Source organism: Salegentibacter echinorum, assembly GCF_900129445.1.
Lineage (GTDB): Bacteria > Bacteroidota > Bacteroidia > Flavobacteriales > Flavobacteriaceae > Salegentibacter > Salegentibacter echinorum.
Genome location: NZ_FQVT01000002.1, coordinates 57,672 through 173,014, shown reverse-complemented (window position 1 = coordinate 173,014; position 115,343 = coordinate 57,672). Strand labels below are relative to the sequence as shown.

General features: G+C 37.3%; 105 protein-coding genes and 1 tRNA gene (2 of these 106 cut by a window edge). 71 read left to right on the top strand and 35 right to left on the bottom strand.

What is annotated here, in order from left to right; all coding sequences use genetic code 11:
• The 5 genes from BUA71_RS04465 to BUA71_RS04445 form a co-directional block, all read left to right on the top strand.
• Positions 1 to 2,616: the 3' portion of a coiled-coil domain-containing protein gene (locus BUA71_RS04465; RefSeq protein WP_072877176.1), read on the top strand. Its footprint begins 639 nt before the window's first position; the window shows 2,616 of its 3,255 coding nt (coding positions 640-3,255); its start codon lies beyond the left edge, outside the window; its stop codon occupies positions 2,614 to 2,616.
• Positions 2,609 to 3,028 carry an rRNA maturation RNase YbeY gene (ybeY, locus tag BUA71_RS04460; protein ID WP_072877748.1) on the top strand — a complete coding sequence of 140 codons (420 nt, stop codon included), beginning with the start codon at positions 2,609 to 2,611 and terminating at the stop codon, positions 3,026 to 3,028. The genes BUA71_RS04465 and ybeY overlap by 8 nt, the downstream gene beginning before the upstream one ends.
• 18 nt (positions 3,029 to 3,046) lie before the next feature.
• Positions 3,047 to 4,918, top strand: coding sequence for a tRNA uridine-5-carboxymethylaminomethyl(34) synthesis enzyme MnmG (gene mnmG / locus BUA71_RS04455; protein ID WP_072877174.1), 1,872 nt, complete (start codon positions 3,047 to 3,049; stop codon positions 4,916 to 4,918).
• 497 nt (positions 4,919 to 5,415) lie between these two features.
• Positions 5,416 to 6,249: a class I SAM-dependent methyltransferase gene (locus BUA71_RS04450; protein ID WP_072877172.1), complete on the top strand. Its 834-nt coding sequence runs from the start codon at positions 5,416 to 5,418 to the stop codon at positions 6,247 to 6,249.
• Positions 6,250 to 6,646: 397 nt separating this feature from the next.
• Positions 6,647 to 7,159 carry an OmpH/Skp family outer membrane protein gene (locus tag BUA71_RS04445; RefSeq protein WP_072877170.1) on the top strand — a complete coding sequence of 171 codons (513 nt, stop codon included), beginning with the start codon at positions 6,647 to 6,649 and terminating at the stop codon, positions 7,157 to 7,159.
• A gap of 254 nt (positions 7,160 to 7,413) precedes the next feature.
• Here the strand turns inward: BUA71_RS04445 and BUA71_RS04440 are convergent, their stop codons facing one another.
• Positions 7,414 to 7,809: a DoxX family protein gene (locus tag BUA71_RS04440; protein WP_072877169.1), complete on the bottom strand. Its 396-nt coding sequence runs from the start codon at positions 7,807 to 7,809 to the stop codon at positions 7,414 to 7,416.
• 2 nt (positions 7,810 to 7,811) lie between these two features.
• The gene (locus BUA71_RS04435) at positions 7,812 to 8,966 is read right to left on the bottom strand and encodes a DNA polymerase III subunit (protein WP_072877167.1); all 1,155 of its coding nucleotides are present in this window, start codon (positions 8,964 to 8,966) and stop codon (positions 7,812 to 7,814) included.
• 236 nt (positions 8,967 to 9,202) lie between these two features.
• Between BUA71_RS04435 and BUA71_RS04430 the strand changes: the two genes are divergently transcribed.
• The 3 genes from BUA71_RS04430 to BUA71_RS04420 all read left to right on the top strand — a co-directional run bounded on the left by BUA71_RS04430 (position 9,203) and on the right by BUA71_RS04420 (position 13,079).
• Positions 9,203 to 10,387 (top strand): phosphoglycerate kinase, encoded by a 1,185-nt coding sequence (locus BUA71_RS04430; protein WP_072877165.1) that lies wholly within the window; start codon positions 9,203 to 9,205, stop codon positions 10,385 to 10,387.
• Between the two features lie 96 nt (positions 10,388 to 10,483).
• Complete coding sequence (locus BUA71_RS04425; protein ID WP_072877746.1) at positions 10,484 to 12,064, top strand: lytic transglycosylase domain-containing protein; 1,581 nt, start codon at positions 10,484 to 10,486, stop codon at positions 12,062 to 12,064.
• A gap of 25 nt (positions 12,065 to 12,089) precedes the next feature.
• Positions 12,090 to 13,079 carry a DUF4837 family protein gene (locus BUA71_RS04420; protein WP_072877163.1) on the top strand — a complete coding sequence of 330 codons (990 nt, stop codon included), beginning with the start codon at positions 12,090 to 12,092 and terminating at the stop codon, positions 13,077 to 13,079.
• Between the two features lie 50 nt (positions 13,080 to 13,129).
• Here BUA71_RS04420 and tatA read toward each other — a convergent pair whose 3' ends face one another.
• Positions 13,130 to 13,342 carry a twin-arginine translocase TatA/TatE family subunit gene (gene tatA, locus BUA71_RS04415; protein ID WP_072877161.1) on the bottom strand — a complete coding sequence of 71 codons (213 nt, stop codon included), beginning with the start codon at positions 13,340 to 13,342 and terminating at the stop codon, positions 13,130 to 13,132.
• 452 nt (positions 13,343 to 13,794) lie between these two features.
• Here tatA and BUA71_RS04410 point away from each other — a divergent pair, with 452 nt between their 5' ends.
• From BUA71_RS04410 to BUA71_RS04380, 7 genes are all read left to right on the top strand, one after another.
• A complete protein-coding gene (locus BUA71_RS04410) occupies positions 13,795 to 14,664 on the top strand; it encodes a M23 family metallopeptidase (RefSeq protein ID WP_072877159.1) in 870 nt (289 codons plus the stop codon).
• Positions 14,665 to 14,832: 168 nt separating this feature from the next.
• Positions 14,833 to 16,332 (top strand): GH3 auxin-responsive promoter family protein, encoded by a 1,500-nt coding sequence (locus tag BUA71_RS04405; RefSeq protein WP_072877157.1) that lies wholly within the window; start codon positions 14,833 to 14,835, stop codon positions 16,330 to 16,332.
• A gap of 7 nt (positions 16,333 to 16,339) precedes the next feature.
• Positions 16,340 to 18,022, top strand: coding sequence for a DUF6909 family protein (locus tag BUA71_RS04400; protein WP_072877155.1), 1,683 nt, complete (start codon positions 16,340 to 16,342; stop codon positions 18,020 to 18,022).
• A 3-nt stretch (positions 18,023 to 18,025) separates the two neighbouring features.
• A complete protein-coding gene (gene rfbC / locus BUA71_RS04395) occupies positions 18,026 to 18,571 on the top strand; it encodes a dTDP-4-dehydrorhamnose 3,5-epimerase (RefSeq protein ID WP_072877153.1) in 546 nt (181 codons plus the stop codon).
• Positions 18,572 to 18,620: 49 nt separating this feature from the next.
• Positions 18,621 to 19,478, top strand: coding sequence for a dTDP-4-dehydrorhamnose reductase (rfbD, locus tag BUA71_RS04390; RefSeq protein ID WP_072877151.1), 858 nt, complete (start codon positions 18,621 to 18,623; stop codon positions 19,476 to 19,478).
• 31 nt (positions 19,479 to 19,509) lie between these two features.
• The gene (locus BUA71_RS04385; protein WP_072877149.1) at positions 19,510 to 20,280 is read left to right on the top strand and encodes a glycosyltransferase family 2 protein; all 771 of its coding nucleotides are present in this window, start codon (positions 19,510 to 19,512) and stop codon (positions 20,278 to 20,280) included.
• A 390-nt stretch (positions 20,281 to 20,670) separates the two neighbouring features.
• A complete protein-coding gene (locus tag BUA71_RS04380; protein ID WP_072877146.1) occupies positions 20,671 to 20,922 on the top strand; it encodes a hypothetical protein in 252 nt (83 codons plus the stop codon).
• Between the two features lie 416 nt (positions 20,923 to 21,338).
• On the opposite strand, the gene BUA71_RS04370 is transcribed toward BUA71_RS04380, so the two are convergent.
• Positions 21,339 to 22,646 (bottom strand): phenylacetate--CoA ligase family protein, encoded by a 1,308-nt coding sequence (locus BUA71_RS04370; RefSeq protein WP_072877142.1) that lies wholly within the window; start codon positions 22,644 to 22,646, stop codon positions 21,339 to 21,341.
• 84 nt (positions 22,647 to 22,730) lie between these two features.
• Between BUA71_RS04370 and purD the strand changes: the two genes are divergently transcribed.
• Entirely contained in the window at positions 22,731 to 24,005 is a 1,275-nt protein-coding gene (gene purD / locus BUA71_RS04365) for a phosphoribosylamine--glycine ligase (RefSeq protein ID WP_072877141.1), read from the top strand.
• Here purD and BUA71_RS04360 read toward each other — a convergent pair.
• On the bottom strand, positions 24,002 to 24,235 hold the full coding sequence (locus tag BUA71_RS04360; protein WP_072877139.1) for a DUF6341 family protein: 234 nt from the start codon (positions 24,233 to 24,235) through the stop codon (positions 24,002 to 24,004). The two genes, purD and BUA71_RS04360, sit on opposite strands and share 4 nt — an antisense overlap.
• 108 nt (positions 24,236 to 24,343) lie before the next feature.
• Between BUA71_RS04360 and BUA71_RS04355 the strand changes: the two genes are divergently transcribed.
• The 5 genes from BUA71_RS04355 to BUA71_RS04335 all read left to right on the top strand — a co-directional run bounded on the left by BUA71_RS04355 (position 24,344) and on the right by BUA71_RS04335 (position 28,662).
• Entirely contained in the window at positions 24,344 to 25,267 is a 924-nt protein-coding gene (locus tag BUA71_RS04355; protein ID WP_072877136.1) for a DUF6427 family protein, read from the top strand.
• A complete protein-coding gene (locus tag BUA71_RS04350) occupies positions 25,268 to 25,903 on the top strand; it encodes a hypothetical protein (RefSeq protein WP_072877134.1) in 636 nt (211 codons plus the stop codon).
• Positions 25,900 to 26,898 (top strand): DNA adenine methylase, encoded by a 999-nt coding sequence (locus BUA71_RS04345; protein WP_072877132.1) that lies wholly within the window; start codon positions 25,900 to 25,902, stop codon positions 26,896 to 26,898. Before BUA71_RS04350 ends, BUA71_RS04345 begins: the two co-directional genes overlap by 4 nt.
• Before the next feature lie 3 nt (positions 26,899 to 26,901).
• Positions 26,902 to 27,507, top strand: coding sequence for a DUF4254 domain-containing protein (locus BUA71_RS04340; RefSeq protein WP_072877131.1), 606 nt, complete (start codon positions 26,902 to 26,904; stop codon positions 27,505 to 27,507).
• A gap of 69 nt (positions 27,508 to 27,576) precedes the next feature.
• Positions 27,577 to 28,662: a glycosyltransferase family 9 protein gene (locus BUA71_RS04335; RefSeq protein WP_072877129.1), complete on the top strand. Its 1,086-nt coding sequence runs from the start codon at positions 27,577 to 27,579 to the stop codon at positions 28,660 to 28,662.
• A 397-nt stretch (positions 28,663 to 29,059) separates the two neighbouring features.
• On the opposite strand, the gene BUA71_RS04330 is transcribed toward BUA71_RS04335, so the two are convergent.
• On the bottom strand, positions 29,060 to 30,106 hold the full coding sequence (locus BUA71_RS04330; protein WP_072877128.1) for a ferredoxin--NADP reductase: 1,047 nt from the start codon (positions 30,104 to 30,106) through the stop codon (positions 29,060 to 29,062).
• A 197-nt stretch (positions 30,107 to 30,303) separates the two neighbouring features.
• On the opposite strand from BUA71_RS04330, the gene BUA71_RS04325 reads away from it, so the two are divergent.
• The 18 genes from BUA71_RS04325 to BUA71_RS04240 all read left to right on the top strand — a co-directional run bounded on the left by BUA71_RS04325 (position 30,304) and on the right by BUA71_RS04240 (position 48,274).
• A complete protein-coding gene (locus BUA71_RS04325; protein WP_072877126.1) occupies positions 30,304 to 31,788 on the top strand; it encodes a DUF5687 family protein in 1,485 nt (494 codons plus the stop codon).
• Between the two features lie 14 nt (positions 31,789 to 31,802).
• Positions 31,803 to 32,528: an ABC transporter ATP-binding protein gene (locus BUA71_RS04320; RefSeq protein ID WP_072877124.1), complete on the top strand. Its 726-nt coding sequence runs from the start codon at positions 31,803 to 31,805 to the stop codon at positions 32,526 to 32,528.
• A 135-nt stretch (positions 32,529 to 32,663) separates the two neighbouring features.
• Positions 32,664 to 35,171 carry a type IX secretion system periplasmic lipoprotein PorW/SprE gene (porW, locus tag BUA71_RS04315; protein ID WP_072877744.1) on the top strand — a complete coding sequence of 836 codons (2,508 nt, stop codon included), beginning with the start codon at positions 32,664 to 32,666 and terminating at the stop codon, positions 35,169 to 35,171.
• Positions 35,172 to 35,200: 29 nt separating this feature from the next.
• Entirely contained in the window at positions 35,201 to 35,431 is a 231-nt protein-coding gene (locus tag BUA71_RS04310; RefSeq protein WP_072877122.1) for an AtpZ/AtpI family protein, read from the top strand.
• Positions 35,421 to 35,804: a hypothetical protein gene (locus BUA71_RS04305; RefSeq protein ID WP_072877120.1), complete on the top strand. Its 384-nt coding sequence runs from the start codon at positions 35,421 to 35,423 to the stop codon at positions 35,802 to 35,804. Before BUA71_RS04310 ends, BUA71_RS04305 begins: the two co-directional genes overlap by 11 nt.
• Before the next feature lie 134 nt (positions 35,805 to 35,938).
• On the top strand, positions 35,939 to 37,024 hold the full coding sequence (atpB, locus tag BUA71_RS04300; protein ID WP_072877742.1) for a F0F1 ATP synthase subunit A: 1,086 nt from the start codon (positions 35,939 to 35,941) through the stop codon (positions 37,022 to 37,024).
• Positions 37,025 to 37,047: 23 nt separating this feature from the next.
• Positions 37,048 to 37,272, top strand: coding sequence for an ATP synthase F0 subunit C (gene atpE, locus BUA71_RS04295; RefSeq protein ID WP_072877119.1), 225 nt, complete (start codon positions 37,048 to 37,050; stop codon positions 37,270 to 37,272).
• 86 nt (positions 37,273 to 37,358) lie between these two features.
• Positions 37,359 to 37,853 carry a F0F1 ATP synthase subunit B gene (locus BUA71_RS04290; RefSeq protein ID WP_072877117.1) on the top strand — a complete coding sequence of 165 codons (495 nt, stop codon included), beginning with the start codon at positions 37,359 to 37,361 and terminating at the stop codon, positions 37,851 to 37,853.
• Positions 37,854 to 37,858: 5 nt separating this feature from the next.
• Positions 37,859 to 38,413, top strand: coding sequence for an ATP synthase F1 subunit delta (gene atpH, locus BUA71_RS04285; RefSeq protein WP_072877115.1), 555 nt, complete (start codon positions 37,859 to 37,861; stop codon positions 38,411 to 38,413).
• Positions 38,414 to 38,564: 151 nt separating this feature from the next.
• On the top strand, positions 38,565 to 40,145 hold the full coding sequence (gene atpA, locus BUA71_RS04280; RefSeq protein WP_072877114.1) for a F0F1 ATP synthase subunit alpha: 1,581 nt from the start codon (positions 38,565 to 38,567) through the stop codon (positions 40,143 to 40,145).
• Positions 40,146 to 40,225: 80 nt separating this feature from the next.
• Complete coding sequence (gene atpG, locus BUA71_RS04275; protein WP_072877112.1) at positions 40,226 to 41,086, top strand: ATP synthase F1 subunit gamma; 861 nt, start codon at positions 40,226 to 40,228, stop codon at positions 41,084 to 41,086.
• A 153-nt stretch (positions 41,087 to 41,239) separates the two neighbouring features.
• Positions 41,240 to 41,683 carry a hypothetical protein gene (locus BUA71_RS04270; protein WP_072877110.1) on the top strand — a complete coding sequence of 148 codons (444 nt, stop codon included), beginning with the start codon at positions 41,240 to 41,242 and terminating at the stop codon, positions 41,681 to 41,683.
• A gap of 27 nt (positions 41,684 to 41,710) precedes the next feature.
• Positions 41,711 to 43,156: an oligosaccharide flippase family protein gene (locus BUA71_RS04265; protein WP_072877108.1), complete on the top strand. Its 1,446-nt coding sequence runs from the start codon at positions 41,711 to 41,713 to the stop codon at positions 43,154 to 43,156.
• A gap of 82 nt (positions 43,157 to 43,238) precedes the next feature.
• Complete coding sequence (gene dut / locus BUA71_RS04260; protein WP_072877106.1) at positions 43,239 to 43,670, top strand: dUTP diphosphatase; 432 nt, start codon at positions 43,239 to 43,241, stop codon at positions 43,668 to 43,670.
• A 94-nt stretch (positions 43,671 to 43,764) separates the two neighbouring features.
• The gene (locus tag BUA71_RS04255; RefSeq protein ID WP_072877104.1) at positions 43,765 to 44,781 is read left to right on the top strand and encodes a sugar phosphate nucleotidyltransferase; all 1,017 of its coding nucleotides are present in this window, start codon (positions 43,765 to 43,767) and stop codon (positions 44,779 to 44,781) included.
• 125 nt (positions 44,782 to 44,906) lie between these two features.
• Positions 44,907 to 46,283, top strand: a complete 1,377-nt coding sequence (locus BUA71_RS04250; protein WP_072877102.1) for a tetratricopeptide repeat protein — start codon at positions 44,907 to 44,909, stop codon at positions 46,281 to 46,283.
• The gene (locus BUA71_RS04245) at positions 46,284 to 47,057 is read left to right on the top strand and encodes a lipoprotein insertase outer membrane protein LolB1 (protein ID WP_072877100.1); all 774 of its coding nucleotides are present in this window, start codon (positions 46,284 to 46,286) and stop codon (positions 47,055 to 47,057) included. It abuts the gene before it with no gap.
• Positions 47,054 to 48,274 (top strand): murein hydrolase activator EnvC family protein, encoded by a 1,221-nt coding sequence (locus tag BUA71_RS04240; RefSeq protein WP_072877098.1) that lies wholly within the window; start codon positions 47,054 to 47,056, stop codon positions 48,272 to 48,274. Before BUA71_RS04245 ends, BUA71_RS04240 begins: the two co-directional genes overlap by 4 nt.
• A gap of 185 nt (positions 48,275 to 48,459) precedes the next feature.
• Here the strand turns inward: BUA71_RS04240 and BUA71_RS04235 are convergent, their stop codons facing one another.
• On the bottom strand, positions 48,460 to 48,969 hold the full coding sequence (locus BUA71_RS04235; RefSeq protein ID WP_072877096.1) for an acyl-CoA thioesterase: 510 nt from the start codon (positions 48,967 to 48,969) through the stop codon (positions 48,460 to 48,462).
• 319 nt (positions 48,970 to 49,288) lie between these two features.
• Entirely contained in the window at positions 49,289 to 50,218 is a 930-nt protein-coding gene (locus tag BUA71_RS04230) for an HU domain-containing protein (RefSeq protein WP_072877094.1), read from the bottom strand.
• A gap of 195 nt (positions 50,219 to 50,413) precedes the next feature.
• Here BUA71_RS04230 and dprA point away from each other — a divergent pair, with 195 nt between their 5' ends.
• Positions 50,414 to 51,514: a DNA-processing protein DprA gene (dprA, locus tag BUA71_RS04225; protein ID WP_072877092.1), complete on the top strand. Its 1,101-nt coding sequence runs from the start codon at positions 50,414 to 50,416 to the stop codon at positions 51,512 to 51,514.
• A 102-nt stretch (positions 51,515 to 51,616) separates the two neighbouring features.
• Here the strand turns inward: dprA and trpS are convergent, their stop codons facing one another.
• Entirely contained in the window at positions 51,617 to 52,585 is a 969-nt protein-coding gene (gene trpS, locus BUA71_RS04220; protein ID WP_072877089.1) for a tryptophan--tRNA ligase, read from the bottom strand.
• Between the two features lie 74 nt (positions 52,586 to 52,659).
• Between trpS and BUA71_RS04215 the strand changes: the two genes are divergently transcribed.
• From BUA71_RS04215 to pncA, 5 genes are all read left to right on the top strand, one after another.
• Entirely contained in the window at positions 52,660 to 53,421 is a 762-nt protein-coding gene (locus tag BUA71_RS04215) for a lysophospholipid acyltransferase family protein (RefSeq protein ID WP_072877087.1), read from the top strand.
• 277 nt (positions 53,422 to 53,698) lie between these two features.
• Positions 53,699 to 54,622, top strand: coding sequence for a nucleotidyltransferase family protein (locus BUA71_RS04210; protein ID WP_072877084.1), 924 nt, complete (start codon positions 53,699 to 53,701; stop codon positions 54,620 to 54,622).
• Entirely contained in the window at positions 54,622 to 55,725 is a 1,104-nt protein-coding gene (locus tag BUA71_RS04205; protein ID WP_072877082.1) for a phosphotransferase enzyme family protein, read from the top strand. The genes BUA71_RS04210 and BUA71_RS04205 overlap by 1 nt, the downstream gene beginning before the upstream one ends.
• Before the next feature lie 488 nt (positions 55,726 to 56,213).
• Positions 56,214 to 57,617, top strand: coding sequence for a nicotinate phosphoribosyltransferase (locus BUA71_RS04200; protein WP_072877080.1), 1,404 nt, complete (start codon positions 56,214 to 56,216; stop codon positions 57,615 to 57,617).
• Positions 57,618 to 57,621: 4 nt separating this feature from the next.
• Positions 57,622 to 58,233, top strand: coding sequence for a bifunctional nicotinamidase/pyrazinamidase (gene pncA / locus BUA71_RS04195; protein ID WP_072877078.1), 612 nt, complete (start codon positions 57,622 to 57,624; stop codon positions 58,231 to 58,233).
• On the opposite strand, the gene BUA71_RS04190 is transcribed toward pncA, so the two are convergent.
• Positions 58,220 to 58,993, bottom strand: coding sequence for a THC0290_0291 family protein (locus tag BUA71_RS04190; RefSeq protein WP_083572036.1), 774 nt, complete (start codon positions 58,991 to 58,993; stop codon positions 58,220 to 58,222). The genes pncA and BUA71_RS04190 overlap by 14 nt on opposite strands.
• Positions 58,994 to 59,198: 205 nt before the next feature.
• Between BUA71_RS04190 and gdhA the strand changes: the two genes are divergently transcribed.
• The 3 genes from gdhA to BUA71_RS04175 all read left to right on the top strand — a co-directional run bounded on the left by gdhA (position 59,199) and on the right by BUA71_RS04175 (position 63,811).
• Positions 59,199 to 60,542, top strand: a complete 1,344-nt coding sequence (gene gdhA / locus BUA71_RS04185; protein WP_072877073.1) for an NADP-specific glutamate dehydrogenase — start codon at positions 59,199 to 59,201, stop codon at positions 60,540 to 60,542.
• 143 nt (positions 60,543 to 60,685) lie between these two features.
• The gene (recO, locus tag BUA71_RS04180) at positions 60,686 to 61,405 is read left to right on the top strand and encodes a DNA repair protein RecO (RefSeq protein WP_072877071.1); all 720 of its coding nucleotides are present in this window, start codon (positions 60,686 to 60,688) and stop codon (positions 61,403 to 61,405) included.
• Positions 61,406 to 63,811: a TonB-dependent receptor gene (locus BUA71_RS04175; RefSeq protein ID WP_072877069.1), complete on the top strand. Its 2,406-nt coding sequence runs from the start codon at positions 61,406 to 61,408 to the stop codon at positions 63,809 to 63,811.
• Positions 63,812 to 63,941: 130 nt separating this feature from the next.
• On the opposite strand, the gene BUA71_RS04170 is transcribed toward BUA71_RS04175, so the two are convergent.
• The 6 genes from BUA71_RS04170 to BUA71_RS04145 form a co-directional block, all read right to left on the bottom strand.
• The gene (locus BUA71_RS04170) at positions 63,942 to 67,778 is read right to left on the bottom strand and encodes a phosphodiester glycosidase family protein (RefSeq protein WP_072877067.1); all 3,837 of its coding nucleotides are present in this window, start codon (positions 67,776 to 67,778) and stop codon (positions 63,942 to 63,944) included.
• Positions 67,779 to 67,817: 39 nt separating this feature from the next.
• Positions 67,818 to 69,578: an exo-beta-N-acetylmuramidase NamZ domain-containing protein gene (locus BUA71_RS04165; RefSeq protein ID WP_072877065.1), complete on the bottom strand. Its 1,761-nt coding sequence runs from the start codon at positions 69,576 to 69,578 to the stop codon at positions 67,818 to 67,820.
• Positions 69,579 to 69,744: 166 nt separating this feature from the next.
• Positions 69,745 to 71,049: an erythromycin esterase family protein gene (locus BUA71_RS04160; RefSeq protein WP_072877063.1), complete on the bottom strand. Its 1,305-nt coding sequence runs from the start codon at positions 71,047 to 71,049 to the stop codon at positions 69,745 to 69,747.
• A gap of 55 nt (positions 71,050 to 71,104) precedes the next feature.
• Positions 71,105 to 72,061: an N-acetylmuramoyl-L-alanine amidase gene (locus BUA71_RS04155; protein ID WP_072877061.1), complete on the bottom strand. Its 957-nt coding sequence runs from the start codon at positions 72,059 to 72,061 to the stop codon at positions 71,105 to 71,107.
• A 145-nt stretch (positions 72,062 to 72,206) separates the two neighbouring features.
• A complete protein-coding gene (gene nagB, locus BUA71_RS04150) occupies positions 72,207 to 74,159 on the bottom strand; it encodes a glucosamine-6-phosphate deaminase (RefSeq protein WP_262506741.1) in 1,953 nt (650 codons plus the stop codon).
• Between the two features lie 52 nt (positions 74,160 to 74,211).
• On the bottom strand, positions 74,212 to 75,498 hold the full coding sequence (locus BUA71_RS04145) for an ROK family transcriptional regulator (RefSeq protein ID WP_245812541.1): 1,287 nt from the start codon (positions 75,496 to 75,498) through the stop codon (positions 74,212 to 74,214).
• A 218-nt stretch (positions 75,499 to 75,716) separates the two neighbouring features.
• Between BUA71_RS04145 and BUA71_RS04140 the strand changes: the two genes are divergently transcribed.
• From BUA71_RS04140 to dusB, 4 genes are all read left to right on the top strand, one after another.
• A complete protein-coding gene (locus BUA71_RS04140) occupies positions 75,717 to 76,874 on the top strand; it encodes an acyltransferase family protein (protein ID WP_072877054.1) in 1,158 nt (385 codons plus the stop codon).
• 32 nt (positions 76,875 to 76,906) lie between these two features.
• The gene (locus BUA71_RS04135; protein WP_072877052.1) at positions 76,907 to 79,855 is read left to right on the top strand and encodes a serine hydrolase domain-containing protein; all 2,949 of its coding nucleotides are present in this window, start codon (positions 76,907 to 76,909) and stop codon (positions 79,853 to 79,855) included.
• 209 nt (positions 79,856 to 80,064) lie between these two features.
• A complete protein-coding gene (locus BUA71_RS04130; protein ID WP_072877050.1) occupies positions 80,065 to 82,470 on the top strand; it encodes an outer membrane beta-barrel family protein in 2,406 nt (801 codons plus the stop codon).
• A gap of 145 nt (positions 82,471 to 82,615) precedes the next feature.
• Positions 82,616 to 83,608 carry a tRNA dihydrouridine synthase DusB gene (gene dusB / locus BUA71_RS04125; protein ID WP_072877048.1) on the top strand — a complete coding sequence of 331 codons (993 nt, stop codon included), beginning with the start codon at positions 82,616 to 82,618 and terminating at the stop codon, positions 83,606 to 83,608.
• 57 nt (positions 83,609 to 83,665) lie between these two features.
• Here dusB and BUA71_RS04120 read toward each other — a convergent pair whose 3' ends face one another.
• Both BUA71_RS04120 and rbfA read right to left on the bottom strand, forming a co-directional pair.
• Entirely contained in the window at positions 83,666 to 84,871 is a 1,206-nt protein-coding gene (locus BUA71_RS04120) for an ABC transporter permease (RefSeq protein WP_072877046.1), read from the bottom strand.
• 3 nt (positions 84,872 to 84,874) lie between these two features.
• Positions 84,875 to 85,270 (bottom strand): 30S ribosome-binding factor RbfA, encoded by a 396-nt coding sequence (gene rbfA / locus BUA71_RS04115; RefSeq protein ID WP_072877044.1) that lies wholly within the window; start codon positions 85,268 to 85,270, stop codon positions 84,875 to 84,877.
• A gap of 249 nt (positions 85,271 to 85,519) precedes the next feature.
• On the opposite strand from rbfA, the gene mce reads away from it, so the two are divergent.
• From mce to BUA71_RS04090, 5 genes are all read left to right on the top strand, one after another.
• A complete protein-coding gene (gene mce / locus BUA71_RS04110; RefSeq protein ID WP_072877041.1) occupies positions 85,520 to 85,924 on the top strand; it encodes a methylmalonyl-CoA epimerase in 405 nt (134 codons plus the stop codon).
• A 130-nt stretch (positions 85,925 to 86,054) separates the two neighbouring features.
• Positions 86,055 to 86,128 (top strand) — tRNA-Ile (locus BUA71_RS04105).
• A 123-nt stretch (positions 86,129 to 86,251) separates the two neighbouring features.
• On the top strand, positions 86,252 to 86,791 hold the full coding sequence (locus BUA71_RS04100; protein ID WP_072877037.1) for a hypothetical protein: 540 nt from the start codon (positions 86,252 to 86,254) through the stop codon (positions 86,789 to 86,791).
• On the top strand, positions 86,791 to 87,102 hold the full coding sequence (locus tag BUA71_RS04095) for a hypothetical protein (protein ID WP_072877035.1): 312 nt from the start codon (positions 86,791 to 86,793) through the stop codon (positions 87,100 to 87,102). The genes BUA71_RS04100 and BUA71_RS04095 overlap by 1 nt, the downstream gene beginning before the upstream one ends.
• On the top strand, positions 87,099 to 87,911 hold the full coding sequence (locus BUA71_RS04090; RefSeq protein ID WP_072877032.1) for a hypothetical protein: 813 nt from the start codon (positions 87,099 to 87,101) through the stop codon (positions 87,909 to 87,911). The genes BUA71_RS04095 and BUA71_RS04090 overlap by 4 nt, the downstream gene beginning before the upstream one ends.
• Positions 87,912 to 88,197: 286 nt before the next feature.
• On the opposite strand, the gene BUA71_RS04085 is transcribed toward BUA71_RS04090, so the two are convergent.
• The 17 genes from BUA71_RS04085 to hemA all read right to left on the bottom strand — a co-directional run bounded on the left by BUA71_RS04085 (position 88,198) and on the right by hemA (position 104,870).
• On the bottom strand, positions 88,198 to 90,405 hold the full coding sequence (locus BUA71_RS04085) for a S41 family peptidase (RefSeq protein ID WP_083572035.1): 2,208 nt from the start codon (positions 90,403 to 90,405) through the stop codon (positions 88,198 to 88,200).
• Between the two features lie 456 nt (positions 90,406 to 90,861).
• Positions 90,862 to 91,359: a DUF4494 domain-containing protein gene (locus tag BUA71_RS04080; protein WP_072877031.1), complete on the bottom strand. Its 498-nt coding sequence runs from the start codon at positions 91,357 to 91,359 to the stop codon at positions 90,862 to 90,864.
• Positions 91,360 to 91,568: 209 nt separating this feature from the next.
• Positions 91,569 to 91,934 (bottom strand): DUF6616 family protein, encoded by a 366-nt coding sequence (locus tag BUA71_RS04075; RefSeq protein WP_072877029.1) that lies wholly within the window; start codon positions 91,932 to 91,934, stop codon positions 91,569 to 91,571.
• A 197-nt stretch (positions 91,935 to 92,131) separates the two neighbouring features.
• Positions 92,132 to 92,845 carry a 3'-5' exonuclease gene (locus BUA71_RS04070; RefSeq protein ID WP_072877028.1) on the bottom strand — a complete coding sequence of 238 codons (714 nt, stop codon included), beginning with the start codon at positions 92,843 to 92,845 and terminating at the stop codon, positions 92,132 to 92,134.
• Positions 92,835 to 93,983, bottom strand: a complete 1,149-nt coding sequence (locus tag BUA71_RS04065) for a serine hydrolase domain-containing protein (protein WP_072877026.1) — start codon at positions 93,981 to 93,983, stop codon at positions 92,835 to 92,837. The genes BUA71_RS04070 and BUA71_RS04065 overlap by 11 nt, the downstream gene beginning before the upstream one ends.
• Before the next feature lie 11 nt (positions 93,984 to 93,994).
• The gene (locus tag BUA71_RS04060) at positions 93,995 to 94,465 is read right to left on the bottom strand and encodes a methylated-DNA--[protein]-cysteine S-methyltransferase (protein WP_072877024.1); all 471 of its coding nucleotides are present in this window, start codon (positions 94,463 to 94,465) and stop codon (positions 93,995 to 93,997) included.
• Complete coding sequence (locus BUA71_RS04055; RefSeq protein WP_072877022.1) at positions 94,422 to 95,552, bottom strand: CNNM domain-containing protein; 1,131 nt, start codon at positions 95,550 to 95,552, stop codon at positions 94,422 to 94,424. Before BUA71_RS04055 ends, BUA71_RS04060 begins: the two co-directional genes overlap by 44 nt.
• A 348-nt stretch (positions 95,553 to 95,900) precedes the next feature.
• Positions 95,901 to 96,368, bottom strand: coding sequence for a hypothetical protein (locus tag BUA71_RS04050; RefSeq protein WP_072877020.1), 468 nt, complete (start codon positions 96,366 to 96,368; stop codon positions 95,901 to 95,903).
• Between the two features lie 85 nt (positions 96,369 to 96,453).
• Positions 96,454 to 96,801, bottom strand: coding sequence for a hypothetical protein (locus tag BUA71_RS04045; RefSeq protein ID WP_072877018.1), 348 nt, complete (start codon positions 96,799 to 96,801; stop codon positions 96,454 to 96,456).
• Positions 96,802 to 97,051: 250 nt separating this feature from the next.
• Positions 97,052 to 98,041 carry a porphobilinogen synthase gene (hemB, locus tag BUA71_RS04040; RefSeq protein WP_072877016.1) on the bottom strand — a complete coding sequence of 330 codons (990 nt, stop codon included), beginning with the start codon at positions 98,039 to 98,041 and terminating at the stop codon, positions 97,052 to 97,054.
• Between the two features lie 23 nt (positions 98,042 to 98,064).
• Positions 98,065 to 98,532, bottom strand: a complete 468-nt coding sequence (gene tnpA, locus BUA71_RS04035) for an IS200/IS605 family transposase (RefSeq protein WP_072877014.1) — start codon at positions 98,530 to 98,532, stop codon at positions 98,065 to 98,067.
• A 699-nt stretch (positions 98,533 to 99,231) separates the two neighbouring features.
• Positions 99,232 to 100,134, bottom strand: coding sequence for an oxygen-dependent coproporphyrinogen oxidase (hemF, locus tag BUA71_RS04030; RefSeq protein WP_083572045.1), 903 nt, complete (start codon positions 100,132 to 100,134; stop codon positions 99,232 to 99,234).
• A 63-nt stretch (positions 100,135 to 100,197) separates the two neighbouring features.
• A complete protein-coding gene (locus BUA71_RS04025; RefSeq protein ID WP_083572034.1) occupies positions 100,198 to 100,668 on the bottom strand; it encodes a DUF6973 domain-containing protein in 471 nt (156 codons plus the stop codon).
• Positions 100,669 to 100,914: 246 nt separating this feature from the next.
• Positions 100,915 to 101,940 (bottom strand): uroporphyrinogen decarboxylase, encoded by a 1,026-nt coding sequence (gene hemE / locus BUA71_RS04020; RefSeq protein WP_072877008.1) that lies wholly within the window; start codon positions 101,938 to 101,940, stop codon positions 100,915 to 100,917.
• Positions 101,941 to 102,030: 90 nt separating this feature from the next.
• Positions 102,031 to 102,684, bottom strand: coding sequence for a uroporphyrinogen-III synthase (locus BUA71_RS04015; RefSeq protein WP_072877006.1), 654 nt, complete (start codon positions 102,682 to 102,684; stop codon positions 102,031 to 102,033).
• 9 nt (positions 102,685 to 102,693) lie between these two features.
• Positions 102,694 to 103,617 carry a hydroxymethylbilane synthase gene (hemC, locus tag BUA71_RS04010; RefSeq protein ID WP_072877004.1) on the bottom strand — a complete coding sequence of 308 codons (924 nt, stop codon included), beginning with the start codon at positions 103,615 to 103,617 and terminating at the stop codon, positions 102,694 to 102,696.
• A complete protein-coding gene (hemA, locus tag BUA71_RS04005) occupies positions 103,614 to 104,870 on the bottom strand; it encodes a glutamyl-tRNA reductase (RefSeq protein ID WP_072877002.1) in 1,257 nt (418 codons plus the stop codon). Before hemA ends, hemC begins: the two co-directional genes overlap by 4 nt.
• Before the next feature lie 200 nt (positions 104,871 to 105,070).
• On the opposite strand from hemA, the gene BUA71_RS04000 reads away from it, so the two are divergent.
• The 14 genes from BUA71_RS04000 to BUA71_RS03935 form a co-directional block, all read left to right on the top strand.
• Positions 105,071 to 105,970, top strand: coding sequence for a helix-turn-helix domain-containing protein (locus BUA71_RS04000; protein ID WP_072877000.1), 900 nt, complete (start codon positions 105,071 to 105,073; stop codon positions 105,968 to 105,970).
• Positions 105,971 to 105,974: 4 nt separating this feature from the next.
• The gene (locus BUA71_RS03995; RefSeq protein WP_072876998.1) at positions 105,975 to 106,721 is read left to right on the top strand and encodes a ThuA domain-containing protein; all 747 of its coding nucleotides are present in this window, start codon (positions 105,975 to 105,977) and stop codon (positions 106,719 to 106,721) included.
• A 246-nt stretch (positions 106,722 to 106,967) separates the two neighbouring features.
• Positions 106,968 to 108,002 carry a ferrochelatase gene (gene hemH, locus BUA71_RS03990; RefSeq protein WP_072877738.1) on the top strand — a complete coding sequence of 345 codons (1,035 nt, stop codon included), beginning with the start codon at positions 106,968 to 106,970 and terminating at the stop codon, positions 108,000 to 108,002.
• Positions 108,002 to 109,354 carry an MATE family efflux transporter gene (locus BUA71_RS03985; RefSeq protein ID WP_072876996.1) on the top strand — a complete coding sequence of 451 codons (1,353 nt, stop codon included), beginning with the start codon at positions 108,002 to 108,004 and terminating at the stop codon, positions 109,352 to 109,354. The genes hemH and BUA71_RS03985 overlap by 1 nt, the downstream gene beginning before the upstream one ends.
• Before the next feature lie 102 nt (positions 109,355 to 109,456).
• Positions 109,457 to 109,729, top strand: a complete 273-nt coding sequence (locus BUA71_RS03980; protein ID WP_072876994.1) for a hypothetical protein — start codon at positions 109,457 to 109,459, stop codon at positions 109,727 to 109,729.
• Positions 109,719 to 109,985, top strand: coding sequence for a type II toxin-antitoxin system RelE/ParE family toxin (locus tag BUA71_RS03975; RefSeq protein ID WP_072876992.1), 267 nt, complete (start codon positions 109,719 to 109,721; stop codon positions 109,983 to 109,985). The genes BUA71_RS03980 and BUA71_RS03975 overlap by 11 nt, the downstream gene beginning before the upstream one ends.
• A gap of 177 nt (positions 109,986 to 110,162) precedes the next feature.
• A complete protein-coding gene (locus tag BUA71_RS03970; protein WP_072876990.1) occupies positions 110,163 to 110,438 on the top strand; it encodes an addiction module protein in 276 nt (91 codons plus the stop codon).
• Positions 110,428 to 110,712 (top strand): type II toxin-antitoxin system RelE/ParE family toxin, encoded by a 285-nt coding sequence (locus BUA71_RS03965; RefSeq protein ID WP_072876988.1) that lies wholly within the window; start codon positions 110,428 to 110,430, stop codon positions 110,710 to 110,712. Before BUA71_RS03970 ends, BUA71_RS03965 begins: the two co-directional genes overlap by 11 nt.
• 143 nt (positions 110,713 to 110,855) lie before the next feature.
• Entirely contained in the window at positions 110,856 to 111,131 is a 276-nt protein-coding gene (locus BUA71_RS03960) for a hypothetical protein (RefSeq protein WP_072876986.1), read from the top strand.
• Positions 111,121 to 111,408, top strand: a complete 288-nt coding sequence (locus tag BUA71_RS03955) for a type II toxin-antitoxin system RelE/ParE family toxin (protein WP_072876984.1) — start codon at positions 111,121 to 111,123, stop codon at positions 111,406 to 111,408. The genes BUA71_RS03960 and BUA71_RS03955 overlap by 11 nt, the downstream gene beginning before the upstream one ends.
• A gap of 6 nt (positions 111,409 to 111,414) precedes the next feature.
• Positions 111,415 to 111,963, top strand: a complete 549-nt coding sequence (locus BUA71_RS03950) for a CopD family protein (protein ID WP_072877736.1) — start codon at positions 111,415 to 111,417, stop codon at positions 111,961 to 111,963.
• Between the two features lie 36 nt (positions 111,964 to 111,999).
• Complete coding sequence (locus BUA71_RS03945) at positions 112,000 to 113,454, top strand: sensor histidine kinase (protein WP_072876982.1); 1,455 nt, start codon at positions 112,000 to 112,002, stop codon at positions 113,452 to 113,454.
• Between the two features lie 27 nt (positions 113,455 to 113,481).
• Complete coding sequence (locus tag BUA71_RS03940; RefSeq protein ID WP_072876980.1) at positions 113,482 to 114,264, top strand: enoyl-CoA hydratase/isomerase family protein; 783 nt, start codon at positions 113,482 to 113,484, stop codon at positions 114,262 to 114,264.
• Between the two features lie 61 nt (positions 114,265 to 114,325).
• Positions 114,326 to 115,343: the 5' portion of a Xaa-Pro dipeptidyl-peptidase gene (locus tag BUA71_RS03935; protein ID WP_072876978.1), read on the top strand. The gene runs 797 nt beyond the window's last position; 1,018 of the gene's 1,815 nt are visible here — the first part of the coding sequence; it begins with the start codon at positions 114,326 to 114,328; its stop codon lies off the right edge, out of view.

The following is a 115,343-nucleotide window of genomic DNA, read 5'->3' as shown; positions in this document are numbered from 1 at the left end:
ATTTTAATTGCTTCGGAAGGAACAATAACTCCAGAAAGACCCGAAATACATTATAACAATCAGCGTTATTTTTTAAAAAAAATTGCTCCCGGAAAATTTGAATATACTTTTAGCAAGCTTAAAACCGACGTGGATTTTATGCTTATCGGCAATGGTGTTTCTTCCAGGAACTATCGGTTAAATGTCATTAAGGTTCCTAAATTATTAAACTTTATGATGAAGTTTAATTATCCCAAATACCTCGGAAAAATAAATGACAGTTTATCTGGAACGGGATCTGTGAGAGTACCTGAGGGCACCAAAATTATGTGGGATTTTAATACCATAAATACCGATATCCTTAATTTTTCTACGGAAGACAGTCTGCATAAACTGAAAGTTGAAGATAAAAACCTTCAATTTTCTAAAACCGTTTATAAAAATATAGCTTACCGCTTAAGTACGACCAATAAGAATATCAAAGATTTTGAAGCTTTAGATTATAACATAAGGGTAATTAAGGACGAATTACCGGAAATGGAGGTAAAGCAAAAACTGGATAGTATAGATGAGGTTACGCAATATTTCTATGGGAAAATATCTGATGATCACGGTTTATCGCGCTTAAATTTGGTTTATTACCCTGAAAATGAAATTGATAGCGTAAAAAGTGAACGAATTAGTATTTCTAAAGGAAATTTTGAACAATTTCATTATACATTCCCGGGAAATTTAGAATTAAGGCCGGGAGTAAATTATACATTTTATTTCAAGGTATGGGATAATGACGCGGTTAATGGTGTTAAAGCTGTAGAAAGCCGAAGTTTTAACTTCCGTAGGAAAACTATTGAGGAAATCGAAGAAGAAAAATTAAACCAGCAAGGAGAATCCATAAAAGATTTGAATAAAAGTTTAGAAAACATCAAAGCTTCAGAGGAAGAATTGGATGAATTAAACAGGTTGCAGAAGGAGCAAAAGAACCTGGATTATAATCAGCGTAAAAAGTTGAATAATTTTATTCAGCGTCAACAAGAGCAATCTAAAATGATGCGCAATTATGCCGATAAATTAAAAAGAACCTTAGAAGATGAGTCAGAAAATAATACTAAGGATGCAGCACAAAAAGAAGAATTAAAAAATAGGTTGGAGCGCAATGAAGAACGCTTAAAAGAAAACGAAGCTTTACTGGAGGAATTAAAAAAAGTAGCCGATAAGATTAACCGGGAAGAGCTGGGAAATAAACTGGAAGAACTTTCCAAAAAGAATCAAAATGAAGAACGTAATTTAGAGCAGCTATTGGAGTTGACCAAAGCTTATTATGTAGAAGAAAAGCTTCAAAAATTAGCCAGGGATTTAAAAAGACTTTCAGAAAAACAAGAACAAGTTTCAGAAGAGGAGACAAGAAATTCGCTGGAAAATCAGAAGAAAATAGCCGAAGAATTTAAGGATTTTCAGGAGCAAATGGAGGAGTTGGGAGAAGATAATAAAGCTCTTAAGCAACCAAAAGAACTTGAGCGGGATAAAATTTCAGAAGAACGTATAGAAAAAGATTTGCGTGATGCCGAGAAAGATTTACAAAATAAAAAGCCGGAAGGTGCAAAGGAGAAACAACAAAACGCAGCTCAGGAAATGAAAGAAATGAGTCGTAAAATGCAACAAAAAGCTGCGCAACAAAGTACCCGGCAACTTAAAGCAAATATTGAAAGTTTACGACAAATATTGGATAATTTGGTTACGTTTAGTTTTGAGCAGGAAGATCTTCTGGAAGACTTTAATGAGATGGAAGTGAATAATGCTTTGTATGCTTCGAAATTGCGAAGACAAAATATCTTAAAAGAAAACTTTAAACACGTAGATGATAGTCTTTATTCGCTGGCCTTAAGTAATAGTATGATTAGCGAAGAGATTACCAAAAAACTTACGGATATTGAGTTTGATCTTGAAAAATCTTTAGAACGTCTTGCGCAAAATAAAGTGAGTAGAGGAACCTCGAGTCAGCAATATGTAGTGACCGGTGCAAATGATTTAGCTTATCTTTTAAGTAAAATACTCTCTTCCATGCAAAGGCAAGCTAATCCACAAATGGGAAAAGGACAGGGAGAAAATGCCGATTTTCAGTTACAGGATATTATTAAGAAACAGCAGGAATTAAATAAGGAATTCGAGAAAAATGCTAAAGACCAGCAGAACGAAAGCGGAAGAACGAAAGGAGAATCCATGACCGACGGGGAAATGGGAGAATTATTTGAGATTTATAAGCAACAACAGGAATTACGACAAAAGCTTCAGGAATTAAACAAAAATAAAAGGGATGCTAAAGGAGATCAACTTGCTGAAGAAATGAGGCGAACTGAAGAGGAGCTTTTAGATAAAGGTTTTGATCCTAAAAACCAGGAACGATTACAGAAATTAGCCCACGATCTTATGGAATATGATGAAGCACAAATTGAGCAGGGCAAAAATGAGAAACGTGAGTCCCAAACTAATAAACGGGACTTTAAGAATACTACTAAAGATCAAAGTATTAAGGCAAAAGAATATTTCAATTCGCTTGAAATTTTAAACAGACAAAGCTTACCTTTGCGCGAAATTTATAAACAAAAAGTAAAATCTTATTTTGAACGAAAGGATAATTAATTTTCACAGTGAGAATGATTTTGAGTTGGAGCATGAGGAGGCTATAAGCGCCTGGATTAAAAAGGTCATCTCATCGGAAGGAAAAAGCCTGGGTGAGATCAATTATATTTTTTGTGACGATGATTATTTATACAAGATTAATTTACGCTTTTTAAAACACGATACATATACCGATATTATTTCTTTTGATAATTCGCAGGAAGATGAATTACACGGGGATATTTTTATAAGCACAGATCGTGTGACAGAAAATGCCAGGGAATATAATGTTGATTTTTCTGAAGAACTAAAACGAGTGATTATACACGGGATTTTACATTTATGTGGTTATAAAGATAAAACTGAAAGTGAAGCCACTTTAATGCGACAAAAGGAAGACGAAAAAATTGCATTGTTCCACGTGGAACAATAAATATGAAAGAGAGAATTTATGTTCGAGAATGAATATGATGTAATTGTAGTTGGAGCGGGGCACGCAGGAAGCGAAGCTGCCGCTGCAGCCGCAAATTTGGGTTGTAAAACCTTGTTGGTTACCATGAACCTGCAAAATATTGCTCAAATGAGCTGTAATCCCGCTATGGGAGGAATTGCGAAAGGACAAATATTACGTGAAATTGATGCTTTGGGCGGCTATAGCGCAATGGTAAGTGATACCAGTGCGATACAATTTAAAATGCTTAATCAATCTAAAGGACCTGCCATGTGGAGCCCCAGGGTGCAAAGCGACCGTATGATGTTTTCTGAACATTGGCGACTTAGATTAGAGCAAACGCCAAACCTCGATTTTTATCAGGAGATGGTCGCGGGGCTTATTTTAGAAGGGGACGAACTTAAAGGAGTGAAAACTTCTTTAGGTTTGGAAATAAGAGCTAAAACCGTAGTCTTGACCAATGGTACTTTTTTAAATGGTTTGATTCATATTGGCGATAAAAACTTTGGTGGTGGTAGAGCAGGGGAAAGGGCTGCTACCGGAATTACCAAAGACCTGCAGGATGTAGGTTTTGAATCTGGTAGAATGAAAACAGGTACACCACCGCGGGTAGATGGGAGATCTTTAGATTACTCTAAAATGATTGAGCAGCCCGGGGATGAAGAACCCGCAAAATTCTCTTTTCTAGATGAAACCAAACCTTTAGAAAAACAACGCTCTTGTTATATGACCTACACCTCACCAGAGGTGCATGAGGTCTTGAAAGAAGGTTTTGAAAGATCGCCCATGTTTAATGGGAGAATTAAAAGTATTGGGCCTAGATATTGTCCCAGTATAGAAGATAAAATTAATCGGTTTGCCGATAAAGATAGGCATCAACTATTTGTTGAACCTGAAGGTTGGAATACGGTAGAAGTTTATGTGAATGGGTTTTCTACCTCACTACCCGAAGATGTTCAATTTAAAGCTTTGCGTTCTGTCGCCGGTTTTGAAAATGTGAAGTTCTTTAGACCCGGTTATGCAATTGAATACGATTATTTTCCACCAACACAATTAAAGCATACCCTGGAAACTAAATTGGTTGAAGGTCTTTATTTCGCTGGGCAAATTAATGGGACCACGGGTTATGAAGAAGCGGCTTGCCAGGGTTTAATGGCAGGTGTAAATGCGGCCTTGAAAGTACAGGAGAAGGAAGAGTTTATTATAAAACGGAATGAGGCATATATTGGTGTTTTAATTGATGATTTGATTACTAAAGGTACCGAAGAGCCTTACAGGATGTTCACTTCGCGTGCCGAGTATCGTACTTTATTGCGACAGGATAATGCCGACTTTAGGTTAACGGAACGTTCCTATAAAATTGGTTTAGCATCTGAAAAGAGAATGAAAAAGATGGAAGAAAAGAAAGAAAAGTCAGAGGCTTTTGTTGAGTTTCTTCGGAATAAAAGTGTTTCCCATAATGATGCGAACCCCATTTTAGAAGCCAATAATTCTTCTTTAATGAAACAATGCGATAAGATTTTTAAAGTATTTTCGAGACCAAATATTACGATGAAAGATATTCGGAATTTTCCTGGGGTAGAGGAGTACATAACAGAACATAATTTGAATACCGAAATGCTGGAGCAAACCGAAATTCAGGTAAAATATTCGGGTTATATTCAGAAGGAAAAGAATAATGCCGATAAATTGAATAGATTGGAAGATGTAAAAATCCCTTCAGGTTTTGATTATTCGAAGATAAAATCAATGTCTTTTGAAGCACGGGAAAAGCTGAATAAAATTCAGCCAACTTCTATTTCACAAGCCTCAAGAATTAGTGGAGTGAGCCCTAATGATATTTCGGTTTTACTGGTTTATCTGGGAAGATAAATATCTAACGTTCCACGTGGAACATCAATAAGTTTAAAGTATTATTTTTGAATATTAGTAGTAAATATTGGGTTGGATTTTAGAAATAAAATTCAGCCCATTTTAATGTTTTGAAGAAGTATTTTGCCTAATCTATGGTTTAAAAAAAGTTTGAATTAATCATTAAAATATTCTTTAAGAGAGTTAGAGTTCTTGACTTGTAGATTTTGTAAAATTCGTGAATTATGTTGCAGTGTAGATTATCACGAAACTAAAATTTCAAAGCGAATTTTAAAGAATATAGTCTGATTTTGATAAACATCAAAACTCGAAAAATGACATAACTTGTTTAGAAATAATATAGGTTTGAGGGAAAAAATTCATCCAAATATGTCTGAAAAATCATTACCTGAGAATGCTAATATTAATTCATTTACAATAACCAATATTGATAAATTAAATATTCGTTTAAAAATTTAAAGCGTCTATTAGTAAAAATCCAGATCAAAAATTCTTTTATGCCCAGTAGAGATTTTCAAATCATTTGTAAAGATTATTTAGTTTCTAAGGAAGAATTTCAGCTTCGTTTGCTTAATGATTTTGAGATTTTAGAAACGCTCCCCAAACCTGAAAATTTAGCAATTTATTACGAAAGTGAAAATTATATTTCGCATACCGATGCTAAAAAATCTCTTACCGATAAAATATACCAGGGCGTAAAAAATTATATGCTTCAACAAAAATTGAAGTGGATAAATTCAATTGCTGAAGGAAATAAAATTTTAGACATTGGTGCAGGAACCGGGGATTTTCTATTTTCAGCTAAAAAACAAAACTGGATCGTTGCAGGAGTTGAACCAAATACCCAGGCAAGAAAATTGGCACTGGAAAAAGGAATTGAATTACAAAAGGATTCCGCTAATTTTAAAGAAAATTCTTTCGATGTTATTTCTATGTGGCATGTATTAGAACACGTGCCAAATTTAGATATTCAAATAGAAGAATTAAATAGATTATTAAAACCGGGGGGAATTGCAGTAATTGCCGTACCGAATTTTAAAAGTTTTGATGCAGCCTATTACCAGGAATTTTGGGCGGCTTATGATGTGCCTAGACATTTATGGCATTTCTCACAAGCTGGCATTACCAAATTATTTGAATCTTATAATTTTAAGAAAGTAGAAACAAGGCCACTTATTTTTGATGCATTTTATGTAAGCTTGCTTTCAGAAAAAAATAGATCTGGTAAATCGAATTTTTTAAAAGCACTTAAAATAGGAGGGAAGTCAAATTTAAAAGCCCGACATACTTCAGAATACTCTTCATTGACTTATTTCTTTCAAAAAGACTAAGAAAACCCATTTTAAAGCCGTTTAAGACGTTTTCTTATACATAATAGAGGTTAGTGTTGTCTTTTGTCTTTTATGAAGTAAAAACAAAGCCATTTAAGTCATTTTTTATATTTATTAATTATCGAATGAAGTTTTCTTATAAGAAATCCTTATGGTGATCTATTTCTCAAAATAAAACGGGTTAAATTCTCAACTGAACACTTCTTTATTTTTAACTTGAGAAAAGCTCTAAATTGTTTTTGTATTTATTTAGAATATTGATTATTCAAAACTAGGTGCCCTGTGACCATGAATATCTTATTCTTCTGTGACTAAAAAAGCTTAGTATTTGATTTATTCGGGTTTGAATAATACCGCTTAACTTTCATACATTTGCCGCAAACAAATTCAAAAGACAATGAAGAAATTTTTAATGATTTTAGTGTTAGCTGTTTTTCTAACTTCCTGTAACCAGGAAAAAACGGCTTATGTTGACACTACCCAATTAATTCAGGAATACAAAGAGATGAAAGATGTAGAAGCCGAGTTCTCTACAAAATCAGATTCTGTGAGGAAGCAATTAGATGCTATGGCTAAGGAATTTCAGGAAGAAGTTCAAGCTTACCAATCTGAAATGGATAAAATGTCTCAGGCTAAGCGAAAAGAGAAGGAGCAGGAGCTAATGCAGAAACAACAAAGAATTCAGCAGCAGCAGCAAATGCAGGGAAATCAATTAAGAAAAGAAAGCGACGCTGTGATAGATTCTATTGTAGAAAAAGTTAAGGATTATGTTGGGGAGTATGGAAAGGAAAATGGATATACCTATATCTTTGGCTCTAACGAATCGGCCAATATTATGTATGCAGAAGATGGACGCGATCTTACCGATGAAATTCTTACGGAATTAAATAAAGATTATAAAAAGAATTAACCCAAAATATTCAAGAGAAGAATCTCAGAGCTATACTGCGACTAAGTTTCACCAACATTTTTGATACTCAAAAATGGGTACAACTAAGTCGGGGTTAACCCGCACCAAGAGGCACTTTTCATTAATCACGTGAATTATGCGGGTTAATTAGATTCCTATTTCTAGAATAAAAGGAGCTGTCTTAAACTATGTTTTGAGGCAGCTCTTTTTATTTTTAGGATATTCTACAATTTTCTTTAACCGGCAAGACGAATTTAAGACATAATATAAACTCCAAAAATAACCACCACAAAGTATCCGGTTATGGTAAAAGCCCCGGCGTAATCTTTAGCGACCCTTTGTCCAAAGAGTAACATGAGAAGTGTAATAGCGGCTAATACACAGGCATATAATCCAAAGGAACTCTCCCCATAAGCGATAAACCAAATAATACCCAAGATCGCCAGTATCCCGGTGATTACTTCAATAATCATTAAAATACCTACCATTAAAGGTACCTGGTTTGCAAGGAAGGTGTTGGCAAAATGTTCCTTAAGCCAACCTGTATTTCCTTTCCAATCCATAGCCTTATCAATTCCAGACTGTAAAAAGGTGATTAAAATAAAAATGAGAATAAGAATTTCGGCTATATAAGTGGTAAAATAATTCATTTTTAGGCGGCTTTTTTATGTAAAAATCGGGTTAATTTTATGGAAAGGTCTGTAAGAATAATTTTAGCATTTCCGTTTCGTTCTATATGGTAAATTGAATTTTCTAAAGCTTCGGTAATATCCTTAATATTGTTGCCATGAACAAAGGGGGCAAACTTTTCTAATTTAAATCCCGCAGTTTTAGGCTCCAGATAAACCAATTTTTCAGCTTTATAATTTAGCACCAACGCCTGTCTAAAAAAATCGAGACAATAACGTAAAAAGCTCTTTTGCGTTTCACGACCTTTTCCTGCTATTTCTTCACTCCAGGAGATGAGCTCCAGTACGGTAGCTTTGTTGCCTTTAGCTTTAAAAGCGGCACGTACCCAGGTAATAAACCAGGTTTCAAATTGTTCATCGCCCGAGTCTTTTTTAAACAATTGCAAAGCTTTGGTATAACTCCCATTAGCCTGATGGGCAATTTTTAATGCTTCCGCTTTTTCACAAGCTTCTTTTTCTTCTAGAAACCTTGCGATCTCTTCCATTGGTAAAGGAGGAAAATACAGCGTTTGGCATCGCGATCTTATGGTTTGAATTATTTGTTCTTCATCTTCAGTAATAAGAATAAATAAGGTGTCTTTTGGCGGCTCTTCTATAAGCTTTAGTAATTTATTTGCGGCAGAAATATTCATTTTTTCAGCCATCCAAATAATCATAATTTTAAAGCCGCCTTCATAAGATTTTAGAGAAAGCGATTTTACTACATCCTGTGCCTCATCTACCCCAATTTGTCCCTGTTTATTCTCGATCCCCAATTTTTGATACCATTCGTACAAATTTCCGTAAGGATTGGTTTTTATAAATTCGCGCCATTCTTCCAAAAAATGAGAAGAAACCGGGTGTTTTTTTACCTTTTGATTTCCTGCTACGGGAAAAGCAAAATGTAAATCTGGATGTCCCAGATTTTTAAATCGTTGGTTGCAGGAATCGTTTCCGTTTAAATTCTCCCCGTTAGTATTGGAGCAGAGCACATATTGCGCATAAGCAATCGCTAATGGCAGGGTTCCACTACCGCTGTTACCTACAAAAAGTTGTGCGTGCGGAATTCTACCTCTATCTGCCGTGGTGGTGAGGTGTTTCTTTAGATGATGTAATCCTATTATTTCTTCAAAAAGCATAGGCAAATATAAAATTTATAGACTTTAATTTCTTCGGAAAAAATTATATTTGTGGTTAACATGGGCTGAAGCGAAGTGCTTCAGTAGAATTATGAATCTTTCTTAGTATTTCCTTTAGATAATTTACAATTTAAATATAGGAAAAATTAGGATTGATATAGGAATTAGTAAAAACGGCCGGGATTTCCTATTTTAATGATATCGATAAGCGATGGCCACTAAAATGTATAGTTATAATGAAGACTTTAAACGATTTTAATTTTAAAGAAAAACAGGCATTAATTAGAGTAGATTTTAATGTGCCATTAGATAAAGAAGGAAAGGTAACCGATGCTAACCGAATTGAAGCGGCAAAACCAACTATACTAAAAATACTGGAGGACGGTGGCAGTGTGGTTTTAATGTCGCACCTGGGAAGACCAGATGGAAAAGAAGAAAAGTACTCCCTAAAACATATTGTACAGAAAGTAGCAGAAATTATTGGGGTAGAGCCAAAATTTGTGAATGACTGTGTAGGCGAAGAAGCTAGAAAAGCTGCCGATGAGCTCCAACCCGGGGAAATCTTACTTTTAGAAAACCTAAGGTTTCACAAAGAAGAAAAAGCTGGCGACGAAGCTTTTGCCAAAGAATTATCACAAATGGGCGATATTTATGTAAATGATGCTTTTGGTACCGCGCACCGCGCCCATGCTTCTACGACTATCGTAGCTAAATATTTTGAAAATAAATGTTTTGGCTTCCTATTAGAGAAAGAAATAAAAAACCTTGACAAAGTATTAAATAGCAAAGAGAAACCGGTAACTGCGGTATTAGGTGGGGCAAAAGTTTCTTCAAAAATAACGGTGATCGAAAACATCCTTGATAAAATTGATCATTTGATTATTGGCGGTGGAATGGCCTATACCTTTATTCTTGCCCGGGGTGGTAAGATTGGCGATTCCCTGGTAGAAAAAGATAAACAAGAATTGGCGCTTGATATTTTAAAACAAGCCAAAGAAAAAAATGTGGAAGTACATTTACCGGTAGATTCTATAATTGCCGATAGTTTTTCTGAAGAGGCTAAGACTCAAACTTCAAAAATAGACCAAATTCCCGATGATTGGATGGGACTTGATGCCGGGCCAGATAGTATTAAAAACTTTGATGAGGTTATCCAGAAATCTAAAATTATCCTTTGGAATGGACCCCTGGGTGTTTTTGAAATGGACACTTTTTCGAAAGGTACCATTGCCTTAGGAAATTCTATTGCCGAAGCTACTAAAAACGGCGCTTTCTCTCTTGTAGGTGGAGGAGATTCTGTTGCCGCTGTGAAGAAGTTTGGTTTTGAAAATAAAGTAAGCTACGTTTCAACCGGTGGTGGTGCGATGTTGGAGATGTTAGAAGGTAAATCTTTACCGGGAATCCAGGCAATCGAAAAATAAAGCAAGAAAACCTTTATTTTTACGTTCTTTAAGAGCTTGTTTAAATACAGATTAAACTTTTTAATTAAACAAGCTCTTTTTAAATTTTATAAAATTATGGTTAAGCAGATAATTTCATCTTTTATTTTTCTTTTGGGCCTTGGTATGCACGGGCAGGAAGAAGCAAAAGAAAAACAAGAAGAAAAGGCGAATTTTAGAGTACAGGTATTTCAAAAAGTAGACAGTACCGAAATTATTCTCACACAACCAGATCCCGAATTTAGGGATAGATTACCAATTTCTGCCGTGATAAGAGACTCTTCCAAAGTCTCCCTTAAAGATCTTCCCAGAGCTGCAGAAATCGACTCTGTTTGGAAAGCACAGCTTACAAATTCTAATCTTTATGATTCTATTTATAAAAATATTAGAGAGCAGAATTATGAAAAAGAAGTAATAAAACAACTTCCCACCGATACACTAAAGGCAAGATTGGCAAAACTCAATGCCCGTACCCCTTTTAATGTGGAGTATAATCCTATTTTAGAAAGCGTGATTAACTCTTATCTTAAGAGAAATAAAGGCGCTATGGAAAGGCTTATGGCGTTAAGTGAATATTATTTTCCAATGTTTGAGCAGCAGTTAGACAGGTATGATATTCCGTTAGAAATTAAATACCTGGCTATTGTAGAATCTGCTCTAAACCCAAGAGCAAAATCCTGGGTGGGGGCAACAGGACTTTGGCAATTTATGTACAGAACGGGAAAGGCTCACGGGCTGGATATAAGCAGTTATGTAGATGAGCGTATGGACCCACAAATGTCCACCGAGGCCGCAGCGAAATACCTTGCAAATCTTTATAGGTCCTTTAAAGATTGGGACCTGGTTTTGGCTTCATACAACTCTGGGCCGGGGAATGTTTCTAAGGCTATAAGACGAAGCGGTGGATCTAATAACTATTGGGAATTGAGAAGGTACTTACCACGTGAAACAGCGGGTTATGTACCAGCTTTCCTGGCTACTTTATACATTTTTGAATATGCCGAAGAGCATAATTTTCAGCCTCCAAAACCGGAAATTGCTTTTTTTGAAACCGATACCATTAAGGTAAAAGACTTGATTACTTTCGATCAAATTTCAAAAGTTACCGGTGTGGATAAAGAAATGCTTCAGTTTCTTAACCCTAGTTACAAACTCGATATTATTCCCTTTGTAGAAGATGAGGATTATATGATTAGGCTACCTCATAAAGCCAGTGGTGCTTTTGTAGCTAATGAAGCAGCGATCTATAATTATGCTGAAAAGGATTTGGCTGAAAAAGAAGATGAACTACCAAGATATACAAAAGCCGAAGATAAAATTAGATACCGGGTTAGGAGTGGAGATTATTTGGGAAAGGTTGCCGAGAAGCATGGAGTGCGGGTAAGCAGTATTAAGCGCTGGAATAACTTAAGAAGTAATAATATACGCATAGGGCAATACCTAACTATTTATCCCCGTAAACCGAGTGCAACGGTTCAAAATACTACTAAAAAGAGCCAAAAAGCAGCTCAGAAAACCTATATAGTAAGAAAAGGAGACTCGCTTTGGAGTATTTCTCGTAAGTTTCCTGGGGTTACGGTACAAAATTTGAGGGTTTGGAATGATATGGGCAATAAAAGCCTGAGACCTGGTATGAAATTAAAACTTTCTAAAGGTTAATCATCTCTAAACCAAATTAATAAATATGAAAAAAGTACTTATTCTCTTCTTTAGTCTTGCTCTTTTGGTAGCTTGTAAAAGTAATGAGGACAAAGAAGAAAAGCGAATACTCTCAGACTCTTCAGGAAATATCAATCAAATTACGTTGGTAATTAAAAACAGTTTATGGGAAGGTAAAGTAGGGGAGGCAATAAGGGATAATTTTGCCGCTGCCGTAAATGGTTTACCGCAGGAAGAGCCAATGTTTTCACTTAGCCAGATTCCACCGGAAACCTTTACCGGATTCGCCCGTAAGAATCGTTCTTTTATTTCTATCCAAAAAGGGGAAGCCGGCAAAAGAGTAGTAGAAAACCTTTATGCAAGGCCACAGACGGGGGTAATCATTACCGGGAAAAACCAGGATGAATTAATTAAAGAAATAAACGAGAATTCTGAAGAACTGGTAAAGAGATTTAAGAATACCGAGCTAAAGGAAAAGCAACGTAGAATGCGTAAATCTTTAGCATCTGATGAGCAGCTTCAGGAAAAATTCAATCTTTCACTAAAGTTTCCAACGGCTTATCGGTATGCTAAAGTTGAAGATGATTTTGTGTGGATAAGAAAGGAAATTCCGAAGGGAAATATGGAGATTCTTATTTATGAAGTTCCTATAAAAACTATTGAAGCCGATACAAATATTGTTGGAAATATTATTAAAATGCGGGATTCTATTGGTAAAGCCCATATTCCCGGTCCTACCGAGGGCAGTTATATGATTACCGAAGAGGCCTACGCTCCATATTTATTTGAAACTAAAATAGACGGGAAATTTGCTTACGAAACACGAGGCACCTGGGAAGTGAAAAATGCTTTTATGGCGGGTCCTTTTGTAAATTATGCTATAAAAGATGAAGCAAATGATCGATTCCTGATAGTTGAAGGTTTTGTATTTTCACCTTCGCAAAGCAAAAGGGACAATGTCTTTGAGATAGATGCTATTTTACAATCTGCCAGGATAAAGAGCAATAAAGAATAAGAAGTAAAAACCCCGATTAAATCGGGGTTTTCTACTTTATTTAAATGATGTTATTTTTTCTCTTCAGAGAAATTCTTATCATCATCTGTAGTGACTTTTTTATCGCTATCGTCGTTAGACGCGTCCTTAAATTCTTTGATACCGCTACCTAAGCCTCTCATTAATTCCGGAATTTTTCGTCCTCCAAATAGTAACAATATTACTACCACAATTAAAATAATTTGTGGGGCACCAATTGCTAAGGGTAAAATAAATGCGTTCATAATTTCAAGTTTAATAACACAAATTTACTAAGAATAAAAGAAAACGAACCTTATTATAGCTAAAATTTAAGATATTACTCGATAATCGAGATTTAGATGCTCTGTGTTCTGCCTTGAAATCCAAATAATCATGCTATAAAGTACCCTCTGATGTTTTGTTTATTTTTTGAGAATGTTCTTTATAACTGGGGTTAGCTTAACTACTAAAATCAGTTTTAGAACTTATTGTAGGAAATTAACATCTGGCTGGATAGTTGCTCAGTTTAAAAGCGCTTAATTTTACGTTATATTAATCTTGCAAGCGAAGTGCTATTTAGTTGCAGTAAAGTGTTGAGGTCAATCTCGTGAATATTCAAGATTAATTGCTTTAGGCCATATTAATAGTTTTATGAATAATCTGGATTGAAAGCATCTGCATTTCAGAAATTTTTTAATTTATCTTTGTATTAGTTATGGCTAAAAATAATCTAAAAAGAAAAAAATTTACCCGAAAGCTGCTTCATAAATATCGGCTGGTTATTTTAAATGAAGATACTTTTGAAGAACGACTTTCCTTTAAGCTCACCAGGCTCAACCTCTTTGTAAGCTTAACTTTAAGTGCAATTATACTTATTGCCGCAACCACGATTATTATTGCTTTCACGCCTTTAAGGGAATATATTCCGGGTTATTCTTCGGCGCACTTAAAGCGGCAGGCCACAGAATTGGCCTATAAGTCAGATTCTTTACAACAGGTACTTAAGATCAATAATCAATATTTAAGTGCTATAAAAGATGTTTTGAGCGGCAGGGCAGATACAACGGGCCTAAGCAGGGATTCGATATTTCAAAACCCTATAATGGGTGAAGAAATTGAACCTATAGAACCTTCCCGGGCCGATTCGCTGTTAAGGGAAGAGGTGGCGCAGGAAGACAAATACAATGTTTTGCCTGCCGCGACAGATAATATAGATTTCTCTCTTTTTCCCCCTGTAAAAGGAAGTATTTCTGAAACTTTTGATGCCGGGGAAAAACATTATGCCATAGATATTGTCGTACCCAAAAATACACCGGTAAAATCTGTGGCAGATGGACGCGTTATTTTTTCTGAATGGACGGCCGAAACGGGTTATGTGATTATCGTGAAACATCAATACGGTTTGCTATCAGTGTATAAACACAATGCATCTCTAACCAAAGAACAGGGGGAAAGCGTGCTAAGGGGCGAGGTGATTGCAACCGCCGGTTCTACGGGGGAATATACCACCGGGCCGCATTTGCATTTCGAGCTTTGGAACGAAGCCGTGCCGGTAGATCCTGAAGATTATATTGATTTTGATTAAAAATTACGACCTTTACCCGAAAATAAGTTCTATTGGAACTTAATGAGGTTTTTGAATCATTAAAATGTTCTTCGGAAGCGCTTAAAGCCTTATTTAGGCTGGTTTCCAATTAAGTTGCCAAAGAGCAGGATGGGAGAAAAAACCATCTTTAAATTTCTAAAGTACACTATGTCTTTAAAATCTTTTGGAGCAAAAATTTTTGCTAAACACATCAGGAATAAAATTGATAAATGGGCTTCTCAACCGGAAGAAACCCAGCAAAAGGTTTTTTTAGAGCTTTTAGCAAAAGCCAGCAATACCCAATTTGGTAGAGATCACGACTTTAAAAACATAAAAACCTATTCAGATTTTGCAAAAAACGTTCCCGTGCGGGATTATGAGCAGCTTCGCACTTATGTTGATAAAATGGTAGCCGGTGAACCCGATGTTTTGTGGCCGGGGAAACCTTTATATTATGCCAAAACATCTGGAACAACCAGCGGTGCAAAATATATTCCACTTACAAAAGAATCCATGCCTTCCCATATCAATGCTGCTAGAAACGCCATTCTGTGTTATATCGCCGAAACAGGAAATGCCAAATTTGTAGATGGAAAAATGATTTTTCTACAGGGCAGTCCCGAGATGGAAGAGAAAAACGGCGTAAAACTCGGTAGATTATCTGGGATTGTAGCCCACTACGTGCCTTCCTATTTGCAAAAGAACAGGATGCCCACTTGGGAAACCAATTGCATTGAAGATTGGGAAACAAAAGTAGATGCTATAGTAGAAGAAACACTTAAGGAAAATATGAGTGTGATTAGCGGAATTCCTTCCTGGGTGCAGATGTATTTTGAAAGATTACAACAAAAAACCGGGAAAAAAGTAGGAGACCTGTTTCCTGATTTTGAGTTGTTTATTTATGGTGGAGTAAATTATGAGCCTTACAGATCTAAATTTGAAAACCTTATTGGCAGAAAAGTAGATAGTATTGAGTTATATCCCGCTTCAGAAGGCTTTTTTGCCTTTCAGGATAAACAAAATGAAAGGGGAATGCTACTGCAACTGGATGCCGGCATGTTCTATGAATTTATAAAAGCCGATGAGTTTTTTGATGAAAACCCTAAAAGGCTCACCATTGGAGAGGTAGAAACGGATGTTAATTATGTGATGTTGGTTTCCTCCAATGCCGGGCTTTGGGCCTATAACATTGGCGATACAGTACAATTTACCGGTACAAAACCTTATCGCGTGATCGTTTCTGGCAGGATTAAACATTTTATTTCGGCCTTTGGAGAACATGTGATAGCCAAAGAAGTGGAAGAAGCCATGCAATTGGCCGTGAGTAAAACTAATGCGCAGATTAGTGAATTTACCGTGGCACCAAATATCACTCCTGCAAACAACGAATTACCATACCACGAATGGTTTATAGAATTTGAAAAAGTTCCCGAAGACTTGTCTAAATTCAGTAATATTTTAGACGAAAATTTACAACGTCAAAATTCTTATTATTTCGATTTAATTGAAGGTAAAATCCTTCAGCCTTTAAAAATAAGCCGGGTTCCGCAGAATGGTTTTCAACAGTATATGAAATCCATTGGAAAATTAGGCGGACAAAATAAACTGCCCAGACTGGCAAACGATAGAAAAATAGCCGAAGTTCTGGAGAAAATAATTAATTCATAATTAACAAATGATAAACTTAAAACTGCTGGGTCGCACCCGTGCGCAAGAAAGCACTCACGCCATAGAGCGTATGTATATTACCATGAGACATCTTTTTAACCGCGGATTTTATAAACCCATGGGAGTCTCTGGCGAAACGCTTAGAGAATCCTTACTTATTTTAAGGCCAGAAATTTATGGTTCTATTTCGGGTGATAAAGCAGAGCTTAGTGGTTTGTTATATGTTATAGACAGGTTGCCTAAAGGAATTGAAGAATGCCGGTTTATTAACCTTACCAGTGACGAAGGCTACGGAAATTCACATTTTAAAGCGATCGTTCCGCCAAAAAGACGCCGTAATTGTTATAGGATAGACGAGGAGCAAATGAATATTGAGATCACCAGGGGGCGTTCAGAAATTTATGATATCCTTACGCACCTCACTTTTCTCTTTGTTGAATCACATAAAATTATGCGTAGCGTCGTGATAGATGAAGAAGGGCAGGTGACCCGCGATTGGCAAAAACTGGAAAAAGCAGTTTTACAGGAAGAACCCTTAGATAAAACGCAGCGAGAAGTTGCCTTAACCCACACGGCAAATATTTTGGGTAGGACTTTCTTTGAAGTTTCAGAAATACATAAAAAGTTCGCCCAGGCCGATAGTCCCGAACGTTTTTTACTTATAATTTACTGGTTGGGAAAACTGGCAATTTCTGAAGTCTTAGAGAACAAAAAACGTATTATTACCTTTAGTCCCGTGCTTCGCGAACGACTTGGACATCATATTCACGGCGAAATTTGGGCAGATAATATCAAGCAGCATCTTATTAAAGAAAACCTTATGCACCGGCCTTTACACATAATAAGTGCCAATATGCATAGTGTGATGAATACGCTTTACACTCCTTTGGCTTTAGAAACAGAGTTGAAGAAACAAAAACCGCTGCAAATTTATGAGGCGCTTAGTAATAATGCCAATGGCAAATTAAGGACTAAGGTAATGAAAGCTGCGCTGGATAATGGAATGACTTTTCTGGGCGATCAAAGTGGAACCAATATTGACGTACAAATATTTGATACGGCTAAACTGGAAGGGAAATATGGAGATAAAGATATTAAAACCAAAGAAGAAGCACCTGTAATTATTGTGATGGACTACGCTTTTGGGGAACAGGCCTACGAAACTTTAGATGAGCTTTTAAAACCTTATACTTTTGAAGGGGATGAAATTAAAATAAACGTAGAATCGATCTCCATTATGGGAAAAGCCGGTATTTTGGAAGGCGGAAAAGGAGATATTATGATTCCTTCAGCCCACCTTTTTGAAGGTACGGCAGATAATTATCCGTTTAAAAATGAATTGACAAGGGATGATCTTGAAGGACACGGGATGAATGTGGTAGATGGTGCTATGATTACCGTTTTGGGAACTTCCCTGCAAAACCGGGATATTTTAAAGTTTTTCCACGATTCTACCTGGAATGTGAGCGGGCTTGAAATGGAGGGTGCCCATTATCAAAAAGCCATACAGGCCGCCTCTAAACTGCGCGGTAGTATAAAGAAAGATGTAAAGGTTAGATATGCGTATTACGCCTCAGATAATCCGTTGGAAACGGGTAGTACTCTTGCTTCGGGAGGTTTGGGTACCAGTGGTGTAAAACCAACTTATCTTATTACCGAAAAAATTCTCGAACAAATTTTTAAATCTTAATAAATGCAGGTTGAAGAGACGCCATTAAAAGATTGTTTTATCATAAAACCCGATATTTTTAAGGATAAACGCGGTCTTTTTTTGGAGAGCTACCACAAAAAAAAGTTTATAGAGCTTACCGGGATAGAAAGGGAATTTGTTCAGGATAACCAATCTATCTCCAAGAGAGGTGTGTTGCGTGGATTGCATTATCAAATTGGCGAATTTGGCCAAACAAAACTGGTGCGTGCTATTTATGGAAAAGTCCTTGACGTTGTCGTAGATCTGCGACCAGATTCCCCTACTTTTAAAAAGAGTTTTAAGATAATTCTGGACGACAAAAATCTTTATCAACTCTATATTCCTAAAGGTTTTGGACATGGGTTTGTAACGCTTTCAGAAACCTCTGTTTTTGCCTATAAATGTGACCAATATTATTATCCCGGTTATGAAGCCGGTATTATTTACAACGACCCAGATTTGGCGATAGATTGGGAATTCCCGGAAGCGGAAATGATTATTTCAGATAAGGACCGGAGACAACCACGTTTCAAGGAGGTTTTTAGTTGAAATTAATATTGCTAAAAGTTTTTAAGCTAGTAATTTAAAATATAAACAGATGAAAAATGTTCTTATTACCGGTGGCGATGGACAATTGGGGTCTTGTTTTAAAAAGATAGCACAAAATTACAAAACTTTAGACTGCTCTTTTAAATCGGCTTCAACGCTGGATATTTGTGATAATGTTGCTTTAAAAAAGGTTTTTGCTGAAGAAAATTTTGATTGGGTTATTAATTGTGCGGCCTATACCAATGTTGAAAAAGCAGAAGCTGAGCAAGAGAAAGCCTTTAAAATAAATGCTGAAGCTGTTAAAAACCTCGCTGAGACTTGTAGAATTTCAGGAGCAAAATTAATACATTTTTCGACAGATTATGTTTTTGATGGGCAAGCTAGGAAACCTTATTCAGAAACAAATAAAACCAATCCTATCAACGTTTACGGCGCTTCAAAATTGAAAGGAGAAAAATATATCGAAGAGACGCTTACCGCTTATTTTATTTTTAGGACTTCCTGGTTGTATTCAGAATTTGGTCATAATTTCTATAAAACCATCCTAAGGAAAATTGACGAAAAAGCCGAATTGAATATCACAAGCTCGCAGCTGGGAACACCAACAAATGCCAATGATTTAGCCGACTTCGTCTTGAGGTTAATTGCTTCAGAAGAAACAAAATATGGGCTTTATCATTATAGTAACGCCGGGCAGGGCACCTGGTACGATTTTGCCAAAGCAATTTTGGAGTTTACAGGAAATTCCGAAGAAATTAAGCTACAAAAAAGTGATAATTTTAAAACCCTGGCAGCCAGGCCTGCTTACAGTGTATTGGATAAAACCAGGTGTAAAAAGAATTTTGATATTACTATCCAAAATTGGGAAAAAAGCCTCGAGAACCTTATCAATGCTAAAGCTTCGTAAGATTTGAAGTTTTTCTAATAAAAGGAATTTTATGAAAAAGCCGTTGGTTTCAGTAATTATGCCTGCATTTAATGCAGCAGGATTTATTGAGGCTGCGGTAACTTCTGTGATTTCCCAGAGCTATTCAAACTGGGAACTTTTTATCATTGAAGATGCTTCCAACGATAAAACCTTTCAAATCATTGAAACTTTATCTACAGAGGATGCCAGGATTAAAATTCTTCGGAACAACGAAAATTGTGGTGCGGGCGTAAGCCGAAACAAAGGAATTAAAGCCGCCCGGGGCGATTATATCGCTTTCTTGGATGCCGACGATTTGTGGAAACCAAAGAAGCTGGAAATTCAGTTAAAAATAATGCAAGAGCAGTCCGCAGCCGTTTGCTTTTCCAGCTATGTGCAAATTGATGAACAGGGCACTTCACGCCACGAACTTATTGAGGCTCTACCCGTGTTGACTTATAAAAAGCTTTTAAAGTCCAACTATTTGGGGAATCTTACAGGAATTTACAATGTTGAAAAAATTGGAAAAATATACGCTCCTAATATTAGAAAACGCCAGGATTGGGCGCTTTGGTTGGAAGCCTTAAAAAAAGATGGTGCTGCTATTGGAGTGCAACAGCCCCTGGCCGAATACCGGGTGAGAAAGGGTTCTATTTCCCGAAACAAGTTTAAAATGCTTAGGTATAATTTTAATATTTATCGCCAGGTTTTAAAATTCAGTTTTTTAAAAAGTAGTTGGTGGCTACTTATTTTTTTGAAAGAGCATTTTTTTGTAAAAAGTAAACAAAAAAAACCATTATAAAATTTCTGACAACAAGTTTAAAATCGGTGGTATTGAATTAATGGATTTTAATTGAAAGTGGAAAAAATGTCACAAATATTTTTCTATTAATGTAATCGGGATTTCTTTTTTACTTGTCCTCATTGAAAAGCACGTCTTGCTTACTTTTGCCGCTAAGACAGGAAAACATAAAGAAGTTCTTCGTGTTTTGAAGTTCTTGTGACTAATAAAATAGTATAAATAGACATCATTACCACAAAGCTGTAAAGCGATTTAATAATCAATCATCTTAATTGTTTTTTCAAACTCAAAGAAGCGTCACAATCTCTATGAGAATTTTGTCTATAGTAACTCGTTAATTAATAATACATTATATTTGTATACTATATATATTATATACATTTTTTAGCTATGAGAAAAAATATCGATATTGACGAACTGACTTTAAAAAAAATGAAATTAATTTCTGCACATGAAAAAATGAGTGTAAAAGCGCTTATAGAAAAAGCCGTGCAATTGTTTGTTAAAAGCAAAGAAGTTGAAAAATATGCTTCGCTCACTGATGAAGAAAAGGAGGATATAGGACTTTTAGTATTGATGCAGGAAGGCGAACCAACGGATACAGTTCCTGAAGAAGATATCCTGAAAATATTGCAGGAATGATCATAACCTATCATTCCAAGTTTAAAAAGGATATCCAAAAAATCAAGGACGAAAAACTAAGAAAATCACTACTGGACAAGATTCAAAACCTTAAGGATTGCTCAAATATTGAAGAAATTCTTGGGATTAAAAAATTAAAAAACCATCCTACGGCTTATCGGATGCGAATTGGGAATTATAGATTGGGATTTTTTGTTGAGGGAGCTCGATCGCTTCGACTACAAAGATTCGTTAAAAGAAATGACATTTATAAGTTATTTCCTTAGGTCATTTTAATTTTTTAAGAGATACAAATTTATCAATACATCCAGGAAGACAAGTTACTTTTCACCTGTTCAAATTGCTAAATTTGCAGGGAATAAGAGAAACTACTTGCAATTAATAAAATATAGTGAATATCTTGTGTTTTTTTTAACCTAAATCTTCGAAACAAATTGTTTTAATTTCCCGCTTTTAGTCCGTTGTAATTGATCTTTTCTATCAAAAATTATTTCAAGATCCTTATCTACATACCTGGAAATAGCTTTTAAAATTTCTTTTTGTTGATTTGAAGAAAGTTCAGAAGAACTTACATAAATGATCTCGAAAGTATCAAGCCCCGTTTGCACAACGACAAACTCTTTTATACTCCCTGTATCTTCAATTATACTTTTGGTGACATAGTAAAAGGTTAATCCCGGTATAATTTTTCCATTTTTTAATTTGGCAAAATCATTGTTACGACCAGTCAGGTTTTGAAGAATGGGTCGTTTTGGGGTGCTTTTTTTAGAAAGTATTCCCGTATCGCCAATTTCATAGCGAATTACAGGATGGGCTTTATTATAAAGGGAAGTGACAAGAATTCTGCCTTCCTCGCCATAAGGAAGCGGATTATTATTTTTATCTACAATTTCTACAAAAAGATCTTCGGCATTTACCAGCCACTCGTTTTCTTTATTTTCGAAAGCGATAAGTCCCACCTCACTCGCTCCATACTCGTTTATTACCGGCACGCCAAAAGCTTTTTGCATCAGGTTTTTGTCGGTTTCAAATAAAACTTCAGAAGTAACAATACATAGTTTTAAACTGGGACAAACTTTTTTAAGGTTCAGTTTTTTTTCATTTAAAAACTTGGCAAAGAGCAGAATAGCACTGGTATAACCATTTATATAATCAAAATCTGAATGTTGAAAACGCCTTAAAAAGTCCTTCATAGTCTTTTCACTAAGATTAAATACAGGGAATCTTCTGCGAAGACTTATCCTATCTTTAAAACGTTCCTGTATATTTCCGTAGAAATCCATAGGAATACCATAGAACCTGGCTTGTATAGACTTGTTGAGGTCTATCCCGTGCCATAAATATCGCTCCTGAAATACCGCCCAGGTAAGAGCGTGGGCAAACCTGTCTTTAGCAAAAATAAAAGGCGTTCCGCTGCTGCCAGAGGTTTTCCCCAGGTAGATGTTGTTTCTTGAAAAGCCCGTGCTAAGACGCTTTTGTAAACCCCGTTGCAAGTCTTTTTTGGTCATGATGGGCAGCTTGGTCCAGGTTGTATAGCTATCTTCTTTGGAGAAATCTTTATAAAACGCATTATTTTGCAAATGATGGTTTACAATTTCTGCTTTACGATCGTTGAGATAGCTTTCATATTTTTCCGAAGAAATTTCCTGTATTTTTTGCAAAGTTTTTTGCGCCCGGGAAATGGGAAATCTATTAAGCTGTAGCGAAAGTTTAAACCAGTTCAAAGGGCAGGCACATTTTTATAAGAAATAATTGGCGCTTCAATTTACAAACAATTATTTTTGGTGCATAACTAAAATCACTTCAGGATGAAAATCTTAATTCTTGGCGGCGGCGGACGCGAACATACTTTTGCTTACAAATTAGCCCAAAGTGCTAAATGTACCGAACTTTTTGTAGCGCCTGGAAATGCAGGAACGGCTAAAATTGCAAAGAATATAGCACTTAAAGTGACCGATTTTGAGGCTATTAAAGATTTTGTACTGAATGAAAATATAGAAATGCTGGTGGTTGGTCCAGAAGATCCACTGGTAGAAGGTATTACCGATTTTTTTGCTGAAGACGATAAGCTGAAAACTATAAAACTAATTGGCCCGTCTAAACGAGGCGCTTTACTGGAAGGCAGTAAGGAAAGAGCTAAAGAATTTATGGCGATGCATAATATTCCTACCGCTGCCTATGAAAGTTTCACCAAAGAAAGCCTGGAGGCGGGAAAAAAGTTTCTGGAAACCCTTAAACCACCTTATGTTTTAAAAGCCGATGGTTTGGCTGCCGGTAAAGGTGTGTTGATCTTAAATGATTTGGAAGAAGCCAAAACAGAGCTTCATAAAATGTTGGCCGATAAAAAATTTGGCGCTGCTAGCGAAAAAGTGGTGATCGAGGAATTTTTAGACGGGATTGAACTTAGCGTTTTTGTGCTTACCGACGGGAAGAATTATAAAATTTTACCAACTGCCAAAGATTATAAACGAATTGGAGAAGGGGATACCGGTTTAAATACCGGCGGAATGGGTGCTATCTCTCCCGTACCATTTGCCGATGAACAACTGATGAATAAAATTGAAGAACGCGTGGTAAAACCAACCGTAAACGGACTTCTGAAAGAAAAAATTGACTATAAGGGATTTATTTTCATAGGGCTTATAAAAGTAGGGGAGGAGCCTTATGTGATAGAGTATAATGTGCGTATGGGTGATCCCGAGACCGAAGTGGTGCTACCCAGAATTAAATCTGATCTTGTGGAACTTTTTGAAAAGGTTGCTGAAGGGAATTTAAATGAAGCTACTTTAGAAATTGATGAAAGGGCGGCAACAACTGTAATGTTGGTTTCGGGAGGATATCCAGAGGCTTATAAAAAAGGAAAAGAAATTACCGGGCTGGATAAAATTGAGGATTCCCTGGTCTTTCACGCCGGTACACAAGCAGAAGATGAAAAAGTATTAACCAGTGGTGGTAGGGTAATCGCGGTGACTTCTTTTGGAGAAGATTACAAAGAAGCATTAAAAAAATCTTATCAAAATGCGAAAAAGTTACATTTTGATAAGATGTATTATAGAAAAGATTTAGGATTCGATTTATCCTAACCTAAATAACTGTCTGGAGCATCTTTGCGTTCATCTTCGTGAGTATCGTGAAAGTGCTTCAGCTGTTTCATCCAGTAGGCAAAAGCAGCGATGGCTACTAAAACAAAAATAAAGTTTATCGCATTGGCGCCCCACCAGGTATCCAATTCGAGTTCTCTTAAAAGATCTAAAGGGTAAAATAAAATCTCTTCAAAAAGGTAGGCAATACCTTCAAATATATCTCTTAACATGCTAATGAATTTTAAAATCTGTTTTGCAAAGTTATACAAAATTAACTTTAAAGCCGTTCCCTAAATAACTTTGCTATCTTTAAAACCACTAAATTATAAAAAACCACAATGTTAACAAGCTTTTTTAGCAAATCTAAACCGGTAAATGGTATAGCGATTAGCATATTACTGAGCATATTTTTTATAATTGCCAATTTTAATGAATGGTTTACAGATTTTAAAATTCTTGTTTTCCTGGAGAAGATCGCGGTCTTACTTAGCTTGATTTTAAGTGTTTTTATCCTTAATTTTATTGCTAAGAAGAATGAGCTTACCCGTAGGAGCGCCTACAAAATGCTATTCTTTGTATTATTCTCCATTAGTTTTTTTGCGCTCTTGCGAAACCACCAGGCAATTTTTGCCAATTTATGTTTACTCTTTGCCTTTAGAAGAATACTTAGTTTAAAATCAAAAAAAGTAACTCAAAAAAAGATTTTTGATGCTACATTTTGGATTTGCATTGCCTCTTTGTTTTATTTTTGGACCATCCTTTTTGTGGTAGTGGTATATGCGGGGATTCTATATTATTTACCGGCATTTAAAAACTGGTTTATCCCGCCACTAGCCTTTTTGTGTGTAATGTTTCTATGTCTTAGTTTTCATATTGTGGCTTATGACGAATGGTACACTTTTTTTCAATGGTTTCAGGAAAGTAATTTAGATTTTTCCAGCTATCAAAACCTCGATATCTTAATTCCTATAAGTATTATCCTGGCTCTAACTTTATGGACACTCACTAATTTTCTTTCGGTAGTGCGAAAAGTAAGTGTTTCTTTAAAAGCTTCATTAAACCTAATATTGTTAAGTTTACTTACCGCAATTGCCGTGGCGGTATTAGCGCCCACAAAAGATGGGAGCGAGCTTATTTTCTTTTTTGTCCCGCTTAGTATCATCACGTCTATTTATTTTGATCAAAAACGGGATAAGATATTTCGGGAGGTATTATTGGTTTTGCTTATCTTAATGCCCTTAAGCATTCCTTTTATTTTTTAAATGAATTTACAAACTGTTGAGCGGCAATTAAAAAAGCGCTGGCCCTACAACTATGTATGGTTTAGAAAACAAAATAATGCCTGGGATAAAAATTCCAATTTTATCTACACCACTTTAGATTGGGAAGAATTAAACGAGCAAATTGCTTTACGCATACTTACCCTAAATCTTGATAAAAAGCAGTTTTTCCATTATTGCTGTAATCGATGGTATAACTTCTGGAGTGCCAGGGCGATAGAACAGGTTTTTACTGAAATAAATGGGATAATCCCAAACCAAAATCTTAAGGATCGGCTTAGTGATTTTAATTTCTTCGGAAGGGATTTTGATCTTAAAACCAGTGTCTTTCCCGCAAGTTTTGGACGTGATTTGGAATTTGCGAAAAACAACCCCGCTGTTTTGATTAATTGGTTGTATCAAAATCAAAGTAAGCAAGGCCGGTTTCATTTAAAAAACCGCCTATTTTTAATAGTTTATGCCAGTAATGCTGAACATTGGAAACTAAAAGCAGAAATTTCGTGGTTAAAAGGAGTAGTTGAAGAATATGTTGCTAATTTTGAAGCTTCACAATTAAGAAAATTTCGTTTTCAAAAAGGAACAACTACATTTTCTGATATTATTTGGGCAATTAAATGAATTATATAGGTTCTAAACATAAACTGGGCAGCTTTATAAAGGCTACAATAGAAGAGGTAGTTTCAGAAGAGCTAAATTCCCAGGTTTTTTGTGATCTTTTTGCAGGTACGGGAAGTGTGGGAAGAAATTTTAAAACTTCAGTAAAATCCATTATTGCCAATGATGTTGAGTTTTATAGTTATGTTTTACTTAAAAACTATATTGAAAATCATCAAGAACTGGAAGCCGATGTATTATTTTCAGAATTAAACAATTTAAAAGGCAAAGACGGATTTATATTTCAGCATTACAGCGAAAATGGAAAAGCCGGAAGGCTGTATTTTTCTGAAGCTAATGGCAGGAAGATAGATGCGATTAGACAACAGATAGAAAGTTGGAAAGTGAATAATCAAATAGGGGAAAACCAGTATTTTTTCCTTTTGGCTTCCTTGTTGGAAAGTGCCGATAAGGTGGCCAATACGGCTTCGGTTTATGGAGCTTTTCTTAAAAAAGTAAAAGTTTCAGCACAAAAAGAATTACTTCTGAAACCGGCAGTTTTTCAGGAAACAGAAAATGAGCATCAGGTATTTCAGGAAGATGCCAATGCCTTAATTAAAAGGATTGAAGGGGAGATTTTATATCTAGATCCGCCGTATAACCGCCGGCAATACGGCGCGAATTATCATATTCTCAATACCATTGCAAAATATGATACCTTTGTGCCTAAAGGTAAAACCGGTTTGCGGGAGTATTACAGGTCATCATATTGCAGCCAGGAGCGCGTAAAAGCATCTTTTTTGGAATTGATAGCTAAAGCTAATTTTAAGTACATATTTTTAAGCTATAATAACGAGGGTTTAATGCCGGCTTCAGACATAAAAAAAATAATGAGCCAATTTGGTCATTATGACCTGGCGACCAAAGACTATCAGCGTTTTAAAGCCGATAAAACCGAAAGCAGAAACCATAAAGCCAATAAAACAAAAGAATATCTACACATTTTAGAAAAACGATAAACTATGTTTTCAGATAAAGCAAACGCAATTTTTCAGGAAGTAATTGAAAAATACCACGAAAAAGACTCGGTAGAACAGCCGTTTACGAATCCTTATAACAGTGAAGAAGAGTTAATTTCCCACCTGTTGTACAGGAAATGTTGGATAGACACGGTGCAGTGGCATTATGAAGATATTATTCGCGATAAACATATAGACCCGGTAGATGCTTTGGCGCTAAAACGCCAAATTGATGCCTCAAACCAGGATAGAACCGACACCGTAGAATATATTGACAGTTATTTTCTTGAAAAATTTAAGGCCGTTGAGGTTAAGGAATCAGCAACTATTAACTCTGAAAGTCCGGCGTGGGCAATAGATAGACTTTCTATTTTGGCGTTAAAAATTTATCATATGAACGAGGAAGCCCAGCGGAAAGATGCCTCACAAGAACATCAAATGAAGTGTAAAGCTAAGTTAGATGTACTGCTGGAGCAACGTGTAGATCTTTCTACCGCGATTAATCAATTACTTGAGGATATTGCTGCTGGAAACAAATATATGAAGGTGTACAAGCAAATGAAGATGTATAATGACGATGAGTTAAACCCGGTTTTAAGAAAGAAATAAGCCTGTTTTTGGCTAAAATCCAAGTCCTCGCAGGTCTTAGAGACCTGTGAGGACTGATCATTAAAAATAATGGCAAAAAATCACCCAAATAAAAAAAGTGACGCTTCTGCTTCTTCCAGGGAAGCGACACATATTTTGGTGATTCGTTTGTCGGCTATGGGTGATGTGGCGATGTGCGTTCCTGTGTTACGGGTTTTAACCAGTACTTATCCACATCTTAAAATAAGTGTGTTAACCCGTGGTTTTTTTGAACCTATGTTTAAAGAAATCCCACATGTTTCGGTTTATAAAGCCGATATTAACGGAGTACATAGTGGCGTTTTAGGCCTGGGAAGCCTCGCTAAAGAACTTAGGGATATTGGCATTGATAAAGTTGCCGATCTTCACAATGTATTGCGCAGCAATGTTTTAAAATCGGTTTTCTATATGTTTGGAATTCCGGTGAAGCAAATTGATAAGGGCAGAAGCGAGAAAAAGGCGCTTACCAGGGAAAATAATAAGGTGTTTAAACAACTAAAGCCAACGGTACAACGCTATGCCGATGTTTTTAAAGCTTTGGGTTACCCATTAGATCTTGTAAATCATCGTTTTCCTAAAAAACTAGCACTTTCTAAAAATGCGGGGCAATTATTAGCAAATGATTCGAAAAAATTCCTGGGTATTGCACCATTTGCCCAGCACGATGCTAAGGCTTATCCCGAAGATCTTATGGAAAAAGTTTTAGTTGAATTGGCTAAAACCTCAAATATTGAAGTCCTATTATTTGGAGGGGGGGAAGCTGAAAAAGAAAAGCTGGAAGCCTGGGCTAATAAGTTCTCCAATGCAACAAGCATTGTTGGAAAACTTAATTTTACTGAAGAATTGGAGTTAATCTCCAACCTGGACGCCATGCTTTCTATGGATAGTGGTAACGGACACATGGCGGCGATGTATGGTGTACCGGTTATAACGATATGGGGCGTGACCCATCCTTATGCGGGATTCTCACCTTTTCAACAGCCTAAAGAAAATAGTTTGTTGCCCAGTCTACAGAAATACCCTAAAATTCCTACTTCCGTATATGGAAATAAATTTCCGGAAGGTTATAACGAAGCTATTCGCAGTATTACACCAACAATGGTAGTAGCTAAAATTAATGAGGTTTTATTCTCCTGAAAGAAGATACCATTCCTTTGGAGCTAGCATCTTGTAAGTGATTATTATGCAAATTCGAATGATTAGCATTTTATTGTTTTCACGCAAAGATCGCCACCTGGAGTAATTTTTCATTTTCTTTGCTTGCCCAAAGAAAACGAAACAAAAGAAAAGGCGCTTTTTCCGAGGTATTTTTCAGCATAGCTGAAAACCAGTTTTGTTTTGCTAAAATCTTTCCAGGGATTCAAGATTTTTTAACGCAAAACAAAACTTATACTGCGCAAAAAGATTCCAAAGCGCTGCTTTGAAACGTTTATTGTGCCGTTTTAAAAGTGCTATCCAACTGACATGATTTTCGAAAAATAACTTATTTTCAATTATTATGGTTCAGTCTTATTTCTTTAACTTCTAAAAAAGCTTACACATCATCATAATCTACTTTTAGCGTTGGTGTAAGCGGTTGGGCCTGGCAAGTTAAAATAAGTCCTTCTTCAATCTCTTCTTCGGTAAGGATTTGGTTTTTGCGCATTTCGGCTTTTCCTTCCTTAATCCTGGCAATACAGCTACTGCAAATTCCGCCCTGGCAAGAATAAGGTACATCGATATCTTTTTCTAATATGGCGTCTAAAACAACATCTTTCGTATTCATCGCAAAGGTGGTTTCTTCATCATCTACCAATACTGTAAGCTGGCTTTGCCCTTCAATATTTGTATCGATTTCTTCCGCTTCTTCCGTAGTGAAAAGTTCAAAAAAGATCTTTTCTTTCTCCACGCCATTGTCTTGCAACACCCCACTCACGTGATCTATCATTTCTTCGGGGCCGCAGAGGTAAAAAGCATCAAAATTATGGTCTTTAAATTTATTTTTTAGCACATAATTTACCGTGCTGGTTTCAATGCGGCCAAAGTGAGAATTGTCTTCCCGCGCCCGGCTGTAAACAAATTCAACAAAAAGTCGGTCGGGGTATTTTGCCTGTAATTCCAACAGTTCTTTAAAGAAAATGGTTTCTTCGACAGATTTGTTTCCGTAGGTAAGTACAAATCTGCTTTTTGGTTCTTCGTTTAAAACCGTTTTAATAATAGAAAGTACCGGGGTAATTCCACTACCCGCAGCAAAAGCAGCATAACTTTTAGGGGTATCACCGGGTTTTAGAATAAACTTACCTTCCGGGGGGTGTACTTCCAAAATATCACCGGCATTAAGTTTATTGTTCGCAATGACAGAAAATTTACCGTCTTTTACCTCTTTTACCGTTACCTTAAATTCTCCAGAATTTGGAGCAGAGCAAAGCGAATAGGCACGCCTAATTTCTTCGTCACCCGGCTTAATTTTTATCGTAATATATTGACCCGCTTCAAATTGAAAAGTTTCTTTTAGATTAGCGGGGATATTAAATGATAAACTCACTGCCTGCGGGGTTTCCCTAATCACTTCTTTTATCTCTAACGGAAAAAACTGATTCATCAAAAGTATATTTTAGTACAAAAATACAAAGTACGTGAATTTAAAAACTGTAACAAAGCGCTAATTTTTTATACTTGTATGGTAAAGCTTAGATAAAAACCAAGAAGGAAAAGATTTTAAGCGATATCGGCTTAGTTTTTAAATACAGGAAGTGACAATTTTGAAAATCCCGCCCCGCGGAAAAACACCTTAAAATTATGTTTAAACGATTTTTATGGCTGGAGTACAAATCTTTCTTTAGATCGGCCAGTTTAGGGAAAAGCCTGGGCTTAAAAGTGCTGCTTATCTTTTTAGCCATTTATTTTTCGGCGGCATTTTTAATGTTTGGGATAGGACTTTATCCGCTAATTCAGAAGTTTTTCCCGGGAGAAGATCCGCTGCAACTTGTAAATCGTTTTGTTTTATTGTGGTTGGTTTTTGAACTGGGTATGCGTTTTATGCTGCAAACCCTTCCGGTTTTAGATATAAAACCACTTTTAAACCTACCGGTTGGCCGGCGTAAAGCGGTAAATTATGTGCTCGTAAAAGCGATGTACTCGTTTTTTAATTTTCTACCGTTATTTATAGTAATTCCCTTCGGAATTTTCTGCATTTATAAAGGCCAGTACAATACCTGGGGGATCCTGGGCTGGATGTTGGCCATGCTTGCGATAACCCAGTGCGTTAACTTCCTGAATTTTATAATTAAAAAGAAATTCACCGAAAATTTAAAAGCCCTTATACCGGCAATTTTGGTGGTACTTGCTTTTGCAGCATTAGAGTATTTTGAGATTTTTGAAATTAGTTTTTGGTTTGGAAAGATGATGGATTTCCTTGTAGCGCATCCTTACCTCGTTATTGTACCTATTGCCATATTCCTTGCTTTGTTTAAATGGAACCAAATAAACCTGGAACGTAAATTTTACCTGGACGCTGGCTTAAAACAAAAACAAAAAGACGCCGATACCAGGGATTTTGTGTGGACTAAGAAATTTGGTGGGATTGCACCATTCCTTCAACTGGATCTAAAGCTTATTTGGCGCAATAAAAGACCCAAAACCACAATTTATATGTCTTTTATCCTGCTGGCTTATGGCTTCTTTTTTTATACCAATGATGTTTACCAGGAATTCGAGGCATTTTATGTATTTGCAGGTATTTTTATGACAGGTATTTTTATGATGAACTTTGGGCAGTTTGTGCCTGCCTGGGATGCTTCTTACTATTCCATGATTATGGCGCAAAACATTCCGCTTAAACAGTACCTGGCATCAAAAGCGGGGCTTATCACCTTTAGCATCGTGGTATTGGGCATTCTTACTACACCTTATGTATATTTTGGCTGGAATATTTTATTGATCAATGTGGTAGCTGCTTTATATAATATTGGTGTAAATGTCCCTATACTTCTTTACGCCGGTTCCTTCAATAAGAAAAGAATAGATTTAGATAAAAGTCCGTTTATGAATTACCAGGGCGCCGGTGCAGCACAGTGGCTGGTAGGCTTACCTTTAATGATTCTACCGGTATTCTTTTTTTGGCTTTTTCAAACCTTTATAAATTTTGAAGCGGCGCTCATTATCCTGGCAGTACTGGGAATAATTGGAATATTGTTACGCTCTAGCTTACTTAATTTTATTGCCGGGGCTTACCAAAAAAGGAAATACGCGATGATTAATGGATTTAAACAATCTGGAGAATAAAACTTAACCAAATTATGATAACAGCAACTAATCTTTCAAAAGCATATAAAGGTGTAGAAGTTCTAAATATAGCACATTTGGATATTCCCCCGGGACAAAGTTTTGGCCTTGTAGGCAATAACGGTGCGGGGAAAACCACGTTTTTTAGTCTTCTGCTGGATCTTATTCAGCCAACCACCGGTAATATTTTTAACCACGAAATCACCGTAAGTCAAAGTGAAGCCTGGAAACCTTTTACCGCTTCTTTTATAGATGAAAGTTTTCTAATTGGTTATCTCACGCCCGAGGAATATTTTTATTTTGTTGGGGAATTGCGCGGTGAGAATAAAGCCGATATCGATACCTACCTCGCTCAATTTGAAGATTTTTTTCACGATGAGATTTTAGGCCGAAGAAAATATTTACGCGATCTCTCTAAGGGGAATCAAAAAAAGGTGGGGATTGTAGCTGCTTTTATAGGCAGTCCCAAAGTGGTTATTTTAGATGAACCTTTTGCTAATTTAGATCCCACCACGCAAATTCGGTTAAAAAAGATCATTAAAGAATTAACCGAAAAGCGGGAAACCACCGTACTTGTTTCCAGTCACGATCTAATTCACGTGACTGAAGTTTGCGAGCGCATTGTGGTTTTAGACAAAGGACACCTGGTGAAAGACATTAAAACTTCAGAAGCTACTTTAAAGGAATTAGAAAGTTATTTTTCACAGGACGTGAATGTTGGGGAGCCACAGGAACTCTAGTATTTTGTTTGCAGTTGTAAAAAGAAGCGTATTTTTACGCACTAAATAATGACTTTTTAAGTTATAGAGTCGAACTCATTTAAACTTTGAGCTAATGGAGAAGGTTTAAACGAGTTCATTAAGAACCGGTTGATTTTGAACATATTCAGCAGACTTATTTTCTTCTTAATCCTGGCTGGAAGCATTACCGGCTGTTCCAGAAAAAAGAATACTTTTCTTAACCGCAACTGGCATGCGGTGACTACAGAATACAATACCCTTTACAATGGAAATCTTGGCCTGGAGCGTGGGAAAGAAGAACTGCATCAAAACTACGCCGACAATTATTGGGACCTTTTGCCTATAGAGCGGCTTCAAGTTGATGAGAACATTATTTTGCCAGATAGTGTGCGAAATCAAAATTTTGGTTATGCTGAAGAAAAAGCCGTAAAAGCCATTCAACGGCACTCCATGTTAATAGAGGGAAAAGAGCGCAATCCGCAAATTGATGAAGCCTATTTGTTGCTTGGAAAAGCCCGGTATTATGAACAACGATTTATCCCCGCTTTAGAAGCCTTCAATTATATTTTGAGAAGGTATCCGGCCAGCAATAATATTATTCACGCCCGGGTATGGCGGGAAAAAACCCATATGCGATTAGATAATAATCGGTTAGCGGTAAATAACCTAAAAAATGTGCTGAAGCTTAAATATTTAGAAGAGCAGGATATTGCAGATGCCAGCGCGACTATGGCACAGGCTTACATTAACCTTAGACATTTAGATAGTGCGATCACACCTTTGCAGCAGGCGGCAGAGTTTACCAGGAAAAAAGCAGAAAAAGGCCGCTATTTTTATATTCTTGGGCAGTTACACAATAGATTAGCTGAAACAGAAGCGGCCAATAAGGCTTTTGATGAGGTGATAGCCCTAAACAGGAAATCGCCACGAGTCTATATGATAAATGCTTATGTGCAAAAAGCGCGAAATTTCGATTATGCCCAGGGAGAAAACTATAAGCTAAGAGAATTACTTGAAGAATTGGAGGAGGACCGAGAAAACCGCCCTTTTTTGGATAAAATTTATTTTCAGATTGGTGAATATTACAATAGGATAGATTCTACAGACACTGCGATAAGCTACTATAAACAATCATTACGACAACCGGCCAGTGATCTTTATTTGAAATCTATTAATTACGAAATTCTGGCCAATATTAATTTTGACCGCAGCAATTACACCCTGGCCAGCAAATATTACGACAGTACGCTCACCGAAATGGATCCGCGGTTAAGGGAATTTCGAACGATTAAAAAGAAGAGGGACAACCTGGAGGATGTCATTAAATATGAAGGCATCGCCTATAAAAATGATAGTATTCTGCAACTTAGCCAAATGACCCCGGCTGAGCAGTTGGATTATTTTGAAGATTATACAACCGGCTTGCGAAATAAAATGGAGGTAGATGCAGCTACTGTTCCGTTTAATTTACCAGAGATCAATAACCAGCCAGCTGCCGGGAGTGCGCGTAAATTTTATTTTTATAGCGAAGCACGGGTGCAACGTGGAAAACAGGAGTTTTTAAACAGGTGGGGTGAACGTCCTCTTGCCGATAATTGGCGGTGGGCCCAGGTAAGTTTCGAGCAGGATAATGAGGTTGCTGATAATGTAGGACTATCTGAAGAAATTTTAGATAATGACCCGCGCTTAGATCCCAATACTTATATCAATAAAATCCCAACTGAGAAATCGGTCTTAGATACTCTTATTCGCGATAGGGATTTTGCTTATTATCAATTGGGGGTAATTTATAAGGAGAATTATGGGGAATATGCGATGGCCAAGGATAAATTGGAAACTTTGGTCACAAATTCTTCGGAAGAACGTTTAATTCTGCCGGCAAAATATAACCTTTATGAACTATATGAAACCACCGGGGATCACCGTAAAGCCGAAGCGATGAAACAGGAGATTTTACAGGAATATCCAGATTCACGTTATGCAGCTTATATAGAAAACCCGGGGAAGTTTAGCACCCAAAAAAACTCGCCAGAAGTAGTTTACGATAGTCTTTACCTTAAATTTGAACATCAAAATTTCGATGAGGTTATTACAGAAACCAATCGATATATTTCAGAATTTAACGGAGATCCTATTGTGCCCAAGCTGGAACTTCTAAAAGCGCAGGCCAGTGGTAGGTTATTAGGTTTAAAAGCTTATAAAACCGCATTAAATTACGTGGCATTAACTTATCCACAAACTGCTGAAGGAAAAAAAGCTCAAAACACGCTAAATACAACCATTCCGCAGTTAAAAGATTTAAAATTCAATACAGATTCCCTTCAGAAGAATTATAAATTACTGTATGATTTTAAACTTGAAGATAAAGAAGCGGCTTTAAATTTAGAGAAAACAATAAAAGAAGCGATTTTTGAAGTAGGCTATGGGCATTTATCGGTTTCAGTAGATGTTTATAATCCCGAGAAGCTGTTTTTGATGGTTCACGGACTGGAAAATAAAAAACGAGCCCTGGGTTTTGCTGAATTATTGGCAATTAATGAAGATTATTTGGTAAAGAAAGAACCGCTTGTAATTTCTTCTGAAAATTATAGGATTGTACAAATTAAAAAGAACCTGGATGAATTTCCGGAACCTATAAAATAACCTTATAGCACTTTGCACCCAAAGAAACTATGAAAAAGAACGAAATAAATAAATACCTGGGATTTGTAAACATTGCTTTTCAAATGGGTATAATTATTGCCGGCGGGGTGTTGCTGGGGATTTGGTTGGATGGGAAATTTCCAAATAAATACTCGGCATTCACTATCTCTCTATCTTTGCTGGGAGTTTTTATTTCTTTATACCAGGTTTATAGAGCCGTAACTAAAATGAGCCAAGAAGACGAAGAAAATGAAAAATGATATCCTTGCTTTCTTAAAGATTTTGCTTCCCTTTAGTATTAGCCTCTGGTTAATTCAATCTTTACTACAACATTATGTATTTAACATAGATTTTTTCTACAGCGCTTATAGCATCTATATCTTTCATGGTGTAGCCACATCTATAATTTATGGAATTTTAGTTTTAGTGTATCGAAACTTTAAGGATAAAACGGGATTTGCTTTTATGGGATTAAGCCTGTTAAAAATGCTGGCAGCAGTTTTGTTTTTACTTCCGCTGGTGCTAAGTGAGGCAAATGCTATTTTTGCAAATATTTTAATATTTTTTATTCCTTATTTCCTGTTTTTAGTATTGGAAACGCTGTATGCAGTAAAACTAATAAACAGAACATAAAGCCTTGTTTATCAGTAATACAAACAAAAATAACACATTTGCTAAAATTTTCGTTAGGGTGCTTTCAAATAAAAATTAAAAGTTTACCTTTGCAGCCAAATTTAGAGCCCATAATTTTAAGTAGAACAGGTACTATGACAGCACATAAATCTTTAAAGATTATAGTGACGCTTACACTAACCTTAGCTTTATTCCCTTTTAAGACTTTTGCCATAGCAGATACGGTAGAGGAATCAAAAGACGAGTTCAACCCTACCGAAATGATCATGCACCATATTGGTGACTCTCACGGTTGGCATTTTTTTGGAGAAGGTGAAGATTCTTTCACTTTACCACTTCCTGTTATTCTTTATACAGAAAATGGGCTGGTAAGTTTTATGTCCAGCGCTTTTCACCATGATACCGAAGGTAAGCACGTGGTGGAAAAGGACGGGATGCGTTTTGTAAACTATCACGAAGATATTTACAGGCTTAACGCCGGAGCAGAAACAGTAGAGTTCGATGAAGAACACACTCCTTTAAACGCTAGTAAGCCCTGGGATTTCTCGATTACCAAAAACGTGGCGGCCATGTTTTTAACGGTAATCTTAATGCTTATTTTCTTCTTTGGCTTAGCTACGCATCATAAAAAAAGTGAAAAAGCTCCGGCTGGATTCAATAATATATTGGAAACCTTAGTGCTTTTTGTGAGGGATGAAATTGCGAGGCCGCAAATAGGGGAGAAGAAATATATGAAATTTATGCCGTTTCTTTTAACCGTGTTTTTCTTTATCTGGATTACCAACCTTTTAGGTTTATTGCCGGGAGCGGCAAACGTAACAGGGAATATTGCAGTTACCGTTTCATTAGGCTTGTTTACCCTCGCTCTTATTCTTCTTAATGGAAATAAAGATTTTTGGAAGCATACGCTATGGATGCCGGGCATTCCTACCTTTGTTAAACCTATTTTAGCAGTAGTGGAATTGCTGGGCCTAATGATAAAGCCCATTGCATTAATGATACGTTTATTCGCCAATATAACGGCGGGTCATATTATTATTTTAAGTTTATTAGCATTAATATTTATACTGGAAAGTCACGGAGTTGCCGGGATATCGGTTCCTTTTGCCCTTTTCATTACAGTACTGGAATTGTTAGTAGCATTCCTGCAAGCGTTTATTTTTACAATGCTGTCGGCCTTATTTATTGGGGCTGCGGTTGCGGAACATGAACATCATTAATTTTAATTTTTAATTTTTTTACTATGGAATTATTACACGTAGGTCTTGCAGCTTTAGGAGCTGGATTGGCAGTTATTGGAGCCGCTTATGGCGTTGGTAAAATAGGTGGTTCAGCAATGGACGCTATTGCACGTCAGCCAGAGGCTTCTGGGAAAATCCAGACTGCAATGATTATTGCAGCTGCTCTTGTAGAAGGGGTTGCTCTTTTTGGAGTTGTAGCTGCATTATTAGGGGTTTTAACTACCTAATAAAATTCAAAAAACCCATTCGTAACGGTTGGTTGCGAATGGGCTTTTAAAAAAATGATGTTAAGAAGTATTATAAATAAATAATTATGGATTTAATTACTCCTGAAGTTGGTCTTATTTTTTGGCAAACTATAGTTTTTCTAATATTGATGATTATCCTTGCCAAGTTTGCCTGGAAGCCTATTTTGGGTGCGGTAAGAACACGGGAAGACTCAATTAACCAGGCGCTGGATTCTGCTGAAGATGCACGTAAAGAAATGCAAAACCTTAAAGCAGATAACGAAAAGGCTTTACAGGAAGCACGTGCCGAGAGAGATGAGATTCTAAAGGAAGCTCGCGAATTAAAACAAAAAATGATTGCTGAAGCAGAAGGAGAAGCGCAGCAAAAGGCCGATGTTATTGTGAGCAAGGCTAAAGAAAGCATTGAAAGAGAAAAGCGTGCCGCAATGGCCGATATTAAAAATCAGGTAGCTACACTTTCTGTAGAAATTGCTGAAAAGGTAATTGGGAAAGAGTTATCTACCGAGGAGAAACAACATCAAATGATAGACAAGATGTTGAAAGAAGCTACTTTAAACTAAGTATAATGAAAGGAACCCGGGCAGCAAAGCGCTATGCCAAGGCAATTTTAGACCTGGCCAAAGAAAAGAAATCTGCAGATGCAGTTTTTGCAGATATGCAGCAAATCTCAGACACCATTGACGCAAGCAAGGATCTTAAAGATATGCTCTCCAGTCCAGTTGTGAAATCTTCGGTTAAAAATGCGAGTTTAAAAGAGATCTTTAAAAATGCCAATGAAGTTAGTTTTGGTGCTTTTGATGTTCTTATAGAAAACGGGCGAATCAATATTTTGGATCTGGTAGCCAGGAATTATATATTACGCTACAATGATATGAATCGTTCCCAGGAAGCTGTGGTAACTTCAGCCGTACCTTTAACTGCCGATTTGGAAATGAAAATACAGGCGAAAATAAAAGAGCTTACCGGTGGAAGTGCGAAAATAAACAATGTAGTTGATAAAGATATTCTTGGAGGTTTTATATTGCGAATTGGAGATTTGCAATATGATGCCAGTGTTTCAAGAAATTTAAATAGGTTGAAAAGAGAATTAAGAAACAATACATACGTTTCATCTATATAATATTAAAGACCAGAGACCTTAAGTTTTAGAATGCTTTGAGTTGGTCTAAATTATTAAAATAACTTGCTAGTATAAGTGGGTTAAAAGGCTAAAAAGAAATTTAATTAAAACAGCGTTGCGTATTTAATGCAACATTTTACCTTAAATAATTATGGCAGAAGTAAATCCTGCTGAAGTATCAGCAATATTAAAGAAACAATTATCAGGTTTTGAAAGCGGAGCCTCATTAGATGAGGTGGGAACCGTGCTTACTGTTGGGGATGGTATCGCCAACGTTTACGGTTTGGCTAACGCACAATACGGAGAGTTGGTTCAGTTTGAGAGCGGTCTTGAAGCGATGGTACTCAACCTGGAAGAAGATAATGTTGGGGTTGTTCTTTTAGGTCCTTCTGAAGGTATTAAAGAGGGATCTACAGTAAAACGAACCGGAAGGATTTCTTCAATCGATGTTGGGGAAGGCATTGTTGGTCGTGTGGTAAACACTTTAGGACATCCTATTGATGGAAAAGGTGAGATTGAAGGGGAAACTTTTCAAATGCCATTAGAACGAAAAGCTCCCGGGGTTATTTACAGGGAACCGGTAACCGAGCCGTTGCAAACAGGAATTAAATCTATTGATGCCATGGTTCCTGTAGGAAGGGGACAGCGTGAGCTTGTAATTGGTGATCGCCAAACTGGTAAAACTACCGTTTGTATTGATACTATTCTAAACCAAAAAGAATTTTATGACGCCGGGAAACCTGTGCATTGTATATATGTTGCTATTGGGCAAAAAGCCTCTACTGTAGCTGGAATTGCCAATACTCTTGAAGAAAAAGGAGCTATGGCTTATACTACTATTGTAGCTGCAAATGCATCAGACCCTGCGCCAACGCAGGTTTATGCACCTTTTGCCGGAGCCGCAATTGGGGAGTATTTTAGAGATACCGGTCGTCCTGCTTTAATTATTTATGATGATCTTTCTAAACAAGCGGTAGCTTACCGTGAGGTATCTTTGTTATTGCGTCGTCCACCGGGACGTGAAGCTTACCCTGGGGATGTTTTCTTCCTGCATTCAAGATTATTGGAGCGAGCTGCTAAAGTGATAAACGACGATGAGATTGCAAAAGGAATGAACGATTTGCCAGAATCGCTTCAGGGAAAAGTGAAAGGTGGCGGTTCATTAACTGCGTTGCCAATTATCGAAACCCAGGCGGGAGACGTTTCAGCATATATTCCTACCAACGTGATTTCGATTACCGATGGGCAAATATTCTTAACTTCAGATTTATTTAACTCGGGGGTACGTCCCGCTATTGATGTGGGTATTTCTGTATCCCGTGTTGGTGGTTCTGCCCAAATTAAATCGATGAAAAAAGTTGCCGGTACTTTAAAACTGGACCAGGCACAATTTAGGGAATTAGAAGCCTTCTCTAAGTTTGGATCTGATCTGGATCCTACCACGTTAAGCGTAATTGAAAAAGGTAAGCGTAACGTAGAGATCCTAAAACAGGCAGAGAACGATCCTTATGCTGTAGAAGATCAAATCGCGATTATCTATGCAGGTTCAAAGAATCTACTTAGAAATGTACCGGTAGATAAGGTAAAAGAATTTGAAAAGGATTACTTAGAGTTCTTAAACACAAAACATAGAGACCATTTGGATACGTTGAAATCTGGGAAATTAACAGATGAAGTTACCGACACCCTGGTTTCTGTAGCAAAAGAACTTTCAGCAAAGTACAAGAAATAATAGGCGCCCCTCCCAGCCTCTACGAGGGGGAGGGGTGAATAGCATAATTTAAAAATTGCTCTCTTTTTGGGAGCTTAGGTATGGCAAACTTAAAAGATTTACGCAACAGGATAACTTCAGTGTCGTCAACGATGCAGATTACCAGCGCTATGAAAATGGTGTCGGCGGCAAAGTTGAACAAGGCTCAGGATGCAATTACGCAAATGAGACCTTATTCTGAAAAGCTTACCCAGCTTTTACAGGATCTAAGTGCAAGCCTGGATGATGATGCCAATAATAAATATGCCCAGGAACGCGAAGTGAAAAACGTGTTAATGGTGGCTATTTCTTCCAATAAGGGCTTGGCGGGTTCTTTTAATGCAAACGTTGTTAAAGCGGTGAAATATAAAGCTAAGAACGATTATAAAAATGTCAATTTAGATCTTTATACGCTTGGAAAAAAGGCTAATGATGTGCTGAAAAAGGAGTATAGTATCTATAAGAATGATACTCATATTTATGACGAGCTTTCTTTTGAGAATACCGCAGCCATTGCCGAAGAGCTTATGGAATTGTATTTGGACGAAAAGTATGATAAAATTGTTTTGGTTTACAACCAGTTTAAGAATGCCGGTAACCAAATCATACAACACGAGCAATTCCTGCCTATCGAGCAATTAGATACCGATGAAGAAAAGGAACTGGATTATATTTTTGAACCTTCAAAAATAGAAATTGTAAAAGATCTTATTCCAAAATCTTTAAAAACTCAATTATTTAAAGCTTTAAGGGATTCTTTTGCTTCAGAACACGGCGCCAGGATGACGGCAATGCACAAAGCCACAGATAATGCTAAAGAGCTAAGAGACGATCTTAAATTGTCTTATAACAAAGCAAGACAGGCTTCTATTACCAATGAGATCTTAGAAATTGTTGGTGGGGCCGAAGCCTTAAACGGATAGATTATTACTTAAAATATTTAGGGATTTTTCCCGTTTTATAAAACCCGTAAGTATACTGCGGGTTTTTTGTTTGGCGTGCATTTTGTTTTGTACTTTTAGCAAAATGGTTTTTATCCTCTTGCTGTAATAATTAGAATATAAAAATTTAATGTGATGAGAAACTTTATTTTATTTTCTGGAGTTGTATTGGTATTAAGTCTTATTACGAGTTGTGGCAGCAATAAAGAATTGCAGGAACGTGCTCCCGCCCAGTTCCAGGAAATCTATGTTAGCCAGCATGAAAATGGAATAAATCTCAATATTCCCGTAGCGGTAATCCAGCAGCAACGCGTTAGTCTCGATAGCGTTTATTTTAGGGGAATGCGCTCTGCTTTGGTTAAAGATAAAGAACAAAAAAATCTTTATACCGCTAAATTTAATACAGCAGCCGGGATGAAAATAATGAGTTCAGATCCTGCCGGGGAAAACAAAAATACCCCACCGCAAAAGCCGGAAAAGTCACCTTTTGATCTTAATAAAGACGAAGCCGTACTTGTTTTTAAAGAAGGAGGCAAAACGAAGTACTACAAAATAACCAATATAGCAGAACGGAATTAATAACTTGTTGCTAAATTATAACAACAGTTGAGTACTCTAAAGCGTTTTTTTCAGGATACGATTATCTATGGTTTTGCGACGGTTTTGCCACGGTTAATGAACTTTATCCTGGTGCCTTTGCACGTGAGCGCTTTAACGACAGGGAATTATTCCATAAATACTACTTTTTACGTTTGGGCGGCGTTCTTTAATGTGGTGCTTTCCTTTGGGATGGAAACTGCTTTTTTTAGATTCTTTGCTACGAGTAAAGAAAAAAATAAGGTGTTTTCTACTGCTTTTATTTCCCTAACCGCCAGTACGATTATTTTCTTTTTACTGGTATTTATTTTCCGTGAACATATTTTTGATCTGCTGGATTTAAAGCCTTTCTATTTCAATATACTTTTGGGTGTCCTGGCTTTAGATGCCCTGGTGGTGATTCCTTTTGCCTATTTAAGGGCTTCAAACCGGCCTGTGAAATTTGCACTGGTTAAAATTATTAATATAGGAATTGTAGTTTTACTCAATTTCTATTTTTTGTGGTGGGTTGCGAAATTCCCGCAAACCACCCCACAATTTATTTTAGACAATTATTCAGATGCTGATAAGGTGGGGTATATTTTCCTGGCTAACCTCGCTGCCAGTGCCGTAACATTTTTAATTTTACTACCCTACTTTTTTAGGATGAAAGCTAATTTTAGCGTTCCTGTCTTTAAAAAAATGATTGGTTATTCCTGGCCAATTATGGTAGCCGGTCTCGCCTTTGTGATCAATGAAAATTTAGACAAACTGCTTTTAAAAGATATGCTTTCCGATGAGATTATGGGGGCTTATTCAGGCTGTTATAAGCTGGCGGTATTTATGACCATTTTTGTGCAGGCCTTTAAGCTAGGCGCTGAACCTTTTTTCTTTAACCAGGCAGAAAAAAAGAATGCCCGGCAAACCTATGCGCTAATCCTAACTTATTTCGTGATTGCAGGAAGTTTTATTTTACTGTTTTTGGTGGCTTTCTTAGACTTTTTTAAAGAACTTATTATAAGAAATGATGATTATTGGGTTACCATTGCGATAGTACCTGTTGTCCTTTTGGCAAATCTTTTTTTAGGTATTTATCACAATCTTTCGGTATGGTATAAGTTAACCGATAAAACCCGAATGGGTATGTATATTTCGGTATTTGGAGCATTAATAACCATTGGCTTAAACCTGTTATTAATCCCGGTAATAGGCTTTATGGCTGCGGCCTGGGCAACCCTGGCTGCCTATGGTAGTATGGTTATGATCTCTTACTTTTTGGGAAGAAAATACTATCCAGTGCCTTATAATATTAAAAAAATAGGTTTTTATTTAATACTCTCTTCGGGGTTATCTATAATTTCCTTCCTGTTTTTTAGGGAAAATTATATAGTGGCTTCCGGATTTATACTTTTGTTCCTGCTAATTGTATATTTTATGGAACAAAAACAACTTAGACAATTAATTAATTCCGGATAAAAAACTATCGATTTTAGATTCAGAAATGAATAAAATGAAAATTATAAAAGTCAGACACTTATCCGATAAAAATTAGAAAGCAATGAAAGTAAAGATTATCAACAAATCCTCCCATAATTTACCAAATTATGAAACTGAAGCTTCTGCAGGAATGGATCTACGAGCCAATATTTCTGAAGCTGTAACGTTAAAACCCTTAGAACGTGCTATTGTGAAAACCGGACTTTTTATAGAGCTTCCGGTGGGTTTTGAAGCACAAGTAAGACCCAGAAGCGGTTTGGCAGCAAAAAAAGGAATAACAGTGTTGAATTCCCCAGGTACCATAGATGCCGATTACCGCGGGGAAATTGGTATAATTCTGGTAAATTTATCAAATGAAGAATATACTATAGAAAACGGTGAGCGCATAGCCCAAATGGTTATTGCCAAACACGAGCATATTTCCTGGCAAGAAGTTGAAGTTTTGGGAGAAACCACACGTGGTGCAGGCGGCTTTGGCAGTACAGGAAAATAACTAAGATATAATAATACTAAGCTTGTTTTAAGCTTCCCGTAGAAAATTAATTATAAACAACATTTTCGGTTTACGAAAATGACAAATTAAACTTATGAAAATTATAGTGCCTATGGCAGGTCGTGGTTCACGGCTTCGTCCGCATACTTTAACAGTACCAAAACCATTAATTCCGGTGGCCGGTAAGCCAATTGTACATCGTTTGGTGGAAGATATTGCCAAAGTTCTGGATCAACCTATCGATGAAATTGCTTTTATTTTGGGCGACCCTGCTTTCTTTGGAGATGATGTGGTAAAAAGCCTGGAAGACCTAGCAAAAAGTTTAAATGCCAAAGCTACAATTTACAGGCAGGATCAACCTTTGGGAACCGGTCACGCGATCATGAGTGCAAAAGAATCCCTTTCTGGCCCCGCGGTGGTGGCCTATGCCGATACCCTTATTAAAGCCGACTTTAAACTGGATGAGGAAGCAGATGCGGTAATTTGGACTAAAAAAGTTGAAAACCCAGAGGCTTTTGGCGTGGTAAACCTTAATGAGAAAGACGAAATTATTGAGCTGGTAGAAAAACCAGAAAAATTTGTAAGCGACCAGGCAGTTATTGGCATTTACTATTTTAAAGATATTTCCGTTCTAAAAGGGAAGTTGCAGGAAGTGTTGGAGGAAAACCTTATGCACGGTGGCGAATACCAGATCAACGACGGAATTAAGAAAATGATGGCCGAAGACAGAGTATTTAAAACCGGCACTGTCGATGAATGGATGGACTGTGGTAATAAAGAAGTTACCGTAGATACCAATGCAAGAATGCTTAATTTTTTACATCAAGACGGTGAAAAATTAATCGCAGATTCAGTAAAAATAGCTAATGCTGAAATTACCGAGCCTTGTTATATTGGTGAAAATGTTGAGCTAACCAATGCTAAAATTGGTCCTAATGTTTCCATTGGCGATGGTACAAAGATTACAGATGCAGAAATTAAAAATAGCCTTATTCAAACTTTTGCTGAAGTAAAAAACGCAAAATTAAATAATGCAATGATTGGGAATTTCGCTAAGTTTAATGGCGATTTTACTGAAATAAGTATTGGCGATTATTCAACCTTAAAATAATTGCACAAAGACCGATTAATTATTTCTCAAATTTTCAATGAAACCGGTTTATTCGGTTTCTTTTATAGCTATTTAAATAACCTTAATCGGTCTTTGTATAAAATTTTACCCAGTAATTATTCTTTATGAAAAAGAGGCTTTTTCTTATGCTTTTAGTTTTTGGAGCTGTTTTGCCCTCTGGGAATCTTTGTGCACAGGAGAAAGACCTGGCAGTTCAGGATGTAAACGAGGATAATTTGGGTAATGTTACAGATCAATTTCAGGAATACTTTTTTGAAGCTCTAAAACAAAAAGGTATTGAAAATTATGAAAAGGCATTACGGGCTTTACAAAGATGTGAAGAACTGCAACCGGAAAGTGCGGTGATCTATTTTGAAAAAGCGCGCAATTATAATGCTCTAGAAGATTATGATAAAGCGATTACCAATCTTAAAAAAGCTCACGAGTTAGCTCCAGCGAGGGAAGATGTGCTGCATGAGCTTTATAAAACCTACACCCGCGCAAAACGTTATCCAGAAGCTATTTTGAGCCTTAAGAAACTTATAGAAATCGATAAAGATTATAGGCAGGAACTGGCAAATCTTTATTTAATGAATCAGCAGTACGATGAAGCGCTGCAAACTATAGAGGAGGTGGATAAAGAACGGGGGACAAGTTCATACCGTAATAAGCTAAGGCAGCAAATCTATGCCAGAACGGGAAACATTGGGGCGCAAATTAGCAATTTGGAAAAAGCGATAAATGAACAACCAAAAAATGAAAAAAACTATCTCAACCTTATTTATATCTACAGCGATAGAGGTAATGAGCAAGAAGCTTATAGAACGGCTTTAAAATTGCAGGAAAATGTACCCGGATCAAGTTTGGTTCACCTGGCATTGTATAAATTTTATTTGGAAATGAAACAGCCCGAAGAGGCTATAAAGTCTATGAAAACAGTGTTTAAAAGTGAGGAAATAGACGCAAAATCCAAATATAAAGTACTGAATGATTTTTTAAGATTTGTAGATCATAATCCCAATTATGAAGATGAACTTATGTCGGTTAGCAAAACGCTTAGGGAAAAGGAAAATCTTCCCAAATTATATGAACAGCTTGGCGTTTATTATATGAAGCGAGGGGCAAACGAAGATGCGCTTAACTTTCTTGAAGAAGGTTTGGCAGATAATCCCAATGATTTCGAACTGCTAAGAAATACATTATTTCTGCAATTAGAATTGAAAAAATATAAAGATGCCCGGGACCTTAGCGAAGATATGCTTGAAGTTTTCCCTACACAACCGGTTTTGTACTTGTTTAAAGGAGTTGCTTTAAATAAGCTGCAAGAGTTTAATGAAGCCATAGAAATACTTACATTTGGCCTGGATTATTTAATTGGTAATCCTGGAATGGAGATTGATTTTTATACTCAATTAGAGCTCGCTCACCAAAAGTTGGGAAATGTAAAAGAATCGCAAGCCTACAAGACTAAGGCTGAGCAGTTAATTAAAGAATTACAATAAATGTATAAGAAAATAATAGGATTGGTGTTTATAAGCCTTTTTGTTGTGGCTTGTGGAACCCCAAAATCTACTACCGGCTTGCCTACAGCAAATGTAGAAGCAGCCAATATCATAAAAAAGCATTATGCCAACGAGCTTGATTTTAAAAATGTAAGTGGGAAATTGCGCGCTGTTTATCAAAATGAAGAGCGAACCCAGTCGGTGGGGTTAAGCTTTAGGATGGAAAAAGATAAAGCCATTTGGATGAGTGCCTCTGTGTTGGGGTTTCAGGTGGCAAAAGCGTATATCACCCCCTCGCGTGTGAGTTATTACGAGAAGGTGAGCAAGACTTATTTTGATGGAGATTTCACCCTGTTAAGTAATCTTTTGGGTACTCCTTTAGATTTTAAAAAACTTCAAAATTTACTCATAGGGCAGGCCATTTACGATTTAAGGGAAGAGTCTTACGACTTTTCACAAACGGCCAGGGGCTTCCAATTCGCCCCTTCCGAAGAAAACTTTATAAAAAAAATGTTTCTGCTGAATCCGGAAAACTTAAAAGCATCGGCACAACAATTAGCGCAAACCGGCCAGAATAAAAGTGTGACGATTACTTACTCTGATTACCAAAAAGTGGACGGAAGAATATTTCCGGAGAGCATAAAAATTATCGCAAACGAAGGCAGTAGCAGCACCAATATTGACCTTACTTACAGGTCGCTGGAATTTGATAGGGATAATATAAACTTTCCGTTTGATATTCCTTCGGGATATGATGAAATAAGCGTAGAATGAAGTTAAGGAAACTCTGTAGCATAGTATTTATAATTGGGTTTGCACTGGGCTCTTTATCGGCGACAGCACAAACTACCCGTGAAAAATTGGAAAGAAAGCGCGTAGAACTTAGGAACGAGATAAGGCGCATCAACAAGCTTAGGAGTAGTAATAAAGACAAACAACGCTCTGTGTTGAGCCAGGTGGAAGATTTAGATCAACAAATAAGAAGCACAGAAAACCTTATAAAGGTTACCAATCAACAGGCCAACTTATTGACCAATCAAATAAGTGCAAACACCAATAAAATTTCCCGGCTTAGGAAGGAGCTTGAAGAATTAAAAGAAGATTACGCGCAGATGATAGAAAAATCTTATAAAAGTAAGTCTTCGCAAAGCCGGATTATGTTTTTAATGTCTTCTGAAAGCTTTTTACAAGCTTATAAGCGTTTGCAATACATGAAACAATATACCAACTACAGGCAACAACAGGGTGAGACCATTAAAAAAAATACCGAAAAACTGCAGGAGTTAAACAAAGATCTTGTTAACCAAAAGGAAGCAAAGGATAAATTGATTGCCGAAAATCGTGAAACCAGGGCTCAACTAAGAAGGAATAAAAAGGCACAACAGGAGTTGATGCAGGATATAAGAAGTAAAGAAGGGGAATTTGCCAGTCAGATTAGGCAAAAACAGCAGGAAATAGACAAGATTAACCGGCAAATTGAAAAGATGATTCGCGAGTCTATTGCCAAGTCTAACGAAAAAACCGGTTCTACTGAGCGTAATGTCTATAAGCTCACCCCCGAAGCCAAAGCCCTTGCTGCCGATTTTGCCAAAAATAAAGGTAGGTTGCCATGGCCGGTACGATCTGGCGTTGTGACTTCTCGTTTTGGTCGACAGCCGCACCCGGTGGTAAAATCTATTAGTATAAATAATAATGGGGTAAATATCGATACCGATCCCGGTGGGAAAGCACGTGCTGTTTTTAGTGGAACGGTAAGTGAGGTGCAGGTACTAAAAGGAGCTAATAAAGCGGTCATGGTGAGACACGGGGACTACATCACTATTTATGATAATTTGGACAATGTATATGTGCGCAGGGGTGATGTGGTGAACACCGGCCAGGAACTGGGAGAAGTTGCCACCAGCCGTACTACCGGCAAAACAACCCTGCACTTTTTAGTTTATAAAAATATGCAGAAAATGAACCCTGCAGATTGGATTCTGGAAATGTAGGGTTTCAGTAGGCAGTTATTTAGTAAGCAGTGGGCAGTCCCAGTTTGCAGGGGAATATAAACTGGCTAATTTCTAACTTTAGTCGATAGTTTTTTAATTTACGAGCTAACGAATCACCGTATCGCTACATCTTCGCATTAACACATTAGCAGATCACCCCATCAACACATTATCGCATCATCACATCAATCAAAAATTGCTTTTAGCTCGGTAGCATCCTGAGGTTGCATTTTACCCGCAAGCACAAGGCTAAGTTGCTTTCGTCTTAGAGCAGCTTCAAAACGCTCTTTTTCCTTCTCGGTTTCTGGATCTATTCCCGGTACTCTCACGGGAGCTCCGGTTTCATCTACCGCTACAAAGGTATAAATAGCTTCATTGGCTTTAGAGCGTTTTCCGCTTTCCCGGTCTTCTATCCAAACGTCTAACACTATTTCCATAGAAGATTTAAAGGCTCGGGAAACAGCAGCCTCAACGGTCACTACGCTTCCCAAAGGAATCACTTTATTAAAAGCAACGTGGTTAACCGATGCAGTAACTACAATCCTGCGGCTATGTCTTCTGGCTGCAATACTCGCGGCACGATCCATACGGGCTAATAACTCTCCTCCAAATAAATTGTTGAGCGGATTGGTCTCACTGGGTAAAACCAAATCGGTTACTATAGTTCTGGATTCTTTAGGATTTTTTGCCTGCATCTCTATGTGTTTTTGGCAAAAATAAGATGCTTTATGGGATTAAATGCAATATTACTAAAAATATTGTACGCTTAAAGATTCAATCACAATAGTAAGCGAGACGTTTCGCTGCAAGAAAAAATAGAAAAGACTAACTCTAACTAACTAAGAATCCTGCTTTTTTATAAGTAATATTCTTCAACTAAACTCTATTTCTTGAAGATTTCGAATAACAAGGAGGAAAAATATGCAATTCCCTTCAAATCCTGCTATAAAAGAAAGTTTGCTATTTAATTTTGTCTTTACCGAACCTTAAAGATTATTAAATAATCCTGTATGATTAAAGCTCTTCTACCAATAGCCAGGCTCCTTCGTGACTTCTTCTTATTTTGTTAAGTAAATTTATCGCGTCTCTTCGGCTTTCTCGACTGGCGTAAACTACCTGGTGCAAACCGTATTTATTAGCGCCGATTAAACGGGCTTTAAAGCCTTCGTCTTTAAGTTCTAAAACCTTCTTTTTGGCGTTTTCTTCTACCCTAAAGGCACCGGCAACAATATGGTAATTTCCGGTTTCTTTGGCTACTTTTAAGGTAACCGCGGGCAATGGATTATCTATGACAAAGGTAGCTTGCTGAATTTGCTGCTGAAGTTGTTCCTGTGCCTGCTCTTGCTCGGCAATATTATGTTGGGATACCTGGTCGCTGTAGAAATTTAATCCAACAAATCCTGAAATTCCCAGGGCCACTAAGCCTATAGCAGCATATTTTAAATAAGCCGGGGCCTTTCTTCGATTTGGCGTAAAGTGTATAGGTGCCTTTTCTTCCAGTTCTTCAACTTGCTCTTTATAAGTTTCACGACTCACCGCAGCGCTCTGGAAGCTATCTAAACCAAAAGAATCGGTAAGGTAATTTACCTGTTCAAAAGGCTCAAACTGAAGTTTTTCTTCAGCATAGTAAAAAATACCAATATTCTCCAGTTCAACTTTTCCATCTTTCTGGAAAGAGTTGTCTAATTTCTTAACAAAACTGCTAATAATTTTGATGGCCTCATTATATGAAACCTGTTGCACCTGGGCGATATAATTCGCTAGAAGTCCATCGTTTTTCCTTAGTTGGGAATTAAACGAAACGACCTTTTTCGGCGGAAAGAAGGTATGGGTTTCCTCATTTATAGTTGCCGGCTCCTTTTGGGAAAGAAAAGCCCCAAAGCCCGGCAGAATTACGCATTCGTAACGATAAAGTAAGTCCTGGATGTGTTTAGCTATCTTCATTACCGCAAAAATAAGGTGTTATTTGATTCTTCCTAAAGTTAGCTAAAGAAATTTTATTAACAAACCTTTTTTTCCGTATTTTTAAGAAATCCCAAAACAATTAAAATGCTGATGCTGTGAAAGGCAGGGCAGATGCGCTAAAACTATCAGCCTATAAAAAACTAAATTAAATAGTCTTAAATCTAATTTGAATTTATGTCTTCAGAAGAGTTACAGTATGTTTTAGCTTTACAGCATATTTCAAATTTAGGGGATACAACAGCCAAAAAATTGATTGGTCATTTTGGATCGACTAAAAATATTTTTCAGCAGAAAAAATCAGATTTACTTAAATTAACCGGAATTGGTACTTCCCGCGTACGGGATTTCCATAATGCCTCTCATCTAAAAGCCGCCGAAGAAGAGCTTCGGTTTATCGAAGAGAATAAGGTAAAAGTGCTTTATTTTAGGGATGCAGATTATCCCGAGAAATTAAAGCACTGTATTGATGGCCCTGTTTTACTGTTTCAAAGGGGAAATATCGATCTTAACAATCAGAAAATAATAAGCGTGGTGGGTACGCGCAAGATTACCCAAAGTGGGATTGCTTTCTGTGAACAATTCATTGAAGATTTAAGTGTTTTAAATCCCGTGATTGTTTCGGGTTTTGCCTATGGAGTAGATATTACGGCGCAAAAATCCGCGGTGGCCAATAACTTGCAAACCATTGGCTGTTTAGCACACGGCCTCAACCAAATTTATCCAAAAGTACATCAAAAGTATGTGGCATCTATTGAGGAAAATGGGGGTTTTTTCACCGATTTTTGGAGTAGCGATGATTTTGACAGAAATAACTTTTTAAAACGGAACCGTATTATCGCCGGTCTCAGTGAGGCTACCGTAGTTATTGAGAGCGCTGAAAAAGGTGGTTCCCTGGTCACTGCCGATATTGCCAACTCCTACAACCGCGAAGTCTTTGCTGTTCCCGGGAGGCCAACCGATAAACTGAGTAAAGGCTGCAATAATCTTATAAAATCCCAAAATGCGCATTTGTTGAGTTCGGCGGCAGATTTGGTTTATATGCTTAACTGGCAGCCAGAGAAAGAGGCAAAAGCAATTCAGAAACAATTATTTATAGAGCTGGAAGACGAGGAGAAAAAAGTCTTCGAGTTTTTAACAAAAGAAGGGAAAGCCCAGCTAGACAGCATTGCACTAAACTGTAACTTTCCCTCGTTTAAAACTGCGGGCATTTTAATAAATATGGAATTAAAAGGCGTGGTTCGCCCATTACCCGGTAAATTATTTGAGTTGATTTAATCGCGGGGCGATAGCCAGGGATTTAATTCTCCGGGCTTGCCTCGAAATGTTTTTTTGTAAGTACACCTCGCAGCCTTGGGGTGAAGTTGTTGATTAGGAAACTTAATACCCAATTTTCTTTCTTACCTTTTGTAAAACTGAATCGGCTACACTTTTTGCCTTTTCGGCACCTACTGCTAAGGCTTTATCAATCTCCTGTGGATTATTGATATAATACTCATACTTTTTTCGCGGTTCTTCAAAGCGTTCCAAAAGCAGTTCATACAGCGCTTGCTTGGCGTGGCCGTAACCAAAACCACCGGCTTCATATTTCTCGCGTAATGCCTCAGTTTCGCTCTTTGATGCTACCAATTGATAAAGAGCGAACACGTTACAGGTGTCGGGATCTTTTGGTTCTTCCAGCGGGGTACTATCGGTAGCTATGGCCATGATTTGTTTGCGCAGTTTTTTATCGCTCACAAATAAATTAATGGTATTCCCTTTAGATTTACTCATTTTAGCTCCATCGGTGCCGGGAACATACATCGTATTTTCTTGAACTTTCCCTTCTGGAATTACAAAAACCTCCCCCATTTGTGTGTGAAAACGTTTGGCTACATCGCGGGTAATTTCCAGGTGTTGAAGTTGGTCTTTTCCCACGGGCACGATTTCGGCATCATATAAAAGGATGTCGGCCGCCATTAGCATAGGGTAGGTAAAAAGTCCCGCGTTAATGTCTTCCAATCTATCAGATTTATCTTTAAAAGAATGCGCCAGGGTGAGGCGTTGATAAGGGAAATAACAGCTTAAATACCAGGACAGCTCGGCCGTTTGAGGAATATCGCTTTGCCGGTAAAAAACTGTTTTTTCAATATCTATCCCGCAAGCAAGCCAGGTGGCAGCGACAGAATAAGTATTGTTTTTTAAAGTTTCAGCATCTTTTATTTGCGTGAGTGAATGCATATCTGCAATAAAAATAAAAGATTCATTATTAGGCTTGTTGGCCATTTCTATGGCGGGCAGGATTGCACCTAATAAATTTCCTAAATGTGGGGTTCCTGTGCTCTGTACCCCGGTAAGAATTCTGGACATCTGCTTTTTATGTTTTTCGCAAAGGTACTTTTTTTGCCGAATTCCCTCGGCTCATTTTATTACTTTTGATAACTATGAGGATTTTAAAATCGGCTCTTATCATAATTTGGCGCATTTGGTTTTACACATTGTTGGTAATCCCAATCTTATTGATGTTGCCTGTTTTGATTATTGTGACTTCTGCAGAACGGTTTTATCCCCAGTATTATGTGTGTGCCAGGATTTGGGCAAAATGCATTTTATATGGGATGGGTTTTTATCCTGAAATAAAACGGATGCAGCAGCTCGATCCCAGTCGTAATTACATGCTGGTGGCTAACCATACTTCCATGATAGATATTATGCTGATGCTTATTCTTATAAAACAACCTTTTATTTTTGTAGGAAAACAAGAGTTAGCGAAAATTCCGCTTTTTGGCTTCTTTTATAAAAAAACCAATATCACCGTAGATAGAAAATGTACCAAAAGTAGGCAAGATGTTGTCACCGAAGCGCAACGAAGGTTGGATAGGGGAGCGAGTATCTGTATTTTCCCCGAGGGCGGCGTGCCAGATGATCGCTCTTTGGTGTTAGATAGTTTTAAAGATGGCGCTTTTAGATTGGCGATTGCACACCAAATTCCCATAGTTCCCATTACCTTTTATGATAATAAGAAGCGCTTTTCTTATAAGTTTATCTCCGGTAGCCCTGGAAAACTTAGGGTTAAGGTTCATAAATTTATTGAAACCGAAGGAAAAAGCCCTTCACAAAGACGGGAAATTAAAGAGCGAACCCGAAATGTAATCTTAAACGAGCTTATTAAAGATCTTAAAAGTAATAATAAACCGACTTCTTAAACTTTAGCTTTTTCAAAACTAAATAGTGGAGGCATCTGTTATCTTATCTCTTTTTTCCTCTGTTAAACATTGTAGAAATTTTTATGAATGTTTACAGGCTAATAAAGGATTTTGACAGAATCGCTTCTAATTAATGAAAAAATTGTACTTAGTTTTTTCTTATAACTTACGAAAACGAAATTAATTATCGTATTTTCGTGTTTTTTGATGTCTAAATTGCTATTTTAGAAACAAAACAAAGGAAAAAACAAGTTCAATCATTTTAAGAGCAAAATATATGAATGCAGAAAATACACAAAAAGGACCAGCCCTCGTTATTTTAGCCGCAGGAATGGGGAGTAGATATAACGGATTAAAACAACTGGATACGTTCTCACCACAAGGGGACACCATTATAGATTTTTCAATTTATGATGCCATCCAGGCCGGGTTTAAAAAGATTGTCTTTGTGATAAGGAAAGAGTTATTACAGGATTTTAAAGACATGTTTGAGCCAAAAATAAAAGGTCGTGTTGAGGTAGAATATGTTTTTCAGGAGTTGGACAAAGTGCCAGATGAATTTATTGATGAAGAAAGGAAAAAGCCCTGGGGAACTGGTCATGCTTTAATGCTAACCAAAGATGTAATCAAAGAAAATTTTGCCGTGATTAACGCCGATGACTTTTATGGACGAAAGGCGTTTGAAACCATGGCAGAGAGCTTAAAAAATACCGATCCAGATTCTTATAAATTTAATATGGTGGCCTACCGATTAAAAAATACCGTTTCTGAACACGGTTATGTCTCACGTGGAGAATGTAAATTATCTGAGGATGGTTTATTAAAAGATGTTACCGAGCGTACCCATATTGAAACTAAGGGGGACGAAATTTTGGTAGAAAACGACCAGGGCGAGTTGGAAAATATAGATCCAGATACTTTTGTGTCCATGAATTTTTGGGGCTTTACCCCTAAGTGTTTTGAATTTGGTTGGGACCTTTTCCGCGAATTTTTGGAAGAAAATAGAGGTAAACTTAAAGCTGAGTTTTATATTCCAAACTTGGTAAATGAGATGTTGAAATCTGATAAGGTGACGGTTGATGTTCTTATTTCAAACGAAAAATGGTTTGGGGTAACATACAGAGACGATAAGCCTATAGTTCAATCTGAAATTAGTAGGTTGAAAGAAGAAAATGTATATCCGATTAAACTTTGGGAATAATGAATAAAGAACATGTAAAATCGGTTTTTGAACAATTTGAGCACGGTACTACATTTAAATACTTAAAAGAATTTACCAGCGGTCATATTAATGACACTTATTTTATTGATACCGAAGAGGGTGAGAAATTTGTGCTACAGCGCGTTAACCACGAAGTGTTTAAAGATGTACCGGCTTTAGTAGCCAATAAAGTGAGGGTGAGTAAACATCTTGCCGCAAAATTACCAGAGCTACCAGATGCTGAAAAGAAAAGGCGCGTTCTTAGTTTTGCACCGGCATCTACCGGGGAATACCACCTTAAAGATGACTTGGGGAAATTTTGGAACCTTACTTATTTTATAGATGATAGTAAGGTATTTGATACCGTTACAGAACGAGAGGTAGCTTACGAAGGAGGGAAGTTGTTTGGTGACTTTATTAAAGCAACAGATGATTTTGACAGTGCTCTATTGACCGAGGTGCTTCCCGGTTTTCACGATATGAAAAATAGGTTAGGGCAATTTGAAGAAGCCAGGTCACAAGCTAGCGAAGAAAGACTTGCGAAGGCTAAATCTTGTATTGATAGGGTAGAAGAGCTAAGGGAAGAAATGGTGATTCTACAAAACCTGAAAGAAGATGGTCAAATCCCGGTGCGCGTAACGCACAACGATACAAAAATTTCCAATGCTCTTTTTGATGAAAACAACAAAGGCTTGTGCGTTATCGATACAGATACCGTAATGCCGGGAATTGTACATTACGATTTTGGTGATGCTATTCGCACTATTTGCAACACTGCCGAAGAGGATGAAAAAGATTTGGATAAAGTTACTTTCAATGTAGATTATTATGAGGCTTACCTGGAAGGATTTTTAAAAGAATTGCACGGATCCCTAAATGAGACCGAGATTAAAAACTTACCTCTGGGAGCTAAAACCATCATTTTTATTATGGGCTTACGCTTTCTTACAGATTATCTAGCGGGTGATAAGTATTATAAAACCACTTATCCTGAACATAATCTTGATAGGGCTAAAAACCAATTAAAATTAATTGAAAGTTTTGAGGCACAAACCGCAGCAATAGAAAAAGCAAGTGAATCTATTTTGAGCCAGATAGGTTAGGAGAAAAGCTTCTCTATTGTCCTGGCAAAAATTAATTAAGTGATTTGCTCAAATAAAAGTGATTATTTTAAGCAATTATACAAATAAACCGCAAAGTTTAATTTATTAAGTCTTTGCGGTTTTTTGCAATTTGGTATTTTCTAAAAAAAATATGCTTTATACTTTCGATGATGTAAGTTCAACTCAATTGAAGTTTAATAAAAAGGCGAATCTCATAAATATGTGGGTCAAAGCCGGGTTTCACTTTATTTTACTGAAATTTCAAAGGTTTGGTAGCTGCAAAAGTTTAAATTTGTAAGTATTAAATACAGTTATTGAGTTATACCTACAAGAACTGTCTAATGAACGTTCCTGTAAGGTTTAGAAAACCTTGTAGGTATAAGATTCAGTATATATCTACAAAGTCTCCCAGACCTTGCAGGTAGTCGGAATCACAATTTAGAAAGACGGGAATAACTCAATACAGTTAAACCAACCAATATTATTCTATGTTAGATTTTTCCGCTACTTATACAGACCAGTATCAACTGGCCATGTCTGAAGTTTATTTTAAAAAAGGCCAGAAAGACCATACCGCAGTCTTCGATTATTACTTTAGAAAACTTCCTTATGATGGTGGATACGCAATTTTTGCGGGGCTTCAGGATTTATTGAAGATTATTGAGGGGCTAAGGTTTAGTGAAAAAGATATTGAGTATCTTAAAGAGCAGGATTTTGATGCAGATTTTTTAGAATATCTTAAAGATTTTAAATTCCGCGGAAATATCTATTCTGTGTTAGAGGGAGATGTGGTTTTTCCTACGCGTCCTATTTTGCAGGTAGAAGCAAATATCATTGAAGCGCAGATTATAGAAACCCTGCTGCTTAATTTACTTAATTTTCAAACCTTAATCGCTACTAAAGCCAGCCGAATTAAACTGGTTTCGGGAGATAGGGCTTTATTGGATTTTGGGTTGCGGCGCGCCCAGGGGCCTGGCGGATATTATGCTACCCGCGCGGCGATAATTGGTGGGTTTAACGGTACTAGTAACGTAATTGCCGGACGGGATTTTCATATTCCGGTGTCGGGTACGATGGCGCATTCGTTTATACAAAGTTATGATGATGAGCTTAGTGCTTTTAGGGATTTTGCTGAAGGCAGACCCAAAGATTGTGTGTTGCTGGTTGATACGTATGATACCTTAAAAAGCGGGTTGCCCAATGCCATTAAGGTGGCAAAAGAAATGGAAGAGCGCGGTCATAAATTAATGGCCATTCGCTTAGATAGTGGGGATTTGGCTTACCTTTCTAAAGAAAGCCGTAAAATGCTGGATAAAGAAGGATTGGACTACGTGAAAATTGCAGCATCCAATCAATTGGAAGAAGACGTTATTAAAAGCTTGTTGGAGCAGGGCGCCCGTATCGATATCTTTGGGGTGGGTACCAACCTGGTGATTGGTAGGCCAAATGGGGCTTTAGACGGGGTTTATAAACTGGCATACTCCAATGAAAAACCCAGGATAAAGATTTCAGAAAATATTGTAAAAATTACCCTTCCGCATAAAAAACAAGTTTATCGGTTAAGGGATTCTGCCGGGAAATGTGTAGGTGGGGACCTTATAGCGCTTTCCGAAGAAAATGAAATGAATGAGATGATTCATCCATTCGAGCCTTACAAGCAAATGAAATTAGATCGGCTAAAAAAAGAGGCCTTATTACAACCGGTGATGATAGGCGGTAAAAGCAAAATAGAACAGAAATCGCTGCAGGAAATTGCAAAATACAGTGCAGATAGACTAGCAGAAATACCTTTGGAATATAAACGCTTTAATAATCCGCATATTTACAAAATTGGTATAAGTAAAGCTTTAAAGCAAGAACGCGATAATTTAATTGACGCATTTAAAAAATAAATTTATGAAGACTTTAGTTATTGTAGATCCGCAAAACGATTTTATGCCTGGTGGTTCCTTAGCGGTGCCAGAAGGTGATCAAATTGTACCTGTGATAAATAAATTGCAGGATAAATTTGAGTTGATAGTAGCCGCACAAGACTGGCATCCCAGGACTCATGCGAGTTTTGCCAGTGCCCATCCCGGTAAAAAAGAGTTTGAAGTTATAGAGCTAGATGGTATTGAACAGGTATTGTGGCCAGACCATTGCGTGCAAAACACATCGGGTGCAGCTTTTCATAAAGACCTGGAAACGGCAAAAATTGAAGCGATTTTTAGAAAAGGAACCGATAAGAAAATTGATAGTTATAGCGGTTTTTACGACAATGGCCACAAAAAATCTACCGGCCTAACAGGATACTTAAAAGAAAAAAAGGCCACTCATCTTTACTTCTGCGGCCTGGCAGCCGAAATTTGTGTTTATTTTAGTGCAAAAGATGCCTTAAAGGAAGGTTTTAAAGTAAGCATTATTGAAGATGCTACCCGCCCGTTAGATAATGAGGAGTTTAATAAACGAAAAGCCGAGTTAAAAGAAATGGGGGGTGAGGTAATTACCGCTAATGCTATTGAAAATTAATGTAGTAAACATAGCCTACATTAACCCAAAAAATATAATCGTGGTATTTATTCTGGGGGGCGTGAATGTCCAGGCCATCTATCCAATCATTTCCATAATATTGCCAACGGGATTCCAATAGAATATCGTGTCTAAATCCCAGGCGATAACGCAGTCCTAAAGTTCCTATTACAGAAAAAGTGCTGCCACGGTCAAACTTGGTACCACCAACAAAAGTAGGGAACAAATATTCTTCAAGTGGGCCTAAGTCTGAATAAGCATCGGCTTTATAAGAGACAAAATGACCTCCCAGGCCTATATAAGGAGAAAACATATATCCGCTATGGGTAAAATCCCGAATGCGAAAAGGATGATATTCCAGGTGAATCCCGGCTTCTATAAGTTCGCTCTCCCCGTGCATAGCGCGCAATAGCTGTCCGCCAACTGTTTTTTTCCCCGCCACGGGTCCGTAATGTTCTAATTTAGAATAGAAATAATCAATTTCGTTTCTTAATCTAAAATGCTCGCTAAAAAAAGATGAGGTAGCCCGATAGTTACATTTATCGTTGTAAGCGAAGTTCATATAATGAGAAATACCAATCCCATAGCCGGCATTATTCAGGTTATTTTTAATATTCCAACGTTCGCCATAATCGGTAAAGAAAGAAGTGGGGCCTGCTTTTATCCCAATTTCGTGAGCAATCCCAAATTGGGCATTTAAATAGAATGGGAGCGTAAGAAAAAAAAATAAAATGTAAAAAAACATTTTGCAAAAATACATGCGCGAATTTTGTAGGTGTCACAAATATAGAAACAATTTTAACTAAAATTATACATTAATTTCAAGAATTACTGATTTTGGCTATTTTCTATTTTGCTAACAATTACAGGAAACTCTAATAATTTAAGGTGGTTTTTTATAGAACTGCTATATTTGTCATGTTAAATAGAGTAATTTCAATTAACTTTTTGTAGTATCACAACTTATGAAACAAAAGATTAAAAAATTCCTTGATGAAGTTTCAAAAAGGAATCAAAACCAACCGGAATTCTTGCAAGCCGTCCATGAAGTGGCCGAGGCAATTATTCCTTTTATTGAAGAAAATGAAAAATACCAGAACTTAAAGCTTCTGGAACGCATGGTAGAACCAGAGCGTGTAGTTATGTTTAGGGTGACCTGGCAGGATGATGAAGGAGAAATACAGGTAAACCGTGGCTTTAGAATTCAAATGAATTCGGCTATTGGTCCCTACAAAGGCGGTTTGCGCTTTCACCCATCGGTAAACCTTAGTATTTTAAAATTTCTCGCTTTCGAGCAGGTGTTTAAAAACAGCCTTACTACTTTGCCTATGGGTGGAGGAAAAGGTGGTTCAGATTTCGATCCCAAGGGAAAATCTGATAATGAAGTTATGCGTTTTTGCCAAAGCTTTATGACCGAGCTTTCTCGTCATATTGGAGCAGATACCGATGTTCCTGCCGGAGATATTGGAGTGGGAGCCAGGGAAGTAGGTTTTCTTTTTGGACAATACAAAAGATTGCAAAATGAATTTACCGGTATTTTGACCGGGAAAGGCCGCTCTTATGGTGGTTCTCTAATTAGACCGGAAGCGACCGGATATGGAAATGTATATTTTGCCGAAAATATGCTTAAAACCAGAGGGGAATCTTTTGAAGGAAAAACCGTAGTTGTTTCGGGTTCGGGGAATGTGGCCCAATATGCAGCCGAAAAATCTATTGAATTCGGCGCCAAAGTGCTTACGTTAAGTGATTCTGGCGGCTATATCTATGATGAAGATGGGATTGATACCGAAAAACTGGAGTTCGTTATGGACCTTAAAAATGTAAAACGAGGCAGAATTAGCGAATATGCTGATAAATATCCTTCAGCAAAATATTTTGAAGGCGAAAAACCATGGGAGGTGAAATGCGATGTGGCCATGCCGTGTGCCACCCAAAATGAATTGAACGAGGATGACGCTAAAGCCCTTGTTGAAAACGGGTGCTTTTGTATTGCTGAAGGCGCTAATATGCCGTGTACCACAGAAGCTGTAGATTTCTTTATTGACGCAAAGATCCTCTTCGGAATTGGAAAAGCGGCTAATGCCGGTGGTGTGGCTGTTTCGGGACTTGAAATGAGCCAAAACTCCCTGCGTTTTTATTGGGATAAAGAAAAAGTAGATGGCAGGCTAAGGGATATAATGGACGATATTCACGATAAATGTGTGCAATATGGAACCGATGAAGATGGTTATATAGACTATGTAAAAGGAGCTAATATTGCCGGTTTTGTCAAAGTAGCCGATGCTATGATCGCCCAGGGCGTGGTTTAAGCGATTTATCATATTATTTAAAGCTGTCTAAAAGCTCATAAATTTCACACTGCATCTTTTTAATACATTGAAAGCGCTATGTGGTAAGGATTTGGTTTTTAGACAGCTTTTTTAATTATCTTCGGGCTTGCAAAACCCAAAGTATGCTTGTTACTACTCCCGCCATAGTTATTAGTGCCTTAAAATATGGGGAGGCAGATCTTATTGTAAAAGCTTATACGTATAGCGACGGACTCAAAACCTATATGCTTAAGGGCGTTTTGAAATCTAAAAAAGGAAAATTTAAAGCGTCCCAATTTCAGTTGCTTACCCAATTAGAAATTGTGGCTAATCACCGTAACCAGGGTAAAATGGAATACCTTAAAGATGCTAAAATTTTGCATCCCTATTCCAACCTTCATACCAATATGGTAAAGGCGACGATGCTCATTTTTCTTGCCGAGGTTTTAAAAAATGCAATCAAAGAAGAAGAGCCAAATAAAGCTTTGTTCAATTACCTGGAAAGCGCCCTCTTATGGTTAGACCTTAACGATAAGATCGCCAATTTTCATCTTTTATTTCTCCTGAATTTAAGTCGATATCTTGGTTTTTATCCAGATGCAGCTTCCAGGGACTTACCTTTTTTTAATTTGTTAGAGGGGGTTTTTGAGCTAAAAAGCATCAATAATTATTGCATAGAAGGCCGCAATGTGGAGATTTTACGGCAGTTATTGGGCATAAATTTTGATACTTTGAGTGAAGTAAAGCTTAATCAGCAAACTCGTGCTAACTTTCTAAATATGTTACTTCTGTATTATGAATTACAATCTGACGGTTTTAAAAAGCCTAAATCCCTCGCAGTTTTAAACGAAATTTACAGTTAAATGCGCATTATTTCCGGAGTGTTTTTCTTGCTTTTTACAGTAAATATGCTGCACGCCCAGCAAATAAAAGTGTTTACTAAAACCGGTCACGAACCCTTACCGGGAGTGGCACTTCACAATGCTTTAAAAACAAAAGGAAGTATTACCAATTTAGACGGGGAAGTAGATATTTCGGCATTTGGACCAGAAGAGATAATCATCTTTACCCATGTGAATTATGCCGAAAGAAGAATGAGTAAAGCAGAAATTCTTCAGGAGGGTTCTAAAGTTTATTTGAGAAGTAATGAGAATGAGCTGGAACAGGTTGTGCTTTCGGTTGCTAAATTTAAGATGGAGCGGGATGAAATTCCGCATAAAATAATCAGTTTATCTAAAAGTGATATCTACCTGGAGAGTCCGCAAACTTCAGCAGATTTATTGGAAGGCAGTGGGCAGGTATTTGTGCAAAAGAGCCAAATGGGTGGGGGCAGCCCTATGATTCGTGGTTTTTCTACTAACAGGCTTTTAATTAGCGTAGATGGTGTGCGAATGAATACAGCGATTTTTAGAAGCGGAAACTTACAAAATGTTATTTCCATAGATCCCCTTGCTGTAGAAAATACCGAGGTTATTTTGGGTCCCGGTTCTATGGTTTATGGTAGTGATGCCATTGGTGGGGTGATGAATTTCTATACGTTAAAACCACGCTTTTCCTTTAAAGAATCCACAGCTGTTTCAGGCAATGCTTATTCCAGGTATAGCAGTGCGAATAATGAGAAAACCGTACACACCGATGTAAATATTGGTAGGGAAAACTGGGCTTTTTTAAGTAGTGTAACCTATTCTGATTTTGGAGATTTAAAAATGGGAGTCCACGGCCCTAATGAATACTTGAGAACTGAATATGCCACCCGGAAAAACGGGGAAGATATTGTGATGCAAAACCTAGATTCGCGGGTGCAAAAACCCACGGGATATGAGCAATTAAATTTGCTGCAGAAGATAAAATATATGCCCCACAAAGACTGGGACCTCAATTTAGGATTGATATATACCAGCACTTCCAGTTTTCCGCGATATGACAGGCTTTACCGAAGGAAGAAAGGTCAACTAAGAGTTGCCGAGTGGTATTATGGTCCGCAGAATTGGTTTATGGGGAACTTTAAAATCAATAAACGAGGCCACGCTGCGCTTTACGATAAGGCGCAATTTACCGCGGCCTACCAGTTTTTTGAAGAAAGCAGGCACGATCGTGATTTTGGAAAAGATTGGCGATATCATACCAAAGAACAAGTAGATGCTTACTCGATAAATTTCGATTTTGAAAAAACTTTTAGAGAGAGCAGGCTGTTTTACGGTGTAGAATATATTTACAACAAAGTACATTCTGCCGGAAATCGTGAAAATATAATTACTTCGGAAGAAGATATAACGCCTTCCCGCTACCCTGATGCTTCTTCCTGGCAGTCAATCGCTGCTTATGCTACTTATCAATGGAAAATTAAAGAAAACCTTAGTTTCCAATCGGGCTTGCGATATAACCATATTTTGGTCGATGCAAGCTTTGATGATTCACTCTATGATTTTCCGTTTCAGAAGGCGCATATCAACACAGGGGCTTTAACGGGTGGCGCCGGACTTAACTGGCAGCAAAACCGATTTTTGGGATGGCGTTTTAATTTATCTACGGCATTTAGGGCACCAAATATAGATGATGTGGGCAAGGTATTCGATTCTGAACCCGGGGCTGTGGTCGTTCCAAACCCAAACTTAGATCCGGAATATGCTTATAATGCCGAGCTGGGAGTAGATTGGCACCCGGCAGAGCATATAAAAATAACCGGAGCCGCGTTTTACACCTATCTTGATGATGCGATGCTGCGCCGGGATTTTAGTTTAGATGGAAAAACCGAGATCGAGTACCAGGGGGAACCAAGTAGGGTACAAGCCATTCAAAATGCGGCATACGCACAGGTATATGGCTTTGAAGCAGGAGTTGAGGTAGATCTTTCGGTTGCTTTGCGTTTTAGTTCTAAAATTGCAATTACCAAAGGAGAGGAAGAGCAGCAAAACGGGGAAACCGCCCCGGTGCGACACGCTGCGCCCACTTTTGGGAATACACATCTCACCTGGCATAAAAAGCGCTTAAAACTTGATCTTTTTGCCGAATATAATGGACAATTTGATTATGAAGATTTAGCTCCATCCCAAAAAGGAAAACCTTATCTCTTTGCAAGCGATAAGAATGGAAATCCCTATTCGCCCTCCTGGTACACGCTAAACCTTACCGGACAATATGAGGTTACTAAAGATTTGCTGGCTACGGCTTCCTTAGAGAATATTACCAATCAACGCTATAGAACATACTCCTCTGGGATTGCCGCAGCCGGCAGGAATTTAATCCTGTCGCTTAAGTATCAATTTTAAGAATACCTGTCAGCTTTTTATATATGAAATCATTGTTTAATAAAAGTGTGTTTCTAGCAATCGCTTTCTACATTTAGACTCAAATCTAAAGAAAGCTACAGCGGAACGAAATCTTTCTTACCTATTTTATTTAATCCTCTTGTTTTTCAAACAGGTAGTAGCCACCACCTTTATCCCAGCTACAAAAAATTAGATGTTTGCCGTCTTTAGAAACTCCAATTCCACGCGGTTCTGCGCCTTTTACCTCTGGTAATTCTAAAGTCCACATTACTTGTTTTTCCTCATTTCTATAATGGAAACTGGAAGGTGATACCCCGCTGGACCTTACTGCGGCAAAAACAGCTTTTTCTTTTACATCTATAGCACTGGAACCGGCCGAAACACTGGAAATACTTTCCTGCTTTATATAGTTTTCTCCGTCTTCACTGTGGTAAACCTGTATTTGCGGACTCCCGGGAGCAGGAAAATATAGGGTGCGGCCGTTAGGGCTCATAGCGAAGGTTCTCGATAAAATTCGATCTTCTAAATCTATTGTTTTAATCAATTTAAAGGTGTCCTCTTTTTGTTTTAAAATATAGTTTGGATCTTCACCAAATAGGGACATAGCATATACTTCGCCGGTTGTAGTGCTTCTGGGAGAAGTGATTGCACGGGCACCTTTGGGAGCTTCCCAAACTGCGAGGGCTTTTCCGGTTTTAGCATCTATCTTTATCAATCGGCGGTTAATTCCGGCTAAAATATTTCCATCTGCGGCCAACCCTATGCCATTCACGGGATTTAATTTATAGGTTTCTCCATTTAGGTTTACGCTGGTAAGTGGCGAAAAACCTGCGTCTTTACCATCTTTCGTTTTTATGATGAGTCCGTGGTTATAATCGGCCAACCAGATTTTACCTTCTTTGTCCCATTCGGCACCATAACCTGCACCAGAATCCTCTATTTTTCCTTTAAAAACATAATTTGGAGCCGGAATTTCAGCAAAATCGTCTAAAGGTTCATCAGATTTCATCAGGTTGAATGCTTCGATTTCTGATGAAGAAATATGGCTGCCATCACTTACTAAAATGCGGTGATAAAAGCGTACCGGCTCCCCAATTGCTGCGTTTTTAAGTAATGTAAACCATTGTTTTTCGGTGAGTTTAAGTTCAGTTTCACGCCCTGTTTTTTCCTGAAGAATAATTTCAGAAAAATCTTTGTTTTTTGATACCTGGTATATATAACTAATAAAATCGCCATCTTCATCTATAGACTCCTGCCATTCTAAGCTGTAAAGAGCCTCAATATCCCTAATTGCATAGGTGTTTTTAGGCTGATGTGAAGTGATTTTGCTGGGATTTGGAGCTTTATTGTGTTCTGGATAAAGCTGCGTTCTTATACTTCCGTTTTTAGTCTTAATTTCCAGATAAAGTCCACCAATAGATAGGTAATTTTTAATTTTTTCGGTGAGGTTTAGGCTTCCGGTAAATTGGCCGTTTCCATCGTTAAAATCCTTTAATTTAAGTTCCTTTAAAAACGCTCCGTTTTCGGTATGTCTTCCCCGGTAAATTCCCACCGCTTTTTCTTCGGAAAGTTCTCCCTCTAAATTAAAAATGCCTCCTGAAATTTGAAGTTTATTGTTATCAATAATTGCTTTAACGTGACCTATTCCGGAAATATTAGAACCTTCTGTATTTAGTGAGGATAAAAATCCTTCGGCAGTTTTGGTTTTGCTAATATCCCTTCGAAGCATATAACCATTGACGCCAAACATAGCTGAAGGCAGGCTTTTTTCAACAAATAAAGTCATTTCCGAAGCCTTTTTCTTTTTAATATCATAAGTGTTATATGCGATAGAGTCTTTCTCTTTAAAAATATCTAAGATGGTTATTGTGTTTACGGGTGCCCTATTTTGCGTTAACCAAGACCTTGCACCAGAACCGGCTGCACCTGTATTTAATAACTCCAGTTTGCCCCGCTTGCCTGGATAAAATGCGTGTTGATGCCCGCTAACGTAGGTATGCACCTCGTACTTTTCCAACAATTTTTGAAGCCGTTCTGGCTGCTCTAACACGTTCCCCTTAGAGTCGCGCTCTTGCGCTACACTATACAGCGGCATATGACCCATCACAAACCTGTATTTTGCATTTTTTGCTTCCGGGGTTTGAAATTGCTTTTCCATCCACGCCAGGTTTTCTTCGGTGATTTTTGAAGAAGAAGCTTCCCACGATACAAAGAAAATATCATTGTCCCGGTCCTTAGGGGCGACTGTACCTTTGCTATCTTCATTGAGTACAAAGGAGTAATAATTGGGGAAATGCGTATCATCAACGAAATCTAAATCTGGGATATTTTTGCTTTTGTTCCAGAACGATTTGGCGAATTTATGTTCAATAGGGTAGGAGCGCCGCCCATCGTGATTTCCAAGCGTGAATGCAAAAGGGATTTTCGCTGCTTTTAAAGGTTGAGCAATATGTTTATCGAATCCTTCCCACATTTTCTGTAATTGGGCAGTTTTGGAAATACCCATTCCGGCTACCATATCGCCGCCAGAAATAACCATATCGGGTTGCCATATTCTCGGAATTCTTTGAATAATACTATCTACCTGCCACTCATAATTTGCTGCACCTAAACCCGAATTCAAATCTGAAATCACTGCAATTCTAAGATCACCCCGTTTGGGGTTGATAGGTGAAGATTTTGTAGGAACAAGCCGAATGGCATCGGCGATAAACTTTCCTTGTGTTGCTCCGACAATTTCTAAAGAATCCATAGGTCCAATGCTAAAGTTTCCAAGTACGTTCCACTTTCCTAAATTCTTTAGGCTTTGATGATTGAGCTTTATCGTGTCCCTTTTTTCTTCGGAATGGAGAATATAATTAACCTCTTTCGCATTTTTAGCCGTATTTACGGTGATCCAGACAGCAAGCTGATATTCTTTTCTATCAATATCTTTAAAATTATAAACGGCGTGGTTAAGCTCGTTAGAAGTTGCTGTTCGCGACGGACTCTCCCCATAATAATTAACCAGGTTGGCGGTTTGCCATATTCCATTTTCTGAGTAATTTTCAGTTTCAGTGTCGAAAATTATGGGTTTGGAGTTTTTGGATCCCTTAACTTCTGAGATAACCAATGCCCCGGCATTTTTTCTTAAACTGTTGCGGTTGCCTCCGGTAATATCGGTTGGAATATTCACCACCTCATTGGCAGCGACCATTGCTGTAGAGCCTCCACCGTCTAAATTTAAGGCTTCTATAGCACCAAGATTATGCATTAAAGTGGCTAGTTCTGTTAGCGTCACGCCGGCACTGGCCTCCTGGCGTCCATCTACCACCATCATAATAAGGGTGTTTTTGTCTTTAAACCCAATTGCACTCCTGGGATGTCTCATAAGATGACTTCCTTTAAAGCCTTCTGCTGCTGAGGTGACATTTATTTTCCCATTTTTAATTAAAACAGGCCCGCCACCAACCGCCTGGTTTACATCCCAAATTTGCGTATTTGCTGCTAGTTTTGGGCTTTCTAATTTCGTGGGAACTCCCCTTTTTTTGTTTGCATTGGTCCAGGTTATTTCTGGAATACGGTTTTTTATACCAAAAGCTCCCTTAATATTTTCTCCGGAAGGTCCCGCGGCAATAACTTCCCCATCTTGAATAATAGTGCTAACGGAAGAGTTTGCAGCGAAATAACCACCGTTAATGGCTAAAATACCATCCCCGCGCTCGTAAGTTTCTTTCGTGGTTTCCCTAATGCTATTGCTTCCAAGAGAGCGTAGCTTAAGGTTTTTATCGCTTAAATCTATTTCAGCATACATTGCGCGTAGGGGTTTGCCGTCTGGTAATTCTCCCATGGCATCAAAGACCCGTATGGAAGCCGGAAGATTAATATTCAAGTCTTCCCTGGGCTCCCAGTTTAAGGAAATATTTTGTGCATTTAAGCCGGTGGTTATTAAAATGAACAATAACCCGAAATTTTTTAGGTAATTCATTCTTTTATTTTTTAGAAATAGAATGCTTTCTGAAAGCGATTAATACAATAGGTATTTGGCTCTTATCTTTTTGAAAAACTCAAGGTCTTCCTGCCAATTTCGAATAATTTCTTTCGGATGTTTTCCCGTATCCAGGGCTTCACGGATGCTTTTAGTTTTTAATAATCCATCTAAACGTTTTTCACGCCATACCAATTCTTCAGGATATAGTGTTTTTAAAGCATGAAGAAAATAAACACCCGCTTCTACCGATTTAAATTTATTCCTATGAGTTAAGATTATTTCCACAGCGGGAATTTCTTGATTCATGAATTTTGGCGGATAAATTTCTATACCATCTACCATTTGTTGCGGGGTGATTTTTGTAGCTTGAAAGGTAACGCCTTCCAGGTGGTATGTTTTTAGCTGGTTTATCAACTCTTCAGGGTTTATCCAGGGAGCTGCAATATATTCAAAAGGGCTAAGGGTTCCCCTACCTTCAGAAACATTGGTGCCTTCTAGTAAACAAGTGGCCGGGTATAATGTTGCAGTAGTAAGCTTAAGCATATTTGGCGAAGGCTTTATCCATGGCAAACCGGTTTCATCATACCATTTTTTATGGGAATAATTCGTTAAGGGGATTACCTTTAGATTTGCGAAGGGCAAATTTTGTTTTTTTCTTTCCTCATTAAACATCTTAGCAAGTTCACCAACGGTCATACCATGAGTAATGGGTAGGTTTTTAATTTTCGTTACAGGCTCCCCAGACTTGCCTACAGGACCATCTATATAATTTCCCAGGATTGGATTTGGCCTATCTAGTACAATGAAAGGGATATCATTTTCAGCAGCGGCTTCCAGGGCTAGAAGCATTGTTTTAATATAGGTGTAAAAACGAGCTCCAATATCCTGAATATCAAAAATTAGAATTTCCGTATTTTTGAGCATCTCCGGAGTTGGTTTTCTAACTTTTCCGTAGAGAGAAATTACCGGAACCCCGGTTTTACTGTCTTTTGAATCACTCACATGGGTATCTTCTTCACCTCGAATTCCGTGTTCAGGGCCAAATAAAACGCTTAATGTAGTCTTAGAATTTTCGTGAAGAAGATCTACCAGGTGTTCTCCTCCTGGCAAAATCCCGGTATGGTTTGTTACCAAACCTATTTTTTTATTTTTTATAAGATCAAAAAACTCTTTTTCAAATAGACGTTCTGCTCCTATTTTCACGCGATTTTCTAGCTTAAGAAGTGGCAATTTTTGATATAAATCGGTGCCGGGACAGCTTGTTTCGGCTTGATCCTTATGCCCTGAAATGGTTTCCCGTGAGATGTTGTATGCTGAAGAAATATAGGAAACCAGTTTTTGCAGGCTTTTCCATTGCTGAGGTAATACTTTTTCTTCACTAAAATCTCCTTCCACCACAATTAGAACATGACCTTCTAGATCGTAATTGGTATTGGAATCTCCCTGAAAATTGATATCCCTTCCTTCTGCAATATCGCCATTGGTCGAGATATAAAAATGGTAAGGAACATCTGCCCAGGCTTTTTTTATACTGCCATTGGCGAGAGGGGAGTCCTTTTGAGAAAAATTTTGAAGTGCCTGTAATTTCTCTATTGTAGTAATTTCTGGTTTTTGCGGCATCCCGGTATGATGAATGGTAATAAACTGCGGTTTATGCGGTTTCATTTCCATAATTGGTTCCCTGGCATTCCAATCTTTTCTTTTGGTCATGGCTAACTCACCTTCAACACTGTTTTGTGCTGAAATAGATATGGTGCTAAATATTGCTAAAAAAATGAACTTGAACGTAATTTTCATAATACCGTAGTTAAAATATTATTGTCACCAATACACGGATATCCTTATTTAGTGGTCTATATTATGACTTTTTCTAGAAATCATAATGCAATTCTCTATCTGGTTCTTTCCCAATTCCCCGTTTTTCAGAAAGATTAAAATGCAATAAAGCTAATGTGCCCACGTTTTATTTGCTGTTTAAGTCATAATTTGGAACAGAAATCCTTTTAATGAAAATTAAACCATCACATATTTCTGAAAACTTTTTATTTACCATTGCCTTATTCTTACCTTTTGGACTGTAACCTGATGCACCCAATAATAATTGTTTTTTCTTATCGCTAAAAAAGCTTCTTGCATCGCTGTTTTTTAATGCTTCTTCCATATCAATAAAGTAGATGTCCTTATTTGCCTTAAAGAGCGTTTTTGCATAGGTTTTGCGAAAGGGTTTATCTATTTCGTAAACATCCCAATAATTTGGTTTGTTCCTCCTGGTAACGTGACCAATCACTTTACCTACGCCAAAGTCAAAGTACACACTATAATAATCGTCTTTGTAAAATTCTTTTAAGTGTCCGCCTACACTAACCCAACCACTTCCGGCTGGTGAAATTTCTTTATTGTTTATATGTTCATTATGCGCCCAGATAAAAGCCTTACCATTTTCTGCTTCGTTCTCTATTATCCACTTAACATTTTCATACATTTTTAAATCCCGAACTTCACTTTTTGGGTTTTGCAAATATTCGGTGTATTTTATCAAATAATTTAAGGCTCTTAAGGTATATTTAAATTCCTGATTATTTTTTTGATTGCTAGTACTTTGAAAGTTTAATATAATTTGTTCAATCTCTTCTAATTTAGGGATTTCCTTATCTCCCCAATCATTTTCATTTTTATAATCCACTTTTTTATTAGCACAATCATCGACTATTTCTAAAAGTTCTTCACTTACCGGCACTTTATATTTCTTTACAAAATCCCGGATTTCTTCATTAATTCCTTCCACATGTTGAATATCCATTCCATAAAAACGAATTTGCTCTTTTTGGAATTTGTCAGAATTATAATCCCTTATCCATTCTAAAAGTTCTACTACTTCCTGATTAGACCAGGGTATTATATTAAAATTATCGGCAATTGTTTTAATGTCTCCTTTCCCACCGCTTATCCATTCATTGATTCCAGCTTCGGCTGGATAGGAATCCTCCATGATAAAGGCTTTTATCTCCTGCGTTTTTACTAAATATTTAAAAAATTTAGCTTTTATATCAAAAAATTCTTTCCCGTGATGAGTCGCTTCCCCAAACCCAAAGATTTTAGCATTAGCAAATTTTTCTGGAATATTATTGTTGAAATTTATGAGTTTAGTGTCAGGATCTGCATCTTCAATTTCTATTGCATTTTGATTAATCCAGTTTATGGTTTCTTGCTCTTGCGAAATAGAATTGAAGGATAACAGCGCTATTATAATAAAGGCTAATATTCTCATTTATAGAGAGGTTTTTAATGTGCTAAAAAAACACAGAAAATTAGTATTGATTAATTTACAAATACTTTTTATACAGTAAATAAAGTACTTTTATATCATAAGCACTAAAAGCTTGCTCTAAATTCTCCTGAATAAAATGTAATTTAAACGCGCTTTTTGCAGCGGTTAAATTTGAAGTGTCATACCCCACAATTTTTAGGGCATTTTCAATGTTGAAATCGGCTGGAATTACTTCAGGAAAAACTAATTTGTCAAGAAAGGGAATACGGGTATTTATAGTGCTCTGTAAATTAATAACCAGCGGATTGGGAGTAAAAAACTCGGTTTCCAGCTTTAGCTTTTCAACTTCAGCATTATCGTACCATAAGCCGTAGCCTTCTTCGGCCAATTTTTCCCAGGGAAAATATTTGTTGGGATCTACCTTTCGCGAAGGTGCGATATCGGAATGTCCAATAAAATTTTTCGCAGGAATTTTATATTTTTCTTTCAGAATTTCTAAAAGATCAAGTAAACTATTAATTTGCGCATCGGTAAATTCCTCTTTTCCGTTATTATCTATTTCTATGCCCAGGGAAGAAGAATTTAAATCTGTGTTACTGCCCCATTTCCCGATTCCCCCGTGCCAGGCACGATAAAAATCGTTGAGCATGTGGTAAATTTCACCTTTTTTACCAATAACGTAATGGGAACTCACCTGCGTTCTTGGAAGGGTAAAAGTATATAAAGTTTGCCCTACAGAGTCTTGTGCTGTATGGTGCAAAACCACGTAATTGGGCTTACGCAAGTTAAAATTAGTAGTTCCCACCCAGTATTCGCCATAATGAAGTGCGGATTCGTTTTGGTTTTCCTGGGCGGGTAACTGCTTTAATTGTTTGCTATAAATCTTTGTCTTTTTCTTATAAATCCTGTTGGTTTTTGCATAGGGATTTCCGGCGCAAGACACTAAACCAAAGACGATAATGAGACTGTATAAAAGAGCTTTAATTCCTTTTTTATTCCTGGATTTTCTCAAAATTTATCTTATTAAGTTGCCGGTGCTCTGTTAGTCTTACTAAGAAGCATTGATTAACAAATACTGGATTTATAACAAATTTAAACTCAAAATTAAATTGAATATACTTCCACCCGCACCAAAAAAGGAACGGGTGGAGTATATATTAGTCAAATTTCCATCTTACAAAAGCCTCCATGGCTTCATAGTTGGCCAGTCCTAGCTCGTGATAAACTTCTGCGGTTTCGCTGTTTCTTTCTTCGGCACGAACCCAGAATTCCCTTTCGTCATCTCCCGGGAATACAGGGCGGTCTTTTTGCGACTGGTGTTGGAAAATAGCATCCCTTTTGCGCTGTACTTCTTGTGGGGACAATGGCACGGCCATTTCAATTTCGTGCACATCGAATTCCTGCCAGGCGCCGCGGTACATCCACAGCCAGCAATCTTTAGTCCAGTCTTCGGTCTTTCTTAGCCTTTTCATCGCTTCAATAATGATATTAAAGCATACAATATGCGTCCCGTGTGGGTCGGCAAAATCACCGGCGGCAAAAACCTGGTGTGGTTTTACTTCCTGCAATAATTCCATTGTTAATTCGATATCCTTTTCGGTTACCGGGTCTTTTTTGCTCTTGCCAGATTCATAAAAAGGAAGGGCCATAAAATGAATATTTTCATCCTGAAGTCCGGCATATCTAGCACCTGCAATAGCTTCAGATTTTCGAATAAATCCTTTTACATCCCTAATTTCCTGGAGGTCGATTTCGTTGGGTTGTTTCTGCTCAATAAACTCACGCATTTTCTCGTAAGTCTCTTCCAGGTTTTTGGTGTCTTCGCCGGTACTCTTTTTAAAATCTATGGCAAATTCTACATAGCGAAGTACATCGGTATCCCAAACTGCGGTATTACCAGAGGTTTGATAAGCCACGTGCACATCGTGTCCCTGGTCCACCAACCTAATGAAAGTCCCTCCCATAGAGATCACATCATCATCTGGGTGTGGAGAGAAAATGAGAGAGCGTTTTTTAGCGGGTTCTTTTCGCTCTGGTCGCTGTGTATCATCGGCATTTGGTTTTCCTCCCGGCCAACCGGTAATACTGTGTTGCAATTGGTTAAAAACGTCTATATTAAGATTATAAGCAGGACCCTGCTCGGTGGCTAACTGCGCCATCCCGTTATTATTATAATCTTCGTCTGTAAGTTTTAGAATAGGTTTCTTTAATTCTGAAGAAAGCCAAATTACCGCTTTTTTAATAAGTTCTTTAGTCCAGTTACAGTCTTTTACCAACCATGGAGTGTCAAAACGAGTTAGGGCAGAGGCGGCATCTCTATCTAAAACAAATTCTACATTTTCTGAAAGCTGAAGGTAAGTAGCCGGCACATTACCAGACATTTCTCCCTCTATTGCTTTTTTAAGAATGGAAGCTTTTTTCTTGTTCCATCCCATTAAAATGATCTGTCTCGCTTTAAAAATGGTACCAATACCCATGGTAATGGCTTTGGTGGGAACATTCTCCTTTCCTCCAAAATCCCTGGAAGCATCACGTCGGGTTAGGTCATCTAAGGTTACTAACCTGGTTCCCGAGTTTGGTGCAGAGCCTGGTTCGTTAAAACCAATATGCCCCGTTCTACCAATACCTAAAAGCTGAAGGTCTAAACCACCAACTTCGCCAATCTTATTCTCATAAGCCAGGCAGTAATCGGTGATATCATCTTCTGCCAGGGTACCATCTGGAATATGGATGTTTTCTTTTTTAATATCAATATGATCAAAAAGAACTTCGTCCATAAACCTTACGTAGCTTTGCTTGGCATCTGGCTTCATTGGGTAATACTCATCCAGGTTAAAAGTGATCACGTTTTTAAAACTAAGGCCTTCTTCCTTATGTAGGCGAATTAGTTCTTCATACACTTCTACCGGAGTGGCTCCTGTTGCAAGCCCTAACACTGCATTCTCTTGTTTCTCGTTTTTACGTTTAATAAGATCTGCAATTCTTTTTGCTACTTTTTTTGAGGCAATATGTTTATTTTCATAAACTTTTACCGGTAGTTTCTCAAAGCGAGTTTCTTCTAAAAGATTTAATCTTGCCATAATCTGACTATTAGTTGTACTGTTATTAATTGTCCCTACTTTTTAAAAGCTGAAACTTTAGATGTAAAGCTTTGGACTTTCTCTAGCTTATATGTGATTTTACCAGGTTTACCTGGTCTTTAAATATATTATCCATTACTGCAATAGTGCCACCATAAATACTCGAGTTATCACCAAGTTTAGATAATTCTAAGGTAGTTCTTTCTTTAAGTTGCATCATGCAATAAGTGTTCATTGATTGCTGAATTGGTGTAGTGATAAACTGCCTGGCCTGTGATATTTTGCCTTCTAAAATGATTAATTCAGGATTAAATATCTGTACGAGTATGGCAATACCTTTACCCAGGTTTATCCCAATCTCAGATAAAGTGTTTATCGCAAATTGATCTCCTTTATTGGCTGCCTCTATAATGGTTTCGGGTTCTAATTTTTGAAGCTCTTCTTTATTTAGGTTGTTTAACACCGAAGTTTGCCCCGCTTCCAAACCTTCTTTGGTCTTCCTTACTAACGCCAATCCCGAAGCCTCAGTTTCCAGGCAACCTCGTTTTCCGCAGTGACAGAGCAACCCATCTTCATTCATTGGGATATGTCCAAATTCTCCGGCAAACCCAGATTCACCCGAATGCATTTTTCCACCCATAATAATTCCTAAGCCAATGCCCCAATCCATACTAATTACAAGCACATTGTTTTTATTGCGGGCACCGCCAAACCTAAACTCGGCAAGGCAGGAGCTCTTTGCATCGTTTAAAAGTGCTACCGGAGTTTTAAATTTATCTTCAAATTTATCCTGTAAAGATTCTGGTTCCTGTTCACTTAAGTAATAAGAAAAGTTTTTACCGGCTTCAGCAGATACCAACCCCGGCATGCTTATTCCCACTCCCATAACCTGGGAGAGTTTTACGTTTGCCTCTTTTAATAAAATCTCTGTCCACTCATAAAGTTGATCCACAATATTATTTTCTGTAGAAATATCTTTAGACCAGGAGTTTTGTACAATAATGGTATGATTGTTATCTAATAGTGCCAGTTTAATACTAAAGCGTTCTATATGAATACTTACTACAAAAAAAGAATTTTCTACCAGCCCATAAAGATCTGGTTTGCGACCACCTTCAGATTTTCCGCGCCCTTTTTTTACCAAAATACCTTCTTCCAAAAGCTGGTTTAGTAAAGACATAGAAGTAGGCAGGCTTACATTAAAGCGCTGGCAAACTTCTGCATTGGAGGTTTCTCCATTGAGAAATAAGTGTTTGATGATCTTTAATTTCTGAAGAAATTTTTTTCTTTCTACATTATTTATCTGAGCTATTTTTTCTTCATCTATAAAGAAATCATTCAGGTATTTTGACATAGGTTGCGTTGGCATAATTTTTAAAAAATAAAAGTTCAAAAAATAAAATTCGAGCTTTTAAAAAAGAATTTATTTTGAATCTAAAAATAGGCAAAATAATCATTTTTAAAAATACTTTCTCTATTTTTTTATGAAAGATTAATTAATTAGTCTAAATTTATATTTTTTGTGGCTGTAATTTCAGCTTGTTCTTACAAAGCTAAATCTTCTCTTTAAATAAAATTAGAGAAAATATGACTAAAACAATACCCCTCACCCCACGGGTTAAACCGAAGAAAAGTAAGCGGTACTTTGCCTTAGATGTTTTAAGAGGACTTACTGTAGCATTAATGATCCTGGTGAATACGCCCGGCAGTTGGTCTCATATCTATGCTCCATTTAAACACGCCGCCTGGCATGGTTTTACTCCTACAGATTGGGTTTTTCCTTCTTTTCTGTTTGTGATTGGTAATGCGATGAGTTTTAGTCTTCGTAAGTATGAGAGTGTTTCTGAGGCAGCCTTTCTAAAAAAAGTTTTTAAAAGAGCAGCGCTCATATTCCTAATTGGTTTATTCCTTAACGCCTTTCCATTTGTCTATAGGGAAGACGGTGACCTGGTATTTAAAAACCTGGTTAATCTTAGAATTATGGGAGTTCTGCAGCGCATCTCCCTTTGCTATCTCTTTGGTTCGCTAATTATCCATTATTTAAAACTGAAGAAATCTGTAATTTTTGGCGGTTTAATTTTATTAAGCTATTGGGGCATTTTATGGTTTTTTGGAGATAGTCCCAATCCTTATAGCCTGGAGCATAACGCTGCTTTAAAGTTTGACGGGGCAATTTTTAGAGATGCTAATCTTTACAAAGGTTTTGGAATTCCGTTTGACCCGGAAGGTTTGTTGAGCACCCTGCCGGCTATTGTAAACGTAATCGCGGGTTATGTGACCGGGGTTTTTATTCAGAAATCGGGGAACAATATGAAAACCGTTGTGAAACTAAGCGTTTTTGGAGTTTTACTATTAGTAGTAGGGCAAGTTTGGGGGATGCTGCTACCCATCAATAAGCCTATATGGACCAGTTCTTACGTTTTATTTAGCACCGGTTGGACTTTGTTGGTGCTTTCAGCATTAATTTTAATCATAGAAATTTTCGGATTTAAAAAATGGACCGGTTTCTTTGAGGCTTTTGGTAGAAATCCGCTATTTGTATTCGTGATGTCTGGGCTCGTGGTAATGTTAATGAATATTATTTATGTAAATGGACGGGCTTTAAAACCCTGGCTTTACGAAAATTTTTATCTTAGCTGGCTAAGTAATTATAATGCTTCCTTGCTTTTTGCAATTAGTTATATGTTGCTTATGTGGCTGCTTGGATACTGGCTGCACAAAAGAAAAATTTACATAAAAGTTTAAATCTGCCTGAAAATTTAAATTAACATCAACTAATGAAAAATAATAACCTGTTTCCCTGTCTTCTTGCCCTGGTATTTCTTATTTCGCCTTTGCAAGCGCAAAAAACTGAGAAAACCTCTCCAGAATTTCTTCAATACACAAATAGCAAATGGGTAGATTCCATTATGGAAACGCTTACCCCCAAAGAACGTATTGCGCAACTCATTATGGTTGCAGCATACTCAAACAGGGGAAGTCAACATAAAAAAGAAATTTTAAAGTTAATTAATGAGCAAAAAATTGGGGGACTGGTATTCTTTCAGGGGGATCCAAAATCTCAACTGGAGTTGTTGAACGATTATCAGTTGGCTTCCAAAGTTCCTTTATTGGGAGCCATGGATGCAGAGTGGGGGCTTGGCATGCGATTGGACAATACTATTAGTTATCCCTATCAAATGGCCCTTGGTGCTATTCGGGATGATAGTTTGGTGTATGATTTGGGACAGGAAGTTGCACGCCAACTTAAAAGAACGGGGCTTCATCTTAATTTTGCCCCGGTGGTAGATGTAAACAATAACCCCAATAATCCGGTGATTAATTATCGCTCTTTTGGAGAAAACAGGGAAAATGTAGCTCAAAAAGGCATTGCTTATATGCGCGGGATGCAGGATGCTAATTTATTGACTTCAGCAAAACACTTCCCGGGGCACGGAGATACCGATACAGATTCACATCACGCCCTACCACAAATAAATCATCCCTTTAATAGACTGGATTCTTTAGAAATGTACCCTTTCAAAGAATTGATTAATGCTGGAGGTAGCGGCGTTATGGTTGCGCATTTAGATATTCCGGCGCTGGACTCTACGGGCGTGCCTTCAACTTTATCAAAAGCTATTATTACCGGGATTTTAAAAGATAGATTAGGTTTTAAAGGCCTTATTATTACTGATGCCATGAACATGAAAGGGGTTACCAAAGGGAATGCCCCTGGAGTTGTAGATAAAGACGCCATTTTAGCCGGTAATGACCTGTTGGAATATACCGAAGATGTGCCAAAGGCGATTGAAGAAGTGAGCAAGGCCATTAAACAGGGACTAATCTCACAGAATGAATTAGACCAACGTGTGAGAAAGGTTTTAGCGGCAAAACAATGGGTAGGTTTAAATAATTATAAGAAGCAAAGCACTAAAAACATCCTAAAAGAGATCAATACCGGTCACGCCAAATTTTTAAACAGGAAACTGGTAGAAGCCTCGCTTACCGTACTTAAAAATAAGAATAGCATTTTACCATTAAGAAAATTAGATACCTTAAAAATTGCTTCTATTTCTTTTGGTGCACAAAAACAAACCCAGTTTCAGAAATCTTTAAATTTATATGCTGAAGTAAAAAGCTTTCAGGTAAAAGCAAATGCAACTGCGGCTGAAGTAGCAGCTTTAAAGCAAAAGCTCTCGGCTTATAATCTTGTTATTGGCGGTATTCACGATGACAGCCGATTCCCAAGAAATACAATGAAGTTTTCTAAAGCAGTACAGCAATTTATTGGGGAGCTTTCCAAAGAGGAAAATAGTATTTTTAGTTATTTTAAAAATCCGTATTCTCTAAATAAAATCGCCGGGATTGAAGATGCAACCGGGTTAATTTTAACCTATCAGGACACAAAAACCACCCAGGATCTTGCGGCGCAGTTAATTTTTGGAGGTGTGGGAGCGAATGGAAGATTACCGGTAAGCATTGGGGATAAATTCAAATCTGGAGACGGAGAAGATGTAAAAGGAAAGCTAAGGCTTAAATATACCGTTCCTGAAGACGCCGGGATGAACTCTAAAGTGCTTTTTCACGGCGTTGATTCTTTGATGCAGGAAGCGATTAAAAAAAAAGCGACGCCGGGAGGTCAAATCCTGGTAGCAAAAAACGGAAAAGTGGTACTGCATAAAGCCTATGGCTACCACAAATATAGCGACACGATAAAAGTAAAAAAAAACGACTTATATGATTTGGCCTCGGTAACGAAGATCTCTTCGGCTTTACCGGCCTTAATGAAATTACAGGATGAGGGTAAGTTTAGCCTGGACGCTTCCATAGACGATTACCTGCCATATTTTAAACATTCTAACAAAGCGGGAATCCCATTTCGGCAAATTTTAGCACACCAGGCTCGTTTTAAACCCTGGATTCCTTATTGGAAAAATACGCTGCGCAAAAACGGAAGTTATAAATGGTACACTTTTAAGAAAGATTCTTCGAGAAGATTTCCTATTAAAGTGAGCGAAAACTTGTGGTTGCACCGCAATTACCAGAAAAAAATGTTTAAAGCCATTAAAAAATCGGAGTTGGAGGACGAAGCAAAATATAAATATTCTGGCCTGGCTTTTTATTTACTACCTGCTATTGTAGAAGAAATAAGCGGCGAAGATTTTAGAAAATACATCAACGAAAATTTCTACGATAAGCTGGGCGCTACAACATTGGGCTACAATCCTATGAAATCTTATAAGAAAAGCCGAATCGTGCCTACTGAGCACGATTATTTGTTTAGGCACAAGCCCATTCACGGGATGGTACACGATGAAGGAGCAATTATGATGGGAGGAGTTTCTGCCAATGCGGGGCTTTTTTCTACAGCAAATGATTTGGCAAAATTGATGCAAATGTACTTGAATATGGGAACTTATGCCGGCCATAGGTATATTGATGAAACTACCCTACGAGACTGGACTAAAACGCAATTCCCAGATAATGATAATCACCGCGGAGTTGGTTTCGATAAGCCTTACCTGCAATACAAAGGCGAAAACAGTAACACCGCAAAAGATGCCAGTAAAGCCAGTTTTGGCCACACAGGATTTACGGGGATTATGGCCTGGATGGACCCGGAAGAAGATCTGCTTTATCTTTTTCTTTCTAACCGTGTTTTGCCAAGCCGAAGCAATACACGCTTATATCAACTCAATACCCGCACAAAAATTCAACAGGTATTATATGATGCAATGAAGTAAGAGTTTGCAGTATTTAGTCCCAGTTTGCAGTATTTGCTACCTTATTCCCTATTAGTCACTGAAAATTGCGACTGCTTACTAAAGGGCTAAAAATGAGTCCCATACTTTTATTAAAACTCTTCTTTTTGAAGAATAATTTGCCAAATTATTTTATACCACCTCAAGTAAACTTATATTTGAATGCTTATTTATAACCATTCGAACTTTTTATGATCAAGAACTGCACCCCCCTGTTGGTATTCCTGTTGTTCCTATTTAACAAACAAGTACACGGCCAGCATAGTTTAAAAGGTAAAATAGTTTCAGAAAATAATACTCCGGTAGCCTTTGCCAACGTGATTTTATTGAATGCTAAAGATTCAACCTCTGTTTATAAAGGAACAATTTCAGAAGAAAACGGTCGGTTTGTTTTTGAAGAGCTCGCTTCCAATACCTATTTAATGAAGGTAAGCTTTATAGGTTATAAAGAACATTTGCAGAATATTGAAATTTCTTCCGACGAAAAATTAAAAAAAATTGTTTTAGAAGAAGCGTCTTCAAATTTAGATGAGGTGACCATAAACGCCCGCAAACCCAAAATCTCCCGTAGTATAGATCGTCTTACTTTTAATGTAGAAAATTCTACACTTTCCAGCGGAAACAGTTGGGATATTTTAAGACAAACCCCGGGAGTGATTATGAATCAGGGGCAACTTCAGGTTAGGAATTCTTCGGTTACTGTATATATTAACGACAGGAAAGTACAGCTTAGCCAAAGTGAACTCCAAACTTTATTGCAAAGTTATTCCGCACAAAATATAAAATCTGTAGAGGTAATTACCAATCCGCCGGCCAAATATGAGGCAGAAGGTGGTGCTATTTTAAATATCAATACCAGTACTGCGTTAACGCCCGGTTATAAAGGGAGTATAGAAGGAGCATATACGCAGGGAATTGTGCCTAAATATAAATTGGGAACCAGGCATTTTTGGAAGAGTGATAAACTTAACGTGTTTGCCAATTACACCTTTAGCCCCAGAAAAGATATAAAACGAGATGATAGTTATATTAATTTTTCTCCAACTGAAGAAAACGGGGAAGAATGGAATACCAATTTTCAAAGAATCACCAGGTCTAAAGCACATAATGCCAATATTATTTTAGATTATGAGATTGACGAAAAAAATAAATTGAATTTTTCTTCTAACCTTTTTTTATCTCCAAATAAAACTTTTGATAATTCAGTTGTTACAGATATAAGGTCGTTTTCTAATATTCCATACAAATTTTTTAAAACGAACAGCGATCTGGATACCGATGAAAGTAATGTTGCGGTAGATCTTGGTTACACCCATGATTTAGATAAGGGCGGAAGTCTTTCAGCAGGAGCTCATTACACAAATTTTGATCAGGATAGGTCGCAAAGCTTAGTCACTAATTATTTTGCCGGAAATGAAGAAATTTTAAAAAAAGTGGCCTTTGATACCGATGCTACTCAAAAGATCGATATTTTTTCAGCGCAAATAGATCTAAATACAAGTCTTGGTGAGACTGCTTTTGAAAGTGGACTTAAATTCTCGGGAATTGATTCTGATAGTGGGATCGATTATTTTAATATAGAAAGTCTTGACGACCTCTATGAGGATCTGTCGGACAGGTTTCGTTATGATGAAGAGATCTATGCTGCTTATGCCAGTGTTTCCAGGGATTGGGAAAAGTGGAGCCTTAAAGCCGGTTTGCGTGGGGAATACACCGATTTAAAAGCAAAATCTTTAACCACCAACGAGCAAAACAATCAGGAATATTTCGATTTGTTTCCCACGGCTTATTTGCAGTACCGGGCCTCTAAAAATCATAGCTTTACCTTAGATTACAGCCGAAGGATTGACAGGCCGAGATATGAAAGCCTTAATCCTTTTAAATATTTTCTAAACGAGAATAATTACAATGCCGGAAACCCAAATTTGCGGGCCGCCATTAGTGATAATTTTAATCTTAATTATACTTTGCTGGGGCAATATTATTTTGATCTTTATTACCGCGATAATGGTAAGTCGCCGGCAACTCTGGCTTTTCAGGATAATGAGAATTTAAACATAAGAAGAATAGAATCCAATCTTTTGGATAGCAAAAGCTACGGACTCGATTTTTTACACGGTCGCTCCTTTACCGGTTGGTGGTATGCACAGTTATATGCATCTTTTTTTCACGAAGAAAATACCTTTCTTGCGGTAGAAAGCGACAATGCCAAAGTGACTAACGAGATTGACGCCGTTTATGCACAGTTATACAATTCCTTTACGCTTTCAAAAGACGGTTCTTTTTCCGGTAATCTAAGTTTTACTTATGTTTCAGATTATATCTCTGGCTCTTACAATTTCGACCCTTTTTCAACCCTAAGTATAGGCCTTAGAAAGACATTGTGGAACAACCGCGCGGAGTTGAGCCTAAACATCAACGATATTTTTAATGAAACCAATACGCGCTTAACTTCACAGTATTTAAACCAGGACAATTCGTTTTTCGCGAGGGAAGAAATGCGATATGTACGAGTTGGCTTTAAATATAACTTCGGAAACTTTAGACTGGAAGATAATCAACGCAGTATAGAGGCTGCAGAGCGAGAAAGGTTGTAAATAAGACAGACCACCTAAAAAGCCCCCTGACCCCCAAAGGGGGAACTCTCAGCACTTCTCAATTAAAAAGTTTAAAAAATCGCTTCCTTCGGACGGGTTGGGGTAGATTTTGTTTTTTTGTACTTTTGCAAAAAAATAAATTCAAGTGGCTAAAATAGGAAATATAGATGTTGGAGACTTCCCGTTGCTGTTGGCACCAATGGAAGATGTGAGCGATCCGCCATTTCGTGCACTTTGCAAAGAGCAGGGAGCCGATGTTGTTTATACCGAATTTATTTCTTCTGAAGGGCTTATTCGCGATGCTGCAAAGAGCACGATGAAGTTGGATATTTACGAAAAAGAACGTCCTGTAGGTATTCAAATCTTTGGGGCTAATTTAGAATCCATGCTACAATCTGTAGAGATTGTGGAAAAGTCTAACCCCGATATTATTGATATCAACTTTGGTTGCCCCGTAAAAAAAGTGGTTTCCAAAGGCGCCGGTGCCGGTATCCTAAAAGATATCGATCTAATGGTTTCCTTAACCGAGGCGATGGTAAAACATACCAAATTGCCGGTAACCGTAAAAACGCGTTTGGGCTGGGATAAAGATTCCATAAAAATAATGGAAGTAGCTGAAAGGCTTCAGGATGTAGGCTGCCAGGCGCTTGCCATTCACGGCCGTACCCGCGTGCAAATGTATAAGGGCGACGCAGATTGGGCGCCTATTGCCGAAGTAAAGAACAATTCCAGAATTCATATTCCTATTTTTGGTAACGGGGATGTAAATTCTCCCGAAAAAGCAATGGAAATGCGCGATAAATTCGGGCTGGATGGTGCAATGATTGGCAGGGCGAGTATCGGTTATCCCTGGTTTTTTCGGGAAGTAAAGCATTATTTTAAGACCGGTGAACATTTACCACCGCCCACAATGTTGGAGCGTTTAGATGCCGCTCGCAGGCACTTACAAATGGCCATAGATTGGAAAGGGGAAAAGCTGGGTGTTTTTGAAACCCGGCGCCATTATACCAATTATTTTAAAGGAATTCCCCACTTTAAGGAATATCGAATGAAAATGGTAACCAGCGATGATGCTAAAGATGTTTTTGCCGCTTTTGATGAGGTAGAAAGAGATTTTTCTGGTTATCAATTTGCATGATTTGAGATAGCCACGAGTTCACAAATTTTTTAATGGAAAGTGGGCTTCACTGAGAATTTAAACCGCTTTTAAAGCTTTTTTACTACTTCCTGCGGCGATAAAAGAGGCCAGTAGCCCTAAGATGCCTATGGTGAAAATTACAATTAGAACGTTCTCTAAAGTGATACTTACGGGGTAAGGAAGACTTGGGGTGATCATCACCAGATTAAATTGCTGTTGTAAATACACCAACAAAAGTGCCGAAAGCAAGCCAATAGCACCGCCAAAAACCGTCATAAGCATACCCTGGGTAAAGAATATTTTCTTGATTTGATTTTCTGAAGCTCCCATACTAAACAAGGTTCTAATATTTTCGCGCTTGTCGAGAATCACCATAATGATAGAACCCACCACGTTAAACAGTGCAATAATAAGCACCAGGGTGAAGATGAGATAAACTGCGAGGTTTTCGGTATTAAGCATTTTATAGAGCACTTCATTGAGTTGCGCCCTGTTTTTAATAATTACTTCCTCGTTAAAAATCGTCTTTATTGCAGCAGTAACGTCATCGGGGTTAGCGTTGGGAGCTAATTTTATTTCGACTGCAGAAAAGTTGTCTTCGTTTAAATTCAGTAGGTTTCTTGCAAAATTCAGGTTAGAGAACACATATTTGTCATCTAATTCCTCGTTTACACTATAAATTCCGCTTACGATCACGTTCTCCTGACTAAACGCCTGGCCGGGATTTAAGCCGGTAATCTGGCCTTTTCCCGGCCTGGGCACCATAAGTTTAAGGAGGTGTTGGTAATTAAAAATACTAAGTCCCAATTTTCGGGAAATAGTATTGCCCACCACTACCTGTGCTTCACTACTGGTGAGCCAGGAGCCGGAAATTGTGCTATCTATTTGAGTAACCTGTTGGTATTTATTTCCCACGCCTTTAAGCCAGGCAGTGTGGTTTTTATTGCGGTAATCAAGAAAAACGCGCTCTTCAATAATGGGCGTAAACACCGCAATACCTTCTATATTTTCCAGGGCTTCCGATTTGTCCTTGGGCAATAGAAAAGTTTTTCCGCTAGCGGGAAGTATTTTTAAATCGGGGTCAAATTTATTGGAAAAAGAAAGGCTAAAGTCTTTTAGTCCAGAGAATCCCGAAAGAACAATAAACAATGAAAAAGCTCCCGCAAATACGCCTATGGCTGCAATAATGGTAATGATATTAATGGCATTATTGCTGCTTTTGCTAAACAAATAGCGTTTGGCGATATAAAATGGGAACTTCAAGAGTTATGATTTTTTACGCCGTTCTAACAAATCTGGGTCGGCAATAGGATCTTCTTCACCTTTTATAGACTCTTCAATGTTTTCTATATATTCTAAAGAGTCGTCTATATAATAATTAATTTCAGGCATTTTACGCAGCTGGTTTTTGGTGCGTTGCGCCATTTCGTGCTTTATTTGGGACTTCCCAAGGTTTATTTCTTCTAAAACTTTCTGTGCGTGCTTTGAGGGAAATATACTAATATAAGCCTTGGCTATAGAAAGATCTGTAGTCACTTTCACTTTAGAGACTGAAATTAATACTCCCGTTCTCCCCGCTTCCTTTAGGTTTTTTTGCAAAATATCGGCCAGGTCGCGTTGTAAAACCCCGCCTATTTTCTTTTGTCTGTTTGTCTCTTCCATAACACAAAAATAGGATAATAAATTGGCATATCCCTAAAATATGCTTTTTGGGATCTTTATCAGAAAAAATTGAAAGTGGCGGAATTGACGCAATAGAATTAAATATCCAGCTTAGAAAGCATTGCCAGAAATTCACGAATATTTTTTATTATTGAAACTGCTGTGGTTTTTAAAAGTTATGCCAGAATTAGTTATTTTGCTGAACTTTGTAGCGTTTGAATTCAAAAGGTAAGACTAAAAATACAACCAATGAAGAAAATAGAACATATAGGAATAGCCGTAAAAGACCTTGAGGCAGCCAATGCTACTTATAAAGCGGTTTTGGGAAGCGAACATTATAAAACCGAGCGGGTGGAAAGTGAAGGCGTAAGCACATCTTTCTTTAAAATTGGGGAGAGTAAAATTGAATTACTGGCTGCAACAAACGCCGAAAGCCCCATTGCTAAATTTATTGAAAAGAGGGGGGAGGGCATACATCACCTTGCTTTTGCCGTAGATGATATTAAGGCGGAAATCCATAGATTGGAAAAGGAAGGTTTTAAGTTAATAAATACCGCTCCAAAAAAAGGCGCCGATAATAAACTGGTAGCATTTATGCACCCTAAAAGTGCTAATGGGGTACTGGTAGAACTTTGCCAACACGCCCCCTCCTAGCGTCCCTAAAGGGAGGGAATAAATGGAGGACATAAAATTAGGCTTTCACCTTGCAGGATTTAAAAATATATCATAATATTGCACTCCTAAAATTTGGGTAATCTACTTTCCCAAATTTGGTTTTAAATTCGGTCCTATAACTCAGCTGGTTAGAGTATTTGACTCATAATCAAAAAGTCCCTGGTTCGAGCCCAGGTGGGACCACTTATAATGCTTATGAAGCCCTATGAACAGTACGTTTGTAGGGCTTCTTTTATTTTAGGGGACGAATGAGGGGACGATTAAAATTCATTATAATTAATAAATATTTGTTAGTTTTACTCATCGATGAAAAAAATTAAGCAAGTTGTTACTTTAATCAGAGATATTTTGGTGATATGTAGTCTGCCCGTATTGCTAACATATGCTTATACAATTCATAAAGAACAAATTGAATCGAAAGATGCTACAATTGAATTATTAAAGTTACGAAATGATCAACTAGAAAATTCTCAGATTGAAAAAGCTTATGACAGGATTAATTCTCTCAAAAATTTTTATAATGATGAATTAAATATTGTTGAAAGTGATTTAATAGAAAACCAAAAAGTTAATGATAGCTTATCTGAAATTTTGAACAGTAATTTTCGGGTGACTGATTCAAGTCATTTAATAATTGACTTAGAAATGGGGAAAAGGATTCTAAAAGATTTATACAGAGGTGATAGAGATTCCGTTCTGGTTGAAAGAAAAGATTCAATTATTTTTTTACTCGAAAAAATTAATAATTCATATGCGAAATCCTTGAATGCTTCAAAAATGCAGATACAATTACTTGAGGAGAACTACATTTTACTTAAGGAACGCTATAGAAATTCAGGAAAATAATGTTTGATTATTTCTCATATATAGATTTTCATTGGTTTTTGACTTGGATCGGCTCGATTTGCGGTCATATTCTATCATTATATTCTGATGATTTTAAAGGCACAAAACCATTCCTTAGAAAAATGTTTCCTGACAAAAAAGAAGCATTTTACTTCAGAATAGATTTTATTTTATTGCCTTTAATAGGAAGTTTACTTGCATTTGTACTTTTAGAACCAATGAATTTGAAAACAAGCCTATTCTCTGGACTTAGCTGGAGTGGAACGTTAATTGCAATTTTAAAAAATAAAAAAACTGTAGATCCTCAATGAATGATATTGACTACTTATTGATTGTTTCTATTTCATTAATCGTATTGACTTTTATTACAATACTGGCATATGGAAAAAAAACAGTGAAAGTAAAAAGTGATAAAAAGCTGTTCTTTAAAATAGTACCACTTGTTGCTGTAGTGTCTACTGTAGTATCAGTCTTTTTAATGGATTATTATTATCAAAATAATTTAGAGAGCGAAATAAAAAAGTATCGATCTTATTTAACTGCAGATTTAGATTCAATTCCTTCGTCCGACTTTGAAAGAAAAAAAGCATTAGATAGTTTGACAAGTTTAAATAGTAGATTAAATCAATTATTAAAGAAAATCGAAAGACAGGAAAAGATTATTGGTGAAAAAGAAGGCATAAAGACAGAAGTTAGAAACTCCATTAAATCAACTTCTCTTAGTATTGATAAGATTGAAACATATAATGAGATCAGCGAAGAGTTTGAAAATTTAGAAAATATAAAAGGACATACAAGTTCAGGAAACACTTCGAATTTCGAATTTCATTGTCCCACAGATTCAGTTTCAGATTACGTAGATTTAGTCTTAAAAATAAATGATAATAAATTAGTAGATAAGATAGCCTATATATATATAACGGTTACTGAAAAAAGGAACGATTCATTATTTTTCAGAGAGTTTGATCAAGCATACTTGCCTCAAAAGGGTTTAAACGCTTTTAGAATAAAGAATTACTTGAAAAAACCTAATAGAACTTTGAAGATCGGTTATTTTTTAAAAAATCAAATGAATAAAGAGTATCCTCGATACGAAAAGGTGAGTTGTAATTCTTATTAAGTTTGTTTATTTCTATTCTTTTCATCTAATCTTCGGTAAAGAGGTAAGGTCTTTCTATTAAGATCAATCATTTTAATTTGAAGAAAAGGCTGATCTATATGGTCCTTAACCTCAAACTCCTTCAGGATTGCATTTGAGCGCTTAAAATTCTCTAAAAACTCTTCAGTAGTATAAAAGTCTGTGTAGAGTTCTGAAACGCGCTTAGAACAGTTCCAAACCAGTCGCTATTTTTCCAGGAATTTAAAGCTTAGAAAGACATTTACTTAAATTCAACTTACCCCAAATTTCACTCCTCTATTATAATTTCGATAGCTTTATCCAGCAATTCATCCTTATTCTCCCTAATTCCTTTAATAGTCGGTTTTACTTCCACATCGGGGACTATACCTATTCTTTGCGTTTCCCCGCCATCGGGATAAAAAACGCCAATGCCCGATATCATTGTTCTAAGTCCGCCCGGCAATAGGATTTCTGAGACATTTCCGTCTGCCCCGGCAGTGGTGCTGCCTATAATTTTTGTGTTATCCCCGGCTCTAAATGCCATTGCGGTATATTCTGCCTGACTTTGGGTTCTTTCGTTCACCAACACAATTAATTGACCCTTGTAAGTATTCCCGGTACTGGGAATTTCTATTGGGTTAATGAATTGAAACTCTCCCGGATTGTTTAGGTTTACTGTAGTGAACTTAACAAACGGAGTTTTTTGGGAAACAAAAAAAGAGCCCAAACTAAAAGGAACGAAAGTGGAGGGATAATTTCTTATATCTATGATAATGCCCCTGGTGTCTTTAAACTTTTCTTTAATTTGAGGAATATCCTTATCCTTTATCGTTCCCAGGCTTACGTAACCAATGTTATTTTCTAATAATTTGAAGGATTTACCGTCATCTTTTTTATACCAGGCTTTCATATTAAGATCACCCCTGGGATATAATTTTAGCTTTTTAGTTTCTTCGGAAGCTTTTCCGGAAATGATCCTTATTTCAATTTCGGTAGCATTGGAACGCAATAAATCTCTGGAAATGTTCCTTAAGCGCGTAGGTACATTAGAAGCCGGATAATACCCGGATTTTCTTTCTACAATCTCCTGGATGCTTTCTCCGTTAATATGCGTAATAATATCACCAATTTTTAGTCCTGTTTCGTCTTTGTGTTCATCATTATAATAATCTGTGACCACAAGCTTATTTTCAATAAATTGCGTATAAACCGGTGGAAAACAGTTGCCCTTCCAGTGTGCAATTTCATCGCCCCCACCCCATAAATTTGCGTGTGTATCACGAACTTCTGCAATTAGCTTTACACTGGCCAATTCATATTCCAATTCATTCCCCGCCTGTATAAATTCTGGAATATATTCTTTAAGAACCCTACGCCAATCATTATCTGTTAAATCTTTATACGGAAAGAAATAATTAATCATATTCCAATATCTGTAAAGCGCTAAAAGCCGAAATCCAACATCGGGATAAGGCATGTTTTTATAATCGTTTTCATTTTTAAACTTTGGGTTTCCTGTGGAAGCCGCGCTTATATAAAAGTGTTTCCCCTGCGACCTGTTTTTATAAACTGAAAATAGCTTTTTTCTTAGGCGTTGGTTTAGTTTTTTTATCCAGCCAAAATCTGGTTTAATGATTGCATTTTCATCGGTTGGTTTACAATTTGTGCATGCTGGCAATGGACCCAAAGAATCGATCCAGTTTATAAGTAGTGTGTTTCTCTCTTTTTTATTTTTATTAGCGATATAATCCGGCAAAAACCTAAATAGTTCATAATCCCAATTATAATCTCCCTGTGAAATTGCGGGATGGTAATATTTTAGAAATCCCCAAACTTTACCGAGCAGTTCAAGATCATTAATCTTTTTTGGAGTTAATTTAGGGATTTTAAGATTTGAGCCCTGGTCAAACACGGTGTCTAATTGAGCTTCTGTAAATTCTTTCTCGATTTCTTTAAGCGTTTGAATATTTTTCCCGTCTAGGCGCAACTCAAAGTTATCAAGCCAGACTTCTCCATTTCCGCTTAGAATACCTCCCACATAAATAGTTTCAGCTCCCTCAGGATAATTTAAAGAGATACTATATTTTTCCCAATCCCTTGTTCCCGAAATATTCTTCTTGTCCATATTATCAAATGCAAGGGCGCCCTCATTTCCATCAATACGGAGTAACAATCCGGCAAATCCATTTTCTACATTCTTTAATTTCATATAGCCTTCTAGTGTGATGGTCCTTCCTGTATAATTTGCAGGGATTTTATAAGCAGCACTACCAAATCTGTTTCCATTATCTCCCTGGGTTATCTTTAAAGACTTTTTACCGCTATGTACGTTTAGGGTGTCCGTTTCTAATAGGTATGTTCCCCATTTAATCCAGCCTTTTGGCAGAAAGCTATTTTCTTGTTTTTTTTCGAAGTCCAGATTAAATTTTTGAGTGGTTTGGCCACTACATAGTAAGCCCGAGCTGAGGATAAGAAACAGAAATATTTTTTTCATTTTTGCTGAATTAGAATAACACAGCCTACAAATTATAGAATTTAATCTAAAATATTTGGTTTTTTTATAAATAGCGGCTAAAAGTTCAAAAATATTCAGAAATTGTTGTATTCAGAGGCAGATTAAGCCTAAAGTGTAGCTAATAAATTTTTCGGTAAAAGGATTTCTCTGGATGCAAAAATGATAATAATTATGGATTCGTCGCAATTGCCCCGATAGATGCTCTAACCGTAGACAAATTTATGTACTGATGCAATAACGTTTAATCGTTTATAATTTATCCAATTTCATTTAAAAGAGCTATTTTGCATTGTGCAGTCACGTCCTGTATTTTGCGACGTGATCCAGATTCTTTAACCAGCCAATAGTGGTCACAAATAATCTTCTTTAAAACTTCTAATAATCTAAAAAAGCATCTCTTAGACAGGAGATGCTTTTTAGATTAGTGAAAGATAATTACTCTTCCTCTTCCTCGGTTTCCGTTTTTTCCAGGACATTAAATTTCTCCAGTTGTTCTTCCTCTCCGGTAAAATAGGGAAAGACATCTAAAATTGGAGATTCGGTAATTGCCGGGATGGTATAATCGCCCATGGTTTCTTCCATAGCGGTGGTGGTATTTTCAAAAGCCTCTTTTACATCATTGGCTTGCACCAGTAGGTAAATATTGGTCTTTTTCTCTTTTCCGCTTTCTTCATCCATAGCCACCAGGGACACTTTAGCTTTGAACCAACGATCGGAGTTTTCAAAAGGATGGACTTCAGAAAAATTAGCGACCTTAATATTCATAATCCTAAAATCTTCTTCTGTATAGGTTTTCATCTCTTCAGTAATCCTGGCTTCTGCTTCTGTATAAGATACTGCATCCAACAGGTAAGTATCTGTGGCCATTTTTTGCTCTCCGGTTTCGTGTGTTTTTTTGTATTTCACCTTACATTCATACCAAGTTACGCTCATATCTTATTTTTTTTGAGCTGCCAAAAATAGGATTTAAAAAAGGGCTGATGCTTAAAATAAACAATAGATATTCACAAAATTCCCATATGAATTATGGCATTCTTATGCTCAATTCTTTACAGGCTGGTTTTCAACAACAAAGCCTTCCACATAGGTAGAAGGCTTTTGTTGTTAATGCTAAAATGCTTTTACATCGTTTTCGCGTTTATCTAAGCATCTAAAAAGGAAGTTGAAGTTTCTTTGAGATTTACCAAAAAGTCTATAGCAGAATCGCGGGAAATAACTTCTCCCCTGGAATTTGCCTGGGAGAAATATTTGTACCAACCCACTTTGTCCAGGTTGTCTTCAAGCATTTTAACCTCGTCTTTAGAAGGCATTTTCCATACCGTTATATACCTGTAATCACTTCTATATGGTGTGTGCTCGTCGTTACGTGCCCAGCCCATGTTTTCTACACCACGGTCTTTCATCTCCTTAATACGGTCTTCCATATTTGTGAAAATTTGTCGGCGTTCTTCTACAGAAAGTTTAAGCCATTTACGGGTTACGTTCCACATTTCAATATATAAATACATATCATTGGGTTTTTATAAATTAGTTAACTAAAGTTAGTAATTATATAACTCATATTACTTTAGAGAAGGTTAAAATCAGCAGTAATATGATAAAACTCATATCAAGAGACTGATAACCAATACATAGATAACTTTTTGGAGGCTTTTTGTAGTTATGTTATTGTTGTTCTTTTATTTATTTCGAATTCTAACTGATCTTAAACCAGGATAACTTCAGAGTCCTCTAAAAGATTTTCCTGTCTCAATTTAAGAATTACCTGTGCGATTGCCAGCACATCTTTTTCGCAATAAGTTACAATTCGATCTAAATCTTGCTCCTCATAATATACTGCGCAAACATCTTTTCCTGAAATATCATCTTTTGGTGATGGAATATTTAGCACATTAGTGAGTAATTTTAAAGAAGTGAAATGCTTATAATCCCCAAATTTCCAGAGTTCCAGGGGGTCTAAATGCGCTACCTCCCAGGGCTTTTTTCCAAAAAGGTTTAATTTTGAAGGTAGGGGTAAATCGTGAATCAATAAACGCCTGGCGATAAAAGGAAAATCGAATTCTTTGCCATTATGGGCGCAAAGCAAGTGTTTGGGTTTGCTAAAATGTTTATTCAATAAATTGGTGAATTCTTGTAAAAGGGTTTTTTCATCATTTTTAAAAGTGGTAATTCTAAAATGTCGTTGCCCGTCTTTAAACCTAAAAAATCCAACCGAAATACATACAATCTTTCCAAATTCTGCCCATATTCCCGCTCTTTCATAAAATTCTTGCGCAGTAAACTCTTCCTTGCGTTGGTAAAAAGACTTTTCTTCCCAAAGCAAACGTTTCGCTTCTGGAAGTTGCTCATAATTTTGATACTCTGGAACCGTTTCAATGTCCAAAAATAAAATATGTTCCAGCTTTATTTTATGCAGCATCATTTAGCATTTTATAAGTCTCATCAATATACTTATAGAAATCGGGAGCGTGCTTTTCGTCCTCTTCTTTTTTGATGAGGTTTTCCCCCAATCTTACAATTATGAGGTCATCTTCGGGAATCACAATTACGTATTGTCCCCTTATTCCGCGCATATAAAAAATGTCCTTGTCCTTATAATCGCTTAGCCAGAACCCATACCCATACTGCGGACTCTCCTCAAACCTGGGACTTGTGGCGGTTTTTACAAAATCATTAGTTAGAATTTGCTTGCCCTCCCATTTGCCATTATTTTTAAACAACTTTCCAAAACGTGCAAAATCCCGTGCGTTAGAAGCGATGCAGCAGTAGGCTTTTTCCATCCCGCTCTTCTCACTATCTAATTGCCATAGGGCATCGTGTTGCATATTTAGGGGTTTCCAAAAGCTTTCACTTAAGTATTCAGACAAATTCATCCCGCTTGCTTTTTCTATAACCATACCCAGTAAGATAGTATTGCCACTAAGGTATTTAAAACTCTCTCCCGGAATTTCAGTAACCTTTAACCGCAACACCAATTCCCTTATATTTTCGTCGAAATAAGCCCTTGCAGTCATCCCAAAAGGGTTGTAGTAATTTTCGTTCCAGTTTAAACCAGAAGACATCGAGGCAAGATCGCCCACCTTTAATGCCGAATTATACTGAGGATAAAAATCTGAAACCGGTTGTTCTAAACTGGTGATATGACCGTCTTTAATCGCTTTCCCCAGCAATGCCGATACAATGCTCTTTGCCATAGAAAAAGAATTTGTTTTTGAAGCAGCATTATATTCCTGGTAATATTTTTCAAACCAAATACTATCATTTTTTATAATTAAAAAAGCGGCAGTTTCCAGTTCTTCATTTAATGCTGAAAGTTCCTGGGTAGCGTTTTCGGAATTGTATTCGGAATGTTCCGGCCATTTTTTGGCTGTAGCTTTGGATTCAATTTTTCTGTTCTTAAAATTGGGATAATCATCAATATAAGCAGTTTTGTGCCCTTGAAAATAAGTGACCTGCATGCCGCGAAAAATATAGCCGAAGTCAAAAATGATAAGGATAAGAATTGCAATGGAAAGCACCAGGATTATCGTACCAATTATTTTCAAAAACCTTTTCATAATGTGTTGTTTTAAAATAATGAAAGTTGGGTAAACCTGTTTTCGTGTTCCAGCAGCCATTTTTTTCGGTGCAAACCACCGGCATAACCGGTTAAAGAACCGTCGCTACCTATTACCCTGTGACAGGGAATGACTATCCACAGCGGATTTCTACCGTTAGCGGCTGCCACGGCCCTTATCGCTTTTACATCGCCAATTTCTTTGGCCAATGCTAAATAGGAACAGGTTTTTCCATAAGGAATAGCTTGCAATGCCCGCCAAACTTTTTTCTGGAACTCACTTCCCTGCAAATTAATCTCTAAATTAAATTGCTCTAAATCTCCTTTAAAATATTGTTGTAATTGCCTTACTGCCGGTTCTAAAAAGTCTGGCACATTTTGGGATTCGGGGTGTTCTTCTTCAAGAATTTTTATTTCTGAAATTCCCGCCTCACTTCCACTAATCCTGGCCGTCCCCAGGGGAGTTTTTAGATCTGTTTGCATCTGTGGGATAATTGGTTTCTTCATTTTCCTTACGTTGAATAATACCCAGTCGTTTCGCTCTTTTCTCCCAATTTTGCCTGGCAAGTACCTGCATGTCTTCAATACTATCACTTTCATCCATGATCTCCAGCCCCAGTAATGTTTCAATAATATCTTCCATACTAACCAGGCCAACGGTATTGCCATATTCATCTACAATCATGGAGATATGGGCTCGTTTTTGTACAAAAGTTTCAAAAAGTTCTGGAATAGGGGTGTCTTCAGCGCTCATAAAGATGTCGCGCTTTAAGTCTTTTAAGGGCACTTTTCCTTTATCATCTATCATCTGCTCGAGTACATCGTCTTTTAAAATAAACCCTGTAATATTGTTTATTTCATTTTTATAAACCGGAATACGCGAAAAATTTAAATTTCGGTGATTTTGATGAAACTCTTCCACAGTTTTGTCTTCGTTTTCAATAATGGCAACCGAAAATGGGGTCATAACATCTTTAGCTTTTACCGATTTAAAAACAAGCAAGTTCTTAATCACCGTAGTCTCACTTTCATCAAAAACGCCTTCTTCTTCAGCTGCATCGGTAATTGCGGCAAATTCTTCCCGGTTCATGGAAGTCACATGTGCCGATTTACCAATAAGTTTGGTGGTAAGCATCATAAGCCAAAGCATTCCCGTGTATTTTAATGGGAAGATCATTATTTTAAGGGTTTGCGCAGTGAAATTCCCAAGGGATTTCCAGTAGGTCGCCCCAATTGTTTTTGGAATTATTTCTGAAAGAATTAAAATAGCGATGGTCATTATTGCTGAAACAATTCCTACTGAATTATTACCACTACCAAAGGTTTTCTCTGCCTGTACACCAACTAAAATTGCACCCACAGTGTGCGCCACTGTATTTACCGTAAGGATAGCGATTAAAGGTTTGTCTATATCCTGTTTGAAATTTGCCAGGGTTTGGGCAAAAGACTTGCCCTCTTTATTTTTAATCTTGATGTAAGAAGGTGTTACACTCAATAGGGCTGCTTCCAATATAGAACACATAAAAGAGAAAAAAATGGAAAGAACAGCGTATAAAATGAGTAATCCCATATTAGTTTTTAGTTGTTTAAACCACTAAAATAAAGATTATATCCTCAAATTACCTGTAAAAAAATACTAAAACATAAAAAACACTCCTTATCATTTAGAAAAGAGCTGTTTACTTTAAGAGTACATTTTTTTGTGAATAAAAAATCTTGAGTTCAGTCCGAAAATTTCGTTTTTTAATGATTTTTCAGCTTTCTCACCCTGAGGCCTAAAGGGAATTCGCTAAAACTAAAGAAGTGAACACCTTTTTAGAAGGTTTAGATTTTTTTATTTCCTGAAGTAAACTCAATCCTGTATTATTTAAAAAGTACAGGATTGAGTTACATTACTGCTTTACATTGGTATGTCGAACTAAGCAGATAACTTTGGTCTAATTAACTGATTCCATTTTTTTGCAACCGCCAGCCGTTCTGCAGCATTGTGATTGTCGTTATCATCATCGTCATCATAAAAAACAATATCCATTTTGCCGGTGCTGTTTAGTAAGTCTAAACTCACTCTTTTTATGAGTTTTTGATTGTTAGGGAAAGCTACGGCATTCACAGTACTTCTAGAAACCTTTCTAAGGTCCACCACCCGGTGTTGCATATTATTCACAGGCTCAACGACCAGTAACTTATGTGCTTCGCTATCTAAACCTAGCAATAGATTAGAAGAAACTTCTGTTTTTTCTAAACGTAAATTATTTTTATTGCCTATGTTTTTTAAATTTTTTAAACCTTGTTTTTGCTTGTTGTTTTGTTGCACGATAAGATAGAGGATTGGCAACACGAAAATTGCTAATGGGACAAGCCCTATTATTGTAGATGGAGTATCCATTTTAAATAAATTTAAGTTGAAATTTTGTTTTTTCTGAAGTCTTTTTAGATTGAAGACTTTAAATGCTGATTTTTAAAACCAGGGTTTACCAGAAAAAATGAAATGGATAGATTTGTTGGAGTATTAGCTTCCTTTGATCCTGAAGCGGAAAAGCTAATATTTGCTTAGTAGAAGAAAATAATACAGCTTCCGCAGAAAAGAAAGAAGCTAAAGTCGCTGAAGCACCAAAAAATGGATCTTCAGCATTAGTATTTTCAGAAAAGTCGTATTCTACAATTAAACCAAATCCGTTTCGGTGGTCAGGTTGCAGGTATTGCTGTTCTTCAGAGTCCAGCTGATTGTGAACTTTGGAGAAAGCAAAAGCAGTATTCCCGGAAGCGTATAACACCACTCCAAGTAATAGGCAAATCCTATAAAAATCACGATTTTTCACTTTACAAAATTACCTAAAAAACACCTATTGGATCTATAAAGTTTTGTTATAAAATCATTCTCCTAAAATAAAATACCCCTCGCTCTTTGGTTAATTGAAAGCGAGAGGTTTTTTATAAAATATGATTATGTAATTGCATATCCATTTCGTGTCGAAAGTAAGCAAATAATAGTTTTGGTGTCACGTCGAGCGCAGTCGAGACGCTTTCACCTAATCTTTCAATTGTGTTTATTGCAACTAAATTTTGCAATTAAGAAATAAGCTTAACCGCATCTTTGGCAAAGTAACTGGCAATCATAGAAGCTCCGGCCCTTTTTATGGCGGTAAGTTGTTCCAAAACAACAGCGTCGTGGTCTAACCAGCCTTTTTCTGCAGCGGCTTTAATCATGGCATATTCCCCGCTTACCTGGTAAACGGCGACCGGTATATTCACGGCATTTTTAAGGTCCCGCACAATATCCAGGTAACATAAGCCAGGTTTTACCATGACGATATCGGCTCCCTCTTCAATGTCCATAAGACTTTCCTTTACAGCCTCGTCACGATTTGCAGGATCCATTTGGTAGGTTTTTTTATCCTTCGGAATATCTTCGGCATCCACAGGAGCAGAATCCAGGGCATCCCTAAATGGTCCATAAAATGCTGAAGCATATTTGGCACTATAACTCATAATCCCGGTTTCTTGAAAACCTTCATCTTCCAGAAGTGTGCGCATTTCAAAAATTCGACCGTCCATCATATCGCTGGGGGCTAAAATATCTGCTCCCGCTTTGGCGTGTGATAATCCCATTTCTGCTAAGATAGCGCTGGAGTCGTCGTTTAATATTTTCCCGTTAGAGACAACGCCGTCGTGTCCATAAGCGGAATAAGGGTCCAGGGCCACATCGGTCATTACCAGCATCTCGGGAACTGCGTTTTTTGCAGTCTTGATGGCGCGTTGCATCAAGCCGTTGGCATTTAAAGCTTCTTTGCCTGCATTGTCTTTTAAATCTTCCGGAACTTTTACAAATAACAAGACAGATTTTATGCCTAAATTCCAAAGCTCTTTAACTTCTTTTTCTAATAAATCGAGACTAAGCCTAAAATAATTTGGCATAGAAGCGATTTCTTCTTTCTTGTTTTTTCCTTCTACCACGAACAAGGGGGCGATAAAATCATTGGGGGTAATGGCGATCTCCCTTACCAGGCTGCGTATGGCTTCATTAGTTCTTAATCTTCTATTTCTTCTTAGTGGATACATAATTTTAGTTTTCAGTACTATTTTTAAAATTTTTCGATTTGTTCAAATAAATAGTCAGTTTTATATTTTATATCATGATGTTTTAGAAATTTCTGATATTCCTCTCTAAAGCTCATCTTTTTATGATGAATTTCTTGTTTTTGGATATAGTTAATGACCAAATCTAATTGTGCTTGTCCACAAGAAAAAGCCCCGAAACCTTTTTGCCATTCGAACTTTCCCAAAATCCACTTCTTAGTGTTTATAAAACGGGAAGAATTGGCTTTTATATCTCGAATAAGCTCTGAAAGATTTTTATTGGGCTTTATTCCCAACAAAATGTGCACATGATCTGCCATTCCGTTAATAGCTATTAATTTCTGATCTTCATTAGAGACAATACCGGTAATATATTTATACAATTCATCTTTCCATCTTTTGGAAATTAAATTTTGACGCCCCTTAACGACAAAGACGCAATGAATGTATATTTGTGAATAGGTATTGGCCATCTCGAAATTTACAATTATTTCGTGGAATTTTTATGTCATATCTCTTAGGCTTTGTCTCATAGTGAATATTATATTGTAAAGTATAGCGCTCTCTGGAGCTCATTTTTGTGTTCTAAATTCTTCTGCTATAAATATGTCGCTTCTCTGAAGCTTTTAAATATTTTAATCCTTGTAGAGGTTTTAATATCCAGAGTTTTATCTCAATTTTTTAATTTTTTCTAGTTCTTACCTGGAAGGTTTATCCCTGGATTTCTGATTATATTATATCATTATATTAATTAACTTTCCTGGATTGCATGGTTTTTTAGTCTCGTAGAGACGACATATTTATAGTAAAAAAAGGATAATTGAGAAATGAGCTCCAGCGGCATAGAGGTGTTTTATAGTAATTTATCGTGTTATGAATCTAACACTCCTCTGGCGCCCTTTTTTGTGATCTAAACTCTTTTTCTATAAATATATCGCTTCTCTGAAGCTTTTAAATATTTTAATTCTTAGAGGTTTTAATTTCCAGAGTTTTATCTCAATTTTTTAATTTTTTCTAGTTCTTACCTGGTAGGTTTATCTCTGGGCTTCTGATTATATTATATCATTATATTAATTAACTTTCCTGGATTGCATGGTTTTTTAGTCTCGTAGAGACGACATATTTATAGTAAAAATAGACGATAGAGAAATGAGCTCCAGCGGAACGGCATATTACACCCACTCCACGGGTTTTTCTAATATTTTTAGCAATCGCTCTTCTTCGCTACCGGGTGTGGGGTGATGGTCGTAAACCCATTGCACGTGTGGGGGTAAACTCATGAGAATACTCTCAATACGGCCATTAGTCTTTAATCCGAAAAGAGTGCCTTTATCGTGCACCAGGTTAAACTCTACATAGCGACCACGTCTTATTTCCTGCCAGTTTTGGTGAGCTTTGGTGTATTCTAGACCTTTTCTCTTTTCAGCAATAGGAGCATAAGCATCCAAAAAGCTGTCACCCACTTCAGTGACAAAATCATACCATTCGGTGATGCTTTTTTCTTTGGAATCTTTCAAATAGTCAAAGAACAATCCGCCGATTCCCCGAGCTTCATTTCGGTGTGAATTCCAGAAATAGGCATCACATTTTTCTTTAAATTCTGTATAAAAATTTGGAGAATGTTTGTCACATGCATCTTTACACACCTTGTGAAAGTGCGAGGCATCTTCTTCGAATAAATAATAGGGGGTAAGGTCCTGCCCGCCGCCGAACCATTGGTCCAACACTTCACCTTCTTTATTGTACATTTCAAAATAACGCCAGTTTGCATGAACGGTTGGCACCATTGGGTTTTTAGGATGGATCACCAAACTGAGTCCGCAAGCAAAAAAATCTACATCTCCAACCTTAAAATACTGTTGCATCGCGGGAGCAAGCGGACCGTGAACGGCCGAAATATTAACGCCGCCTTTTTCAAAAACTTTTCCATTTTGAATTACCCGGGTGCGACCACCACCACCTTCTGCACGTTTCCATAAATCTTCGTGAAATTTGGCTTCGCCGTCGATTTCTTCCAGTTTATTCGTAATTTTATCCTGTAACTTTTCTATGTAGGCATAAAATTGCTCCCTCATCTTCATATTTTTTCTTTTTTTAATATTTTCTACGTTTCAGGAATTTGCGGTTAATCGGAATTCTTAATTTATCCTTTTTTCCTTTATAAAAACCAATTCTTTTTCAATCTGAGTTATTTGATTTGGTTCTTCAATGCAAATAGCATTTGACATTGCTTCCTGAAGCAAATCTATTATCTCTGGAATACTCCTTTTCTCATTAGTAAACAAAACCTGACCTACCCGGTTATTGTGCAAATCCATCGCTTTGGCCAATTCTTTATTGGGAGACAGTTTCTCGTGGAATTGTGTGATTTTATCGCTCCAATTTCTGGCAATTTCAAGATTGCCAGAGATTGGAAAACAAAACTTACAAATTAAATAATTCCACAGGGCGTGCCTAAATGCATTCTCCCTGCCGTTTTTGTGATGCTCCCCGGGATAGAGTTCATCACAAATTTGCAAGGTCTTTTTTGTAGCCCGGTAGGTTGGGTAGATATAACGCGGCCTTTTAATGAAGATTCTAAGAACTGAAAATAGTTCCCTGAATCTCATTGACTGCAGCCGTGTTAGTATCATTTATTGCTTATAATTTCATTGATATCCGATAAAAACAAGATTAATCACCAGCCCCCAATGTGATTTCATAATTACCCCTTTTGCCATTTTAGATATGCAGAAAAAAGAGTTAGTTGACAATATTAATTCTGAAAAAACAAAGATTTTCAGCTAGTTACAATTTAGTCTTTTCTCTTTTTTCTTGCAGCAAAGCGATCTTTGTTCTTTAACCGAACAAGAATCTTATACTTTATATTCTTTTACCGCATCTACAAACGCCTGGGCATTCTCTACCGGGATATCTGGTAGAATGCCGTGGCCCAGGTTGGCAATATACCGGTCTTTCCCAAACTCATCGATCATCTGTTTTACCATCTTTTTAATTTCTGCCGGCGGGGAATACAATCGGGAGGGATCAAAATTACCCTGTAGCGTGATTTTTCCACCGCTTAGATATCTTGCATTTTTTGGGCTGCAGGTCCAATCTACGCCTAAAGCAGTTGCTCCCGAATTGGCCATCTCCCCAAGCGCAAACCAGCAACCTTTTCCGAAGGCAATTACCGGAATCTCATCTTTTAAAGCATCTATGATTTGCTGAATGTATTTCCAGGAAAATTCTTGATAATCTATGGGACCAAGCATTCCGCCCCAGGAATCAAAAACCTGCACTGCATTTACTCCCGCCGCCACTTTAGCTTTTAGATAGGCGATGGTAGTATCGGTGATTTTTTGAAGCAACTGGTGTGCCGCCACAGGATTGGTAAAGCAAAACTTTTTAGCTTTATCGAAATTTTTTGAACCTTGCCCCTGTATGGCATAGCACATAATAGTCCAGGGAGAACCTGCGAAACCAATTAACGGAACTTCGTTATTTAGTTCCTGTTTGGTCATCTTTATGGCGTCCATCACATAACCCAGGGTTTCTTCGATATTTGGAACGATTACATTGTCAACATCTTCCTGAGACCTTATAGGATTGGGTAACCAGGGGCCAACGCCCGGTTTCATTTCTACTTCAATATTCATAGCCTGTGGAATCACCAGGATATCGCTGAATAGAATGGCTGCATCTGTGCCTACCTGGTGAATTGGCATTACAGTGATTTCTGTAGCTAGCTCCGGAGTTCTGCAGCGGGTAAAGAAATCATACTTTTCTTTAAGCTTCATGAAGTCGGGTAAATATCTACCAGCCTGGCGCATCATCCATACGGGGGGACGGGATACCGTTTCTCCTCTTAAAGCTTTTAAAAATAAATCGTTTTTTATCATTTTTTAATATTTTGTCCTACAACGAGGGCTTTTTTAATTTTTTATAATCATCCTCCAGACCTACCAGGTCGGGGGGTATCCCAATCTACCTCATTCATCTTTATTAAAATAATTCGCTACCTGTACAATTACATTTTCAATAGTCGGCCGGTTGGCTATTACGATATCATTGGTATATTTCTTCGCTTCTGCCGCGGTTGTGGTTCCTATACAAAAAGCAAGGCTATTGCTTAATGAATTTTTGCTAACATAACTTTGTACCCCGCTAGGACTAAAAAATAAAATTGCATCAAAATCCTGTTTGAATTTTGTTGGATTCAAACTGGTCTTATACACCTGGATCTCTTCAAAAGGAATTCCGTTTGCTGCCAAGCCATTGGGGATGTCATCTTTTCGTTTATTTCCGCAGAAAAAAGTGAATTCCTCCTCGCTGTACTTTTCAATTAAGATAGGCGCGAGGTGGGCACCATAATCTGCAATTTCCTGCACGTGGAATCCGTTTTCTGTGAGTAATGCGGCTGTTTTTTCACCTACGCAAAAGCAATTTTCGGCTTTAATTTTACCTAAAAGAGCATTTACGGCATTCTTACTGGTGAAAATTACATTTTTAATATCCTTTTTAGGCAGTTTAAAAGCTATGGTTTCCGTAGTAATAGCATTGTATTCTATTAAGCTAAGTGATGCGTTGAGCAGCAAATTCTTCTGCGCAACACTCAATTTTTTTGTGGAAAGAATACTTTTCATTTACCCGAATTAAGCTTTGGAATTAATTTCTGTTTTTATTTTACGCATTAATTCTTTTCCCCCCTCAGCAAGCACCTTTTCGGCACAGCTTCTTCCAAAATTTTGAATATTATCAATAGACGCAGTTTTTTCGACTCCTATTTTTTGTTTTCCATCTAAGCTAAAAAGCGCTCCTTTAAAATAAACCAGATTATCTTTAATTGTAGCCAGTGCACCAATAGGAGCGGTACAACCTCCTTCTAAAACCTGTAAAAATTCACGTTCTATATGAACGCTTATTTCAGATTCACGATGGTTGAGCAATTTTAATGCTTTCCTGGTAAATTCATCATGCTCCATAGCCACAACCAGCATCGCACCTTGCGCGGGAGCGGGAATCATCCAATTAAGATCTATATAGTTTTCTGGTTTTAATTCAATACGCTCTAAACCTGCTGCTGCAAAAATGGCGGCATTCCACTCATTTTCCTCCAGCTTTTTCATCCTGGTGTTTACATTCCCCCTAAGATCTACAACCTTATGATTTGGATGTTTGTTCAACCATTGGGCTTTTCTTCTAAGGCTGCCGGTGGCAATAGTTCCTTTTTCCTGTTCCAGGAAATCGAGACCTTTATGAATAAGAATGTCTTTGTTATCGGCTCTTTTTAAAACGGCAGCTTCCACAATTCCTTTGGGCAATGCAGTTGGCACATCTTTCATAGAATGCACCGCAATATCAATATCACCGTTTATCATGGCAACATCCAGGGTTTTGGTGAATATCCCAGTAATCCCCATTTCGTAGAGTGGCTGATTGAGATTAAGATCTCCGGTAGATTTTACCGGTATTAATTCAGTCTCGTGTCCTGCTTTTTCTAAAGCGTTTTGTACAGTCGTGGCTTGCCACAGTGCCAATTCACTATCGCGCGTGCCTATTCTAATTACTTTATTCATTTGGTTTGTTCCTCGAGGTGAAAAACTTTTTGGATTAGCTCCAAACTCTCGTTAGTGTCTTCAGATTCAACCTTTAAATGATTGGCAAAGTGCTTCATGATTTTTTGGATAATCCTGTCACTTACAATCTCTGCCTGCTCATCGTTAAACCCGGAAATCTTTTTACGCTGAAAATCGAGCTCATCGTCTTTCATGCGTCTTAGTTTCTTTTTTAAAGCCTTTATGGTGGGGGCGAATTTGCGTGTCTCCAACCATTTATTGAAATCGGTTTCTACCTCATCAATAATAGCTTTAGCTTCTGGAATAAACTGTTTGCGGCGTTCTAAATTCTTATCGGTAATTTGAGATAATTGATCCAGGTGTACCAATTTTACGTTGGGAAGTTCGGCAACATCTGGAGCTACATTTTTAGGAATAGAAAGATCTAAAACTAATAAATCTTTATTAGAATAAATAAGCTCCTTGGAAATTGTGGGGTTTTGTGCTCCGGTAGCAACTATAAGAATGTCGGCATTGCGAATCTCTGCCTGTAGATTCGCATAATCTTTTACGATAAGGTTGAATTTCCCGGCGATTCTTTCTGCTTTATTCTTGGTGCGGTTTATAAGGGTGATATGTTCGTTACCTGTATGTTTAATTAGATTTTCGCAGGTGTTTCTGCCAATTTTCCCGGTTCCGAAGAGTAAAATATTCTTATTTGAAACATTGGGAATATTGTTTAGAATATAATGAACAGATGCGAAAGAAACCGATGTTGCTCCCGTAGAAATTTCGGTTTCATTTTTAATACGCTTGCTGGCTTGAATTACCGCATTGCCCAGTCTTTCTAAAAACGCATTTACCAGGCCCAGTTTTTTCGATCTGGTGAAAGCAGATTTTAACTGGCTTATAATTTCAAAATCACCTAATATCTGGCTGTCCATGCCGGTTCCCACTCTAAACATATGGGATATTGCTTCTTTGTTTTTATGCACGTAAGCCACTTTTTCGAACTCTTCTACTGTACCGTGAGTATGCTCACAAAGTAGTTTTATGAGTTGAAAAGGGTGGTCTGCAAATCCGTAAATTTCTGTGCGGTTACAGGTAGAGGTTACAAGAATTGCTTCTATGCCATCTTCCTTAGCCTGGTGTAGCAGCTTATCCTTAGCAGTATTTTCAAGACTAAAACGTCCCCTGGTCTCTGCATCTGCCTTTTTATAACTAAGGCCTATTGAATAAAAATGTTTACCGCGTGCTATGTGATAATCTTTCATGTACCTAATTCGGAATTCAGAAGACAAAATTAAGATTTTGTTAAATGAAAAAGTAACGCTCAAAGTACTATTTATGTCGTTTTTAGTTATTTTGATATTTTTGGCTCTTTTAAAATATCAAATCCGTACTTTTGTAGCAAGTATAGCCTATTTAGAGCTAACTGTTTAGAACAGTTCTAAATAAAGACAAAACTAAAAAGATGCATTTAGAAGATAAAAATAACGCTGTAGGTTTTAGTGAAAAAGTGGAAATTGAAGAAGGTTTTTACCTTTTTAAATTTCAAAATGATACTTCAGAGGTAAAGAATATTGTTAGGAATATAGATAGTAGTTTTATTCAATTTCATTTTAATGTGAAAGGGAAAAGCAAGTTTCTTTTTAATGATGGTAAATATGAGTTACCGCTGGAAGAGGAGAAATCCTTATTACTTTATAACCCACAGCAAGACCTGCCCTTAAACCTTGTGATAGAACCAAATTCATGGTTAATTTCATTATTAATCTCCATTAAAAAATTTCATTCATTATTTTCAGAAGAGGCCGGCTATATTACTTTTTTAAGTTCAGAAAATAAGGATAAAAAATATTATAAAGATACGCCTATTTCACCATCTATGGCGATTGTTCTAAACCAAGTAATGAACCTAAGTCTTACCCAAAGTATAAGAAACCTGTACTTCAAAGCTAAGTCTTATGAGTTGTTAAGCTTGTATTTTAACCGCACCGAAGATCCAGATGTAGAGCAATGTCCCTTTTTAATCGATGAAGAAAATATTAATAAAATTAGAAAGGCGAAAGATATTGTAATTGCGCGTATGGCCGAGCCTCCCTCACTCCAGGAACTTTCCACAGAAATTGGACTTAGTCTTAAAAAACTGAAAGAAGGTTTTAAACAAATTTATGGAGATTCGGTTTATAGCTTTCTATTTGATTATAAAATGGAATATGCCAGAAAGTTACTGGATAGCAATGAGTATAATGTAAACGAAGTAGGTTTAAAGGTGGGCTACAGTACCTCCAGCCATTTTATTGCAGCTTTTAAAAAGAAATTTGGGACTACCCCAAAAAAATACGTTATGTCTTTAACATCTAACGCTTAAATATATGTTACGAATTATTTTCTTCTTTTTTACACTTGTTTTATTTACAGGGAACCCCTATGTATTTGCACAAAAACAGGAGCAAGAGAAGAAAGATGAGGTCTTGTTATTTTATAAAACTGAAGGTTACTGGCATCGCTCGATACCTACTGGCCTGGGTTTGATTAAAGACTTTGCCGAAGATTATGATTTTGAACTGGCCACAACGAACAAAGCAGACGATTTTTTAGAAGAAGACCTGGAAAAATATCACTTAATCGTTTTTCTCAATACCTCGGGAAATGTTTTTAATGAAGAGGAACAGAAAGCTTTTAAAAATTATATTGAGAAAGGTGGAAATTTCTTCGGAATTCATGCAGCAGCAGATACCGAAATGAACTGGCCGTGGTATGGAGATTTGGTAGGTGGGGTTTTTAAAGATCACCCTAAAATTCAGAAGGCGCGTATAAAAGTGAATAAACCACAACATCCTACAGTAAAACTTTTACCAAAAATTTGGACAAGAACAGATGAATGGTATAATTATAAAAATCTGGATGCAGAGAATGAGGTTTTACTGGTATTAGATGAAGACTCTTACGAGGGCGGAACCAACGGAGCAAAACATCCCATTGCGTGGTATAAAGAAACTGGTTTTGGCGGAGTGTCAATTTACACCGGTGGCGGACATACCATTAAGTCTTATTTAGAACCAAAATTTAAAGAACATATTTTGCAATGTATTTTGTTTGGCTTAAATAGGTCTGAATAAGTTTGTTAACTTGTGAAAACAACAATAGCTAATGGAAGATTGATAATTATTTAATCTATAGTAGTGATTCTGCTTAAAAAAACATTCAATATTTAAATAATGTTATTTTTGAAACAAAAAATTGGTATTAGTTTATCACAATATTTTTATTGTGAAAGTATTTAGAATCTGCGGTTAGTCACGCAGCATTTCCTGTGAAAGAAGTAATAAAATATATCTCACTTATTGAGAGAAAAAGAGAAAATTATGAGTAAAGGAGTTTTAATGGTCAATTTGGGTTCTCCAAAAAGCACCGATCCTAAAGATGTAAAAGAATATCTGGACGAATTTTTAATGGATGAGCGGGTAATTGATGTGCCTTATTGGGCTCGAACGCTTTTGGTTAGAGGGATTATTTTAAATACCCGTCCTAAAAAATCTGCTGCTGCTTACGAAAAAATATGGTGGGAGGAAGGTTCGCCGCTCATTGTATTATCAGAGCGACTTCAGGATAAAATAGATGAACAAACCTCTGTTCCTATTGCCCTGGCGATGCGCTATGGGGAACCCAGTATTAAATCGGGGCTTCAGGAATTACATGAAAAGGGAGTAGATGAGGTTTTGCTTTTTCCATTGTATCCCCAGTTTGCCATGGCTACTACCGAAACAATTTTGGTTTTAGCTGAAGAACTTCGGAAAGAAAACTATCCTAATATGCAATTTACAACGGTGCCGGCATTTTATAATCATTCAGATTACATTAGGGTACTGGCTGAAAGTATTGCAGAAAAATTGAAAGGAGTAGATTTTCAACATCTATTGTTTTCCTATCACGGCGTGCCCAAAAGGCATATTAGGAAAAGTGATATTACCAATTCCCATTGTAAAATAGATGGGAGCTGTTGCCAAACGCCCTCGGCAGCGCATCAATATTGCTACCGCCACCAATGTTATGAAACCACCAGGCTTGTTGCTGAGTATTTAGAGCTAAAAGAAAATTCATATAGTGTTTCCTTCCAATCACGATTAGGTTTCGATCCGTGGTTACAACCTTACACAGATAGGACGATAGAGAGATTTGGAAAAGAAGGCATGAAAAAACTTGCGGTCGTAACACCTGCTTTTGTATCAGACTGTCTCGAAACCCTGGAAGAAATTGCTATGGAGGGAGAAGAGATCTTCCACGAAGTTGGTGGGGAAGAATTAACTGTAGTGCCCTGTCTTAACGATAGGGAAGATTGGGTGAAAGTGCTTTCCAGGTGGATTGATGAATGGGCACACCAGAAGCCGGTTGAAGCATAATGGTCACCAAAAACTCCCGTAATTTGGGAGAAAAGTCTATAGGGAAATTATTAATACAGCAGGCGGCACCGGCATCTATAGGGATTCTGGTGATGTCGCTTAATATTCTTATAGACACAATATTTGTAGGAAACTGGATTGGCTCTACCGCCATTGCCGCAATAAATGTGGTTTTACCGGTTTCCTTTTTTATTGCTGCTTTGGGAATGGCCATTGGGATTGGAGGGTCTTCCATTATTTCCCGGGCATTGGGTTCCAATAACGCACAAAAAGCCCTAAAAACCTTTGGCAATCAAATCACCCTAACTTTAATACTTACCATTAGCCTGGTAATTGTAGGACTGTTTTTCGTAGATTCCTTAATTCCTACGTTTGGTGGTAAGGGAGAAATTTTTGATCCCGCGAAGGTATATTATAAAATTGTACTTTACGGAGTGCCGTTTTTGGCGCTGTGTATGATGGGGAATACGGTGATTAGGGCTGAAGGAAAACCTAAATTCGCCATGATCGCGATGATTATTCCTTCGGTAGGGAATTTGGTGTTAGATTATATTTTAATTAATCAAATGAATTTTGGAATGGCAGGAGCAGCCTGGGCTACCACAGCTTCTTATCTTTGTTGCTTTGGCTACATTTTTTGGTTTTTCCTTTCTAAAAATTCAGAATTAAAAATTAGTCTGCCACATTTTGGACTGGATAAAGCAATTTTAAAGGAGATAAGCTCCCTGGGATTTGTTACCCTGGCAAGACAGGCGGTGGTGAGTGTTATTTACCTACTTATGAACAATATTTTGTTCGATTTGGGAGGAGAAGACGCCGTTGCAATCTATGCTATTATTGGTCGTATGTTAATGTTTGCCTTATTTCCTGTTTTGGGGGTTACACAAGGGTTTCTACCTATCGCCGGATTTAACTATGGCGCCCAAAAATTTGATAGGGTGCGTAAAACGGTGCGAACCGCTATTTTATATGCTTGCGGATTAGGCCTTCTGGTTTTTGGTGGAATAATGATTTTTGCTGAAGAAATTGTCAAAATTTTCACGCAGAATCCACAAATAGTTGCGGGTACTCCAGATGCTATGCGTTGGGTTTTTGCGGCCACGCCAATAGTCGCGATTCAACTTATTGGTGCCGCCTACTTCCAGGCGGTAGGAAAAGCGACACCGGCATTATTGCTAACACTTTCCAGACAGGGCTTCTTTTTTATTCCGCTAATCCTCATTTTACCAAATTATTTTGGCGCTCTCGGGGTCTGGCTGTCTTTTCCCATCGCAGATTTACTTTCAACGCTGGTTACCGCGTTTTTTCTGAATAGAGAGATTAAGGTAAAACTTAATCCGGCAGGCAGTTAATAATCCTTCCGAAGCAAATCTTACAGTGTTAAAATCTTAATTATTAAGCAAAACTGATAAATCCCTATCTTTGTTAAATAGGGATTTTTAAAAACTGCAGTTATGGATGTTGATGGATTAAAAATAGAACTTTTAAAAAAGATTATAGCCTGTAAAGATGAGGCGGTTTTAAAAAAAATCGAAGCTTTACTAGAAGAAAAGCAAATAGAAGCCAGGGAGCCGGGCGAAAGTTATAATTTTGAAAAAGAGAGTGCGCTTTCTAAAGAACAGTTGGAAGAGATCGAAAAAAGGAGCCGGGAATATGCTAACGGAGAGCTAAAGACGGAATCCTTAGAAACCTTTAATCAAAAAATTTTTGAAAAATATGGGTTTTAAACTAGAAATTAGTGTAAAAGCCCGTCTTGATGTTCAAGATGCTGTAAATTGGTATAATGCTCAAGTTCCAAATTTGGGAAGAAAATTTACAAATGATTTTCGAGCTGTTTTGCGGTATATCCAAAAAGTGCCATTCTCGTTTAGAAAATTAAATGCATCTAAACGGGAGGCTCCATTAAAGATCTTTCCTTACTTAATAATATATGAAATTAGAGGAAGTAAAATAATTGTATTGGGTGTTTTTGGGTGTTTTTAACACCCATCAAAATCCCACTACAAAACCCTAATTTTTCAGCTGTATCTCAGGGAAATTTAATCCGGCAGGCAGTTAATAATCCTTCCGAAGCAAATTTCATCGTATTAAAATCTCGATTATCGAGTAAAACTGATAATTCCCTATCTTTGTTAGACAGGATTTTTAAAAACTGCAGTTATGGATGTTGATGGATTAAAAATAGAACTTTTGCAAAAGATAATTGCCTGTAAGGATGAAGCGGTTTTAAAAAAAATCGAAGATTTATTGCAAAATATAAAGATTGAGGTAAATGAGCCGAATGAAGAGTATGAAGTAGAGAAGCATAAAAGTTTACTTTCAGAAGAACAACTCAAAGAATTGGAACGTCGCTCTAAGGCTTACGAAAGTGGTGAAGAGAAAGCGATACCCTGGGAAGAGGTAAAAAAGGATATTGAAGAAAAATATGGATTATAGTATCAAAATATATCCTTCGGCCCGAACCGATTTAAATAATGCGATTAACTATTACAAAAATAAACAGTTTGGTCTCGAAAAGCGTTTCCTAAGTGATTTTGAAAAATTATTAAATAGAATTCAATCGAACCCATATATTTTCCGGCTTGAAAATAAGTATAGGAATGCTCTTCTCGATATTTTTCCATACCTGGTAATTTTTGAAATAAATGATCAGGAAATTATTATCTTGGCTGTTTTCAACACCCATCAAAACCCAAATAAAAAGCCCTAATTTCTAATATATTTTAGTGAAACTTAAACCGATAGGCACTGCATAACCCTTCCGAAGCAAATCTTACAGCATTAAACCTTAATTTCCAGGTAAAACTGATAATTCGCTATCTTTGTTAAAAAGGACTTTCAAAAACTGCAGTTATGGATGTTAATGGATTGAAAATAGAACTTTTAAAAAAGATTATTGCTTGTAAGGATGAAGCGGTTTTAAAAGAAATCGAAGTTTTATTGCAAGAACAGCAAAAAGAAGCCTTGGAACCGGATGAAAGTTATAAGCTAAAAAGTTCTGAAGCTGCGGTGCCAGAACATGTTTATGCTGAGTTAGAGGAGGAATTTAAAGCGATTGAAGAAGGAAATATAGAAACGCAATCCTGGGATAAGGTTAATCGTGAATTACGCGATAAGTATGGATTTTGAGATAATAATTTCCCCTCGCGCGAGCTTTGAAATTGATAAAGCCCTTAGTTGGTATTCCGCTAAAGAAACGCATTTAGGACTTGAGCTTTTAGACGAAATTAATACTGAATTTAAACTTTTGAGCTCCAATCCTTTCCTGTTTCCAGAAACTAAAAAAAAATATAGAGAGGTTCCGTTAAGAAGATTTCCTTATATTATTATCTATAGAATCTTCAGAAACGATATCTTAATTCAGAGTGTTTTCAATACCCATCAAAATCCCATTAAAAAACCATAATTCGTGATAGAATATTACCAGTATATAAAAGCTTTACATTTAATTTTTGTCATCACCTGGTTCGCGGGGCTTTTCTATATCCCACGACTTTTTATTTATCATATTGAGGCCACAAAAAAGCCAGAACCAGAAAATGAAATTTTAAGCACCCAGTTAAAACTAATGACCAAAAGACTGTGGACTATTATTACCTGGCCATCGGCTATTCTTGCCAGTTTATTTGCGTTTTTAATGCTTTATTTATCACCGGGTTGGCTCTCGCAAGGCTGGATGCACGTGAAATTGGGATTTGTGTTACTTTTGTATGCTTATCACATAAAAAATCATTTTATTTTTAAAGATTTACAGAACGATATTGTAAAATGGAGTTCCAATAAAATGCGCCTGTGGAACGAGGTTTCTACCCTAATCCTTTTTGCAGTAATCTTCTTGGTGATTTTACGAGATTCCTTCAATTGGATTTATGGCGTTATTGGTATTTTTCTACTGGCCGGGATGCTTATGCTTGGCGTTAAGGTCTATAAACGAATTCGAGCCAGGAATCCTAATGCTTAATGGGAACTGGTGCGATATTTGCTTAAATTGTTTGCAATGAAGCTTTCAAAACTTTCCTTACGCACCCGTATTTTTATTTCCATGATCCTCTTGGTCTTTGGAGCTTCAATCTTAATTGTGGGAATTACTGTTTTTCAGTACAAACACGAGGCGGAAAATTATCACCGGGAACGTTTAGAGCGCAAGGAGCAGGCAATTAGAGAGAATATTAAATTTGTTTTGGCCAGCACTACCTACCTGGTAAATACCGAAAATATAGATAAAATCTTTAGAGAAAGGAACCGCATTCACGAGATGGCCCAGGTTCATGAAATGCAAATTAATATTTATGGACTGGATGGTCGCCTGCTATTGAAATCTGATCCCTCATTCTTTAGGGATACCACCAATTCTTTTTTAGATAAAAATATTCTCAAAAAGCTGGAACGTTCTTCCAAAAAACGTGTCATTGAGAAGAAGGAAGTGAACGATCAAAAGTTCCAGTCTTCTTACACCTATATTACCGACGGAAAATTTAAGCCTTTGGCAATCCTTTATTTGCCCTATCTGCAAGATGATAGTGTGTTAAACCGCGACCTCAATAATTTTTTGATGCGCATGGGCGAGGTGTATTTATTTATGCTGGTTATCGCTATATTTCTCTCCTATTTTCTCTCTAAGTACATCACGAAATCCCTTAAAATTATTTCTGAAAAAATTACCGAAACCCGGTTGGATAAACGGAACCAGAAGATCCAGATAACCAATGCTTCCGAAGAAATTTACACCCTGGTGGCGGCTTACAATAGTATGATAGACGAACTGGAGGAAAGTGCCGTGCAACTCGCCGCCGGGGAGCGGGAACAGGCCTGGCGTGAGATGGCAAAACAGGTAGCGCATGAGATTAAAAACCCATTAACCCCAATGCGTTTAAGCGTACAAAGTTTTGAACGCAATTTTGATAAAAATGATCCCGAAATTGAGCAAAAAGTGGCAGAATATGCCAGCATTCTTATTAATCAAATTGATACCATGAGCTCTATAGCTGCTGCTTTTTCGAACTTTGCAAAAATGCCCGCGCAACAAAGTGAACTGCTTAATGTACCCAAAATAGTAAAACTGGCGCTGGATATTTTTAATGAAGATTACATTCAGTTTAGTAGCGAAAAAGAAGAAATACTGGCCAAGTTTGATCGCACCCAGCTTATAAGGGTAATTACCAATTTGGTAAAAAACGCTATTCAGGCTATGGAAAATCAGGATAATCCGAGGATTATGGTAAGCATTCACGAAGAAGAAACCTACGTTTGCGTGATTATTTCAGATAATGGTTCGGGGATTTCCGAAGAAAATATAGCTAAGGTGTTTGAGCCTAAATTTACAACAAAAAATAGTGGCATGGGGCTTGGGCTGGGAATGGTAAAGAATATTGTAGAAACTTATAATGGAAATATTACCTTTACGTCAAAGCGGGGAAAAGGCACTACCTTTAAGCTGCGTTTTCCGAAATAACAGAACAATAATTAAAAAAAATATAGAATGGAATTTGAAAATATTTTAACCGAAAATAATGATGGAATATTGCAAATCACAATAGATCGTCCTAAAAAATTAAATGCTTTAAACCGGGACACTATAGAAGAGTTGCACCAGGCATTTGCCGAGGCTAAAGAAGATGAAGCGGTAAAGGTTGTGATTCTTACGGGAAGTGGCGAAAAAGCCTTTGTGGCCGGTGCAGATATAAGTGAATTTTCAGAATTTTCTGCGCAAGAGGGCAGGGAATTGGCTGCTGAAGGTCAGGCGAAGTTGTTCGATTTTGTTGCCCACTTTCCAAAGCCGGTGATAGCAGCAATTAATGGATTTGCACTTGGTGGCGGTCTTGAATTAGCAATGGCAACCCATTTTAGAGTGGCCAGCGATAACGCGAAAATGGGTCTCCCCGAGACGTCTTTGGGCTTAATCCCTGGATATGGAGGTACACAGCGTTTACCAGAATTAGTAGGAAAAGGTCGCGCTATGGAAATGATTCTTACCGCGGGAATGATAGACGCCAACCAGGCTTTACAGTACAACCTGGTTAATCACGTGTGTGAACAGGAAGAATTAATAGATTTTGCTGAAGATTTTGCAGGAAAAATCATGAAAAACTCCCCGGTTGCGGTTACCGCTGCTATTAGGGCGATTAACGCAAATTTTGAAGCTGGGGTTAATGGCTTTGAAGTTGAAAAAGATGAATTTGGAAATTCTTTTTCGACCCAGGATTTCAAAGAAGGAACTTCAGCATTTTTAAACAAACGCAAAGCCGATTTTCCGGGGAAGTAAATCAAACCTATCAAGTTTGTTTCTGAAAAAAATCTGTCATCAATTGAACTAATCCAATACTATGAAAAGATATCTATTATTAATATTCCTTTGCACTTTTACGGTAAGTGCCCAGGAAAAGGTTAAACCTGTTTTTGAGAACGGGGAAGCACAAATTGTTCCTGCATTTAATAACCCCGACGATTGGATTCGCGAAGATCTATGGGTGGAAACTACTTTTGATACCGATGGCGATGGCATGCCAGACAGGATGCACGTAGCTGTAACCAGGCCCAAACAAACCGAAACCGAAGATTTAAAACTTCCTGTAGTTTATGAGTCCAGTCCGTACTTTGCAGGGGTTGCCCCAAATGTAGAAGGTGCTTTTCACGATGTACACCACGAATTGGGAGAACAGGGAAAAGGAATTGTGCATCCATCGGTGACCAGGGTAGGGGAGCGACCAATTATTTCCAATTCAAAAATAAATACATGGGTGCCACGCGGGTATATTGTTGTTCATTCTTCATCGCCGGGAACAGGACTTTCACAAGGCTCGCCAACTGTGGGAGGAGATAACGAGTCTCTCGCACCCAAAGCCGTGATAGATTGGCTTAACGGCCGGGCAAAAGGCTACAAAACTCCTTACGGTGACGAAGAGGTAGAGGCTTATTGGACCACCGGAAAAGTGGGAATGACAGGAACTTCCTATAATGGAACGCTTCCGCTGGCAGCCGCCACAACAGGCGTTGAAGGTCTGGAAGCTATTATTCCTGTTGCACCAAATACCTCCTATTATCACTATTATCGCTCCAACGGGTTGGTGCGTTCGCCGGGTGGTTATTTAGGGGAAGATGTAGATGTATTGTACAATTTTATTCATAGTGGAGATGAGTCCAAACGCGCTTATGCCGATTCTTTGTACCGTGATATCGAGATAAGTCAGGGTATAGACAGACAAACCGGCGATTATAATGAATTTTGGGCCGGTCGGGATTATTTGAACGATATGGAGCCTATGCAGGCAGCCTTGTTTATGTCGCACGGATTTAACGATTGGAATGTAATGCCAGAGCATAGTTACCGTATTTATAAAGCTG

Bases quoted from the DNA above. Each gene is read 5' to 3' on its own strand.
- BUA71_RS04060 (WP_072877024.1), bottom strand. From the start codon at position 94,465: ATGCAAACAGATCTAAAAACTCCCCTGGGGACGGCCAGGATTAGTGGA.
- gdhA (WP_072877073.1), top strand. From the start codon at position 59,199: ATGAAACAAAAGATTAAAAAATTCCTTGATGAAGTTTCAAAAAGGAAT.
- BUA71_RS04440 (WP_072877169.1), bottom strand. From the start codon at position 7,809: ATGAATTATTTTACCACTTATATAGCCGAAATTCTTATTCTCATTTTT.
- atpE (WP_072877119.1), top strand. From the start codon at position 37,048: ATGGAATTATTACACGTAGGTCTTGCAGCTTTAGGAGCTGGATTGGCA.
- trpS (WP_072877089.1), bottom strand. From the start codon at position 52,585: ATGTCCAGAATTCTTACCGGGGTACAGAGCACAGGAACCCCACATTTA.
- BUA71_RS04385 (WP_072877149.1), top strand. From the start codon at position 19,510: ATGAAAAAGCCGTTGGTTTCAGTAATTATGCCTGCATTTAATGCAGCA.
- atpB (WP_072877742.1), top strand. From the start codon at position 35,939: ATGACAGCACATAAATCTTTAAAGATTATAGTGACGCTTACACTAACC.
- BUA71_RS04255 (WP_072877104.1), top strand. From the start codon at position 43,765: ATGAAAATTATAGTGCCTATGGCAGGTCGTGGTTCACGGCTTCGTCCG.
- BUA71_RS03960 (WP_072876986.1), top strand. From the start codon at position 110,856: ATGGATGTTAATGGATTGAAAATAGAACTTTTAAAAAAGATTATTGCT.
- BUA71_RS04000 (WP_072877000.1), top strand. From the start codon at position 105,071: ATGCATTTAGAAGATAAAAATAACGCTGTAGGTTTTAGTGAAAAAGTG.
- BUA71_RS04345 (WP_072877132.1), top strand. From the start codon at position 25,900: ATGAATTATATAGGTTCTAAACATAAACTGGGCAGCTTTATAAAGGCT.
- recO (WP_072877071.1), top strand. From the start codon at position 60,686: ATGCTTGTTACTACTCCCGCCATAGTTATTAGTGCCTTAAAATATGGG.
- BUA71_RS04210 (WP_072877084.1), top strand. From the start codon at position 53,699: ATGAATGCAGAAAATACACAAAAAGGACCAGCCCTCGTTATTTTAGCC.
- BUA71_RS04175 (WP_072877069.1), top strand. From the start codon at position 61,406: ATGCGCATTATTTCCGGAGTGTTTTTCTTGCTTTTTACAGTAAATATG.
- BUA71_RS03980 (WP_072876994.1), top strand. From the start codon at position 109,457: ATGGATGTTGATGGATTAAAAATAGAACTTTTAAAAAAGATTATAGCC.
- BUA71_RS04360 (WP_072877139.1), bottom strand. From the start codon at position 24,235: ATGTTAAGAGATATATTTGAAGGTATTGCCTACCTTTTTGAAGAGATT.
- BUA71_RS04065 (WP_072877026.1), bottom strand. From the start codon at position 93,983: ATGAAAAGGTTTTTGAAAATAATTGGTACGATAATCCTGGTGCTTTCC.
- BUA71_RS04290 (WP_072877117.1), top strand. From the start codon at position 37,359: ATGGATTTAATTACTCCTGAAGTTGGTCTTATTTTTTGGCAAACTATA.
- tnpA (WP_072877014.1), bottom strand. From the start codon at position 98,532: ATGGCCAATACCTATTCACAAATATACATTCATTGCGTCTTTGTCGTT.
- BUA71_RS04085 (WP_083572035.1), bottom strand. From the start codon at position 90,405: ATGAAAAAAATATTTCTGTTTCTTATCCTCAGCTCGGGCTTACTATGT.
- mnmG (WP_072877174.1), top strand. From the start codon at position 3,047: ATGTTCGAGAATGAATATGATGTAATTGTAGTTGGAGCGGGGCACGCA.
- BUA71_RS04025 (WP_083572034.1), bottom strand. From the start codon at position 100,668: ATGAGATTCAGGGAACTATTTTCAGTTCTTAGAATCTTCATTAAAAGG.
- hemE (WP_072877008.1), bottom strand. From the start codon at position 101,940: ATGATAAAAAACGATTTATTTTTAAAAGCTTTAAGAGGAGAAACGGTA.
- BUA71_RS04355 (WP_072877136.1), top strand. From the start codon at position 24,344: ATGTTAACAAGCTTTTTTAGCAAATCTAAACCGGTAAATGGTATAGCG.
- BUA71_RS04055 (WP_072877022.1), bottom strand. From the start codon at position 95,552: ATGGGATTACTCATTTTATACGCTGTTCTTTCCATTTTTTTCTCTTTT.
- BUA71_RS04170 (WP_072877067.1), bottom strand. From the start codon at position 67,778: ATGAATTACCTAAAAAATTTCGGGTTATTGTTCATTTTAATAACCACC.
- BUA71_RS04325 (WP_072877126.1), top strand. From the start codon at position 30,304: ATGTTTAAACGATTTTTATGGCTGGAGTACAAATCTTTCTTTAGATCG.
- pncA (WP_072877078.1), top strand. From the start codon at position 57,622: ATGAAGACTTTAGTTATTGTAGATCCGCAAAACGATTTTATGCCTGGT.
- BUA71_RS04420 (WP_072877163.1), top strand. From the start codon at position 12,090: ATGAAAAAAGTACTTATTCTCTTCTTTAGTCTTGCTCTTTTGGTAGCT.
- BUA71_RS04430 (WP_072877165.1), top strand. From the start codon at position 9,203: ATGAAGACTTTAAACGATTTTAATTTTAAAGAAAAACAGGCATTAATT.
- BUA71_RS04240 (WP_072877098.1), top strand. From the start codon at position 47,054: ATGAAGTTAAGGAAACTCTGTAGCATAGTATTTATAATTGGGTTTGCA.
- BUA71_RS03985 (WP_072876996.1), top strand. From the start codon at position 108,002: ATGGTCACCAAAAACTCCCGTAATTTGGGAGAAAAGTCTATAGGGAAA.
- BUA71_RS03940 (WP_072876980.1), top strand. From the start codon at position 113,482: ATGGAATTTGAAAATATTTTAACCGAAAATAATGATGGAATATTGCAA.
- hemH (WP_072877738.1), top strand. From the start codon at position 106,968: ATGAGTAAAGGAGTTTTAATGGTCAATTTGGGTTCTCCAAAAAGCACC.
- BUA71_RS04070 (WP_072877028.1), bottom strand. From the start codon at position 92,845: ATGCTGCATAAAATAAAGCTGGAACATATTTTATTTTTGGACATTGAA.
- BUA71_RS03955 (WP_072876984.1), top strand. From the start codon at position 111,121: ATGGATTTTGAGATAATAATTTCCCCTCGCGCGAGCTTTGAAATTGAT.
- rfbD (WP_072877151.1), top strand. From the start codon at position 18,621: ATGAAAAATGTTCTTATTACCGGTGGCGATGGACAATTGGGGTCTTGT.
- BUA71_RS04145 (WP_245812541.1), bottom strand. From the start codon at position 75,498: ATGCCAACGCAACCTATGTCAAAATACCTGAATGATTTCTTTATAGAT.
- BUA71_RS04050 (WP_072877020.1), bottom strand. From the start codon at position 96,368: ATGGATACTCCATCTACAATAATAGGGCTTGTCCCATTAGCAATTTTC.
- BUA71_RS04340 (WP_072877131.1), top strand. From the start codon at position 26,902: ATGTTTTCAGATAAAGCAAACGCAATTTTTCAGGAAGTAATTGAAAAA.
- mce (WP_072877041.1), top strand. From the start codon at position 85,520: ATGAAGAAAATAGAACATATAGGAATAGCCGTAAAAGACCTTGAGGCA.
- BUA71_RS04130 (WP_072877050.1), top strand. From the start codon at position 80,065: ATGATCAAGAACTGCACCCCCCTGTTGGTATTCCTGTTGTTCCTATTT.
- BUA71_RS04090 (WP_072877032.1), top strand. From the start codon at position 87,099: ATGAATGATATTGACTACTTATTGATTGTTTCTATTTCATTAATCGTA.
- atpG (WP_072877112.1), top strand. From the start codon at position 40,226: ATGGCAAACTTAAAAGATTTACGCAACAGGATAACTTCAGTGTCGTCA.
- BUA71_RS04350 (WP_072877134.1), top strand. From the start codon at position 25,268: ATGAATTTACAAACTGTTGAGCGGCAATTAAAAAAGCGCTGGCCCTAC.
- BUA71_RS04160 (WP_072877063.1), bottom strand. From the start codon at position 71,049: ATGAGAATATTAGCCTTTATTATAATAGCGCTGTTATCCTTCAATTCT.
- BUA71_RS04205 (WP_072877082.1), top strand. From the start codon at position 54,622: ATGAATAAAGAACATGTAAAATCGGTTTTTGAACAATTTGAGCACGGT.
- BUA71_RS04400 (WP_072877155.1), top strand. From the start codon at position 16,340: ATGATAAACTTAAAACTGCTGGGTCGCACCCGTGCGCAAGAAAGCACT.
- BUA71_RS04230 (WP_072877094.1), bottom strand. From the start codon at position 50,218: ATGAAGATAGCTAAACACATCCAGGACTTACTTTATCGTTACGAATGC.
- BUA71_RS04250 (WP_072877102.1), top strand. From the start codon at position 44,907: ATGAAAAAGAGGCTTTTTCTTATGCTTTTAGTTTTTGGAGCTGTTTTG.
- BUA71_RS04095 (WP_072877035.1), top strand. From the start codon at position 86,791: ATGTTTGATTATTTCTCATATATAGATTTTCATTGGTTTTTGACTTGG.
- BUA71_RS04330 (WP_072877128.1), bottom strand. From the start codon at position 30,106: ATGAATCAGTTTTTTCCGTTAGAGATAAAAGAAGTGATTAGGGAAACC.
- BUA71_RS04335 (WP_072877129.1), top strand. From the start codon at position 27,577: ATGGCAAAAAATCACCCAAATAAAAAAAGTGACGCTTCTGCTTCTTCC.
- BUA71_RS04075 (WP_072877029.1), bottom strand. From the start codon at position 91,934: ATGTATTTATATATTGAAATGTGGAACGTAACCCGTAAATGGCTTAAA.
- BUA71_RS03970 (WP_072876990.1), top strand. From the start codon at position 110,163: ATGGATGTTGATGGATTAAAAATAGAACTTTTGCAAAAGATAATTGCC.
- BUA71_RS04080 (WP_072877031.1), bottom strand. From the start codon at position 91,359: ATGAGCGTAACTTGGTATGAATGTAAGGTGAAATACAAAAAAACACAC.
- BUA71_RS03965 (WP_072876988.1), top strand. From the start codon at position 110,428: ATGGATTATAGTATCAAAATATATCCTTCGGCCCGAACCGATTTAAAT.
- BUA71_RS04435 (WP_072877167.1), bottom strand. From the start codon at position 8,966: ATGCTTTTTGAAGAAATAATAGGATTACATCATCTAAAGAAACACCTC.
- BUA71_RS04270 (WP_072877110.1), top strand. From the start codon at position 41,240: ATGAGAAACTTTATTTTATTTTCTGGAGTTGTATTGGTATTAAGTCTT.
- BUA71_RS04190 (WP_083572036.1), bottom strand. From the start codon at position 58,993: ATGTATTTTTGCAAAATGTTTTTTTACATTTTATTTTTTTTTCTTACG.
- BUA71_RS03995 (WP_072876998.1), top strand. From the start codon at position 105,975: ATGTTACGAATTATTTTCTTCTTTTTTACACTTGTTTTATTTACAGGG.
- atpH (WP_072877115.1), top strand. From the start codon at position 37,859: ATGAAAGGAACCCGGGCAGCAAAGCGCTATGCCAAGGCAATTTTAGAC.
- dut (WP_072877106.1), top strand. From the start codon at position 43,239: ATGAAAGTAAAGATTATCAACAAATCCTCCCATAATTTACCAAATTAT.
- hemF (WP_083572045.1), bottom strand. From the start codon at position 100,134: ATGAGGGAGCAATTTTATGCCTACATAGAAAAGTTACAGGATAAAATT.
- BUA71_RS04015 (WP_072877006.1), bottom strand. From the start codon at position 102,684: ATGAAAAGTATTCTTTCCACAAAAAAATTGAGTGTTGCGCAGAAGAAT.
- hemA (WP_072877002.1), bottom strand. From the start codon at position 104,870: ATGAAAGATTATCACATAGCACGCGGTAAACATTTTTATTCAATAGGC.
- BUA71_RS03975 (WP_072876992.1), top strand. From the start codon at position 109,719: ATGGGTTTTAAACTAGAAATTAGTGTAAAAGCCCGTCTTGATGTTCAA.
- BUA71_RS04445 (WP_072877170.1), top strand. From the start codon at position 6,647: ATGAAGAAATTTTTAATGATTTTAGTGTTAGCTGTTTTTCTAACTTCC.
- BUA71_RS03945 (WP_072876982.1), top strand. From the start codon at position 112,000: ATGAAGCTTTCAAAACTTTCCTTACGCACCCGTATTTTTATTTCCATG.
- BUA71_RS04200 (WP_072877080.1), top strand. From the start codon at position 56,214: ATGTTAGATTTTTCCGCTACTTATACAGACCAGTATCAACTGGCCATG.
- BUA71_RS04410 (WP_072877159.1), top strand. From the start codon at position 13,795: ATGGCTAAAAATAATCTAAAAAGAAAAAAATTTACCCGAAAGCTGCTT.
- BUA71_RS04245 (WP_072877100.1), top strand. From the start codon at position 46,284: ATGTATAAGAAAATAATAGGATTGGTGTTTATAAGCCTTTTTGTTGTG.
- BUA71_RS04450 (WP_072877172.1), top strand. From the start codon at position 5,416: ATGCCCAGTAGAGATTTTCAAATCATTTGTAAAGATTATTTAGTTTCT.
- BUA71_RS04405 (WP_072877157.1), top strand. From the start codon at position 14,833: ATGTCTTTAAAATCTTTTGGAGCAAAAATTTTTGCTAAACACATCAGG.
- dprA (WP_072877092.1), top strand. From the start codon at position 50,414: ATGTCTTCAGAAGAGTTACAGTATGTTTTAGCTTTACAGCATATTTCA.
- BUA71_RS04235 (WP_072877096.1), bottom strand. From the start codon at position 48,969: ATGCAGGCAAAAAATCCTAAAGAATCCAGAACTATAGTAACCGATTTG.
- atpA (WP_072877114.1), top strand. From the start codon at position 38,565: ATGGCAGAAGTAAATCCTGCTGAAGTATCAGCAATATTAAAGAAACAA.
- BUA71_RS04100 (WP_072877037.1), top strand. From the start codon at position 86,252: ATGAAAAAAATTAAGCAAGTTGTTACTTTAATCAGAGATATTTTGGTG.
- hemB (WP_072877016.1), bottom strand. From the start codon at position 98,041: ATGTATCCACTAAGAAGAAATAGAAGATTAAGAACTAATGAAGCCATA.
- BUA71_RS04165 (WP_072877065.1), bottom strand. From the start codon at position 69,578: ATGAAAATTACGTTCAAGTTCATTTTTTTAGCAATATTTAGCACCATA.
- BUA71_RS04320 (WP_072877124.1), top strand. From the start codon at position 31,803: ATGATAACAGCAACTAATCTTTCAAAAGCATATAAAGGTGTAGAAGTT.
- rbfA (WP_072877044.1), bottom strand. From the start codon at position 85,270: ATGGAAGAGACAAACAGACAAAAGAAAATAGGCGGGGTTTTACAACGC.
- hemC (WP_072877004.1), bottom strand. From the start codon at position 103,617: ATGAATAAAGTAATTAGAATAGGCACGCGCGATAGTGAATTGGCACTG.
- BUA71_RS04305 (WP_072877120.1), top strand. From the start codon at position 35,421: ATGAAAAATGATATCCTTGCTTTCTTAAAGATTTTGCTTCCCTTTAGT.
- BUA71_RS04135 (WP_072877052.1), top strand. From the start codon at position 76,907: ATGAAAAATAATAACCTGTTTCCCTGTCTTCTTGCCCTGGTATTTCTT.
- BUA71_RS04310 (WP_072877122.1), top strand. From the start codon at position 35,201: ATGAAAAAGAACGAAATAAATAAATACCTGGGATTTGTAAACATTGCT.
- purD (WP_072877141.1), top strand. From the start codon at position 22,731: ATGAAAATCTTAATTCTTGGCGGCGGCGGACGCGAACATACTTTTGCT.
- BUA71_RS04215 (WP_072877087.1), top strand. From the start codon at position 52,660: ATGAGGATTTTAAAATCGGCTCTTATCATAATTTGGCGCATTTGGTTT.
- BUA71_RS04140 (WP_072877054.1), top strand. From the start codon at position 75,717: ATGACTAAAACAATACCCCTCACCCCACGGGTTAAACCGAAGAAAAGT.
- BUA71_RS04425 (WP_072877746.1), top strand. From the start codon at position 10,484: ATGGTTAAGCAGATAATTTCATCTTTTATTTTTCTTTTGGGCCTTGGT.
- BUA71_RS04380 (WP_072877146.1), top strand. From the start codon at position 20,671: ATGAGAAAAAATATCGATATTGACGAACTGACTTTAAAAAAAATGAAA.
- rfbC (WP_072877153.1), top strand. From the start codon at position 18,026: ATGCAGGTTGAAGAGACGCCATTAAAAGATTGTTTTATCATAAAACCC.
- tatA (WP_072877161.1), bottom strand. From the start codon at position 13,342: ATGAACGCATTTATTTTACCCTTAGCAATTGGTGCCCCACAAATTATT.